Genomic DNA, 103,158 nt, shown 5'->3' with positions numbered 1-103,158 from the left:
TCCGTTTGTCATTAGGCCTTTTGTTTCGAAAACGCATGAATACATCCCTGTAGCTCCTTCAAGTCGTCCCTGACTTGAAGGTTTCGAAACAAAAGGCCTAACGCCAAACTTGCATTGTGCAAGCTTCAACCTTTTTCTTTAAATCAAGCCCTGCGACGAAACAACGGCAAAGGCTGGTCTACAGACGCTTGATAATATTCAGTGAAATCATTGAGTGACTTCAACGCAGCTTGCAAATCCGTTTCCGGGTTGCTGAATGCAAATGCATTAACGCCACAGCGGCGTAAGTAGCAAAGTTGATCGCGGATAAAATTACCTACCGCACGCAACTCGCCCGTAAAACCAAAGCGCTCGCGCAGCAAACGCGCAGTAGAAAATGCGCGACCATCCATAAAGGTCGGAAAATTTACCGCAACCAAAGGCAGCGATTGTGCATCTTCGCCGAGTGAGTCGGCTGTTTCGTCGCTATCGAGCCACACGCCGATGTCTGTACGGCTTTGCAGTTGCGCTTTTTGCGCAAGCCACACGGACAGGGGCACGATCACGTGACCGGTAGGAACCGCAACGTCTGTAGCTTCGCCTTCAGGTTTTGGCAGGAGTGTCCAGGTATCCTCGACAATCGCGCCGTCTTTAACTAGCTTTGGCATAAACACGCTCCTTAAAGGGAGTTGCACCGATGCGGCGATAGGTGTCGATAAACAGTTCTTCTTCGGTCCGGTTTTCGACGAATACATCAACCAGCTTCTGGATGACTGACGGCATGTCGTCGGCGCTGAATGACGGACCGAGTACATCGCCCAACGATGCATCATTGCTGGCACTACCGCCCAGCTGAACCTGATAAAACTCTTCGCCTTTTTTATCCACGCCGAGAATACCGATATGGCCCACATGGTGGTGGCCACAGGCGTTCATGCAACCGGAAATATTCAAATCGATATCGCCCAGATCGTAGACGTAATCCATATCGGCAAATTGACGCTGGATGGATTCGGCAATCGGAATGGACTTGGCATTGGCCAATGAGCAGAAATCGCCACCGGGGCAGCAGATGATGTCGGTGATGGTGCCAATATTCGGCGTCGCAAAACCGGCGGCCTTGGCTTTTTGCCACAGGGCAAACAGCTCGGTCTTTTTAACATCGGCCAGGACAATATTTTGCTCGTGGGTGGTGCGGGCTTCGCTGAAGCTGAATTCATCGGCGAGGTTAGCAATGATCTCCAACTGGCTGTCGGTGACATCGCCCGGTGCAACACCGGTAGGCTTCAAGGAGAGGGTGACCGCCGCATAACCGGGCACGCGATGACCGCGCACGTTACGTTGTAACCATTTGCTGAACGCCAGATGCTCGGCGGCGAGTGCATCTACTTCGGCCTGGGCCGCAGCGGCATCGATTGCTTCATAGGGCGGTTCGGTGAAGAAGCTCTTGGCCCGATCAATCTCTGCTTGGGTAAGGGTGTTATTGCTGCCTTTCAGGTGAGCCCATTCGGCTTCCACTTTTTCGGTAAAGACCTCCGGCGTCAGGGCGCGCACCAGGATCTTGATCCGGGCCTTGAATTTGTTGTCGCGTCGACCGAACAGGTTGTAAACCCGCAGTATGGCTTCCAGGTAAGTCAGCAGATGTTCTTGCGGCAAGTACTCACGAATCACACTACCGATTACCGGCGTGCGACCCAGGCCGCCACCCACATAGACTTTAAAGCCGACTTCGCCTGCGTCGTTGAGTACGATCTGCAGCCCGATATCGTGAACCTGTACCGCCGCGCGATCCTGCTGTGATCCGGTCACGGCGATCTTGAATTTGCGTGGCAGGAAAGCAAATTCCGGGTGGAAAGTGGACCATTGGCGAATGATTTCGCAGTAGGGGCGCGGATCGACAATCTCATCTTCAGCAACACCGGCAAACTGGTCTGATGTGGTGTTGCGAATACAGTTACCGCTCGACTGGGTACCGTGCATTTGAACCTCGGCCAATTCCTGGAGAATATCCGGGACTTCGGTCAGGTCGGGCCAGTTAAATTGGATATTCTGGCGGGTGCTGACATGGCAATAGCCCTTGTCGTAATGGCGGGCAATATGGGCTAGGCGGCGTAATTGGGTGGAATTCAACATCCCATAGGGCACGTTGATCCGCAGCATGGGCGCCAGGCGCTGGATGTAAAGACCATTTTGCAGGCGCAGCGGTAAAAACTCTTCCGGTTTTATCTGGCCAGCCAGGAAGCGCTCCGTCTGGTCGCGGAATTGAGCGACGCGCTGGCGCAGGATGGTATGGTCGTACTCGTCGTAAATGTACATAAGGGCTAATACACCGTGCAACAGAGAATAGGTAGCTCACGTACGAGTCTGCAACCTCGGAACGCGGCTAAAAACAGGCGCGCAGCATACACTAAAACACTTTTGACAGCGAGGTATGCAGGCACCCACCGGGTTCATAGTTGGACTCGCGTGGGCAGGCAACATAACAAGCTTTAGTAGACCTTTGAACGAATATTTAACGCTATATACATGCGATTTCGTTATAACTCCGTTATTTAAGTTGCCAATCTTAAAGGATTTATGTTAAGAATCGCGGTCAAGGTCGGATTAACGCTGTTCCGGTCATTCAGTGCGTACAATTTGTGCGTAAACCATAAAAATTCACACTGATATATCAGGAGAATAAAAATAATGAACGAACCCATTGAGTTAGAAGAGCGTAGTGATAGCGTGGCCGATGCCATTGCTGCAGTTGCATTGATTGCTATTTTTGTTGTCGCTTGCGTGTTCTGGGTAAGCGGGCAATAAGTAAAAAGAATTTGTCATCATTCAGATCCCCAAACCCCGAGTATTTCCTCGGGGTTTGTTTTTTGGGCTGGAGCCGGGCTACGTAATATGAACAATACTAAATCGTCCCAAACTGATTTCCACCTGCATAACAGCTTTGTTTTCTGGATTACACGTTTATCGAGTGTGATGAAAGAGCAATTTAACCAGCAGTTACAAAACCAGGATGTCACCTGGCCGCAATGGATGATTCTCAACGTGCTGCACCATCAATTGGCCAAAACCCCGGCGCAAATTGCCGACAATATCGGCGTGGATCGCTCCGCCGTCACGCGGTTGCTGGATCGGTTGGAAGTAAAATCGCTGATTGCGCGTGTACACGACGGCCTGGACCGGCGCTCTATCAGGATCCATATTACCGAGACGGGCCAAAACCTGATTGCCGAACTGAACGATGCCGCAGTGCGTCACCAGGAAGCCTTCTTGCGGGAGCTACATCCGACCGAGATGCGCGCCTTTAAAGGAAATGTGCAAAAGCTACTGCGCGCGGGCGGCGTGGAGACGGCGCAGGCTTGGCGGCATATGTAACGGCGTGGCGAGTTCCTGACTATTTACCTGCTTCACACGTTGGCGAGCACCGCCTTTACAATCAAGATCATTACCACAACAAACACGACGGTAAAAATGATACCGGCAGCGATGTAGGTATAAATATTTCCCCCGGTAAAATCCCGCTCACGATTCTTATTACTCTGCACACCGATAGCGGCGGCCAGGGTGCTGGAGACGATCTGCCAAAACGTGGGTTTCCTGACGGGCTTTTGTTCATCTGTCATCATCTTGCCTGCTATATCTGTGATAGATACATATGGATAGCTATCTGTTATATAAAGTAGCGTGAGTTGCGTGGGCATTACTGTAAAAATGGCCGGTCAGATATTATCATGCCCGACCCACTTTGGTGCGAGTCCTGTGATGTCTGATGATCTGGATGCTTTGGCGATTCTTCCTCCCTGTCACGAGCACATTAGCGTGTTGCACGAAGACGAGGATTTCCTGTTGATCAATAAGCCACACCGTTTATTGAGCGTACCGGGGCGCCATCCGTTGAATCGCGACTCGGTACTTGTGCGTTTGCAGCAGGAGTTTCCGACCGCCAGTATCGTCCATCGACTCGATTTTGATACCTCCGGCATTATGGTAATTCCATTAAACAAACTGGCCTTATCCCACATCAGCAAGCAATTCCAGGCTCGTAGCGTGACTAAACATTACACGGCAGTGGTAGATGGTTTGATAAAAGAAGATGCCGGAAAAATTGATTTGCCTATTGCGGTCGATCCGGATAATCGTCCGCGCTATAAAATTTGCCCGCAGCAGGGAAAATCGTCGGTGACCGAATATCAGGTCATGACACGTGACCCGGCGGCGGGTGCGACGCGGGTGTGGTTGCATCCTATAACCGGCCGGTCACACCAGTTGCGCCTGCATTTACAAGCCATGGGGCACCCCATACTGGGCTGTGAATTTTATGCGGATGCGGTTGTACAACAAAAAGCGGCGCGTTTGTTATTGCACGCGACGGAATTGGTTTTTATACACCCACGCACGGGTGTCGCGGTGAAGGGTTATAGTGCACCACCGTTTTAGCAGCCGCTTCAAAACACGTCCCACCAGTCCGGCAAGAGTTGCCGAACGTCTTGCTGAGCAAAGCGGTCGTCCAGCAGCCACAAATAACCCGTGTCATCTTGCGTGCGAATAACGCGGCCGGCAGCCTGGATGACTTTTTGAATGCCGGGATATAAATAAGCAAACTGATAACCCTGCTGGAAAACCTGTTGTAACCGCTGGCGCAAGTGTTCAGTGACCGGATTGATTTGTGGCAATCCCAAGGTCGCGATAAAAACCCCTTTTAATGCGTCGCCTGGTAAGTCTATTCCTTCACTGAATGCACCACCCAGCACGGCCAATCCCAGGAGATTTTGTTCCCGCGTAAACCGATCAATAAATGCCTCTCGATCTTGTTCACTCATCCGCCGGGATTGTGTGATAAGGGTAACCTCCTGCGTGGACAAGCGTAGCCGCAACGTTTGTTCGACTTGTTGCAAAAATTCATAGCTGGAAAAAAACGCCAGATAATTACCTTTAGCTTCGGCCAACTGCTGCGCAATGATTGCGCAGATGGGTTCAATGGCAGCAGAACGATCACGGTAGCGCGTTGAAATATGCTGCGCAATTTTCACCTGCAATTGTTTAGCGTCAAAGGGGGAGGAAACACTCAGATAAACCGTGTTTTCCGGCAAGCCCAGCAGCTGTCGATAAAAAAAAGCGGGGCGCAAGGTGGCTGAAAAATAACAAGCACAATGCGCATTCGCCAGTTTGCTTGCCAGTAAGCGCGCCGGAATCAGGTTGCGCAGCGTCAGGATCTCTTGCTTCGGTAGGGGGCGCTGCATATCAATGCAATAGTCCTCATCAACCAGCTCCAGTTTTTCCAGATAATTGATCGCATTAAAAAAGAATTCCTGCACCGGTGTGTGTTGCACAGGATGTTCAGGGTGCTGTTGCAAAAATTTTATATAGTCGTTGGTAAAACTGGTCAGCGCCAGATTGAGCTTTTCCGGCGAACCATCAAGCAGGGTGAGTTGGTTGTCATTAAATACCAAGGGTTTCAGCGCTTCGCGCCAAAGCCGATTGATCCGGTCCAGGGATTTCTGAAGGGCTTTAGGCGCGAGACGTTTGGCCGCCAGCAGATCGCTTCGGGCGACGGACGCGCTATACATCTGGCGGGCGCGTTCGATCAGGTTGTGACACTCATCAATGAGCAGATAGGGGTGCCAATCAAACTCCCGCGTTAATCCCTGGAGCAGGGCGCTGGTGTCAAAAAAATAATTAAAATCGGCCACCACAATATCGACCCAGCGGCTCATCTCCATGCCGAGATAATAAGGGCAAATCTGATGGGTGTGGGCCAGCTGTGTCAGGGACTGTTTGGTCAGTAGCGGTAACGCATAGGCAGCCTGGCGAGCGTGAGTTAATTTATCGTAAAAGTCACGGGCAAAAGGACAGCTGTCGCCGGCGCAGCGTTTATCCGGCTCCAGGCAGATTTTTTCCTGGGCCGTCAGTTCCAGTATGCGTAGCGGCGTAGCGGCATTATCCGTCGCGATCAGCTGCAGGTTTTCCAATGCCAGTTGTTTGCCGGTCGTCTTTGCCGTCAGATAAAAAATTTTATCGACCGGCGTTTTGTTGAAGGCTTTGATCGCCGGGAACAGGCTGGCCAGGGTTTTTCCGATGCCGGTGGGCGCTTCCGCCAACAACACTCGACCGGTGGCGGCAGCTTTGTAAACCGATTCGGCCATTTCCCGCTGTGCACCGCGAAACTTGCCATAAGGAAACGCCAGCTGATCAATCCACTGCGCAAGCTGTTGCTGGCGGGTGTTGATCTGTTGTTGCCACTGCCAATAAATATCGGCCAGACGTTTGCCGTATTCCTCCAATTCCTGCCGGGTAAAATGCGCATCCAGGCGATGTTCCTGTTGCTCGCCCAATTCGAAATATACCAGCGCGAGCGTGATGTTCGCCTGTTGATGTGCAGTGCAGAACATCCAGCCATAGAGCTTGGCTTGTGCCCAATGTAATTGGCGATGATTGTCCGGTAGTTTTTCAAACTCACCGTAAAAAGTTTTGATTTCTTCCAGGCAGTTAGTGTGGCTATCGTAGCCATCCGCGCGACCGCGAATCAGCAACCCCTCATGCTGGATTGTCAGGCTGAGCTCCTTTTGATAGTGGCTCGGCCTGCGCAATGCCACTTCCTGATGCCCGGCAATACCTTCCTGCGCACTGGGGCTCGGCGTAAAACGTCGGTCGAGGCTACCGCATTTCGCGGCAAACTCAGCCAGTGCCCTCACAGAAACTGGCTTTAGGTGCGGCGAGAGATAAACCTCATTGCCAACTGACATAGCACACCTCTGCCGGTATTCTCTGTCGGGCAAAAAAATCCAGCCAGCGCAATTGATTATCCTGCAGTCGATCACCGGGACCCTTGATTTCAATCAACCGATAACTTTGCTGGTTCGGAAAAAATTGAATCAGATCCGGCAAGCCGCTTCGGTTAGCCTTGATGTCAAATAGCAACCGCTGAAAGATAGCTTTTAAATGAGCCGCAGGAATACAGCGCAATGCAAGATCCACCAGGGTTTCATCGAGAAATTGCCAGTGAACAAAATGATTGGTGATGCCGAATTTTTGTCGCCATATATCTTTGATATGTTCACTGTGGCGGTTCTGATCCAGTAGTTGCCACAATTGATTAATGCCGGGGCGGTTGGCCAGAAAATCTTCCTGATACATGTCCAGGGGTGCGCCTTGAAATGGATGCGCGAAGGCTCCTTCATGGCTGCGAAACATCTCCGGCCACAACCACAAGCCGAAGAGGCCGTTTAGCAATATATTTTCTGCATAGAAACAGGGCGCCTCGGGTTGGTCAAAATGGACTTGCGCGATGATTTCCACGGTGAAGGGATTGCCTGATTCGTCGATTAACTGTGGCAAGATCAATCGCTGTTCATTAACCGGTTGCGCAATGGGCTTAACAAAAGTGGCGGCGGTTTTTTTTGCCAGTCGCGGCGCCATACGGTGTGCTAATTGCAATTCATGTTCATTGGCCGGTGAGCTGAAAACCTGATTGAGTAGATGCCAGGCTTCGCCAAACTGTCCGCGTTTTTCCAGCAGGCGAATTTGCCGTTCACGGGCGGGCGGTAGCGTCACTTGTTGATACAAATTTAAGGCTGCTTGCCATTCGCCATGACGCTCAAGTTCGTAAGCTACCTGGTTTATCAATTTGGCGCGGCGGCGCTCCATCGCCGGGTTGTCGAATTTTTCCGGCAATGTGGGTAAGAGTTGATGCAATGCGGTGAGGCTATCCACAAGATCGAATTGCTCGCGTAGCAGTATCAGTTGCTGGTACTGCAAGAGTTCGAGTCGATCCCTGAAGAGGCGATGCTGCTTATCAATCGTATATTGCTCGTAGCGGAAGAGCCCTAGATCCTGTAAAACAAACTCAGTCAGATCCTGATAAGGATTACCAAAAAACAACAAGCGCAAGGTATCACTGATGTGCTGTACTTCAAGCTGATAAAGACGATCCAGTGCGTTATTGGTCCACGTTGACCAAGGTACGGTTTCCGGATACCGTTCGATTAATAATTCCACCAGCAGGTCTTTACGTTGATGTTTGTGTGGTTGCAGTGATTCTGCAAATAGTGATAGGAGTTCCGGCTTGGTGACAAGATTGGCCAGTTTGGCAATCGACAAGGGCGCGTCCGGCGTTACCAGTCCATATTGAATTAATTGCTCGGCGGCCTGGGAGGGATTGTTGATCTCAGCGTAGCGCAATTTATCGGCTCGAAACCAGGTGCCTTTACGGCTGAGCATGCGCACCAACAAGCATTGGCTGTCCTGCTCCAGTTGGTGAAAATGATGGATAAACGCAGACTCTTCAGCATTTAACAAATCGCCGTGTTGATCGGCGACCCAGTCCATTACAAAGCGGAAGTTATGCAGATAATAATGCGGTGGAAGTGGCTCAGTCATGAGCGCATTTTACGCCCAGTTTGAAATTTGTGAAACGGTGACGTTATCAATAACTGACCGATTCTATGCAGTATCGTCGTCGCGGTAAGACTGGTCCTCAAATGCAATTAAACAGAAGCCGTGGCCAAAGGGATCGGAAAACGTAACGCATCGCGAGCCGCGCCATTCGATGCATTCGCTTTCCTGCCGCGCACCGGCAGCCCGTGCACGCACCACCGCTTCGTTCAGATTATCTACTACAAAATCAATATGCACGGGGGTCCAATGCCTTGTGTAGTGGCGGTATATACCTGCGTTGTGCGTAGCTTGTGTATGTGCGTCATGTTGTAACAGGTATATTGTCGATGATGTACCGCTCAATTCTGCGATACCTTCATCCAATTGCCGCGTTAACTGGAGTCCCAGTGCATCCTCGTAAAAGTGAATTGCGGGTTCGAGGGTGGGAACATCAATATTTATCAATAATTTCATTGCGTCTGCCCTAAACGTTTAGGGTTTCGAGTGGTTTCCGCAGGATTAATTCACTTCTCACGGGTGTCGTTCTTCGCAATGGTCGAGGACGCTTCTGTATGCCAAACTGGTTCTTATGGGCTATAGTTAATAGCACGATTTTCCATATGACAGGTTGATTCCATGACCCAAAACACCGATGCAGGTACCCCGGTGGACGGTAAAAAGGCAAGGATACTGATTGCCGATGATTCCAAGATCGTCCGGGTAACGGCCAGCAAAATCCTCGCTACCCAGTTTGATGTTGTCCTTGCTGAAGATGGGGAGGAGGCCTGGGAAAAGATTTGCCAGGATACCAGTATTCAGGTGGTCTTCACGGACCTGGGTATGCCCAGGCTCGACGGCTATGGCTTGATCCAGCGCATTCGCCAGGCGGAAGATGAAGGCATTCGCAATCAACCGGTGATTGTCATTACCGGGGCGGCGGAAGAGGAGGGGGTGCGCCGAAAGGTCTTCGAGTTAGGGGCAACGGATTTTATTACCAAGCCCTTCAAGTCCACCGAAATTCTGGCCCGCGCAGAAGCCCATGCCAGTTACCAGCGCGATAAGGAAAGTTTACAAAAGAGTGCAGATATTGATCTGCTGACCGGTACATTAAACCGCCATGGTTTGAACAAACAACTGGAGAAAGACGTATCCTTTGTCAATCGCCACGCAGAGAATATGGCGGTGATTTTATTCGAGTTGGATGATTTCAAGACAATCTATAAAAAAATTGGCGAACAAGCGGCCAATCGTATCATCAAGCAAGCCTCTACTATTTTGCAAAGTGCTATTCGTAAAGAAGATAGCGTCGGCCGTTACGGTGTGGAAAAGTTTTTGATCGTGCTACCGATGGCCAAAGCAGAAGGGGTTATTGTGTTGGCTAAACGCCTGTGCGAGCGTATCAGTGCATTCAAGATGACGGTAGCGGGGGAGCCATTCCCCATCTCCATGTCGGCCGGTATTGCAACGGCCCGCAAGGGGGCGACAATTACCGCGAAGGGGCTCCTGCATTCGGCGGAGCAAGCTTTACTGAATGCCAGGGCGGTAGGTACAGGCGAAGTCCAGATTTTGAAATTGGAAGCCGGTAACGACGAAGACGCATCGGTTATTGTTTCTGTCGATAACCTGCTCGACGCTATCAATAAAGGTAAGACAGACATTTCTCCTGACGAGCTGGACGCAGCAATCGAACGCTTGAAACCTTTAATAGCATTGATGAACGAGAACCAACAAAGAAGTCTCTGTAGGTCGGATTAGCGCAGCGTAATCCGACACACAACGCCAACACAGGTAAGTTTCTTTTACAACCAACCTTTCTGCCGCGCAATCCGCGCGGCATCTACCCGATTGGCAGCATTAAGTTTTGCAATAGCTTCCGATAAATAATTTCTCACCGTACCTTCGGACAAACACAGTGTAGTGGCAATCTCCGCCGTGCTTTTTCCTTCTGCCGCCAGACGCAATGCACGCCGTTCTTTATCATTGAGCGGGTCGACTTCCCCCAGGGCCATCATTGCCAGTTCACCATCGATAACACGCTTGCCTTCCATCACGCGATATATCGCCTGGATGAGCTCAGCGGAGGGTGCGTCTTTTAACAGGAAACCTGACACACCCATATCAATGGCGCGACGAATGTAACCCGCCCGACCGAAGGTGGTGATGATAATAATTTTGGTTTTGGTATGTTGCTGCTGTAACCACTGCGCCAGCTCAAGCCCGGAGCGCCCCGGCATTTCGATATCGCTGAGTAACACATCAAACGTTTGCTGACGCAAGTGTTGCAAAGCCTGATCGCCATTTTCGGCTTCAGTGATATGAAAACCCGGTTCCATCCCCAGAAGAGCGGCGAGCGCGCCGCGCACCATAGCCTGGTCTTCGGCAAGTAAAATATTCATGCGGTTTGACCTGCAAACGAAAGATTTTCTGAGGGCAAGGTAATGGTGAAGCAACTGCGCTCCTGTAAATCAATGGTCAAGCTGCCGGCCAAGGCATGCAATCGTTCACGAATACCACGCAGCCCGTTGCCTTCCGCCAATGAATCCACTTTCCCGTTGTCGCAAAGCGTCACCACAAGACGGTCTTCCGTGTGAGCAAAATGTAATGTGCATTGGCTGCCCTGACTGTGGCGCAGCACATTTGTGGTGAGTTCTTTTAATGCCAAAATCAAGGCCGTTTCGGCACGGGCGCTCAATTGCGGCAGCTCACCTTCCAATTCCACCATAAAATGATTTTCCCGTAGCTGTTCGCACAATTGTACAACCTCGCCAGCAAGGCCGCGGTGTTTATAACCGGATACGGTTTGTCGTACCAGGCTTAATGTATCCCGGGCAATTTTATTCAGTTCTGTCAGGTGCTGTTCACCCTCCGTGTATTTTTCCTGCTTGAGGAGTTTTTCGGCCAGCTCGGCTTTGAGTGCGATACTGGACAGCGTGTGCCCTAATAAATCGTGTAAATCCCGCGCGATGCGTTCCCGTTCAGCGATCATCGCCAGCTGGCGAATTTCCAGATGGCTTTGTTGTTCTTTAAGTCTGGTGCGTTGGCGAAATTGTTCAATAACACCGACGCAGCCTACTGCAATCGCCCCGGTCAATGCCGGAAAAACGAAGTAGGGAACAGGATATTGATAATAGAGTTGTAAGCCCAGAATAATAAGACCTGTTGCGGCAAACCACAGGATCAATTGCCGGGTCGGAAAATACAAACCGATGAAGAAGCAGGCATAAGTCAAAAACGTACTCGAGCCGGGAGTTACCCGAGTAACCAGCACGGCAAGTAATAACAATGACCCAATAGGCAGCCAGACCCGTTGTGGCCGCGTGTTGGTGATAGTAACGCACAACACAATAAAAAGAACATAAGCGCCAATCATGATTGAGTGTTTGAACCAATCGAACGGCGTATAAAAAACAGGAATAAAATAGTAAAGACTAAAGACCCACCAAACCCATCCGTAGCGATGGAATTCAGCGCTATCACACAGTTTTTTATCAAATGTTGAGGGATTACGGGTATCCATCGCCCTGGCCTTTATTGTGAATAGAGGTTTGTATCTGGTATTGCTAACCTAATGAAGGCTATTGTGGCCGAGCAACAGATAAGGGGCAATGTCAGTCGTCATTAAAGTTGGATGACAATTGTCATTTTTAAATGCGTGGCAGAAAAGGCGGGGCGATGAGCAGCGGTAATGTAAAAAGAGCCGCTACAGTCTGGGGCTGCTATAACTGTAGCGACCACAAGAGGGCGTGAAGTCAGGAATAAATCAAAAGCGTGCAGCGTTCGGTGGGAGAGCTAATACACCGAAGAGATCCGTACGGTGGGTTCTGCCACTTGCCAACCGCCGCCCAGGGCTTTGTATACTGCAATCAGATTGAGTAACAGCTGGGTTTCGCTTTGGGCCAGCCGCGCGTTGATATCCAGTTGGGAACGCTCGGCATCCAACACGCTGAGAAAATCGCTGCTGCCGATTTCAAAGCGCTGCCGGGCAAAACGCGCCGCGCGGGTGCTGGCCTGTGCGGCTTCCTGTAAGCGTAAACGCCGATCTTCCTCACGACTGAAGTTTTGTAAGGCATTGTCCGTTTCTTCCAGCGCGCGCAAGACACTTTGTTCAAATTCGGCCAGGCGTGCCTGGGTGCGTGCATCGGCTGCATCGATCTGTGACTGGACGCGCCCCAGATTAAAAGCGGCCCAACGAATCGACGGCGCAAAGGTGAAGGTTTCCGTCGGTTCTTCGCCGAGGCGCGACCAATCGCTCGAGAGGTAACCAATGTTGCCGTTGAGCGTGATACGCGGATACAAGTCGGCTACACGCACATTATATTCCGCGACCGCACCGCTCAACGCCTGTTCAGCGCGTTGAATATCCGGGCGCCGTTTTAGCAGCTCCACTGGATTGCCTACGGCTATCGCAACCGGTAAGGAGGGCAGGGATTGCGGCTGCGCGAGTTGTGCCTTCAAGGCCGCAGTAGGCTGATTGGTTAATACGCCGAGACGGTTAAGCGCAACATTGATCTGTGCCTGAAAACCGGGAATGCTTGAACGCGTCAATTCCAATTGTGCTTGTGCCCGGGAAATATCCAGTTGATCCGCACGACCGACATCAGCAAAGCTTTGCGTTAATTGAAACGTCTCCGCTTGGTTGCGCGCATTACCTTCAGCCACCCCTAACAGATATTGATTACCGCGCAGGGTGATATAAGCACTGGCAACCTCGGCCGCCACACTGACTTGTGCGGCATGCAGATCAGCCTGCCGTGCACGTAGTTGTGCGCGGCTCAATTTGACCTGGTTATTGATGCGCCCAAACAAATCCAATTCCCAACTTGCATCGAAACCGGCTTGATAGGTTTCATTGATGCGTTGGCCCTCAATGGGCACACGTTCAGTGCTCAATTTTTGTCGCGTGCTGTTAACCTCAGCCTCCACAGTGGGAAACCAGTCATAACGACTGTTGCGCAACAGCGCGCGCGACTCATCCAGCGATGCTTGCGCAATCTGGATATTGTGGTTGTGCAGCAGCGCGTTTTGAATTAATTGATTGAGTTCAGCATCCTGCAATTGAGCCCACCAATCGACTACTGGCTTCTCGCTGTTAAACCGGCCTTCCAGAGAAAATGCATCGGCCGTTTCCGGCAGGCGTGCAGCTGTTGACGCCTCTTCAACACTTTTATAACTGCTGCAAGCGCTGATCAACAGTGGCAGGGCGAGAAGCCCTGCGCTGAGTAGTTTTTTTGAAAAAATCATGCGTGAATCTCCGTTTTGGGTGCGGCAGGTAAGTGCGCATCAGTGAGCTCCTTGCCTTCAATCAGGTAACTGCGATTGCCCTCCAGGCGGCGCAGCAAGACATAAAAGATGGGCGTAAAGAACAGGCCAAAGAAGGTCACACCCAGCATGCCCGAGAACACGGCAATACCCATCACATTACGCATCTCGGCGCCGGCGCCGCTGGAGAACACCATGGGCAATACTCCCATGATGAAAGCAAACGATGTCATCAGGATCGGGCGCAAACGCATCCGGCTGGCGGTGATGGCGGCCTGATAGGTTTCCATACCGCGTTGTTCCAGTTCCCGCGCAAATTCCACAATCAGGATAGCGTTTTTACTGGCTAGGCCCGCCAATACAAACAAGCTGATCTGCGTAAAGATATTGTTGTCCCCATTGGTTACCCACACGCCGAATAACGCCGCGAGGATGGATAAAGGCACGATCGAAATCACCACCAGGGGTAAGGCCAGGCTTTCATACTGGGCAGCCAGTACCAGGAACACCAGTAACAAACACAGCGGGAAAATAATCACAGCCGTGTTGCCCGCCAGCACTTGTTGGTAGGTCAGGTCCGTCCACTCAAACACCATGCCCGGCGGTAAGGTTTCTGCAAGAATTTCGCTGATTGCATCCTGCGCCTGACCGCTGGAGTAACCCGGTGCTGCGTTACCATTTAAGTCAGCAGCGAGATACCCGTTGTAATGCGTGGCACTTTCCGGGCCGTAACTTTCTTCCATGCGCAATACAGAACCCAGCGGCACCATATCGCCGTTGACGTTGCGCACTTTTAAATTCAGCGCATCACTCGCGGTATTGCGAAACTCTGCGTCCGCTTGCGCAATTACCTGATAAGTGCGACCGAACTGATTGAAGTCATTGACGTATAGCGAACCGAGATAAACCTGCATGGTGTCAAACACGTCTTTCACGTTCAGGCCCAACTGTTTGGCTTTCGTACGATCCACATCCGCATAAAGTTGGGGCACGTTGATCTTGTAGTTGGAGTACACACCGGTCAGTTCCGGTCTTTGCCAGGCTTTTTGTTGTACCTGTGCGACGACCTCGGCGAGCTTTTCGTAACCCAAACCGGCACGATCTTCGATTTGTAATTTAAAGCCGCCGGTGGTGCCCAAGCCGCGCACTGGTGGTGGTGGAAAGATCGCAATGAACGCTTCTTCAATACCGGCATATTTCATCTGCAGTTTTTGCGCAATAGCACTGGCAGACAGCTCGTCGCCTTCACGTTGATCAAACGGATCGAGGGTTAAAAACACGATGCCGGCGCTGGAACTGTTGGTAAAACCATTGATGCTCAAACCGGGGAATTGCACTGCTGCCTCCACACCAGCTTCCGCCAAACCGATCTCGCCCATTTCACGAATAACCGCCTGGGTGCGATCCAGTGTGGCACCGTCCGGTAGCTGGGCAAAACCGATCAGGTATTGTTTGTCCTGCGGCGGCACAAAGCCTTTTGGAATCGTATTAAAACCCACACCAATAATACCCAGCAGGAGCACGTACACGCCGACGGTCAAACCCTTGCGACCCAACAATTTACCGATGCTGGTGGAGTAGCTGCCGGAGCTCCGGGTAAAGCTGCGATTAAACCAGCCAAAGAAGCGGCCGAATATTTTATCCATGATGCGCGTCAAGCGATCCTTGGGGGCATCGTGACTTTTCAGCAACAGTGCCGCCAACGCCGGGCTGAGCGTTAACGAGTTGATCGCCGAGATAACGGTGGAGATCGCAATGGTCAGCGCGAATTGTTTATAGAATTGCCCCGTCAAACCGCTGACAAACGCAATGGGCACAAACACGGCGACCAGGGTTAACGAAATTGCAATAATCGGCCCACTCACTTCCTGCATGGCTTTGTAGGTGGCGGCCAGTGGTGATAGTCCTTCTTCAATGTTCCGCTCAACGTTTTCCACCACCACAATCGCATCATCCACTACGATACCGATGGCTAACACCAGGCCGAATAACGACAAGGTATTAATGGAAAAGCCAAACGCCCACATCAATGCAAAGGTTCCGACAATTGATACCGGAACGGCAAGCAGTGGAATAATGGACGCGCGCCAGGTTTGCAGGAACACGACGACGACAATAACAACCAACGCCAATGCTTCAAGCAATGTTTTGATAACTGACTTGATGGAGTCTTTTACGAAGATGGTCGGGTCGTACACGACTTCGTAATCTACCCCGGCAGGGAAACGTTGTTTCAGTTCCGCCATGGTGGCGCGTACCGCATCGGAAATCTGGATCGCATTCGCACCGGGCGATTGGAAGATGGGAATAGCCACTGCCGGTTGATTATCCAGCATGGAATTCAAGGCGAATTCAGCCGGGCCGAGTTCAACCCGCGCTACATCTTTCAGGCGAGTGATTTCGCCGTTAGCGCCGGCGCGGATGACAATATCGCCGAACTCTTCCGGCGTTTCCAGCCGTCCTTTGGCATTCACCGGCAGCTGCACTTCAATGGCGCTGCTGATAGGAGCACCGCCGATAATACCGGCGGCTACTTGCACGTTTTGTTCGCGAATAGCGTTGGTGACGTCATTAGCCGTAAGATTGCGCTCAGCAATTTTTTCCGGATTCAACCAGATGCGCATTGCGTAGTCCCCTGAACCGAATAGCCGCACCATGCCCACGCCAGTTACTTTGGCCAACTCGTCCTTGATATTCATCACTGCATAGTTACGTAAATACAATTCATCGTAGCTTTTGTCCGGTGAAATCAAGTGCACAACCATGGTCAGGTCGGGTGAGCTTTTAACCACAGTCACACCGGTTTGCCGCGTGACATCCGGCAAACGCGGTAAGGCTTGCGACACGCGGTTTTGTACCATTTGCTGCGCAAGGTCCGGGTCCGTACCGATCTTGAAAGTGACAGTCAGGGTCATGCGGCCATCGGTAGTTGCCTGCGAGAACATATAGATCATGTTCTCCACGCCGCTCAGTTGCTCTTCCAGCGGGCGCGCAACGGTTTCCGCAATCACCTTCGGGTTTGCGCCGGGATAGGACGCATTAACCACCACCGATGGCGGTGAAACCTCGGGGTATTCGGATATAGGCAGTTGAAACATGGCGAGCAACCCTGCAATAAAAATCAGCAGCGAGATGACGCCAGCAAAGATGGGTCGATCAACAAAAAATCGGGAAATATTCATAGCATTCCTGCTCGTTGTGTTGCTGGCGTGCAGCGATGAAAAAGTCAATAAGGATTAATGAACGGCGACCTGATTCAGCGTCGATACATGAACCGGGTTCACCACTGCACTGGGGCGCAGATGTGACAAACTGTTTACGGCAATACGCTCGCCCGCATTGACACCTCTGACGACCACGCGGTGGGCTTGGTAATGATCACCTAAAACAACTTCGCGATAATTCACAGTGTTGTTTTGATCAATAACGTAAACAAATTTTTTGTCCTGGTTGGTGCCGATGGCGCGATCAGGAACGAGCAGCGCATCACTGGTCTGGGCGGAACCCAAACGCACATTGGCATACATCCCCGGGGTTAATGCGCCGTCAGTGTTTTCGAAAATAGCGCGGGCGCGAATGGTGCCGCTGGAGGTATCCAGGCGGTTATCAAACGCGTGAATATGCCCCTGATAGGTCACGCTGTCGTCTACCGCCAGGGTTAATTCAACGGGCATAGCCTGTGGATCTTGGCTGGTGCGCATGGTTTGGATATAAGTCTGTTCATTTACGTTGAACTCCGCGTAGAGCCGATCATCCGCCACAATCGCAGTGAGCACTGGCGCATTCGCGCCTGCTTCAACCACGTTCCCGACGGTCAATTCCGCACGTCCGACACGACCGCTGATAGGCGCAGTGATATGTGCATACTCAAGGTTCAGTTTTGCCTGGCTGAGTGCACTTTCTGCTTCCAGTACTGCCGCTTGTGCGACCTGGCTATCGCTGAGGGCAGCATCAAACACGCTTTGGGAAACCAGCTTGGACGCAACCAATTGTTGCGCGCGTTTCAGCTCATCTTCCGCCAGCTTGGCCCTGGAACGAGCAGTGGCCAGCTGAGCTTCGGCGCGCTTTAGCGTGGCTTGATGGGGACGGGGATCAATCACAAACAAGGGGTCCCCGCGCTTGACCACTTGGCCCTCTTCAAACAGAACCTGGTGAATCGTGCCACTGACCAGCGGTTTGATAGCGGCGCTGTCTACAGCGGAGAGGCGTCCGGAGAAGTGGGTCCAGACCCTGATTTCCTGAGGCTCTAGGGTGGTTACCTCGACGGCGGGCGCTGCTGGCGCTGCTGGTGCAGTTTCGTCTTCAGCGTTGGCGCTACCGATAAAGTAGGCTCCGGCCGTAGCGAGTAACGCGGCCAGTATGAGTTTGTAAGCATGTTGCGGAACAACGGTGGTGAGAGCTGAGCGCATGGTGAAGCTCCTGTTCAAGATAAAAGATAGGATGCGATAAGTATGGCCAAGCATCGGAATCTGGCTTCCAATGCGATGTTGGGCGGATAATACATACCGGTCGGTATGTTCGTCAACGGGGAAGATAAAGTTTTTTGAGAAGCTGCTTTTTGGGTCGCTGCGCCGCGAAAGGGATCTTTTTGAGGCATGGGGCTGTCTATACTGACAAGTTATTGCCAAGTTACTGATAAGACGGTAGCTTTGAGCCCATTAAATAGCCGGTCGGCATCATAACAAATTTGCATTCATACCGGTCGGTATTTACACTGCGTAAAGTTTGCACACCTGTGCCCTGAAGAGAGAAGCTGACATGTCCACTCAAGATACCCGCACCCGCTTGCTGGAAACCGCACTGGAACTGATTTGGCAGAGTAATTACAACTCGGTTGGTGTTAACGAGATTTGTAAACAGGCGGGGGTAACCAAGGGCGGCTTCTATCACCACTTTGAATCCAAGGCGAGCCTCTTCTGCGAGGCGAGTGAATATTACTGGAATGCCGTGAAGCGCGACCTGGATACGCTGCTTTCACCGGTTAATACGCCCCTTGAGCAACTGGAAAATCTGATTAACTTTATCTTCATCACCAAATTTGGGCACGATGCAGACAATATTCCCGGCTGTCCTTTCTTCAGCGCTGGCGCGCAAACCGGCTGTGGAGAAGAGGCGGTGAATGAGAGTTTGTTGAGCATGTCCAAAAATGGCGTGAAGTATAATCTTGCCCTGGTGCGGTCCCTATACGCAGCGGGCTATCTTGAGGGCGACGTGGACGCAGAGCGGGTGGCGCGCCTGATGAATCAGTACATCCAGGGCGCAGTGAGCTTTGCCAGGGTTAACCGGTGTATGGAAACCATCAAACGCGACGTGCCAGAAGGCCTGTACCGTATCCTCGGATTGAAACGCGAATATTGGTTCAAGACTGCCTCAACCTGGCCCACCGTGTGTGAAAAAGCTGCCGCCAAGGCCTAAACGGCTGTCCGCCGTCTTTTTTGTTGCCGCCATAAAGCGATTTTCTCGCCCACTTCAGCTTTTTTCTTTTCTTATCGCTACAAAGTCACAGCCGGGTGCTAAAATCGCGCCCCGGTCGGTATGCTCGGTTGGGTAGCTGAGTTAAATATCCGTTCATGATTAATTCGCACTGTTACCATGGGGACATTGAATGGAACGTTTCATTGAAAAATCTATTTATCGCTCGCGTTGGGTGTTGGCACCAATCTATCTCGGCTTAAGTCTAGCGGTCATCGCTCTGGGTATTAAGTTTTTCGAAGAAATTTTTCATTTGTTATTTGAAATTTTTTCCCTTTCGGAAGCCGAAATGATACTGAAGATCCTGTCTTTAGTTGACTTGGCGATGGTGGGTGGATTGCTCATTATGGTCATGATGAGCGGCTATGAGAATTTCGTTTCGCGTCTGGATGTTGAAGATGGTGAGGAAAAACTCAATTGGCTTGGCACGATGGATTCTTCGTCACTGAAAGCAAAAATTGCGGCGAGTATTGTTGCGATATCCTCTATTCATCTGTTGAAGAAGTTTATGGAAGTCGAGTCGGTGAATGTTGAGCATTTAATGTGGTATGTGATTATTCACATGACGTTTGTACTATCCGCTTTTTTAATGGGTTATTTAGATACAAAAATAAAAGGCAAATAGTGGGTGCAATTTATGAAAACAATAATTCCATTATTTGCTTTCTTCTTTGTGGCTTTTTGTATGGCTGCTTGTACTACTAATGGCAACCGTGATGTTGTTCAATCGTCGGAAAAATTGCTACGTTTATCCTATGCCAGCCAGGCCGATAATAAGCCGCGGGAATATTTTGTTTATCTACCGCGCGGTTATGCTGATCAGCCTCAAAAACAATGGCCGGTTTTATTTTTTCTGCACGGTAATGGCGAACGTGGAAATGGTCTGGATGAATTGGATTATGTTCTGATTCACGGCCCACTGTATGAAGCCTGGATTCAGAAAAAAGAGTTGCCCTTTATCATTATTGCTCCACAGCTGCATATGTTCGGCATGGGTAAAGTGGACTACATTGCCAACCGCACGCGGGCCCAAATTCCGCAACGCCTTGCAGAGGGCGTGCCGCCACGAGGCAACTTTATTCCCATCAGCGGTCCTATGGCGGCAGGTACTGAAATTACTGATATGAGTGAGGTCCCGGCATTGTTGCCGGACGGCTGGGACCGTGTTGAGCAGGATTTGTTGGGCATGCTGGATCGGGTTAACGCTGATTATCGTACCGATCAACGGCGAATTTATTTATCCGGTTTGAGCTATGGCGGGTTTGGCACCTGGTATATGGCCAGCAAGCATCCCGAAAAATTCGCTGCCATTGCACCGGTCGTAGGCTGGGGCCACCCGGATTTGATGCCTTCCATAGCCGCCGCAAAATTGCCGGTGTGGCTATTCGCTGCTGGTCGCGACACAGCCGTTCGCAAACCGTATTTCTATGCCGGTATTAACACACTTGAACAGCTTAGTGATGCAGAAGTCCGCTTCACCGTTCATGAAGACATGCCCCACGATGCCTGGCGCCGCATCTACGCTGGTGACGATCTCTATAATTGGCTGTTAAGCCACGCGCTCCCACGCTAACCGACGTTCCCGATCCGCCCCCGGATCGGGAACCCGACTCTCATCGCACCTCCTAACTTTTCCCCTTCTTCCCTCTTTACAAGCAAAATTTAAAAGCGCATGATTGATATCAAAGTGATATCTAAAAGAATCACTTGATGATCCGTTAGAAGACATATGCGACATTAGCTCGTCATTCATAAAGGAGAGTGTTATGACTCATGAATTTAAAGCCAGCAGTGGTTCGGGGTATGTGTTGCTGCTGGTGTTATTACTTGCACAGATCGGCAGTATCGCAGGCGTCGTTTTATTACCACCGCTTTTAAAAATCCTCCTCGGTTTAATCGCCATCCTGGTGTTTATTTGTTGGTTCGGCTTTTACATGGTGCATCCCAACCAGGGCAAGGTGTTGCAATTATTTGGCCGGTACACGGGTACTGACCGCGAAAATGGCTTGCGCTGGGCGAATCCTCTTTATTCAAAAAAATCAGTCAGTCTGCGCGTGCGAAATTTTGAGAGTGGTCGATTAAAAGTGAATGATGCCAATGGCAATCCCATCGAAATTGCAGCGGTAATTGTATGGCGAGTGGTGGACACCGCCGAAGCGGTATTTGAGGTGGACGACTATGAAAATTACGTCACCATCCAGAGTGAAGCCGCGTTACGCAATCTCGCCACCAGCTACCCCTATGAACACGATGCCGATGATGAACGGCTGTCGTTACGCAGTGATTCTAATACCATCTCCCAAAAGCTGCGTAACGAAGTCCAGGACCGCCTGCAAAAAGCAGGTGTGGATGTATTGGAAGCCCGCTTAAGCCACTTGGCTTACGCGCCGGAGATTGCCCAAGCCATGCTACAACGTCAGCAAGCCAGCGCGGTGTTGGCCGCGCGGCGCATTATTGTGCAAGGGGCGGTGGGTATGGTGTCGGATGCATTGGAACAGCTTTCGACGCAGGGCGTTATTGAAATGGATGCCGAGCGCAAAGCGGCAATGGTCAGTAATTTATTAGTGGTTTTGTGTGGTGATCAGGTCAAACCTGTGATCAACGCAGGTACTTTGTATTGAGTTTACAACCACACTGAGGCGAGCTTTATCGTGTCGAAAAAAGCATTTCCACTACGTATTAATGAGCAGGTTCTTGCGGCTATGCAGCGCTGGGCCGATGACGATCTGCGCAGCTTGAATGCCCAGATTGAATATGTATTGCGTGATGCTCTGGTAAAAAGTGGTCGGGTTAAGTTAGTGCAAAAAGTTGTGACCGATGTGGAGTTGATTGATGATGAAGGTCTGGACGAATAGTGAAAACTAACAGGAGGCAAGTATGCGGAAATTATGTTCTTCTCAAAAAAATCGAATGGGTGTCGGTGTGGCTATTGGCGCTGCACTGGGCGCTGCGCTAGGTGCGGTGACAGGAAATATGGCGGTTTCGCTCGCTATCGGCATAGCCATGGGTGTGGCGTTTGCGGCAATAAGACATAAGAAACATTAATAGTGTTGACGTTAGTACAATGCGGGTTTGGCATTAGGGGCTGGGTTTCAAAACCCTCAATTCAGGGATGAATTGAGGGAGCTACAGGGATGTATTCACGCGTTTTTGAAACCCAGCCCCTAATGACAAACGGATTACAACGTGCTTCGGATACTATTGAAAATACTCCGGATGTTCCTGCGGAATCACTTCCAGAATGTTGTATACATCTTTCATATGCACACTCATCGCTTTTGCGGCCTCGGCACTGGAGCCCGCTTTGATGGCTTTGATGATGGCGTTATGTTGGGCGATGATGCGTTTGTACTGACCGCTGATGTGTAAACTCAAATTGCGCACGCGATCCATGTGTGCTTTTTCCGCTTCAATAAGGGAGGCCACACGAGCGTAACTGGTAAATCCGGCGAGAGTCTGGTGGAACTTGTCATCCAGCTTTTGAAATGCCAAAGGGTCGTCATCTCTCGCGGCGACTTTTTGTTCCGCAATGATTTTTTCTCCCGCCTGGACAATATCATTAGTCACATGATCGGCCAGGAAGGTTACTACAGAAACTTCCAGCGCTTCGCGGATAAAACGAGCTTCCAGAATTTTATCCATGCTGAACTTGGATACATAGGTGCCGCGTTGGGGGAGTACATCCACAAACCCGATGTTGGACAACTGAATCAAGGCTTCACGTACCGGCGTGCGGCTGACGCCAAACTGCTCCGCTAATGCTGTTTCGGAGATCATTTGGCCGGGCAGTAACTCCATACTGACGATGGCGTCGCGAATGAAACCATATATCTGGTTAGCGACAGGGCGGTCGAATGAAAGCGTTTTTGAATCTGCACCTGGTTTTCGTGCTAGCACTACCGGTTGTTTAGCCACTCTGGATCTCCCGCCGCAAAAATGGTCATTTAATTAGTATGAGGTTTCGGAACAGCCGCGTTGATTGTGTTTTTTGGGTGCGCTGATTGGCCGATATTACCACTATCTGCAAGGGGAGTTAACGAAAATCTGGTCATTCGACAAGCAGTTGTTCTAGTCATGTTCACTAGTATTGTAGCCGAATGAAAAATTTCACCTAAAAGTTTTTATGACTATTAGGTGAAAGAAGATGTATGAATTTATTGCTTCATTGCCGCTAGTAAATTCAGTGCACGAATTCGATGTTGAGGGTCATAAAGATCAATCGTAAACATGAACTCATTGATGCCCAATTCACTCGCCCAGTGTTCAAGTTTTGCTTTGACTTGAGCCGGATTGCCAATAGCAGCCAGCGACAGAAAATCTTTCACATACAATTCTTCCTCGATATTCCACAAACCTTCCATCGAATCAACCGGCGGTTTTAGCCAAAGCGGCTGACCGCGCAGCAAGGCCAGGATACGCTGTTGACTAGTGGTGGATAAAAAAATTGCCTCTTCTTCCGTGTCTGCAACTATGACTGGCATGCCTAACATTGCATAAGGTTTATCAAGCACGGCCGAGGGCTGAAATTGTGTTTGGTAAATGTGAATAGCATCGCGCATCAGGCGCGGTGCGAAATGGCCGGCAAAGGCATAGGGCAGGCCCCATTGTGCGGCTAATTGAGCGCTATATAAACTTGATCCCAGCAACCAGATAGGCACTTCCGTGCCGGCGCCGGGGATAGCCTTCAAGCGTTGCCCTTCCTGTAAAGGTGCCAGCAATTGTTGCAGCAGGCTGACTTCAGTCGGGAAATTATCTGCACGCATATCATCGCGCCGCAGGGCGCGAGCAGTGATGGGGTCGGTGCCGGGTGCGCGTCCCAAACCCAGGTCGATGCGACCAGGGTACAAACTTGCCAGCGTGCCGAACTGCTCCGCAATGACCAGTGGCGGGTGGTTGGGCAGCATGATGCCGCCGGAACCTACTCGTAGCGTCTGCGTGCCACCGGCGATATATCCGATGAGCACCGCAGTCGCTGAACTGGCGATTCCTTCCATATTGTGATGTTCCGCCAGCCAAAACCGCTTGAAGCCCAGCTGCTCCGCAGCCTGGGCATAGGCCAGGGAATTTTGTAAGGTGTTATGAATGGAATTACCTTCACGCACCGAGGCGAGTTCCAGCAATGAAAAGGGAATAGTGTGCAACATGGAGTTTTCTACCGCTTAAGTCTGAACAATCTAAACAGGGTGGGGATCTTCGACGCGAAAGCAAGCGTTAGCCTTCGTCATTTAGTGTAAAGACCATTGCGCATTTCTTATGTTCACATAGACTATAAGAAATGCAATGATAATAAGATGAGGAGGTTGTTATGCATTATTGCCGCTCGTTGCGCCGCGTCGTGACTTTTTTTCTGCACGTGAGTTTTCTGCTAGGTTCTGTTTCCGCTTTTTCCAGTTCCGCTAACCTGGCGCTGAATGACAAGGAATATTTTGAGCAGCCGGGTTTAAATGTGCTGGTGTTCAGCAATTGGTACGATGGCTTGTTCAGCGATGCCAAGATCAGCGGTGTGGAGTTAATTCATCACGGTTTACGCACTGCGACCAATGGTGATGTTCGCTTGAATGCTACCCCGGAACAATGGGATGCCATCCCGCAATTTAAGGAACGCAAGATTAATCGCGATGATCAATCTATCGAAGCCTTCCTTCACTATCCCGATCACGATTTCAATTTTTCGATCAAAGTGAAAAAAAATACAGAAGGCGTGCGCATTACGGTTAACCTGCCAAAACCTTTGCCCGCCGCCCTCGAAGGTAAGGCGGGTTTCAATCTGGAGTTTTTGCCCTCAGCGTACTTTCATAAATCTTTCATGATGGAAGAGCGCACCGGCATTTTCCCGCGTTACCCCAATGGCCCGAAAGAAATTAACGGTGTTGCTGAACCGCGTGCGCTGGCGAGCGGAAAGCGTCTGGTATTAGCACCGGATGATATTGAGCGGCGTGTGAGTATTGAAACCTTCGGTGCTCCGTTGGAACTCTACGATGGGCGCACAAAAGCGCAAAATGGTTGGTTTGTTGTACGCAGTAAAATTCCTGCCAATAAAGCCGGTGCGGTAGTGGAATGGCAATTAAATGCCAGCACGATCAAAAACTGGGTGCGGTCACCGATGATCGCGCATTCGCAAGTCGGCTACCATCCGGAGCAGAAAAAAGTAGCGGTTATCGAGCTGGATGCCCGGGATAAGAAAAACCCCAAAGCAGAATTGCTGCGCGTGATGCCAGACGGTAGTCAAAAATCGGTAGTCAGCGAGCGTCTGGATTCCTGGGGCACCTATCTGCGCTACCAGTATCGTCAATTCGATTTCAGCCGCGTGACGACACCGGGGCTTTACATGATTCGCTATGGCGATCAACAATCCGGCCCTTTCCGTATTGACGCGCAGGTCTATCGCGAAGCCTGGCACCCCACGCTGGATATATTCCTGCCGGTGCAAATGGACCATGTGATGGTTAACGAAGCCTACCGCGTATGGCATGGTGCGTCGCATCTGGATGATGCTTTGCAGGCACCGGTCAATCACGAACATTTCGATCTCTACGCGCAGGGCCCGACGACGGATACACCCTACAAGCCCGGTGAACATATTCCGGGTTTGAATATTGGCGGCTGGTACGATGCGGGCGATTATGATATTCGCACGCAAACCCAATACGACGTTGTCAACACCCTGGTCACAGTATGGGAAAATTTTGCACTTAAGCGAGATAACACCCGCGTTGATTATGAAAGCAAATATGTCGACCTTCACGTAGCCGACGGTAAGCCCGACATCCTGCAACAAATTGAGCACGGCACCTTGGCTTTGATTGCGCAACATCGTGCATTGGGTCGCGCCATTCCAGGCATTGTTGAAGCACATATTGAGCAATACACGCATCTTGGTGACGGCCTGACCAAGACAGATAACCTGATCTATGACGCGAGCTTGAAGGAGCACGAATCCACAGGCTTCAAGAGCGGCAAGTTTGATGATCGTTGGGCTTTTACCAGTAAATCCACACCGTTAAATTATGGCTCGGCGGCAGCGCTGGCGGCAGCAAGTCGTGCGTTGAAAGGCTATAACGATGAGCTTGCCAACGAATGCCTGGCGACTGCGAAAAAAGTATGGGCGGATGAACAGGCCAAGCCCAAGCCGGATTTATTTATCCACGGCAATACCACTGGTGGAAAACTGGAATCGGAGCAGCTAAAAGCGGCCACTGAATTGTTGATCACCACCGGCGATACGCGTTACGCACAGGCTGTTGAACAATTGCTGGCGAAGCTGGAGCAGGAATTCGCGTTTCATGTATCCTGGTTTGTGCGCGCCATGCCGCACATGTCCCCGGCCTACAGCGAAAAGGTAAAAACATTGGCAGCGTCTTATGCCGCTGAGATGCCAAAACTGGAGCGGGAAAATCCTTTTGGTGTACCTATTACTACCGGTGGTTGGGCGGGTAGCGGCTGGGTGATTCGGCACGCGATCAATAATTATTATTTACACAAGGCGTTCCCGGAGCTGGTGGATCGCGAATCGGTGTTGCGTGGTTTGAATTTCCTTTACGGTACGCACCCTGCACACAACCTGTCACTGGTTTCTGCTGTGGGAACACACTCCAAAGAGGTGGCTTACGGTATGAACCGCGCTGACTTTTCGTTTATTGCCGGTGGCATTGTGCCAGGTATTCTGGTGTTGAAACCGGACTTTCCTGAGAATCACGAAGATTGGCCATTCTTCTGGGGCCAGAATGAATATGTCGTGAATCTGGGAGCAAGTTATATCTTCCTGGTGAATGCCGCCGAAGATCTATTGCTAAAGAAACAATGATGCCGCTTGGACATTAAGCGTGCTGGTTTGTTGGCCACCCTTCGGGGTGGCTTTTTTTATTGGGCCACAGCGCTTTTATTTAGCCTAAGCCACAAAAACCGACACAGTAACAAAATACATAAGGTAATAAACCCGCCAATACACTCACGCGCTTCTTCGATATAAGGCTTGTTGGGATTCATCGACTGCATCAGCGGCTCCTGTGCGGCGTGACGTAAATATTCAAGCGTGCCCGGTGCATAAATACCCATGATCACCAGGCTCGCTACAACACCCACCCAAAACACCACGGCATTGAAACGCTTCATAACCAGCAGTAAGGGCACGATAGCGCAGATCACATAGTAGGTTGTCCACAGGATTGGGTCAGGATCATTTAATTGCAGGAATGCAGATGTCAACAGTAAAAGGAACAACAGAAAAGCGAAACTGCGTATGGTTATTGTCAGCATCATAAAAACCTTTCCGGGCAGCACAGGCGTGCGGGTGGGTTAAAACGGTAAACCCGACGGGTAGGGTTTACCGCACGAAACTCAGGTAAAACTTACTTAAAATAATGTTCGTATTTGGTCGGGATTGCATCAATGGATTTTAATTTTATACCTTTAAAAAAGGCTTCTCCCGCTTCACTTTGCAGCAAGATTTTACCTTTGGTAAGCGGCAGAACTTTACCGTCTCTGGTGTAGCGGGAATTGCTCAACGCCATCACCACTTCACCATTGACGATATGCAGGCTCTTGTCGCCGTAGGTAATCAATTCCACGGTATTCCACTCGCCTTTTGGTTTTTCCCTGTCATGGCTGCGACGGCAGGTAATACCGACGCCGCCGGGACCAAAACTTAATAATTCAGCCTTGGGATTGTAGATATGTACCTCTGCACCTTCAGGTTTCTCGCAACGGATGTCAATTTGCGAGTCCGCGATTTGCCACCAGTCACCGGTGCTTTGCTCCATGATCTGTAATTCCTGAGAGAGGGCCCAGGCCTTCCAGTAATCCACACCGTGCTCACCCCTGGCGTGATACAGGATGCCGGTGTCCAGCTCCAGATCCAGGCGCGGCTTCCACTTCTTCGAGCCCCATTTGTATTGCAAGACCAGGTGGTAATTTTCAAATTCTTTGCGGGTGTAAACACTGCCGTAGATTTCACCGGAAACACGCAGCACTGGCTCCCCATCGTTTATTGAAACCGTAAACACACCTTTCTCGTCTTTGCCGTGACCAATGGGTTGCGTGTAATTGCCTTCCGCATCTTTCGGTAAACCTTTGATATCCGTTTCGGGGTTGGGAAAACCGAGATAAGTATTCCACTGGCTCAGGTCTTTATCGAGCAGATGAGTCCACTCAGCGTTTTTGGCCTGGGCACTAACTGACATCATCGCGACAGCGACGATGGCGAGAACAACTGATGTTGATAGCTTCATTGTTATAACTTCCGCATTCCAGATAAAAGAAAGGCTGTTGCACAGCCGATGGAACAAGGTGCGGTGAGCATTTGAATCGCCGGGACGTTCAAATTTTTAGCCGGATGAGACATGCTCATCCGGTTTTTTTATGATTTTATTTGGGCCAGCAACACTTGTAAGGGATGTGGCAATTTTACGTTATCAATCCGTTTGGTCTGGCTGCGGCAGGAGTAGCCGGTGGCCGTCAACCGATCTTTATTGGCCGGGTTGGTGACAACATCAGCCCAGGACAACTGATAGATTTTCTTTGAGGTCTCGACGTTAACGGTTTCATGGCCATAGGTACCCGCCATGCCACAGCAGCCGGTTTCAATCACTTTCAATGTTTGTCCCAATGTAGTGAAAACCTGCTGCCAATCTTTAATGGAACTGACGGCGTTGGTTTTTTCAGTACAGTGGGCTAACAAGGCATAATCCCCGGTATTAAATTGCTCGGCCCGTTCGCGCAAAGTTTCCTGTTGTCCCGCCAGCCATTCCTGAACCAACTGCACCTTCGGTGCCGTAGCGCCAAGAATTTTTTTATACTCGCCGCGATAGGCGAGCGTCATCGCCGGCTCCAGACCAATCAACGGAATACCCGATGAAGCCAGGCCATTCAGCATCGTCGCGTTGGTGTCCGCCGCCCTGGCAAAGGCCTTTAAAAAGCCGTGGACTTGCAAGGGCTTGCCGTTCGGTTTAAACGGCGCAAGCAGTGGCACATACCCTAATTTTTGCAACAGGGTTAAGGCATCAATGACAAAGGGCGTCTCGAAATAACTGGTAAAGGCATCCTGCACCACGATAACCGCTTTGGCTTTCTCGGCTGCGCTCAGCTGCGCAATATTTTCCAGACTGGCGTAACGGATGCCGAGTTTTTGAATGGCGTCGTCCAATAGAATGCCCGTCAGCAACGGGCTATCCACCATACCTACCACCTTGGCCAGCAGGCTCTGCATAAAACGGGGTTTCATGAGCGCGTTATACAACCATGGCACGCGCGCCAGGGTGGGGACCATAAATTCCAGCCCGCCGATGAAATAGTCTTTCAACGGGCGCAGGTAACGGCCGTAATACAACTCCAGGAATTTACTGCGAAATTCCGGTACATCCACTTTGATCGGACATTGACCTGCACAGGATTTGCACGCCAGGCAGCCCACCATGGATGCATGTACCTCATGGGAAAAATCATATTCGCCTTGCTTTTTCTGCCAGGTATTTTTGATGCGCGCCGGTAGCGTCAGCAAAAAATTGCTGCGTTTTACTGCCGCACTTTCTGCAACAGGATTTACGCCGCGCTCGCTCATTTGTTTGAGCCATTCGCGCATCAATGAAGCGCGGCCTTTGGGTGAGTGAATACGCTCACGGGTGCCTTTCCAGGAAGGGCACATAGCGTCATTGGGATTCCAGTTGTAACACAAGCCGTTGCCATTACAGTGCATGCCTTCGCTGTAGGCATTCCAGACTTGTACCGGGATCTTGCGATCTTCCTGCCCGCGCGTGGTCACGCCGTCGATCTTGAGTAATTCGATAGTTTCCGCAGGCGTGGCAATCTTGCCCGGATTCAATTGATTGTATGGATCAAATTCCGCCTTGATGCGTTGCAGTTGTGGATACAGCTCACCAAAAAATTTTGGCGCGTATTCTGAACGCACGCCCTTGCCGTGTTCGCCCCATAATAAACCGTTGTATTTTTGCGTTAACGCAACCACTTCGTCAGTGATCTTGCGCACCAGTTTTTCCTGGTCGGGATCTTTCATGTCCAGCGCCGGGCGAACGTGGAGTACACCTGCATCCACATGACCGAACATGCCGTAAGTTAATTGATGATCGTCGAGTAGTTTGCGGAACTCAACGATAAAATCGGCCAGGTTTTCCGGTGGTACAGCGGTGTCTTCCACAAACGGCACGGGCCGGATTTCACCGTCCACATTGCCCAGCAGCCCTACCGCTTTTTTCCTCATGCCCCAGATTTTATTAACGGCTTCATTGCCCCAGGCCAGGCTGTAACCCATGCGGCCCAGCGTATTGTCGAGGCCGGATTGATCAAGTTGATCCGTCAGCTTTTTAATATCTGCTCGCAGCTCGTCTTCATCGTTAGCGGTGTATTCAACCAGGTTAATTCCCTGGATTTTCTCGCCACTGGCAGACGGCGGAAAAAATTCCGCTACGCTGTGCCAGACGATGTCATTCATCGCCAGGTTCAATACTTTGGAATCGACGGTTTCGATAGAGGTTGGGTTCGCTTTCATCAATTCTGCCGCATCGCGCAGGGCAGCGTTGAAGTCGCGGTAGTTGACGTTCACCAGCGCGGAATATTTCGGGGTGACCAACAAATTCAATTTGGCTTCGGTGATAAAACCCAGGGTACCTTCGCTGCCGCACAAAATATTGTTGAGATTAAATCGACCCGCTTCATCGCGAATATGCGCGAGATCATAGCCCGTCAAGCAGCGATTGAGTTTGGGAAATTTTGCAGCGATCAGGTCCGCGTGGTCCCGCTGGATACTATCGAGTAAACGGTGAACCTGACCAACGCGGTCCTGCCGCTGGGCGAGAACGTCCAGCTCACTATCCGCCAAGGGAGCGGACGTCCACTCCGTTCCGTCGAGCAATACGGTGCGCAGTTCCAGCACATGGTCGCGCGTCTTGCCGTAACGGCAAGAACCCTGACCGGAGGCATCGGTATTGATCATCCCCCCGATGGTGGCGCGGTTACTGGTGGACAGTTCCGGCGCAAAGAATAAACCGTAGGGTTTGATGGCCGCGTTGAGCTGGTCTTTCACCACGCCGCACTGCACGCGCACCCAGCGCTCCTCGACATTAATCTCCAGAATCTGGTTCATGTATTTCGAGGTATCCACCACCAGGCCATCCGTCAGGGATTGCCCATTGGTGCCGGTGCCGCCGCCGCGCGGGCTCAGCACGATGTCGCGAAAGCGCGGCACCTGGCTGAGTTTAACAACCTTCACCAGGTCGGCCGTGTCGCGCGGGTAAATCACGCCTTGGGGCAGCACCTGATAAATGGAGTTGTCCGTGGCCAGCACGGTGCGATTGGCGTAATCCGGGCTTAAGTCGCCGCGAAAGCCGTTGTCACGCAGGGCGTTAATGAAGGCCAGGTAGAGAGCCTGAACGGGGGAAGTCTGGCGAATGCTTGGAATCATAGGGCTTGGTTAACCACGGGGAGTCTACTGCTGAAAATAGGAGCGCATTCTACTATCTCGCCCGGCCCATGACCATGGCAGGCGAGGGTGAGCTGGCTGAGGAACAAAACGCCAAAATGCGCCACTGCCTTGCTGTTCGTCGCCGCGCGCTTGTGTGCCGCTGTGCTCAGGTTTAGTGTCAGTGAGTTGGTGTAGCGGTACCGATAGTGTGTTTTGTGTGGCGAAGGAAAAACGTTGGCAAAAACCTATTAACCAGTTAGCGGAGGGATTCCCCTATGCCAGCTCCTCTTGTTGCGGCAGCTTTGTCTGCCATCGGCCCGGCGCTTGCCAGGCGCGGGCTCGACCTGCTCAGCGGTGTATTTCGCGGTGCACTTGATAAAGGCACCCAGGAAATCGCCGGCTTTATCGAAGAAAAAACCGGCATTGATATCAACGACGTGGCGGATGAAAAGCTCACCGAAGAACAGTGGGCCAAACTGCGTGAGTTTGAATTCCAGTATCAGGCCAAATTGTTGGAATATCGTCAGCAGATAGACGCTAATGCGCTGGAACTGGAAAAGGTTCACCAGGCAGACCGCGCCAGCGCGCGGGATATGCAAAAGACGGCGCTGGCGAGTGACGACAAGCTGGCCAAGCGCTTTGTTTATTTTTATGCGGCGGGTCTGACGCTGCTGACGTTTATGTTTATCTTCTACGCGGCGTTTGTTCACGACTACACCAAAAATCCCGACGCCGCCCGCGTGATTGATACCGTATTGGGTTTCCTGCTGGGCGTTTCGCTGTCTGCGATTATCCAATACTTCTTCGGCTCCAGCGCCGGGAGCAAAAGCAAGGAAGAAAAAATACGGCAGCTGACGGAGTCCATCCAGGGCGAGCACGATAAAGCGCTTTCCATCGACACAGAAAGATCGCGGGGAGGGCGTCCATTATGAGCCTGCTTCGTCATCAATCTGCCTTCATGCTGCATGTGGCCGAACTGATTCGCAAAGCGTCAGAGTTAGGCTTCCACATCTCCGGCGGTGAACTCTATCGCACCACCGAGCAACAGGCCCTGCACATTAAAAACGGCCGCAGCACCACCATGAACAGCCAGCACCTCAAACGCCTGGCTGTTGACCTGAATTTTTTTAAGGAAACCCCGACCGGCGAACTACAGCTCACCTACGATGTGGAAGATTTGCGGCCCCTGGGGGAGTTTTGGGAGAACCTGGACAGCGCTAATCGCTGGGGAGGTAACTGGAACTCCTTCAAAGATACGCCGCATTTTGAACGGCGGGAAAACCTTGCCGATGCCCCGCAACCGGTACCGGTTGCCGCAGGCGTTCCCACCAGTGCGGGCAGCCGACGAGGTGCGGGCATTCTCTCGGGTTCTGTCGGTAATCAAGGCGCTAACCGGCGCGATGATGTCGAGACGGTGCAGCGACTGCTTAATTTGTGTGCTGAAGCTGGCCGCATCCAGATAGACGAGGGCAAGCTCAACCCGGATGGGGCTTTCGGCAATAAAACCCTCAATGCCATCCGCGCCTTCCAGCGCAGTGCGCTGGGTGATCAGGCGCCCCAGGGGCGGGTTGAACCGGTAAGCCGGGAACTGGCGAGTTTGTGTGAGTCTTTACCAACGGCGTTAACGCCGACATTACTGGCATTGCTGTATCTGCGTGCCGGCGATAAAGACGTCAATGAACTGGCTGAAAAAATCGCCCGCACCATGGCCAACCGCGCTATCGATTCACCCTTGCGACAAGCGCACTTTCTGGCCCAGATCGGCCATGAATCCGGTGAGTTGCGCTTCCGCGAAGAGATCGCCAGTGGTGAAGCCTATGAAGGGCGGGCGGATCTGGGCAATACCCAGCCAGGTGATGGGCGTCGGTTCAAGGGCAGGGGCTTGATTCAACTGACAGGTCGCGCCAACTACACGGAATACGGGCGCGCGATCAATCGGGAGGCGGAGTTGCTGGCCAAGCCGGAACTGGTGGCGAGTGATCCAGCGTTATGCGTGGATGTGGCCGGCTGGTTCTGGGCCAAAAGAGGGTTGAATGAACTGGCGGATAGAGATGAGCTGACCGCTATTACGCGCCGTATCAACGGTGGGCTCAACGGGTTGGAAGACCGGCGCCGTTTATACCAGCGCGCCAGATCCCTGCTCGGTGCCTGATATCTCGGCGGCGCACTTCAGCGCGCAGCGTAATGCGCCGCCAGGTTGATCCACATAATCAGGATGCATACTGCACCGGTCAAAAATGCCATCAACCGGTGCAGTACGTTGTTGTAACTCAAATGAATCAAGGCATGCACCACTCGGGATGCTACAAAAACCCAGGCGCAGGTTACCAGCAGCGCGCTTTGATACCCCATCACCATCGCCAGCAGGCAAGTGACGTAAAACAGCAAGGGCAACTCAAACAAATTACTGTAATGTCGCGCCGCTGCAAGAATGTGTGGCGGCGGTTCATTGGCGCCGGTATTCAGGCGGAAATAACCGATGGACACCTTGCGCTGCCGAACGGCAATCACGCGCAAACCCAACAAATAAAACGCCACCAGAAAAGTCAGGATAACCATGGCAAACATGGGGTAAAACATGGGCAGCTCCTTGTCAGCAAGTCAGTAAGGATCACAGGGTGTGATGGCTGCTCACTATACTCCAGTTCTGCCCCGCTACTGAGCTCCGTTTATAACGTGAAGCGTTCCAACAGTTGACTCAAGTTATCCGAGGCCTGGCGGATGTGCTGCGATGCGGTGAGTGTGCCGTGGGCGGCATTCTTGGTACCTACCGATGACTCCTCGACCTGGCTCACGTACTGCAGGATCAAACCGCTGGCTTCGACATGTTCTTCCATCGCGTGGCCGATATGGGACACGATGTCCTCGACGGAGCGGGTTTCGGTGCTGATGGTTTCCACGGTTTTGCCGCCCTCCTTGGTCTGCTCGATGCCGTCTTTTAACTGCACCACCATCTGATCCATATTGTGTTTTGCGGTGCGGCTGCCGGCCTGTACGGTCGCAATGGTGTCGCTGATTTCCTGGGTTGCCTGGCTGGTGCGCGAGGCCAGTTGCCGCACTTCATCAGCCACCACCGCAAACCCGCGTCCCTGTTCGCCGGCACGGGCTGCTTCAATGGCCGCATTCAACGCCAGCAGGTTAGTCTGGTTAGCCACTTCACTGATCACCGAAATCACCGCCGAGATACTGCCGATGCGCTCGGCCAGCGCGTCGATGCTGGATTGCGTCGTGCTGACGCTATGCTCCAGCTCGACAAAGCGCTGGACCGCCTGGGAGATCAATTGCTGGCCGCGAGCGGCAGTTTGCGAGGCGGCATCAGTCTGATCGCGCGCCTCCTTGGCCTGCAGCATGGCGTGCTTGGTCTGCTGGTTAAATTCCTCGGCGGAGGCTGCGATCTTGGCGGTGGCCACACTTTGTTCTTCCGCCATCGACGTGCTGGTCTGGGCTTTGTGAACGATATCATCACTGACGCGGTGCAGGCTGGCCACCGAGTCGGCAATGCCACTCATCATGGAACGCAGGGCGTGGCGCATCCGCAAAACTGAACCGTAGATACTCTCTTCCGATGCATTGTGAACCTTATGATCTTCGGTCAGGTCGCCATTGGCCACGGTGCGCACCAGGGCCAACACTTCTTTCAGTTCACCACCCAGGCCACGCTGGATGCTGTACACCGCGAGATGCACCGGTACCACGATCAGCAGCACGACGATCAGGCAAAAGCCTAATTGTTTGGCAGCGCTATCCCAGAAACGGGCATTCGCTTCATTAAAACCGATGCCAGTGCCCACCACCCAGCGCCAGCGCGGGGACAGCTTGGCAATAGACAGTTTGTCTTCAATGGAGCCGTCGGCCTGTTTCTGGGTCCAGGTATAGCGCGCCATATCGCCGCGCGCGGCTTCGACAGCGCGCAACAGGATGTCGCCCACGCTCTTGCCACTGCCATCTTTAAATTCGTGGAAACTGGTGCCGTGAATCTGCGGGTCCAAGGGTGCGGCGACAAAGTTCATCTTTTCATCGGCCACATAGACGTACTCCGATTTGTGATAGATGTTGTTGCGCAAAATGTTAGTCGCGATGGCCTTGGCTTCTTCATCGGAGAGGAGACCGGAATCAGCCATCTTTTCCATCTCGATCACCGTGGCATAGGTGCTATTGAGCAATTGCTCCACCCGTGCCTGATTATCCTGGTTGGTGGCGTAACGCAAGGTAAACAGGCCAATGGACATAATGCCGAGCAGGCCGATAAGAATCAGGCTGGTCAAGATCCACATTTTCACGCGTAAAGACATGGCGAACTCTCCTGGAGTGGTTGGCTTGACCCTACGGCTTGGCTGGACCAGCAACCTGGATTTATTTTGCTGGACAGTAAGCGCATGGGACAACGTTGTCAATAAATGCTGGCGCATAATTCGTTATTAATAACTTTAGCAGCAAATTTCTTTTTTCTACCGGTAAAAATGAGTTTTTTTAATGAGATAACGTTGTCTCAATGGGTCCGTATTGGGGCGAGAGAGATTATTTTGGTGCGCTTATAGCGGGTGCTTATAGAACTGCGAAAAATGTGACGGTAAGTGTTTTTAGCGGAGGGGGGCGGCCGATGCGGCAGGCGAATAGGACAAAACACTGTTTTCTGAATCGCTGCGCACTATAATGGCCGCCTTTGTTTCGCAGACCCGATACTCATCAACAGGACAACTTCATGATTATCAAACCAAAAGTACGTGGTTTTATTTGTATCAACGCTCACCCCCAGGGTTGTGCGGCGAATGTTCGGGAGCAGATCGCTTTCACCCAGCAAAAAGGTGCGGTGGAAGGTGGTCCCAAAAAAGTACTGGTGCTCGGCTGCTCCACCGGGTTTGGTCTGTCCTCCCGTATTACCGCCGCGTTTGGTAGCGGTGCAGACACTTTGGGTGTTTGCTTTGAGAAACCGCCAACAGAAACCAAAACGGCTACTGCCGGCTACTACAATACCGCCGCGTTTCATGAAGCGGCTGAGGCTGCCGGCCTCTATGCAAAAACCATCAATGGCGATGCCTTTTCTGATGCGTGCAAAGCCCAAGTCATCGAGGAACTGAAGCACGGTATCGGCAAGGTAGACCTGGTGATCTACAGCCTCGCTGCTCCTCGTCGTACCGACCCGAAAACCGGCGAAGTCTACAATTCTGCGCTCAAGCCCATTGGCCAGACCTATGTCTCCAAAGGTTTGAATACCGATACCCTGAAAATCGTGGAGATGGCCATTGAGCCTGCAACCCAAGAAGAGATCGCCCAAACCGTGAAGGTCATGGGTGGTGAAGATTGGGAAATGTGGATCGACGCGCTCAAGTCTGCCGACCTGCTTGCAGAAGGCTGCCAGACAGTGGCTTATACCTATCTGGGTGACAAGCTGACCTGGCCGATCTACGGCCGCGCTACCATCGGAAAAGCCAAAGAAGACCTCGACCGTGCCGCCAAAGCCCTCGACAGCAAGCTCTCTGACCTGAATGGTCAGGCGCGCGTCGCGGTACTCAAAGCCGTTGTAACCCAAGCCAGCTCGGCCATCCCGGTCATGCCGTTATATCTGTCGATACTCTTCAAGGTTATGAAGGACGCAGGCACTCACGAAGGCTGTATTGAACAAATTCAACGCCTGTTTAAAGAATGTTTGTATTCCGGCACGCCACGGGTGGATGAAGCGGGGCGCTTGCGCGTTGATGAGTTGGAGCTGGACCCGAAAATCCAGGCCCGTGTTGAGGAAATCTGGCCTCAGGTCACCGAAGAAAACCTGTTTGAACTGACCGACTACAAAGGTTACAACCAGGAATTCCTCAAGCTGTTTGGCTTCGGCGCCGACGGCGTGGATTACGATGCAGAAACCAGCCCGCTGGTCAGCACAAATTTTTAATTCCACGCACTGGACTGATGCCGGGCGTATAGCCCGGCGTTTTGTTTGCGGATCACAATGATGATTCACTTTCTGTTCGGTCTGACGACCACACTGCTGTTTCTGCTGGTCACCTTTCTGGCATTTGTTCCTCTGCTTCCGCTCGCGTTGGCCAAGCGCTTGATCCCCTCACGTCGATGGCAAAAACACTGCAATCGCGCGTTGGACTGGATCGCCAGTCGTTGGATTGATCTCAATAGCGCGCATCAAGCGCTGCTGACACGCACGGATATTCATCTGGAAGGCGACCTCAATCTGAGCCGCCGTGAGTGGTACATGATGGTTTCCAACCATCAGTCCTGGGTCGACATCCTGGTGTTGTTACGGGTGTTTAATGGCCGGATTCCCTACGTTAAGTTTTTTCTGAAGAAATCCCTGATTTGGGTGCCGCTCTTGGGTATTGCCTGGTGGGCGCTGGAATTTCCGTTTATGCGGCGTTACTCCAAGGCAGAGATCGAGCGTAATCCGGCATTGAAAGGTAAGGATGTTGAAGAAACCCGACGTGCCTGCGAAAAATATCGCCACAATCCGGTGACGATCATCAATTACCTGGAAGGCACACGCTTTACGCCGGACAAGCATGCGCAACAACAATCGCCTTACCAGCATTTACTGATTCCCAGAGCTGGCGGGCTCGCTTTTACCCTCGCGGCGATGGACGGGCAACTCCACAGTTTGCTGGATGTCACTATTTATTATCCGCAAGGGAACCCCACCTACTGGGAGTATGCGTCAGGCAAAGTGAGACGTGTTGAGATTCATGTGCGCCAGTTGCCGATCCCGGACGACTTGTTGGGCGACTATGCCAACGACCCGGAATTTCGCCGGCACTTCCAGGCGTGGGTTAATAAACTCTGGCATGAGAAGGATGCGCAGTTGGAGAGAATGGCGCAGAAAAGTGCAAGCCAATAACGCACTTTTGTTCTATGCTAGTCACACTTTGAATGTCAGTCAGCAGATTAGCGGGAGGTTCACCATGCTAGACACCTCTATCCACTCCCTGAGTGGCTTGTTTGCGCAACTGGGTTTGCCCAACTCTAAAAAGGACATCGAAGCCTTTATTGAACAACACCGGCCCTTGCCCCAGGCTGAGCCACTTTCCAAAGCCAGTTTCTGGACGGAATCCCAGGCCACCTTCCTGCGCGAAGCGGTGCTGAATGATTCTGATTGGGCAGAGGTGGTTGACGAATTGAATGTGTTATTGCGCGATTAAACGCAGCCCGCGAAAGTCAAAGGCATGTTCAGTAATGAACATGCCTTTTGTATTTTTGATGGAAGGGTTCACGAAGACGCGAGATATTTTCTGAACCAGTTAACGATCTCCTTGCGCACTTCTTTTTCGTGTTCCCGCAAACTGTGTCCGCCTTTTTCATAGATAACCAGGCGGTAGGGGCGCTTCAGCATTTGTAATTTTTCTGCCAATCGCAGTGAGCTGGCCGTGCTTACCCGTTGATCCTGCGCGCCATGTAACAACAAGATCGGCAGGTCTTTTGGCAATTCTTCCACCCAATAGACGGCTGAGCGTTTGCGTAGTTCGGCGGTTTTATGGCCCTCATAGTCAGGAATCCAGGTTTTAAACACAGCTTCCATCTCCGGGCGAACGGCTAATTCCGCCATTATATCGTAAGGGCCGGACTGCGCGATCAAGGCAGCGAAACGGTCAGTCCGTTTTGCTGCCAGAAATGCCATCATCGCTCCACGACTCGTTCCCCAAACACCCACTTTTTGCGGATTCGCTTGGGGCAATTGGTCGATGATCGGCAGTAACGCCAGGACATCCGCCACCTCTTTTCCACCGAATTCATCGCTAAGCCGGTCCGGGTGCGCATCTTTACCCAGGCGCGCGCCACGGTATTGCGACCCCACGACGATAAAACCTTTGTCCAGCAATAGAGAAAAGCTGTGCAGGCGGTAATGCGCGGGGATTGCACCGGAATCGGCGTTGCCGCCCCGGTTGTAGATGACGACGGGTAGTTTCTGTGTCGGTGCGATATGCTTGGGTGCAAGGTAAAAGCCGCGCACGGTAAGGCCATCGACAGTGTAATCAAAATCCAGACAGGTGAAGTTGCTCAACCAGGTTTGATAATTCTGCTTGGCCTGCTTGCGTTTTTCCTCGCTCATGGGCCGCCGTTTTTCCAACTGAGCGATAAAGCTATCCGCGTCTTTAAAGTGGTCGCGGTAACAGGATTGCACATTATCCACGAGTGTTGATGGCAGGGGTTGAAACGCCTCGGCTGCGCCAGTCTGACTTAGCCCGGCGATAAAAAATGTGGCGATCATGCGTTGTATTATTTTCATGGTTTTCCTTCCCGGTTGATGAGTGCCGGACCTTACCGGATTTTTTTCCAGTTAAAAAGCCAGCTTTTTCTCATTAAGCGGCTGCTTTGGCTATAATCCCACCTTTCACGCGTTAATCCAGAGACAACCCTCGCTTATGTCACATTTCTCCCGCGCTCTGCTTGCTCCCCGCCATTGGCCTTCCTGGATTGGTGCGGGTTTTTGGTATGTGTTATCGCAATTGCCGTATCGCATGCAGGTGGGGTTGGCACGCTTGATCAGCCCTTTATTGAAGCTCAATAAAAAACGCTTGCATATGGCGCGGGTGAATATTGATTTGTGTTTTCCGGAATGGACCGAAGCAGAGCGGCAGCGGGTGCTGGAAGAAACCATCTTCTCGACGACGATGGCCATTTTTGAGACGGGGATTGCCTGGTTCTGGTCCAAAAAACGTTTGCGTCGTTTGTTTCGCATCAGCGGTGTGGAGCATCTGGAAGCCGCGCAACGCGACGGTCAGGGCGCTTTGTTGTTGAGTATGCACTTCACTCATCTGGATCTGGGAAGTGCAATGTTGGGTCAGCATACCGATTATGACGGCATGTATCGCCCCCACAAAAATCCTGTCTACGACTACCTGCAAAAAACACGGCGCGAAGCCTATTGCCCCGGCATCACCATTCCGCGTGACAACGTGCGCCTAATGATCAGCCGCCTCCGGCAGGGCCGCATGGTGTGGTATGCGCCGGATCGTGACCTGGGCCCCAAGATCAGCCTGTTCGTGCCGTTTTTTGGGGTGCAGACGGCGACCGTGTCGGCGACCAGCAAGTTCGCCCAGATGGGCCGGGCACGGGTGATTCCCTTTACCCAGCGTCGTCTCGATAACGGCAAGGGCTACGAATTGGTGATTCATCCACCGTTTGCGGATTTTCCGTCAGGGGACGAGTATCAGGATACCTTGCGCGTTAACCAGTTTATGGAGCGCGAAATCCTGAAATGTCCGGGTCAGTATTTCTGGGCTCAGCCCCGTTTCAAGACGCGTCCGGAAGGGGAGCCACCGCTGTATCGCCGGCGCCAGTAATGGTCGCAGCACTATTGTGAAAATAAGTTTCCGGTTCTGATGATATTTATGACGATTTTATGTCCTGGCCATATTGTTTGTCGGTCAGCTGCGTTAGAATGCGCGCCGTTTTGATGCATGTGAACAGGCTCTAGCGTTTGAACATTCCTCTCCGAGCTGTTTGCGCTCTACTCAACCACAGAATTTTTTCCCTTGCCCAGGTGTTGCGACGCAACCAATGCATGCCCCGGATCTTTTATGACCACACCCCCAAGTGATGTGGCAAGACCCATGCAATAGAGATTCTCCCTGGCCAGGTTGGCAACCGGTTTATTAATTGTAATGGTGGTGAACTATGCCTGCGTTTCTTGAAGTTATTCTGATCGGCTTTGCCATATTGGCGCTCCTGGGTGTGATCTTTGAGGAAGTCATTCACATCAACAAAGCGAAAACCACGTTGTTCTTTGGCAGCATTTCCTGGTTATTAATGTTTATGTTTGCCGGTTCGCCCGAGCAGCAGGATGTCATGCTTGGCAAGCTCGACCACAACCTGCTGGAGATTGCGACCCTCTGGTTGTTCCTTATGGCGACGATGACATTCGTTGCCTATCTCAACGCCAAGGGCTTGATCCAGACGCTGGTGCAACGGGTTTGCCCGCAGCAGATGAGCAAGCGGAGCCTGATGGTGATGGTGGCGGTGTTTGCCATGATCCTGTCGATGATTTGTGACAACGTGACCGCAACTCTGGTGACTCTTGGCTTGGTACACGCCTTCAATCTTGATAACCGCACCCGGATCAAACTCGCTGTGTTGGTAGTATTTGCAGTGAACTCCGGCGGTGTGGCTTTGATCACCGGTGACGTAACCACCCTGATGATCTTCCTCGCCGGCCATGTCACCATGTTGCAATTGTTTGTGTTGGTCATGCCAGCGATTATTGGCGTGCTCGCGCTCAGCTTGATGTTGTTCCCTGGTGTTACCGGTACCGTGTCCACCGATAAAATCCAGCGTCATTTCAAAGCGATGGACATTGCCATCATGGTGATTTTTTTCACCACTATCTTCTGTACCATGCTGTTCAATTTCTTCTTCCAGATTCCGCCCGTATTAACCTTCCTCACAGGCTTGTCGGTGATGTTTTTGTTCGGCCACTGGCTGCGTACCGATAAAGAAGAAACCCGCATCCTGGAATATATCCGTCAGGTAGAGTACGAAACCCTGCTGTTCTTCCTGGGAATTTTGCTGTTGGTGGGCATGCTGAAGGAAATTGGTGTGCTCGATCTGCTGACGAGTGCGTATGCACAGTTCAGTCCGACAGTCGCCAATTACAGTGCCGGTATCTTCTCGGCGTTGATCGATAACGTGCCCTTGACTGCTGCCCTGCTGAAAGCCTCGCCGACGTTGGCTACTTCCGAATGGCTCGGCCTGACCTACGCGGTGGGTGTGGGTGGTTCTTTACTGGCTATTGGTTCAGCGGCGGGGATTATCGCCATGAGCAAGGTGAAAGGATTAACCTTCGGTACCCATATTCGCTATTTCCCGTTTCTGTTTATTGCCTACACGCTGGGCTACTGGGTAACCATTACCCTGGCGAAGATGATGTTTTGATGTGAAGTCGTGCGATAAATAACGCCATTAAAAAAGCCCCGACTGCTTGTGCAGCCGGGGCTTTTTTAATGGCCGAAAAACTCGACGAAGCTTACAAGGATTTCAGGAAACTGAGCACATCTTCTTTTTGTCCGCCAGACAACGCCTGATAAGCATTTTTAGCCGCTTCTCCTTCGCCGCCGTGCCACAGGATGGCTTCTTCAATCGTCCTGGCGCGGCCGTCGTGCAGGTAGCTGTGCACGGGCGTGCAGACTTCGTTGCCTTGGCCGCCGATGGGGTTGATCACGCCGCCGGTGACACACGCTGATAATCCCAATCCCCATAAAGGCGCAGTGCGCCACTCGGAGCCGGATGCCTGGCCTTCACCCAGATTGTCCGCCAGTCCCGGTCCCATATCGTGCAGCAACAGGTCGGTGTAGGGGTGGATCGTCTGACCACGAAGCTCAGCCAAGGGGTGATACTGACTGGTTTGCAGGGTCGGTTTGTGGCAACCGGCACAGCCGATATCGGAGAACAGCGTTTGGCCACGCTGTACCGCCGGATTGTTGATATCGCGTTGGGGCCGTACGCCGAGCAGGGAGATGTATTTCACCAGGTTGTCCAAATGGGCATCTGCCAGCTCCGAGCCGCTGCCACCGCAGCCGGATTGGCCGGATCCGCAATCCGGGTTGGGCAGCAAGGATGTCATTACTCCCATGTCGCTATTAAAGGCGCTGGCGACCTGGTGTTTGACGCTGCTGGTGGCCGCCTTGTAGCCAAACCGCCCCAGGCGGGTTTGACCGCTGGCGGGATCGACCACCCGGTTGGCGCGCCCGGATATACCGTCGCCATTGGCATCATTGGCGTCTTCCATAGCCAGAATCGTGGATTCCGCCACGGCTTCAAGCAGGCCCATGCCGACTAACTGCGGTGCAATACGGGCAGAGAAACGCTCCGGTGTTACCCCGGTAAATTGATACTGGGGCGAACGCAAGCCATTCGACTCCTGCCAGAACGCGATGGAGACTTCGCCCTCACTGTTGGCTCCACCATTAGCGCGGGTTTGCAAGGCGCGCCCCAGTTGCGGGTGAGGATTGCCATTGGCATCACCGACGCGGAATACCCATTTATCCAATGGTTCGCCGACTGGTGCGGGGGCGGCGCGCCCATTGCGTACGTGGCAGCCGGCGCAGCTGTCGTTGACCCAGCGGGGACCGGCCTTGCCAATCATTTCGCTGAAGACTTCATTCTCCACGGGCCGCTCGTCGTGGGTGCCGTTGACGAAAGAGGTATGGTGCAGGCGTCGGCCCAGCACAAATGGCTGGCCATTGTCGTAACCCAGGTTGGTCGCCATCTGCATAAAGTGGTGGTGCGGTTCACCGGCGCTGAGTTGATGCAGGGTCGTCTCGCCACCTAACCAGGCGCTTTCAGGGATGGGCACCGAGTCTTTGATACCGCCTTGCGGTGTCGCGCCGCCGATTTCCCAGGGCACCAGGCCTTGACCCACGATATACAGGAAGGTCGTGCCATAATAAGCCGAACGGCCATTGGGTACATCGTGGGCCAGGAACTGGCTGGGCTCAAATTCGAGCTTATCGCCGATCTGGATCTGGCGACCTTCGCGGCAGTTGTAGCTGCTTTCCTTGTAATAGTTGTAGGGGTCCGTCATCAACATACCGCCGTTATCACAGAACTCCGCCACGGTGTTGACGCCAATATAGAACCAGCGGTTATCCGTGCTCGCCAGGGGCCATTGCGTCCGTACGTTCATCCTGATGGTGGTGCCGCCTTTCGCAACATAATCGATGATCTCAATAGACGCGGTGCGATGTTCCCAGTAAAAACTCAGGAAGTGGTCGTAGGCCTGGAACATGTCCTCTTTGGCGTGACGGTCGCGGGCGCGATCTGCAATGCGGGTGACTAACGCATCGCCCCGGTCATATTGAATCACCGGCTCCAGTTGGGTGGAGGAGTTATATAACGGCACCACATTGCCCAGCGGTACGCTGCTGGAACTCATGGCGCTGGACGAGCTGGATGGCACGATTGAACTGCTGGAGGAGCTGCTCGAAGAGCTGGAGCTGACCGAAGCGACCGAGCTTGAGCTGCTGGAAGAAGAACTGCCGGTGGCACCGCCAAAGACACGCACTTCCCAGATCGAGTAACCCCAGTTATTGCCGGCACTGCGTTGGGTGGCGTTGATGCGCAGATAGCGGTAATTGCCGGTGATGGCATGGGTGTCGGTCCGTTCCCCGAAAGCCCCGCCGGTATGGGTGGCCAGGGTAGACCAGCTGCTGCCGTTGGTTGAACCCTGAACCTGGTAATTGGCGGCGTTGGCGGCTTCCCAATCAATGGCCACACTGCCCAGGCTATAGCTGTTGCCCAGATCTACCTGCAACCAGGCCGTACCGGCGCCGTGGGTCGATTCCCAGCGGGTGCCGCCATTGCCGTCCACCGCCAGGTTAGCTGCGGTCAGGGCCGGACTGCTGGTGGCAATTTTATTCAGGGCGATGTTGGTTTCCGGTGGCGGCGTCACGGCGCCACCGCTAAATACGCGGACTTCCCATATTGAGTAACCCCATTGATTGCCGGTGCTGCGCTGCGTGCAATAAATACGCACATAACGATAGGAGCCGGACACAGCCACCGTATCCGTGCGCGCACCAAAGGTGCCGCCGGTTTGCGAGGCGAGGGTGGTCCAGTTGTTGTCGTCGTTGGAACCCTGGATTTCATAATTGGCTGCATTGGCCGCTTCCCAGTCGATCACCACACTGGTCAGCGCTGCTGCACTGCCTAAATCAATCCGCAACCACGAAGGGCTTACGCCGTGGTTGGATTCCCAGCGTGTGCCGCTATTACCGTCCGTTGCGTTAGTGGCGGGCGTCATAGCGGTGCTGGCGGTAGTTGTTTTATTGAGCGCCAGATTGGTTTGGGCGTGGCTTGCGTGGCTTAACAGCAGAATGACACCGAGCAAGCAGTAAATACATCTTATATTTATTCTGCGCATTGTTTATCTCCAGATAACCGCGATCATCACCGTACCGGTACAGCAATCGTCTGCGGGTGATGAAGTGAGGTTGGTTTGATTGAATGCTGCGTCCCCGGGTGGGAATTGCAGCTTCCCGCTATGGTTATATTTTTCGTATCAGGCATTAACTTGCGCAGGCAGAATTGCACAAAGCCAGCGATTAATCGTCCCACTTTGGTGGGGAATAACTAAGCGGAATTCCTGATGCGGGGATGCCAGTAAGCGTGGGAATTGGGAAAAAAGATTGCGTGGTTTTTTATGCCGATAAATAAAAACTGCATCACAAAAAAATTGGCAAAATTTTTTCTTTTAAGAAAAGCGAAAGGCCAAATGCGTGTGGTCTGCTAGTGCACAAGCCTGAGAAATCAGGCTTCTGCAAGCGCACCTTTGTTGATGCCTTCAAACGCTTTAACGCGAATCGTCTTATCCGGATTGTCGGCGCGCGTTGTCTGGGCAATGTGGTATGCAAGAAACTCGACGGTGCTGTCAGTATCAATCAGATAGCAACATCGTTGCGGTAAGGTCAGTTCAAAAGGCCCCTGTGCCGAAGTATACGCAAAGTGGTAATACGCAAGGCCACCGAATTGCGGTTTGGCGATGATGTCTTCACGGGTACCAATATAAATGTCACGCCAGCGTTCGGCCCACTGATGTTCGAGGGCGGGACTTTTTTGATCGTTGGCCCAGATATCGATACGCGAACGGTGACCATGGGCAATGCGCTGGCAGTTGCCGCCGTGCTTTTTCAAACCATGACTGTAATGGTAGAAGGCCCCATCGATCATCTCGTTACTGAAGCTCAGCTCCAATCGCGCCACGCTGTCCGGAAATAAACTTTTCAGGCGGCGGATACACCAGTCGGCGACAGAGGCCGGCGTCAGCACCTCAGCTTCTACCAAGGCGATAGCATCCTTGGGCGAACGGGTATGAAGAAATTCACCGTCGTCACCAAATTCCCACTGGATATCCAGCTGGTCATCGACTTCGGTGATGGTGATGTTGGGTGAGCGGGCGGGCACGGCCAAACGGTGATCCAACTCCGTATCAAGCCAGTGGCGCAATAATTTCTTGACGGTACCGAAGTCGCACACCATCCCCTGTTCATCCAACTCTCCATGCAACTGGACATTGGCCAACCAGGTTTCGCCCAATAAACCGCGTTGGGGATCAAGGAAGCTGAAATCAACATTGGTGAGGTTATCGACAAACAACAGCATAAAAAAGGCCGAGGGTAGGGGGGTAATGGATAAATCGGCGGCCATGATATCACCTGCCGCGCGTTCAGGGCAGCGGGAGGCGGTGGTGAATAAACTAATCGCTATATGGAAGAACCGGCTTAGTTTGTTTGGGTTCTAGTATACAAGTTGGTTGCAGGTGCTGGGGAGAGGGGCTAAGATATTGTTGTGGTTTTTGTGACAATAAGCCGGGTCTGGTGGTTGCTCATTGCCTAATCCGTACATGCGCGGAGCAGTGAATGTGCTGAATCGGGAAACTTGTTGTTGCTTACCCCTGTGCCGGGTGAGATTCGCATCCGGTAAGTGTTCATGAAGCCTTGACAGCCCCTACTGTCATTTATCAAGCGCTGGCTTGGGGCTCGGGGGATTTCCCCGAGCCTTAGCTTTTTTCAAAAAACATTAAAAACTAACGGTGACGGTTAAACGAGTTCGGCTGCCTCATGCCTTGCCTTGGCCGATGATTTCCCGGCGTATTCCTTGCGCAAGATAACCGCTGCTTCCACCATCCGCGCCAGCGCGGCTTCAGTCTCCGGCCACCGGCGGGTTTTCAAGCCACAATCCGGATTGACCCACAAACGCTCCACCGGTAATTCGCGTGCGGCACGACGCAACAAATTCACCATGGTGTCGACCTCCGGCACGTTGGGCGAGTGGATGTCGTACACACCCGGGCCGATATCGTTGGGGTATTTAAAAGCCTCAAAGGCTTGCAGCAATTCACCATCGGAGCGCGAGGTTTCAATGGTGATGACATCCGCATCCAGATCCGCAATCGCACCAATGATGTCGTTGAACTCCGAGTAACACATATGGGTGTGAATCTGGGTTTCGTCCTGCACACCGCTGGCGCTGATGCGAAACGCCTTCACTGCCCAATCCAGATATGCCTGCCAATCTTTCTTACGCAATGGCAAGCCTTCGCGAATAGCCGGTTCATCAATTTGAATCACCTTGATACCGGCAGATTCCAGGTCAACCACTTCATCGCGCAGGGCCAGCGCAATTTGCAGGGCGGTGGTCGCACGCGGCTGGTCGTCGCGCACAAAGGACCAGAAGAGCATGGTGATGGGTCCGGTCAACATGCCTTTTACCGGCTTTTGGCTGAGGGATTGGGCGTAGCGCGCCCAGCTCACGGTAATCGGCTGCGGACGCGATACGTCGCCATAAATAATCGGTGGTTTCACACAGCGCGAGCCGTAACTCTGCACCCAACCATATTGGGTAAACGCATAACCGTCGAGGTTCTCACCAAAATACTCCACCATGTCGTTGCGCTCGGCTTCGCCGTGCACAAGCACATCAATACCCAGTTTTTCCTGACGCGCAATGGCATCGGCAATTTCCTGGCGAATGCGATTCTGGTATTCGGCTTCGTTGATTGCGCCCTGTTTAAAGTCGCGGCGGGTCTGGCGTATATGATCCGTCTGCGGAAATGAGCCGATGGTGGTGGTCGGAAACAGCGGCAGATTCAATAACGCCTGCTGTTGCTTGTTCCGCGTCGCAAAGCCACTTTGCCGTTCGCTGTCCTGCGGTTTTACAGCGTGCAAGCGCGCTTGCACCGCCGGGTTATGAATCAGTGATGAAGTCCGACGCGCCTGGGCGGCGGCATTACTGCTGGAGAGCGCTTCCTGCGCAAGTGCATCAAACGGGCGGGTCAGCAGGGTTTTCAATGCGACGACTTCGCCCACTTTTTGTTTGGCAAATGCCAACCAGCTTTTTATGTCAGCAGCTAATTTTTCTTCGCGCTCCAGATCCACCGGTGAGTGCAATAACGAACAGGACGGTGCCACCCACAAACGCTCACCGAGGCGTTCCTGCGCTGCGGTTAACACCGCAAGGGATTTGCCCAGATCGTTGCGCCAGATATTGCGACCGTCAACCACACCGATCGATAAAATTTTATGGGCCGAGAGGCGATCAACCAGCGTGAGCACCTGCTCCGGTGCGCGCACCGCATCGATATGCAAACCGGCCACGGGTAAATTCACCGCTGTAGATAAGTTCTCACCCAGGGCACCGAAATAAGTCGCCACTAGGATTTTCAATTGTTTGTGCTGCAGGCGATGGTAGACATTTTCAAACGCCTGCTGCCATTTAGCCGGCAGGTCCAGGACCAGAATCGGTTCATCGATTTGCACCCAGCTTGCGCCGACATCGGCCAAGGCTTGCAGTAATTGCTCATAAGCCGGCAGCAGGTTTTGCAGTAAATCGAAACGATCAAATGCCTGACCTTTTTCTTTACCCAACCATAAATAACTGAGCGGTCCGAGGATCACCGGCTTGACGGCATAGCCTGCCGCGATAGCGTCTGCGGTTTCATCGATGATTTGCCGCCAGCTCAAACTGAACGTCTGACCCAGGTGAAATTCCGGCACCAGATAGTGATAGTTGGTATCAAACCATTTGGTCATGTCAGAGGCGGTGGTCGCTTGCCCGGTCGGTGCACGACCGCGCGCCACGCGGAACAATGTGTCGAGATCGACGTCGGTGCACGGCTGCCCCGGTGCCGCGTGGCTCGCGCTGCCTTGAGTGTGAGCGCAGCACGCCGCGTCGTCATGGGTATGCGCAACGGCACTAGCCGGTGCATCTTTGCGATGGCGCAGGGGGATATTGCCCAGTGTGGCGGACAGGGTCAGTACCTGGTCATACCACGCAAAGTCGCCGGTCGGGATCAGATCCAGACCTGAGTCGGCTTGTAGTTTCCAGTGGGCCAGCCGCAGTTCACGGCCCGCCGCTTCCAGCCCTTCCCGGGACAGATCACCGCGCCAATAGGCTTCCAGTGCTTTCTTTAATTCACGATCCGCGCCGATACGCGGAAAGCCCAGGTTATGGGCGATAACGGAGGTTCCTGACATGATTGCTGCCTCTTTTTTATCCAATTCACGATGACAGGCATTGTCCGGAAGTTATTAACTTGAATCAAACTGATAATTTTCAGTTTTAACATGAATAGAATTTATAGTAATCTCCTCGTATTGTTTGTTGGATTACGCCGCTACGCGGCTAATCCAACCTACGGTTCCTTGATGAGGTTGAGATGATCGAAATCCGCCATTTAAAAACCCTGCTCGCTCTGCGGGAAACCGGTAGCCTGGTAGAGGCGGCGGAGCGTTTGTTTTTAACCCAATCGGCGTTGTCCCATCAGCTCAAGGAATTGGAAAGCCGCCTGGATTGCGAACTGTTTGTCCGCAAAAGCCGCCCCCTGCGTTTTACCGAGGCAGGCAAACGTTTGTTGCAATTAGCCGATGACGTACTCGCTAAAGTCAGTGAGGCCGAGCGGGACCTTCAAAAATTATTGCACGGCGAAGCAGGGCGCCTGTACATGGCTATCGAGTGTCACAGTTGTTTTAACTGGTTGATGCCGACAGTGGATGTTTATCGCAATCAATGGCCTGCCATTGAACTGGATTTTTCCGGCGGGTTTATGTTTGAGCCGCTGCCGGCCCTGGCGCAAGGCGAGGTAGACCTGGTAATAACCTCGGACCCGCAACCCATCAAAGGCGTGGAATATGTGGCGCTGTTCAGTTACGAAATGCAGATCGCCATTGCCAACCACCATCCGTTGCAGGCAAAACGTTTTTTGCAGCCGGAAGACCTTGCCGATCAAACCGTGATTACCTATCCGGTCGAACGCAGTCGCCTGGATATTTTTAAATATTTTCTCGATCCCGCCGGCGTCGCGCCCGCCGGTGTGCGCACTTCGGAATTAACCTTGATGATGGTGCAGCTGGTTGCCAGTGGTCGGGGCGTTTGTGCCTTACCCAATTGGGTATTGGCTGAATATGTCGATAAGGCATTGATCAGTGTACGTTCTGCGGGTGAGCACGGTGTTTGGCCGACCTTGTATGCGGCGGTTCGCGAGGAACAATTGGCCGCGCCGTTTGTGCAGGACTTCTTAAAGCTGGCCAAAGCGCATTGCCTGAAAAATCTTTCCGGTGTGAAGCAGGTGGTATAAGTGTCGCTTTGTTGCGCAATAACATCCGATTGATTGGATGGAGTATCGGGTTTAACTGGTTAGCTTTGTGCAACAGCCGGAGTTAATTTTCCGTGACAATTGTCCAGGACCTAGCCATCCCCCGTTGTTGCCCCTTCATTTGCCGGGCGCGCCAGGCGGGCAAATTTCGCTAATACACCACGGGTGTAACGCGGTTCCGGGTGTTTCCATTCAGCGCGCCGCGCTGCCAGTTCCTCATCGCTCACATGCAGATGCAAGCTCAGGGTGTCCGCATCAATGGTAATCAAATCACCATCGTGAACCAGCGCGATAGTCCCACCGACAAAGGCTTCTGGTGCAACATGTCCCACTACCATGCCCCAGGTACCACCGGAGAAACGGCCATCTGTTAACAGGCCGACGCTGTCGCCCAAACCTTTCCCGATCAGTGCCGAGGTCGGTGCGAGCATCTCCGGCATCCCCGGCCCGCCTTGGGGGCCCAGGTAACGCAACACCAGCACGTCACCCGCTTGAATCTGGTCGCCGAGGATGGCGGCCATCGCGCTGTCTTCATCGTCAAATACCCGCGCCGGGCCGGTGATCTTTGGGCTTTTCAGGCCGGTAATCTTGGCCACCGCGCCATCTACGGCCAGGTTGCCCTTGAGGATCGCCAGATGTCCGTGGGGGTAGATGGGCGCCGTAACCGGATAAATCACGCGCGGCGTCTCGGTCCGATTATCGGGCCATAACTGCAACTCCTCCGCCAGGGTGCGACCGGTAATCGTCAGGCAATCACCAAACAGCAAGTCCGCCTCCAGCAGCGCTTTCAGCACCCGCGGCACGCCACCCACCTGATGCAGGTCCACCGCCAGGTACTGGCCGGAGGGTTTCAGGTCGCACAACACCGGGATTTTCTGGCGCACCCGTTCAAAATCATCCAGGGTCCACTCCACCTCGGCGGCCCGGGCGATGGCGAGGAAATGCAGCACGGCATTGGTGGAACCGCCCACCGCCATAATCAGGGCCACCGCGTTTTCAATGGCGTTCCGGGTGATGATGTCGCGCGGTTTGATATCCCGCTTGATAGCCTCCAGCAACACCCGCCCGGATTCTGCGGCGCTGGTCACTTTCTCTTGGTCGGTGTTGGCCATGGTGGATGACCCGAGCAATGACAAACCCAGCGCTTCAAAGGCTGCGCTCATGGTATTGGCTGTGTACATGCCGCCACAGGAACCGCTGGACGGGCAGGCGTGGCGTTCAATCGCTTCAAATTCCACGGCGTCGATGCGTTGGGCGGTGTAAGCACCCACCGCTTCAAACACTGACACAATATTCAGATCCTGCCCCTGCCAATGACCCGGTTTGATGGTGCCGCCATACACATAGATGCTCGGCACATTGGTGCGGGCCATGGCGATCATGCCGCCGGGCATATTTTTGTCACAGCCACCGATCACCAACACGCCATCCATCCACTGACCCTGCACACAGGTTTCAATGCAATCTGCAATGACCTCGCGGGAGATGAGTGAATACTTCATGCCTTCCGTGCCCATGGACATGCCATCCGAGATAGTGGGCGTGCCGAACACCTGTGGATTGCCGCCCGCTTCAGCGATAGCGGTAATGGCAGCGTCAGCCAGCTTCTGCAAACCGGAATTGCACGGCGTAATTGTTGAGTGGCCATTGGCGACCCCAACCATCGGCTTTTCAAAATCCGCCTTTGCGTAGCCCATGGCGTAATACATGGCGCGATTGGGCGCCCGGGCTACGCCTTGGGTAATGTGTTGTGAACGTTTGTTGTGAGGCATGGTTTCTCCTTGATCTGGCTGGATGTCTGAAGGGCAAGCGGTACGCATAAGGCTGTGACCACAGCTTGTTTGGTTTTCGCTGAGGAGGATCGGGCAGAAACGCATTTGGCGGATAAATCTTTAATTAGACGGTGATCTATCGACAAGCGTGGCGCGTAAATCAATGTGTCTTTTCCGCGCTCCATCGTTCACCCACCATTACCCGTCAACTAGAGGCATCTCATGGCTGGTTCCTACAATTGGCTCCTGGTTTTTGCATCCTACTGCGTAGCGGTTATCGCGGCCTACACGGCTATTTATTTTGGTACCCGCTTATTTGATCTTTCGGGTAACGCGCGCAAGTTCTGGCTGGCCGCCGGGGCCTTGTGTCTCGGCACTGGCATCTGGTCCATGCATTTTGTCGGCATGAGCGCTTACACCATGCCGGGTCACGCGCATATGTCATTCAGCGCCTGGTTGACCCTGGCATCCTGGATTCCGGCGGTGCTGGCGTCCGCCCTGGCTTTGTATGTCATTACCCTGCCGACGGTGGCCTGGCGCAGCATCGCTGCCAGTGCATTCATCATGGGGACGGGTATCTTCGCCATGCATTACGGCGGTATGTACGCGATGCAGATGCATCCCGCTATTCAATACGATACAGCCTTGGTGATCCTGTCCGGTGTCATCGCGGTGGTAGCCTCGGGTGCCGCACTGGTGATCTGCCGCAAGGTGCGCGATGTTCCGCCGAATTATGCGCTGGCGGTGAAACTGGCTGCTGCCCTGGTGATGGGCGCCGCCATTTGCGGAATGCATTACACCGGCATGGCGGCGGCCAACTACCCCAGTGGTGCGGTCACAGCAGACACCAATACGCTGCGCGGCGACTGGATGGGGATTCCGACCGCTGTCGCTGCCAGTATCTTTTTGCTTCTGGCGCTTTACATGGCTTACCGCGATCTGCGCGAAGCGGAGCGCGTTCGCGCGGCGATGCGAGAGCGCCAACAGGCCGTCCATCAGGCCGCGTTTTATGATCGCGTTACCGGTCTCGCCAACCGCAACCTCCTGGAAGCGCGGGTACTGGAGAAATTAACGGTGCGGGATACCGGCAACACGCCGTCGCCCTTCAGCCTTTGGTACCTTGAACTGACGAATTATCGGGAACTGATCCAGCGTCACACGGATGACACTGTGCAGGCTTCGATGCGACAGATTGCGGCGATCTTGCAGCAGGCGTTGCCGCACACGGAGTTACTGGTCCGCTACAGCAATAACAGTTTTATGTTTATCGTCCAGCCCCTGACGGCTGGCGCGCGTGCAGAGGTTGTACGCCAGTTGACGAGGGCGCTGGAGCAAAGCCAGATGATCAACGGCAAGCAGATTAGCTATCAATGGGGCTGGGGGTTCAGTGAATATCCGGCGTCCGGCACGAACAGCCGTAACCTCATCCGTGCCGCTCAAAGACTGCGCAACCCCGCGAAAACGGCTGAGCAGAAGCTGCAAATGGCGTGATTAATATTGAGGTGGGGATGTGACGGCAGGCATTTTTTTGAGTGCCTGCCGCCAATTGACGAGGTTGCAACGCAAGAATCAGCTGAAACAACGCTCCGTGCAAAAAGTAAGGCAAAAATTACGCTAATGCTTTCAGTGCCGCCTCGTAGTTTGGCTCATGGGCGACTTCGCTGACTAACTCGGTATGCAACACTTTTCCATCGGTATCCACAACCACCACAGCCCGCGCGGTTAAACCGGCCAGGGGGCCATCAACCAGTTTTACGCCATAATCGCTGGCAAAGTTGGAACGAAATGCCGACGCGGGGATAACCTTATCCAGACCTTCCGCACCGCAGAAGCGAGCCAGTGCAAACGGTAAATCTTGCGAGGCGCACACCACAACGGTGTTGTCCAATTTGCTCGCTTCAGCATTGAAGGTACGCACAGAAGTTGCGCAGGTGGGAGTATCGACGCTGGGGAAAATATTCAATACAACACGTTTGCCTTTCAAATCCTCCAGAGCAACCTCAGACAAATCAGTCTTCACCAATTTGAACGCGGGGGCCTGGCTACCACTGGCGGGCAAATTGCCATTGGTGTTAAAGGGATTTCCTTTGAGGGTCACTGTTGCCATAGGGTCTAACTCCTGTTGTAGGGAAAAATTTGATGGCTGGGATTTTCAGCGCAAGCCTAGATGAATGCGGCCAAAAAAGGAAATAACAAGTTAAGCAACCGCTTGATTCGCGCAAATATGGCGGATATTTGCCGGTTTCCGCGCTCTTGTTGTTTTTTTACCGGATCGCCGCTCGCATAACGCTTATTCCGAAAGCGCCTTGCAATGACCGGACAAACTGCGGATAATGCGCGCCTCTTGCAGTCTGGCTCACAGCCAAACGCAAGCTGCAATGGTGGCCTTTCCGGTCCCCTCGCAATAATGATCTGTAAACCCCGCCAGGCCCGGAAGGGAGCAACGGTAGCAGTAAGTTATGTGCCGGGGTGTGGCTGGTCAGGTCACCACCCATTTATCCCTTGCCTTTTACAACCTTACCCACAAACTGTTTCCCTTTTCCCTTTTCCCTTTTCCCTTTTCCCTTTTCCCTTTTCCCTTTTCCCTTTTCCCTTTTCCCTTTTCCCTTTTCCCCGCGTTGACCGCTATAATCCCCGGCACGTTTTTCCCCGGAGAGTAGCCACCGCATGAGTTATCAAGTCCTGGCCCGTAAATGGCGTCCTCGCATCTTCCGTGAGATGGTGGGGCAGGAGCATGTGTTGCAGGCATTGATCAATGCGCTGGACCATAATCGTCTACATCATGCGTATTTGTTTACCGGTACCCGCGGGGTAGGTAAGACCACCATCGCGCGAATCCTCGCAAAGTGCCTGAATTGTGAAACGGGCGTGAGTTCTGAACCTTGCGGTCAATGTTCGGCCTGCCGCGAAATCGCAGAAGGTCGCTTTGTAGACCTGATCGAGGTGGACGCGGCCTCCCGCACCAAGGTCGAAGACACCCGCGAACTGCTGGAAAACGTTCAGTACGCGCCAACGCGCGGGCGCTACAAGGTGTATCTGATCGACGAAGTCCATATGCTCTCCAACAGCAGCTTTAACGCGCTGCTGAAGACCCTCGAAGAACCGCCACCCCACGTCAAATTCCTGCTGGCCACCACCGATCCGCAAAAATTGCCGATGACGATCCTGTCGCGCTGTTTGCAGTTCAACCTCAAGAATATGAATCCGGAACGGATCGTCCAGCACTTGAAGTTTGTGCTGGATAAAGAGCTGGTACCTTTTGAGGAGTCGGCGTTGTGGCAATTAGGCCGCTCTGCCGACGGCAGTATGCGTGATGCCATGAGTCTGACAGACCAGGCAATCGCTTATGGTTCCGGCAAGATCACCGAGGCGGAAGTGCGGGCGATGCTCGGCACCATTGACCAGGGTGCCGTGTATGAAATTGTGGATGCGCTGGCCGCGCTGGATGGTCCGGCGGTGTTAGCCGCAGTGGCGCGAATGTCTGAACACGCGCCGGATTATGCCAGTGCGCTGGCCGAGATGCTGTCGGTGCTGCATCGCGTAGCCATAGCCCAGGCCTTGCCGGAAGCGGTGGACAACAGTTATGGCGATCGCGAGCGCATTATGGGGCTTGCGCAAAAGCTGCCATCGGAAGACATCCAGTTGTTTTATCAAACGGCATTATTGGGTCGGCGGGACTTGCCCCTGGCGCCGGACCCGCGCGCCGGGTTTGAGATGGTCCTGTTGCGCATGCTGGCATTTAAACCCCAGGGCGTTCTCGAAGTCCCGACCCAAACCTTGCCATCTGCCAGCCGTGCGCCGACCGCATCCACGCAGCCCGCACCGTCTAGCGCAGCTTCGGTTGCATCAGTTAATCCACCCACGCAACCGAGTCAGCCTGCAGCTGTTGGCCAACCGCCAGCTGAAAAAACGCCGCTGACGGAAGATAAACCGATCCCGCAGGCAGCGCCGGCCCAACGGCCGCCTGAACCAGCACCAGTCCCGTCTGCACCTAGTCAGAACGAGCCGCCGCCTTTTGATGGTCCCTATGACAACGGGGCAGATTACGCGGAGTACCTGCAAACGCCCGCTGAATACGATGACCGAGATTCACCGGCAAAAAAGCCTGAAGCGGCAGTAACGCCGCCCGTCAGTGCGCCGAGCCCGGCGGTTGAAGCAGCGGCGACCATCGCCCCGACCAGTGCCAGTGTGGCAGTACCTGAACCAGTGGTTGCGGCCCCGCCGAAAGCACCGGACAGGCTACCGAATCAGGTGTCCGTGCCGGTAGCTGGCTCCGTACCAAAGCAAGTGCCGAAACAAATAGCGAAAGTGTCTCTGGAGCAGGCAGGTCCGGAAACCTGGCCACAGATTTACCTGGGTTTAGGCGTAACGGGCATCTTGCAAAGTACGGCTGCCAACTGCCAGTTGGTGGACCGCCAGGGTAACCAGTTTCATTTTGTGCTGGATGACACCAACAGCACGCTCTACGATGAAGGGCACCAGCAACGTCTGGCGGACCTGTTGAGTGACTACTTTATCGAGCGGGTAAAGGTGGTAATCCGGCCCGGCCAGGTGACCGCCGAAACACCGGCGGCAATTGCCATCCGCCATCGCCAGGAGCGTCAGGCAGACGCGGTTGCATCTATCAAGAGCGACCCCATTGTTCAACAGTTGATCGAACATTTTGGCGCAACCCTGCGCGAAGACTCCATTACGCCGGTGGGCCAGGGCTGATCGGTAACGCACTATTTTTAATTGAAAACAGAGGTGGTGTATGAAAGGTTTGGGTGACTTGATGAAGCAAGCCCAAGAGATGCAAGGCAAGATGCAGCGGATGCAGGAAGAGCTGGCCAATGCCGAAGTGAAAGGCGAGGCCGGCGCAGGCCTGGTGACCGTGGTGATGACCGGTCGCCACGACGTGAAGCGGGTTTCCATTGACGACAGCCTGCTCAGCGAAGACAAGGAAATGCTGGAAGACCTGCTGGCCGCTGCCGTGAATGATGCCGTACGCAAGGTGGAGGCCCACAGCCGTGAGCATATGCAAAAGATGACTGCCGGCATGGGTATTCCGCCGGATTTCAAGATGCCATTCTGATGCGTTGCGCCCGTTTTTAACTCCTGAGACTGCTCCATGTTCAGCCCCTTAATTGATGAATTGATGTCCTCGCTACGCTGCTTGCCTGGGGTTGGCCCCAAATCCGCACAACGGATGGCGCTGCACTTGCTGGAGCGGGATCGCGAAGGTGCGGAGCGTCTGGCCCACAGCCTGCACAAGGCGGTGGAAGGTGTAGGGCGCTGCCAGCGGTGTCGTATCCTGACTGAACAAACCCTGTGTGGCATTTGCAGTAACAGCCGTCGCGAAGACAGCCTGTTATGTGTAGTGGAAACACCGGCAGATGTGCTGGCCATCGAACAGGCCGGCAGTTACCAGGGCAAGTATTTTGTACTGTTGGGCCACCTGTCGCCTATTGATGGTATCGGTCCGGAAGATATTGGTGTGGACCAGTTGATTCAGTTGCTGCAAAGTGAGCCCATCAAGGAAGTTATCCTCGCCACCAACCCCACCGTAGAGGGTGAGGCCACAGCGTTTTATATCAGCGAACGCGCCAAGAAACTGGGGGTGGTGGTATCGCGCATCGCTCACGGTGTTCCCTTGGGCGGTGAGCTGGAGTTCATTGATGGCGGCACGCTCGCCCATGCATTTTCAAGTCGAAGACACGTTTAATGTTGATTCCCACCGAACCCATCTGGATCGATCAGGATACTGAATTAGCCGATTTGTGCGCACGCTGGCGCCAACAGGCCGCGATTGCGATTGATACCGAATTTATGCGCAGCAGTACCTTTTACCCCATTGCCGGCTTGATTCAGGTCGGTGATGGCAAAGGCTGCTATCTGATTGACCCTCTGGCCATTAGTGATTTTGCGCCCTTGTGCGAGCTGTTGCTCGACGAGGCTGTCACCAAGGTACTGCATTCCTGTTCCGAAGATCTGGAAGTATTTCGCCGCCTGCTCGGTATAGTTCCTTCGCCCCTGTTTGATACCCAGATTGCTGCCGCCTTTGCAGGTTACGGATTTTCCATTGGTTATGCGGGCCTGGTAAAAGCGGTGCTCGATACCGAGGTCCCCAAGGAAGAAACCCGGTCCGATTGGGTGCAGCGACCCCTGAGTACCGCCCAGCTTAAATACGCCGCCCTGGATGTGGCGCATATGCTGATTGTCTACGGCAAACTTCTGCAGGAACTAAAGAGCAGCCAACGGTTGCAATGGGTCAAAGATGACTGTGCGGAATTGGTGATTGCAGCGCGGGCCGCAGAAGATTTCAATGAGGCTTACCAGAAGGTAGGTTTTGCCTGGAAGTTGCGCCCACAAGAACTTGCTGTGCTGAAAGCCTTGAGTATCTGGCGTGAAACCGAGGCCCGTGTACGGGATATCCCGCGTAACCGCCTGATCAAGGAGCCGGCGCTGTGGGAGATGGCGCGCAAGCAACCCCAGGACATGGCAGCGCTTCAGCGTATTCCCGACATTCCCCATCGCACCTTGCAGCATGACGGTGAAACCCTGTTGCAACTGATTCGCCAGACATTACATCTGCCGTCTGAAGCCTGGCCGGCGCGGCTCGATCCGCCGTTGGCGCAGAGAGAAGGGCCGTTGTTGAAGCGCCTGAAAAACCACGTGCGCGAACAGGCCGAACAATTGAATTTACCGCCCGAAGTATTAGTGCGTAAAAAAGAGTACGAAGCCATCGTGCGCTCCGGCATGAAGGGCGGCACCTACACCTTGCCGACCCGTTTACTCGGCTGGCGCCACGGTGTCATCGGCGAAAGTCTGTTAAGGCTCGCCCAAGAGCCGGTTGTACCCACCAGCGAGCCAAGCCTCGAAGAGCCAAGCCATGAAAGTGATCAGTGAAATTTATCGCAGCCCCAAAGAAGAGGGGATGTACCTGTACGTCAACAAAAACGAAGGGTTGAGTCGTGTACCGGAGGCCTTGTTGCAGCGTTTTGGCAAACCCCAGCAGGCGATGGTGCTGGTGCTGACACCAGAGAAAAAGCTGGCCCGTGCTTCCGTCGAAAAAGTCATCGAAAGCCTGCAAACCCAGGGGTATTATTTGCAATTACCGCCGCTCTCGGAAGTAACCGATGAGATGCGCCTGGTACGGTCCTACAACAGCAAGTTGTCAGGTTAAGGTTATGGCAGCACAGGTCTTCTGGCGGGCAAAAACCTTGCAGGAAATGACCCCGGATGAATGGGAGTCGTTATGCGATGGTTGCGGCAAATGCTGTCTGCACAAGCTGGAAGACGAAGACACCGGCGATGTGTTTTACACGCGAGTGGCATGCGAGTATCTGGACCATGATCGGTGCCAGTGCAAGAACTACGCCCATCGCCAGATGCTTGTGCCGGGGTGTGTGGTGCTCACACCGGACTCGGTGAAAGAGACCTACTGGCTGCCGGACACCTGCGCCTACCGGTTGATTGCAGAGGGCCTGCCGCTATTCGATTGGCACCCGCTGGTTTCCGGCGATCCGCAGAGCGTGCACACCGCGGGGATGTCGGTGGCAGGCAAGGTGGTGGCGGAATCTGCCGTCGCCGAAGAGGATCTTGAGGATTATGTTATTCGCTGGGTTTAACCCGCAGAGGAGTCGATTGTGGATGGTTATGGTTTAGCGTGGACGATATACGGTCTGGGGGCAGTGGGTTGTGCCATGGCTGCCTTTTTGTTGTTCCGCCGGTTCGGGCGTGAATGGGCGATTTTCTTCTTTGTGTCGGTGCTGGCCTTGTTGCTGACGCCTTATGCAGTGGATGCCGAACAGATGCTGATGGCGCCGGCGATTTTCTTCATCGTATTTGAAGGTCTGACGGAAGGGCTTGAAGCCGTGATGCCGATCATCATGGTGGTGTCCGGTGTGTGGCTGGCAGGCTTGGTGATATCCCTGTTGGTGCAACTGGTAACTCGACGTTTCTCAAGGGGTTCGGCCGGGCATACTGCATCTGCATCCCGCCAGCGGGAAACCAGTAAACGGGAAACCGTCTACCGGGAAGCGCGGCAGGAAGAAGACCATACCGATGAGGATGACCTGCCGGATCATACTATTCCCCTGCGCGCCGAGCGCTGACCTGACGGGGCCAGTGAGTGCGCAATGCATCACTGGCTTATCCCACTGAATGCCTTGAATTTATCCTCCTTTTGCCAGCAAAGATTGCGAATCATGTGATGGCTGCTATAACTAAGCTGATATCCCCGATTCATCAGGTATTCAGGGCATCAGCCGACTTGGGGCCACATGCTTCAGGTAAATGACTGAAGCCAGTTACGATAAAAACAGGCCCAACATGCGCTTTTTCCCTCGTGTAGTCCTTCTCTTGTTGATCGCCGGCCTCCATTTAGTGGCTCACTCTGCCGATGTAAACCAGCCCCTGCCCGCCGATGTGCGCGTGCTAATTGATATATCCGGCAGCATGAAAAAAACCGACCCGCATAACCTGCGTAAACCGGCGATGGAACTGTTGGTACAACTTATGCCGGACGGCAGCCAGGCAGGTATCTGGACTTTTGGTCAGGCCGTAAACCTGCTGGTGCCCCATCGCCCGGTTGACGACAACTGGATGACTACCGCTGCCAGCAAGACGGCCGGTATTACCTCTGTAGCGCTGTATACCAACATTGGTGAGGCGCTAGAACAAAGCACCTACGACCGCGAAAAGCTGTCCGGGAATTATCGCCACAACATCATCCTGCTGACCGACGGTGTGGTGGACATCAGTCCCGACAGTGATATCAACCAGCGCGAACGGTCGCGCATCCTCAATGAACTTTTGCCAGCGTTGAAAGCAGCGGGTTATGCCATTCATACCATCGCCTTATCCGATGCCGCCGACCAGGAATTAATGCAAGCGCTCTCATTGAGTACCGATGGGGTATTTGCTGTGGCGGATACCGCAGAAGAATTGATGAGCACTTTTCTGCGGATTTTTGATCAGGCGGTACCGGCGGAACGTCTACCCCTGGAAGGCAACAGGTTTTTGGTGGATGACAGTGTAAAGGAGTTCACCGCACTGGTATTCCGCAAAGCCGGCGCAGCATCGACAGTCCTGACCTCACCGGCAGGTGTTGCCTACACCGCAAGCAATACCAAAGACCAGGTCAACTGGTTCAGTACAGCCAATTATGATCTGGTGACCGTACAACAACCGGCCGCTGGCGAATGGCTGCTGAAAGCTGACATTGATCCCGATAATAGAGTCACGGTAGTTAGCGATCTGCAATTGCAGGTAGCCCCCCTGATGAACAATTTGTTGGTAGGCCAACCACTCGAATTACAATTTTTCTTTCAGGAAGAAAAGCAGCGTGTAACCAGTGCGGAGTTCCTGGGGTTGTTGACGATGCAGGCCCAGATCAAACGACATCACGATGAACAACAATGGCAAATTCCCCTGGGCAAACGGCAGCCTCCTATCGATGGTGTTTACCAGCATGCCCTGACAACCTTTGATGAGGCCGGTGATTATGTTGTGCGTGTGCTCATCGATGGAAAAACATTTCAACGCGAATTCAAACACCATGTATCGGTGATTTCACCTTTTACGGTAACCCTTGATAAGGTCATTGAAGATCAGCAGCTTTATTATCGTGTCGATGTATCGCCCGATAAGCAGTTTGTTGATGTTGCCAACACGCGCATTGATGCGGCAATAAAAAATTCCGCCGGGCTTCATGAAATCCAACCCTTATCTATAACCGATCAACAACACTGGCAAGTACGTGTAACGCCAACGACGGAAGCCAATTACAGTATTGAATTGACAGTATCCGGTAAGCGCAACAGCGGCGCACCTTTTACCGAAGTATTACCGGCGCAATATTTTTCCTATCCGCAGGCCGGTGATCCGGTTAATCCGGTGAATGTTGATGAAGAGCAGCCAGCAGCGCCCGAGCCGGTAGCAGAAGTGTCGGAGGAGCCCAAAGCTGAACCGCAACCAGAGCCGGTTGCGGATCCAGTACCTTCAGTTGGTATCAGTAAATGGATGCTTTATTCAGGTATCGCCCTGGCGAATTTGCTAGTGTTTGGTTTGGCATATTTTGCCTATCGCATGATCGTCAGCGGCAAAGCAAGCGAAGAGCTGGAGGAAACAGAAGATGCGAAAGTATCGGATAATCCCTCCGCCTCTGCTGAAAAGTTAGCGATGCAAGAAGTGGGGCAAACGCAGGCAATAGACGTTTCCGCCGATGACCCGGCTGCACATATCGCTATAGATGCTAATGGGAAAGGGGATGCGGATTTATTTCTGGATCTTGGTGATCTGGAAGATAACCCCGGTGATACGGATAAAGATAAATAAGTCTGCGATTGTGTTTGTCTCATGAATCAGATCGGCTACTCCTCACCTGTATCGGCATGGTATCGATTGGAAAAACCCTTACCCGTGCAGTATCCGATTATTAATCGTTTTTATAAACAATGCGGGTATCGGGTAAATTGTGGGCGTCTGGAACAGGTGTACAGTTTGCGCGACGTGCATTCATTGGAACTGCATGCTGCTGTGAGATTTTTACCGCAAGAGAATTATTGGCTGTTGCGTAATCTGTGTGTTGTAACGCACCGTCGGGGACAGGGCTTAGCGCGTTTACTTTTGGGGCAAATCCTGCAGCTGACATGGCAACCTGAAACCGCAGTAGGGTGTTATTGTTTCTCGTTGGGATATCTGCAAACATTTTATGAGTCGGTGGGTTTTCAAGTGATGCTACCGGAACAAATACCGGCAGCTATTGCCGAAAGCTATCAACGCTATAGTCAACATCAACCGCATTTGGTCCTGATGGGGTTGGTCGGGCGGTTGAATTTTTCCTGACGAGCCCCATAGATAAAAACAGCGCCATTTCTTAATTAAGCAACCAAAGTTATATTCAACACGATTCACAAAGGAGTCTGCCATGAAGATTGATATTGGTATCAAGAAAAGTGACCGGGAAGATATTGCAGAGGGTCTGTCCAGATTATTGGCTGATACCTACACCCTCTATTTGAAAACCCACAATTTCCACTGGAATGTGACTGGCCCCATGTTCCAAACCCTGCATCTGATGTTCGAAACCCAATACACTGAATTAGCGCTAGCCGTTGATGCTATCGCAGAACGAATTCGCTCTATCGGTTTCCCAGCACCCGGTACTTACAAGCAATACGTTGAACTCAGCTCTATCAAAGAAGATGAGGGTATTCCCAAGGCAGAAGACATGATCCGCCTGCTGGTGGAAGGTCAGGAAGCGGTAGTGCGGACGGCTCGCTCGCTGTTTCCCGTCGTAGAAAAAGCCAATGATGAGGCAACGGCAGACCTGCTTACCCAGCGTATACAGTTACATGAAAAGACTGCCTGGATGTTGCGCAGCCTGCTTGAATAACAGCACGCTCCGCACATAATCCCTAAGAAGCCCGGCCAATTGGCCGGGCTTCTTTATTTGGTATCATAGCGGCCATTCGAATGAGGTCGGTTTGTTATGGCAGTTGAGTGGTCAGCATTAAAGCAATACCTGGATGGCGTGATGACGCGCGATAACCATCGTTTGGGACGCCGTTTACAGGATATTGAAAAACTCGCGCGCAGTGAAAAAGACTACTTGCCCCAATTACAAAAATGGGAACAGCAGGTATTGGCATCGCATGCACTGGTGAAGCAGCGCGAGGAATCTGCCGCTGCACCAATACACTTTCCTGATCTGCCGGTGTGTGAAAAACGCGACGATATTGCTGCGCTGATCGCTGCTCATCAGGTTGTGGTGTTAGCCGGTGAAACGGGCTCCGGTAAAACCACACAAATTCCCAAAATTTGTCTGGCTCTGGGGCGCGGTATCAAAGGCATGATCGGCCACACCCAGCCGCGCCGTATCGCGGCCCATACGGTTGCCTCGCGTATTGCAGAAGAGCTGCAATCCCGGCTGGGTGAAAAGGTCGGTTATCAAGTCAGGTTCAGCGATCAGTCCAACGACCAGACGTTGATCAAGGTCATGACAGACGGGATCCTGCTGGCCGAGATCCAGCATGATCGTTTTCTTTCCCGCTATGACACCCTGATTATTGATGAGGCGCACGAGCGCAGCCTCAACATCGATTTCCTGCTCGGTTACCTCAAACAGTTGTTGCCGCGTCGTCCGGATTTAAAAGTCATTATTACCTCGGCTACTATTGATGTGCAGCGTTTTGCCAAACATTTTAACGATGCGCCAGTGATTGAAGTTTCGGGGCGTACCTACCCGGTGGATGTCTGGTATCGCCCGCCCTTCGATTCAGCAAGTGAAGAGGGTGAAGGTAGCGAGCGGGATGATGATCAATACCAGCAGATCATCGACAGCATTCGCGAAATTGAACAACATGAAAAACACCATGGCAAACGCGGTGGCGACATCCTGATATTTATGAGTGGCGAGCGCGATATCCGCGAAGCAGCCAATGCGATTCGCAAAGCCCAATTTAACCATCTGGAAGTTATTCCGTTTTACGCACGCCTGAGTCTTGCCGAGCAACAAAAAGTATTTGCACCGCACACCGGGCGGCGCATTGTGCTGGCCACCAATGTTGCGGAAACCTCTATCACGGTACCCGGCATTCGCTACGTGATTGATCCGGGTTTTGCGCGAATCAGTCGTTACAGTTATCGCACCAAGGTGCAGCGTTTGCCGATTGAACCTATCTCCCGGGCCAGCGCAAATCAGCGTAAAGGGCGTTGCGGGCGCGTCAGCGAAGGTATTTGTATTCGTTTATACAGCGAAGAGGATTTTTTATCGCGGCCTGAGTTTACTGACGCCGAGATCCTGCGCACCAACCTCGCTGCGGTTATCTTGCAGATGCTGCAACTGCGCATGGGGGATATTCACAAGTTCCCGTTTATCGACAGCCCGGACCACCGCTTGATCAGTGATGGTTTTAAATTGCTGGAAGAACTGCAGGCGGTCGACAGCAAAAACCAGTTAACAACCATAGGTCAGCAGCTAACACAGCTTCCTGTCGATCCGCGTTTCGGGCGGATGCTGATAGCGGCCCAGGCCTTCGGCTGTGTGCGGGAAGTGCTGATTATTATCAGTGCGCTCTCGGTGCAGGACCCGCGCGAACGCCCGGCAGAAAAACAACAGGCTGCTGATCAATCCCATCGTCGTTTTTGGGTAGAAAATTCTGACTTCCTTGCTTACGTTAATTTGTGGAATTATTTCGAAAACTTGCGACAAACCCTGTCGCAGAATCAATGGCGCAAACAAAGTAAAAAGGAATTTTTGTCTTATCTGCGGTTGCGCGAGTGGCGAGATATTCACCACCAATTGCGTTTGACCCTAAAACCGCTCAATCTGAAAGAGAATACCGAACCAGCCAATTACGAAGCGGTGCACCGCGCCTTGCTGACGGGGTTGTTGGGAAATCTTGGCTATAACGCCGAGGAACGCGAATACGCCGGAGCGCGTAATCGAAAATTTGCGATCTTCCCCGGCTCGTCGCTCGTGCGCAAAACGCCCAAATGGATAATGGCCGCTGAATTGCTGGAAACATCGCGCTTGTATGCCCACACAGTCGCCAAAGTCGAACCGGAATGGGCGTTGGATGCAGCCGAACATTTGGTCAAACGGCATTATTTCGAACCCCATTACGACAGCCGCAGTGGCCAGGTCATGGCTTATGAAAAAGTCAGTCTGTATGGTTTGGTGTTGATCGAGAAGCGCAGCGTGAGTTACAGCCGCATTGATGCGGCGCAGTGTCGCGAGGTATTTATTCGTGCGGCCTTGGTGGAAGGGCAATACAACGATCATCCCAAGCGCCGGCAACAGCAACGCCATAAACCGCTGGATGATTTCTTTACGCATCAACAAGCTTTGCTGAAAGAATTGGATGAGCTGGAATCCAAAGCGCGGCGTCGGGATATTCTAGCCGATGAGCAAGTGTTATTTGATTTTTACGACCAACGCCTGCCCCGACACGTTATTAATGTTGCCGGCTTCGAATCCTGGCGAAAAAAAGCAGAGCAGGACAACCCGCGTTTGTTGTATATCGACCGTGAACGCTTGATGCGGCACAGCGCGGGCGATGTGACCGAAGCGCAGTTTCCCAATGAACTGGAATGGCGCGGTATGGTTTTTCCGGTGACCTACCATTTTGAACCGGGCCATCCGGACGACGGTGTCAGTGTGCATGTTCCGGTGAGCCTGCTGCATCAGGTTCCGGAACATCGGCTGGAATGGTTGGTGCCGGGTATGTTGCGCGATAAATGCATCAATCTGGTGAAGGGTCTACCCAAAGCCTTACGCAAACATTTTGTGCCGGTACCGGATGTGGTGGATAAAGCGCTGGCAGCGCTGGCCCCGGACAATAAGCCATTAAGTGAGGCGCTTGCGCTGCAATTGAAACGTCAAACGGCGGTAGATGTTCCGGCGGATGCCTGGCAACCGGAGCAGTTGGATAATTTTTATCGCTTTAATATCAAGGTGATGGATGATCGTGGTAAGTGCATTGCGAGTGGTCGTCAGCTTACAAGCTTACGCGAGCGCTATCGCGAACAGGTGCAACAAAATATTCAATCTGCCGCAACCGATATTGAGCGTGACAACATCCTGGCCTGGGACTTTGATGCCTTGCCCCAGAGCGTACAACTACAGCGCGCCGGCATCAGTATTCGCGCGTATCCGGCGGTGGTCGACAAACACCAGTCTGTAGCTCTGCAAGTACTGGACAATCCACAGCAAGCCTTGCATCTGACCCAGCGCGGTATATCGCGTTTATATGTGCTTGAAGCGGTGCAGACGGTTAAATATCTACAAAAAGAATTACTGAAAGGGCAGGAATTAGCCTTGTCGGTGGCGGGCATTGGTAACCGTGAGCAAGTGGTTGATGACATCCTGATGGCCAGCTTTTGTCAGTTATGCGTGCCGGATCAGCACGACTTGCCGCGCGACCGCAACGCCTTTGATGGTCGCCTGAACGCAGTTCGCGAACAACTTGTCAGCCATGCACAGGAAAATGCCGCAACCCTGTTGGCCAGTTTAAAGCTCCTGGTCGAGGTGCGTAAGCAATTGAAACAACACAAAAATGCTCTGGCTTTAGCCTTTACCCTGAGTGATATCCAGCAACAATTGCAACAGCTGTTCTATCCCGGGCTTATGTACAACACCCCGCGGGAATGGCTGGAACAATATCCCCGGTACCTGCGCGCTATTCTGGCGCGTCTGGAAAAAGCGCTCTTGAATCCACAGAAGGATCGCTTGGCTATCACGGAGATCCAGACAGCCTGGCAGCGGTTGAATGACTTTCTTATCAAAGAAGGTGCCTTTCAGTTGGCGCAAAAGTCTTCTTTGCAAACCTATCGATGGTGGATTGAAGAACTGCGGGTGTCACTCTTCGCCCAGACGCTCAAAACCCAGGTGCCCATCTCAAGTAAACGACTGGATAAACAGTGGCAACTGGTCCTCGAACAGCATTAACAAAATTTAATGTAACGAAGCGCAGAGTCGCGCATCTATAGCCCATCAAGAACGTATAGTTATTTGTGTGACGAATGATCTTGATTTTACCGTCAGGCAACTGGTGCCGCGTGTTTTGCTGTGCTAGGTTTGGCTGGCTATTTCATCCTTTAACGTTAAAACGGAGTCTTTGATATGAATAAGAAAACTGTGTCCCCGCTGGCTGCTGCTCTGGGTGTGGCTTTCATGGCTTCTGCGACGCTCGCGCCTATGGCTTCTGCGGTAGAAAATCCCTTTGCTGCTGAAACCTTGACTGCTGGCTACAACCTGGCAGAAAAAGATGCTGAAGGCAAATGTGGTGAAGGAAAGTGTGGCGAAGGTAAATGCGGTGAAGGCAAGTGCGGTGGCGAGAAAGCTGAAGGTGAAGGAAAGTGCGGCGAAGGGAAATGTGGGGATAAAAAATCCGAAGGTGAAGGCAAATGTGGCGAAGGTAAGTGCGGTAGCCACTAATCCTTATCTGGTGCAGTGATGACCATTACACCGGTACACGGCGCAGGTTTGGGCTTGCGCCGTAACTTGTTAAGCAGCTTACGGGAAACCACCACGGCCGAAATTCAATTTATGGAGGTTGCTCCGGAAAACTGGATTAATGTGGGTGGACGTTTCGGTAAGCAATTCCGCGCTTACACCGAGCGCTTTCCATTTGTTTGCCACGGCTTGTCCCTGTCGATCGGTTCCCCGGCGCCCCTCAACCTAGAACTGCTCCATGCAGTCAAAGACTTCCTGCGTGTGCACGACATCCGCTACTACAGTGAGCATCTCAGTTACTGTAGCGACGATGGCCAACTTTATGATTTATTGCCGATCCCGTTTACGGAAGAGGCGGTGCATTATGTTGCCGGTCGGATTCGCCAGGCCCAGGATATCCTTGAACAACGTATCGCTATTGAAAATGCCTCCTATTATTGCGCGCCGCAACAGGAGATGAGCGAAAGCGAGTTTATCAATGCGGTAATCAACGAAGCGGATTGCGATTTACTGCTGGACGTTAACAACGTCTACGTCAACAGCATCAACCATCGTTACGATCCTCTGGAATTTCTTAAAGCCTTGCCCGGTGAGCGCACGGCCTACATGCATATCGCGGGACACTTTCACGAGGCGGAAGACCTGCGGGTTGATACACACGGTGCACCGGTAATTCCTTCTGTTTGGGCGTTACTGGAACGTGCCTATCAGCTCTTTGGTGTTAAACCCACCTTGCTGGAGCGGGATTTTAATATTCCTCCCCTGACAGAGTTGTTGGATGAGGTCAAGCAGATTCAACGGCTGCAAGCGCAATGTGATACTGCTAATACCGCCCGACCCAAAGCAATCGGTGGTTGACACATGGATTCGTTCCAGTACACCCAATACCAGTTCACTCGACACCTGCGCGACCCGCAGCGTCACCCCGCGCCGACAGCCATTGAAGATCGGCGCATGGGGATTTATCGCGACCTGATCTACAACAACATTGAAGGATTTATCAGCGGTGCCTTTCCAATCCTCCGCAGCCTGATGGCGGATGATGCCTGGCACACCATGGTGCGGGAATTTGTGGCGACTCACCAATGCCAGACACCTTATTTCCTGGAAATCAGCCAGGAGTTTTTGCATTACCTGATGCATGAACGCGGCACGCGCGCCGATGATTTGCCCTTCATATTGGAGCTGGCCCATTACGAATGGGTTGAACTGGCCCTGGACGTGGCAACGGAGACGCTGCCAACATTTGAAGACCATGGGCTGTCGGTGCTGGATGGCAACCTCCAGATTTCACCGTTGGTGTGGTGTTTGTCCTACCAGTTTCCTGTGCATCGCATCGGCCCGAATTATCAACCCGCCGAACCGCCGGCTGAGCCCAGTTTCCTGGTGGTATATCGCAATCGCGCGGATGCTGTGAAATTTCTTGAAGCCAATGCCGTTACCATCCGTTTGTTGCAACTATTGCAAGAAGAAAGCGGATTAACGGGCAGGGCAGCACTGCAACGCATTGCTGCCGAATTGCAGCACCCTGATCCAGCAGCGCTGGAGCGGGGCGGCAAGCAGTTACTTGAAAATCTGGTGGTTCAGGAGATCATCGCAGCGGTGTTGCCACCGGTCGAGGCAACACATCAAATTTAATTGCTGGTTTTGGGTGGTGAGATATTGGTTTTGAGCCAGTATTGGCTGATTTGCTGGAGCAGGTCAGAGAACGCCGCAAAGTCGACGGGTTTTTGCAGATAACTGTTTACCCCCCGGTTATACCCTTCCAGGATATCTGAGGTCTCATCGGAGGTGGTGAGGATCACCACCGGTGTGTGTTCATAGCAGGGGTGCTCGCGCAGGCGTTGTAATACGGTGAGTCCATTGATACCAGGTAATTTGATATCCAGCAAAATGAGATCCGGATTGCGTGAGGGACAACGCCCTTCGTGTTTGCCGGTCGCAAATAAAAACTCCAACGCATCTTCTCCCGAGTGTACGACTTGAATGTCGTAACTGCGGTCATTCTTGGCAAACCCCATTAGAGCCAGCTCGGCTTCGTCAGGATTGTCCTCCACTAACAATATTGTTTCCGTGCCCACTTTCTTTGTTCCTTGACCATAAGGTGAAATAAAACGTTGCGCCTTCTCCCGGTGTTGATTGTGCCCATATGCGGCCACCGTGGCGAGCAATAATCCGTTGGACCGTCGCAAGACCTATGCCCACACCATCAAATTCTTCAGCTTTGTGTAAGCGATTGAAGGGACTGAACAAGCGGTCAGCGTAAGCCATATCGAAGCCTACACCATTATCAGAAATATAATAGACGGTTTCTTCATTAAGTAATGTTATCCCGAATACAATTTTTGCATTTTTCTGATGGCGGGAATATTTCCACGCATTGTCTAATAAATTATTGATCAATACATCAAAAAAACGTTTATCGACATCAGCATAAATATCTGGCTCCGAAATCAACGTAATTTGTCGCTGCGGCTCGCGCTCCTGAATACGATTAAAAATCTCGTTTACTTGCTCAGTAATATTTACACGCTGCACCACCATTTCACCCTGAGTGGCGCGTGATAAACGTAAAAAGCTGTCGATCATCTCCGCCATTTCACGAGTGCCGACCTCAATGCGCGATAAATAATGGCGGCCTTTTTCCTCAAGGCGATCTTCATATTCTTCACACAGAATTCGGCGGAAACCTTCAATGCGGCGAAGTGGGGCGCGTAAATCATGGGAAACTGAATAGCAGAATGTACCTAATTCCTTATTAGCCGCTTCGAGTTCTGCTGTGCGTTGGCGCACACGTTGTTCCAGCACAGCATTTAAACGATTGACTTCCTCTTCAGCTTTACGCCGCGCAATATTATCTTCAGCCAAACGTTTATTTGTGTCGCGTAAGTTTTCATAAGCCTGATGCAAGTCTTGTGACAGATGGTTGAATGCTTTAACCACTAAATCCAGCTCGTCCTCTCGGGAGGAGGGTTTGCGGTGCAGTGCCAGCTTTTGAGGCTCTTTTTCCACATCAAAACTGCGCAGGAAATTAGCGATAGTGGTCAGGTGATGAGTCACCAGGTAGTAAAAAATATACAAGGTAAATAAAGACACCAGAAAAGTTTTGATGCCCTGACTCAGCAGGATCACAATCGCCTTGTCCCACAGGCGTTGATACACCTCGTTCAAGGACACCTGGATGGTCAGCATGCCGATCTCACGTGTCTCGCCCGAGACATTGTGAAGAATAGGGTAATTGCGCACGATAATATTGCGTGTACTTTTCTCGCCGCGAATCAGGTGCAGGGGTTTGGAAAACTCTTCGTTGCGTTCACGGATTTCTACCGCCTTGATATCGGGCAAATGTTTTATCCCGTCCAGTTGAAGTTCCAGCTGCTTGATATCCAGATTCCACAAGCTTGCACTGATACTGCCGATATAGCCGCCCTCAATTTCATTCAGGCGGCTGTTGATAATGTCCAAATCGCGCTGGTAATCGGTATAGAGCTGCAAACTGGTGGCGAGTAAGGTAACGCAAGAACTGAAGATAATGATGTAAAGGAGCAAATGCCGGGCAATGCCATAATTTTTTACTGCATAGAAAATATCGCGCAATGAATGTCCGGCAGAAGGTGCTGTCGCGGCAGCGTCGGGTGGATTTGGTTTGATCGGTTCGTTGGCGTTCATCAGGGCCTGGCAATATTTAGAAGTAATAACGGGATTGAATGTGTTTAACCACGCCCTCGGCCTTCATCGCGGCAATGGCTGCGTTGACTTGCGGCATGATGTCCAGGTTAGGTGAGTTTTTGGAACATTGAAACAAAAGCGGTATCTCGGTTAACGGGAAAGGCTCGCCCAGTTGATCGGCCACACCTTCCTGCTCGGCCAGGTAGAGCAGTGTTGGGATGGCTCCCACAATACCATCCAGTCGACCCCGCGCGATCTTGCGCAAGCCGATCAAATAATCCGTGTCATATTCTTTATAGATTTTGGTGTCTTCATCGAAGCGCGGCGTCATGGTTGCGCCGCGTATTACCGATAGTCTGAGTGCCTGGATGTCCTCATAAACGGTTATTTCCGTCCCCTTGCGTGGGATCACACCCATCGGATGATAGGATATAACATCTCCCTTCACCACCAGCGTATCGGGCCGTGGAACCAGAATGGTGCAGTCGTGAGAGCCAGTTTCAAGTTCACGATCCACCCGGGCAAAAGGTGTAATCGTGATATCGATCTTACGGTTGATGCGTTGCGCAATTTCGTTGACCAATTCTATGAATGCACCCTCCATCTCTCCCGCCTCGTTAACAGAGGCCCAGGGTGCGACATCTATGGTAATAAAAGACAGCTTGTTCGCAGGCGCCGCTGTACTGGTCAGTGCCATGAGCGCTAGCAAGAGTCCGACGAGATGTTGATGGAATTTTTTTATGAGCCTTGGCATTGCAGTACCTTCACAATGAGTTCGATTAACCAAGCATAGTCCCGGAAACGGTGCTTTGCCTTCTCTCCAAGTGTTTTGATTGACAGCATCCTGCCATGTGAGGACGGACATTATCGGAGCGTCCTGATTTACGTCTGGCACATAAACCCCTTCTTGTTTTTTTGCTGTTTATTTTTCCGCTTTGCCAAATGTTCCTAGTCTTCACCCATACAAGTCAGTATAAATCTAATGAGTGCCCTTGTGCGAATCTTGATCAGCTTGATGCACGCAAAAGGCACTCAGGACAAATTTTCAGGATGAAAATTAACGCAGTAATCATACAAACGATCAGGTGATCGTAAATTTTCTAATTAACTCTATTGAGGTGTTTTATGCACAATCGAATCTTACTTGTTGTTGGTGACAAATTTGCAAATTATGTAAAAGGCAAAGACGCGGTAACCTTATCGCAATTGCGGGGCTTGCTGAGTTTGTCCATACCTTTACCGAATCAGGGTGTAACACTTTTGGTTCCAGGGCAAGGGCTGGGTGATGACAGTGTTGCCGAGTTACTGAAAGAGGCTGCTGCATCGCCGAATCTTGCCTTCTTTGATTTCAGCTTATGGCATAACCTGCCGAAGCGTGCCGGGCGTGCACTCAGTCACAAACACCATTCAGCCAATACCCTGATTTCTGAGCCGCGCCAGTTATCGGCAGATCTTTTTGAGATGCACATGATGATCGATGAGAATTGTGAGTTAATGAACGATCATCAAAGTGGCCAGCACGTACAAGGAATGATCCTGATTGAGGCTGCGCGGCAAGCGATCGTTGCGGTAACCGAGGCTTACCTGCTGCCGAAAAACGGAATCGAGTATGCCTTTGTGTTAAATAACCTTTCTGTGAGCTACAGCCATTACACCTTTCCAGTCGGTGCGGTATTGCGCTGCAACATGATAGAAAAGTCCGTCGACAATCCAAAGCGTTTAAGCTTCGAAGCGGAAATTCTGGTGGAGCAATGTGGGCAGGCGGTATCCAAATTCATGTTATCAATCGGTGCAATGGAAAAGGTACGCATCAGCAAAGGCGAAAACATGCAGGCGTTAAAGACGCAGTCAAATTATCTCGCTTATGTGGCTGCCAACATGCAAGAGTTTGACGAGCCGGTTAAACATGTTGAAAACCTGTGATGACGCTTATCATTCCACTCAAACGGAGATTTCTCTATGAATGCTGCACTGAAAAACAAGCCTGATGGTGTCGGTTATGCTTTTTTCGATGTCGACGATACATTGATTTCGGTTAAAAGCATGTTGAGTTTTCAGGACTTTTGGTACGAGCGATTTAATGAGCATCAAGCAAGAGAGCTTTACTACAAGGATCTGCGTCAACACATGCATGAGAGTGCATCCTGGGAAGTATTGAACCGGCTGTATTATCAGCATTTTGCCGGTCGCCGGGTGGCGGACGTTGAACAATGCGGTGAAGCCTGGTTTGCACACATGGAAGAGAAGCATCCTGATTTGTTCCATAAGGTTCCCTTGGCGGAATTGAAACGTCATCAGGATGAAGGTCGAGAGGTGGTATTTGTGTCAGGCTCCTTCCCGGCGATCCTTAAACCGGTAGCCCGGGTGACGAAGGTCAGGCACATTCTCTCTACCTTAATGGAAGTAGAAAACGAATGTTACACGGGGCGTATTCTCACTCCCCAGACGATTGGCGCGGGCAAGGCGGAAGCAATAAGAATATTCCTGGCGTCGGTGAATGGTGTGGCGGAACATTGCTATGCTTACGGCGATGATATTTCAGATTTACCTATGTTACAGAGCGTCGGAAAACCAACTGTCGTGAGAGGCGGAAGAGGTTTGGAACAGCGGGCGCAGGAACTTGGATGGCGAATCATATCGCCAGTATAACGGTCAACAGAATTCTATAAATTATCTAATGGGCTGCATCTCCATTGCTAAAACTCCTGCTCCGGCAGGAGTTTTTTAATGCAGAGGCGTTTCGCTCGGCGCTTCCCAGGGCTTATTGATTTTTTCACGCAAATCCTTAAAGGGCCCGGGATAACTGAAAAAATACCCCTGTGCGTGGTCACACCCTTGTTTTTGCAGCAACTGCCGTTGTTGGTCGTTCTCAATACCTTCCGCAACAATCTCCATATCCAGGCCGTGTGCCATGGTAATTATTGTATCTACCAGCCGGTGGGTATTGGGATCTTCACAAATCTGGCTGACGAAGCCCCGGTCGATCTTCAGTGTTTTGAAAGGGAATTTCTGTAGATAGGCCAGTGATGAATAACCTGTGCCGAAGTCATCGATCGACAGCCTCACGCCCAGGTCACAAAGCGCAGTGATATTAATCTGGGTTTGGGGATCATTTTGCATAATGACCCGTTCGGTGACTTCCAGCTCCAGTTGTGTGGGCGACAGGTTATTGATGAACAACTGATGGGCAACAAAATTGGCATAGTCCGGGATTTGCAGCTGCTTGGGCGACACGTTCAGAGACAAACGCAGCGGACGCTTTGACTCATGCGCCAGTTTGGCCGCGTCGACACAGGCAGTGGCCATTACCCACTTATCAATCTCCTGGATAATACCGATGTCCTCCGCCATGGGGATAAAGTTCACCGGCATCAGCAAGCTGCCATCAGGCTGGCGCCAGCGCACCAGGGCCTCAAAGCCAACCATCATATTGGTGTTGATGTCATAGATGGGCTGGTAGTGCAATTCCAGCTCTTCCAGCGCGATAGCCTGGCGCAGCCGCACTTCAAGTTCAAGCCGTTGCATCAACTGGGTATTGATGTCTTCAGTAAAGAAATGGTACCGATTGCGCCCCAATTCCTTTGCCTTGTACATGGCCAGGTCAGCGTTACGCTGGATCAGGTTAGCGCTACGCCCATCTTTGGGGGAGAGAGCAACACCAATACTGGCGGTGACGAAATATTCCTTGCCCCCGATAAAAAACGGCTGCGCAAATGCAGCGATAATTTTTTCCGCGACCTTTTCGGCTTCTTTGGGTGTGCTGATGTCGGGTAGGATAATAATGAACTCATCGCCCCCCATACGGGCAAGGATGTCACCGTTGCGGATACAGCCGCTGAGGCGGCCAGCAGACTCTTTCAGCACGTCATCGCCGCAGCTGTGGCCGAGGCTGTCGTTAACATTCTTGAACCGGTCGAGATCGATGCACATCATCGCCGTCTGGCGGTGATTGCGCGCTGAACTCTCCAGGGCCACATTCAGGTGCTCCAGCATCAATACCCGATTGGCCAGGCCGGTCAGGTCGTCATAGTGGGCCTGACGCAGCAGCCGTTCTTCGTAACTGCGCCGTACCGTAATGTCTTCTTTAATGATGACAAAGTGTGTCAGATCGCCGGTGTCATTGCGCAGGGGCGATAGGCTGACAAATTCCCAAAACACCTGGCCATCGCGCCGGATACTGCAAAACTCACCACGCCACTCCTGGGCATTGCTGATGCTGTGACGCATGGCTGCCATGGCATCGGCGCTGGTCTGGTTCAATAAGGTGAAACCAAGATCACGGCCAATCGCTTCATTGGAGGCGTAGCCGGTAATTTGTTCATATTTGGGATTAACGTATTCGATCTTGCCTTCAGGATTGGTAATTAACACAGAGACCGGGCTTTGCTGAACTGCGCTGGATAATATGCGCACCCGTTCTTCGGCGAGGCGTCGCTGGCGACGTACCTCCGCTTCCCGAATCTCCCGCTCGATGGCTGGCACCAGTCGGGCGAGAGCTTCTTTATTCATAAAGTCATGGGCGCCTTGTTTGAGCAGGCTGACGGTATCTTCTGCGTCGACAGCGCCGGAGGTAATAATGAAGGGGATATCCTGGCCGCTTTCCTTGAGCGTCTGCAAGGCGGCCTCGGCACTGAAGCGAGGCATACTGTAGTCGCACAAAATGACGTCCCACTCCGCTTTGGTCAGGGCGTCCAGCATGGAATGGCGTGTTTCAACGCGTTCGGTATAAGGAATAAACCCGCCACGAGCGAGTTCAGCGGTGGTTAACTCCGCATCCGCTTCGGAGTCTTCGATGAATAATACATTAAGCGACTTGCCCATTAATCCTATCCACTTGTTCTGCAAACTTGCTCTTCAATTCTTATTTGCTAACTGAGTCCCGGTATCTCTGGGTACGCCTGCGCGACCTCTGCCTCACCGCACAGGCGGCACATCAAGCAACTAATCACTGTGAACGGAGATGAATGTATCCTTATAAAGCCGCTTCACTTTACGGTGGCGGCATTTAAAAATCCAGCATTTAACTGAAAAAACTCTTGAAAATGATGGACTTATTTACGCCCTTCCACGGCAAGACATAGGCTGCCGATAGTTATTTTCGGGATGTGGCCTGTACGTATTTCTACTTTTATGTACCAGCATACGACGGGCTTTTCTATCGAGCATGGCAGCAGATGTTTTCTTATGCCGCTTTTTGCGACTCAACAAGAAATTTTGGCGCAATAATCATTATTATCTATTTCCCACCAGAAACTTGCCGGTAAGTTGTCATGCTGATCGCAGATAATTTTGGTAAGTAGATTTCATTGTAGGTTCTTAGGCATTGAAAAAAGAATCAACGATGTGTAAAAAGGCGGTGGCATTTTGTATGTCATTATTTCGCAATAAATTTTTAATGCGGAGTTAACCAAATTGTAACCTAGTGGTTGAGTGCTTAAGAAGCTCACGGCGCCATCGGTATTGCTTGCTATACGTTGCAATCAGATTGCGCTTCTCGGTCCAACTCCAAGGATCAGAACATTCCAAAAATAATGTCAGGGGACATTCCATGAAAAAAGCATTATTACCTGCTGCTATTGCAGTATTTCTTCCGTTGAGTGCTATGGCTGATGTAACTGTCTACGGCAAGGCGAATGTATCGCTGCAAAACGCAGACGAGGGTGGTGATTCAAAGATCGAATTGGTCAGCAATGCCTCACGCATTGGTATTAAAGGCGATGAAGTAATTTCTGACGGCCTTAAAGTGATTTATCAATTTGAATACCAGACCGAAATGGATGACGGTATTGGTGGCAACGGCCAAACGTTCGGTCAGCGCAATATCTTCATCGGTTTGCAAGGCAAGGCCGGTACCATTATGGGCGGACACTTCGATACACCCTTAAAAGCCGCCCAGGAAAAAGTAGACCTGTTTAACGATCTTGAAGGCGATCTTGCAAACATTTTCAATGGTGAAACGCGAGCCAGCAATATTGTTCAGTACGTTACCCCCGGTTCCTTCGGTCCGTTCACCGCGACTGTGGCGTATATCACTAAAGAAAATGATGATGTTGATGATGGTATCTCTGCGTCGCTGGGTTACAACACATCCAATGTATACCTCGGGGTAGCTATGGATCAGGACGTGCAGGCCGAAGGTATTGATATTGTCCGCGCAATCGGCCGCGTTAATCTTGGTCCGGTGCAGTTGGGTGCAATGTTCGAGAGCACCGACATTGATGGTGTGGACGACAGCGATGGTTTCCTGGTATCAGCATTGTGGAATTTGAATGACGCTTGGGCACTTAAGGCTCAGTATGGCGAGTCTGATTTTAAATTAGCACCTACTGCGTTGGATGCCGAAAGTGTCAGTGTGGGTATCGATTATAAGTTATCCAAAAATGCGGTTATCTACGGTTACTACACCGCGATTGAAAATGAAGGCATAACGGCTGTTGATGGAGGCGGTAACTCTTTCATAGCTAACCTGCGCGACGACGATTACCTCGGTATCGGATTGGATCTGAAATTCTAGTCTTGATGTTGCAGTCATCGTCATAACGTAAAAAGGGTGCCTTGGCACCCTTTTTACTAGGTAAAAAATAATCGGGAATTCTGATGAAACAGTTATTTTTGGTATTGTTGTGTATCGGCTGTGCACACATCGCTAATGCTGAGGAATGCGAGCTGGCTGTGGATGTGGCGGACTCAATGAATGTCAATGCGTCCAATGAGTGTGAAGATACAGAATCCGGATTGAATGGTGTGGTGCGCGGTTGGTTCAAGCGCGATGAGGCATCATCGTCATCAACATCCAGTGTGCAAGCGACCACGGACCGGCCTCGCGGCTCGGCAAAGATGTCGCCGCCAGTTAAGGATGCAGAGTCCCTCGCGAAGGCGCGCTATCAACTCTTGTCAGTTATCGGTCAGGAGTGTGTGCAAGGATTTCGGGTTACTGATGAGCTGTTTCTGCCCGTCGAGAATGCGCTGACCATCAGATTGCGTTACGAGTGCCTTTAAGATTTCTCACAATCTGTAGTGCTTCAGGGCACTGCCGTTTATTTTTTTTAATAACCCTTTAAACATCGCTTGTTACTTTGGCCATAATGTATGGCGCTGTTGTCGTCATCAAGAGCTTTCGGTAAAGTGGCAGCCTGCCTCAGGGCACCATCTTGATGGCATTGATGGTTCAATGGCATTGATTTGAGAATGGATTTAAACATTGACGTAAGAGTTGCCGTAGGAAAAGGAACCATCGACAAGCCTCACACTCTCTGTCCTCGATGTTGATTTCCAGCCCTAGTACTCAATTTCAGATGAGACCCCAACTGTGAGAAAAATTAACGATCTTCTCCGCAAATCTATCGTGGTTACCGGTTTGTTGGCGTCGGTAAGTTTAAGCCTACCCGGCTACGCCCAGGATGAGGCTGATCCCTGGCAAGGTTTTAATCGTGCCATGTTCGCCTTTAATGATGTGACTGATCGGTATCTTTTCAGGCCATTGGCAAAGGGTTATGTATTTATTACCCCGGGCTTTGTTCGGAAAGGCGTGGATAATGTGATTGATAACGTTATGGAGGTCCCTAACGTCCTGAACGACGTGTTACAAGGTAAAGGCAAGCAAGCAGCTAACGATACCGGTCGTTTCCTGGTAAACAGCACCGTGGGTTTGGCCGGATTGTTCGACGTGGCCCAGCATATGGGAATGGAAGCTAATGAAGGTGAAGATTTTGGGCAGACGCTCGCCGTTTGGGGGGTCAAGCAGGGGCCATATATTGTATTGCCGTTGTTTGGTCCGAGCACATTGCGCGATGGTATTGCCATGCCAGTGAATGTCTACTCTGATCCCCGCACTTATATCGATCATGTGCCGACCCGCAATACCGTATCGGGTGTGTCCCTGCTAAACACCCGTGCCAATTTGCTTGATCTGGAGCGGCATATCACAGGGGATCGCTACACATTTATCCGGGATGCCTACCTGCAAAGACGCCAGTTTCTGATTAACGACGGAGAAGTAGAAGACGATTTCGGGCTGGAAGATGATTTTGGTGATGCGGAAGATTTTGGCTATTAGATCGAGTCTCTCCAAAAAGCATCTTTCGAGCAAATCGAGTCCTCCTAAAACACAGAAGCCCTCATTTGAGGACTTCTATAATTTCCAGGCCTAACTCATGGGTTCCGCTCTCATTGGGTATGGAACGTACTATACGGGCCTTGGCTTTAAGAGTGGGGTTGTGTCCATGATCTGATGAGACTTCCACATCCAGTGTTGTACCGACAGGAAGACTTTCACCCGTTTCGACCCGCATGCCGCCGCCGCTGAGATCCAGGCAATTCCCCTCAAACACCCGTTGATCTGCCGAAAGCGTTGCCGTCAGCGGAGCGCTGATTTTCATCCGGATGAAATCTCTTTTCTCGCTATAGGCTTTATCGGACAAGCTCATGGTGCATTTCCTCGTTATCTTCATGATAAAAAGTCGCCATGCGGGCGGGCGACTGTGATAGACAGCAGGAACAGACAATAAAAGTATCAGCGGGTAATGAGAGTCTAGCACAGGGACCCCGTGCTCAAGTTGGGTTCCCAATGCTCAAGATAGGATTAAGGTACGTCAAAAATGGTGATTTGAACAGCTTGCTTAAGGCCAGATAAGAGAGTAGTGTTATGCGCCTTGCAGCGTTTATAACATGATTCCACAGGTGTCTGACAGGGCTAGGGATGACAGACAGAAGTAGAAAACTGCTCATCATCGACGACGATACCCTTGTTCGTCAGAGTATCGCAACATACCTTGAAGATAGCGGCTTTGAGGTTACACAAGTTGCCGATGGCAGCTCCGGTATCCGCGCTATTGATGAAAGCCTTCCTGACCTGGTCATTACTGACCTGCGTATGCCCGACCTCGACGGTCTGCAAGTCCTGCAGCAACTTCATGAGCAGCTTCCCGACTTACCTGTCATTGTCATCTCCGGAGCCGGGGTAATAAGTGACGTGGTGACCGCGTTGCGTCTGGGGGCTCGCGATTATCTCATCAAGCCTATTATGGACATGGAGATGCTGGTGCACTCCGTGCGTAAGGCGCTTGATCATAGTGACCTGATACGGCAAAACCAGCGTTACCGGGACAAGCTTGAGCAGGCCAATCGCGGTTTGCGGGAGCATTTGCGTATTTTGGAGCGTGACCAATTGGCCGGGCGTCAGGTGCAGCGCCGGCTGATGCCTACCCGGCTGCATACGCACGATGGTTATGACGTCGGGCACTATATTGCCCCCTCGTTATATCTCAGTGGCGACTTCGTAGATTATGCCCATATCAAAAAACGCTATTTGGCGTTCTACCTTGCCGATGTATCGGGCCACGGGGCTTCGTCGGCGTTTGTCACGATATGGCTCAAGCATATTGTCAGCCGCATGGTGCGAGAAGAAGGGCTCTTTGGCGATGAGGATTCTTTTGAGCGTGGCACTGATGCCATGCTGCAAATCATCAATCGCGAATTGAATGAAACGCGATTGAATCATCACCTCACTTTCTTTGTCGGAGTAATAGATACCCTGACAGGAGAGATGCGTTATGTGGTGGCGGGGCATTTACCAATGCCGATACTGGTGACCGCTGAAGGTGCGAAGTTTCTGGAAGGCTTTGGTAAGCCGGTGGGTATCTTCAAAAACGTGACATGGCAAATTTATACGCTACAGTTACCAGAGGAGTTCTCATTAATTTGTTTCTCCGATGGGGTGTTGGAAATATTGCCGCAAAAAGAATTGCTGGATAAAGAAGCCCATCTACTGACTTTAATCGCGCAGCGGGGGCAAAGCCTTGAGTCTGTATGCGATGCATTAGCGATAAAAGAAATTGGGGAGACTCCCGATGATATCGCTATATTGACGATTACCAGAGGTAAATAAACATGCGACCCGGGCAGATTCTGGTTGCCGATCATGAAGGCGTCTACGTGATCAAGATGGTAGGCGATGTCCGTTTAACCTTGTGTATTTCGTTTGATCAATTCATTGATTCCATGTTCAGCGCCGACAATTTTTCTGCCGTGTTATTTGACCTGTCAGAAGCTGAAGCCATTGATAGCACCACACTCGGTTTAATGGCCAAGATTTCTCTACAAGGCCAGGACCGGCATAATATTATTCCCGTCATACTTTCCACAAATCCAAGTATTAACCGTATTTTGCAAACCATGGGTTTCCAGGATATTTTTACCATTGTGAGCGAATTGAAGACCCCGGTCAGTCCCGCACGCGAATTGACGGCTGATGTAAATGATGAGCTTCAGGTGAAGGAAAAAGTATTGGAAGCCCATAAAATTTTGATGGGTTTGAACAAGGAAAACAGCGCAACCTTTCGCAATCTGGTAAAAATGTTGGAATGCAACTGACTGCCAGCGATTATTTACCTATGTCTGCTCGGACGATACTCTTCGCGCGAATAAATTCTGAATGGCTGATATGAATAAGATCGGCTACTTTACGAATTACATACTCTTCATATTTATCGAGTTGATTGTCCGCATAGGCAATTTCCCACATGCCTTTGATTAACTCAAACTTCTCCGCGTTGGAGCATTCGTTGTTGATGAGCTGCGTAAATTGATAAAACGAGGTTGCTTCGGCTGCTTCAGCCTTGGCAAGCTCGGCCAACTCAACCAATTGTTCGTGGGGCAGGGAGAATTTGCGTTCCAGCAAGCGGATCAATGCATCAAGTTCGACACTGTCCATCACATGGTCGGCAGTGGCGACTTCAATTAGCAGTGCAGCCACCGCCAATTGTTTTTGCGCGAAGGAGAGTGAAGGGGAAGAGCCACCTGCAGTTTGCAGGTGGCTTTCGAAGAAGCTTGCGAGTTTACTGAGCACGAGATTTCAGCAGGTTTTCCAGGTTGATCTGGTCTTTAACGAAATTACGAATGCCGTCGGCCAACTTATCTGTAGCCATCGGATCATCGTTCATGCCAAAACGGAAGCTCGCTTCAGTGTCGTGTACCTTGGCGATAGGCTCGCCTACATTCTCCGGTGACAGGACGCGTTTTAATTCGCCGGTATCTTTGTCCAGTTCCTGCAGCAGTTGTGGGCTTATGGTTAAGCGGTCACAGCCGGCAAGCGCTTCGATTTCACCGGTATTACGGAAACTTGCACCCATGACTACCGTTTTATAACCATGTTGCTTGTAGTAGTTATAAATACGGCGGACCGAAATTACACCTGGGTCTTCTTCCGGGGTGTACTCTTTTTTATCAGTGTTGGTTTTGTACCAATCAAGAATTCGTCCGACAAACGGTGAAATCAGAAACACACCTGCATCGGCACAAGCAGAAGCCTGATTGAAGCCAAAGAGCAATGTGAGGTTACAGTTGATGCCTTCTTTTTCAAGGATTTCGGCGGCGCGAATACCTTCCCAGGTTGATGCCAGTTTGATCAATACGCGTGATTTATCAATCCCACCTTGCTGATACAAGTCGATCAGATGACGCGCTTTGTCGATACTGGCTTTGGTATCGAAGGATAAGCGCGCATCGACTTCGGTGGATATACGACCGGGAACCAGTTTCAGGATTTCGCTACCGATGGCTACGGCTAGATGATCACTGGCTGCACTGATTTGCTCTGCGCTACCACTGACACCTTTCGCCGCAGCCAGGGAGCTTTGCAGTAAGTCCTGGTACTGTGGCATTTGGGCCGCTTTATAAAGCAATGAAGGGTTTGTGGTTGCATCTACAGGCTTATATAAACGAATGGCCTCTATATCGCCGGTATCGGCAACTACATCGGTCATCTTTTTCAGTTGTTCAAGTTTGGTAGTCACTGTTGTAGTCCTGTCAGGGTCGAAGCTGTTGGTATGTTTTAATATAAGCCGATATTGTAATACTTTATGGGCTGCGGCTGAAAGTTGCCGGCTGGTATATTCTCAGGTAATCCCATCATTGGGGTGCGCACCCGTGAAATCAACTGCCATCTATAGCGGCTAAGGCTTGATATAAGACATTGATGCCGGCCTTGGGTTTATGGGCTTGTTCGCTGATGGTCCGGCGAAATCGTCGGGCACCCGGCATACCTTGAAAAAGCCCCAGGATATGTCTGGTCATGTAATTCAGACGAATCCCTTTAGCCATTTGTTCCTCGCAGTAAGCAATAAAGCCTTCCATAACCATTTCGCGAGAGGGTGTAGCCCAAGAAGCCCCGTAGATACGTTGATCCACGTCCGCCAGCAGGTAGGGATTGCTGTAGATTTCTCGTCCGAGCATCACGCCATCAACACCGGTCAACAAGGTTTCGCACTGCTCCAGCGTCGTAATACCGCCGTTGATGATAATTTCCAGCGCAGGGAATTCATGTTTCAGGTTCAGAACCTTGTCATATTGCAGGGGGGGGATTTCCCGATTTTCCTTGGGGCTGAGACCCTTCAGCCAGGCTTTGCGTGCATGGACAATAAATGTCTTGCAGCCAGCATCGGCCAACTTACTGACGAATCGCTGCAAGTCTGCGTAGTCATCCATGTCGTCAATACCGATACGATGCTTAACGGTCACTGGAATCTTTACCGCTTTTTGCATCGCTGCCACGCAATCGGCTACCAGCTCCGGCTCCGCCATCAGGCAAGCACCAATCATATTATTCTGCACCCGGTCACTCGGGCATCCGCAGTTCAGGTTAACTTCATCGTAACCCCAATCTTCAGCCATGCGCGCACATTCTGCGAGCGCGCGCGAGTCGCTGCCGCCGAGCTGCAAGGCCAGGGGATGTTCTTGTGAGTGGTAAGCCAGGAAGCGTTCCCGGTCTCCATTAAGAAGCGCACCGGTGGTAACCATCTCGGTGTACAACATCGCTTTTTTGCTCAGCAGGCGCCAAAAATAGCGGCAATGGGTATCGGACCATTCCATCATGGGAGCTGCACAAAAGCGGCGGTCAGGTAAATGGGTGGAAGTCACAGACATACGTAGTAGCGTGGATATAAAAAAGAGGGCAGATTCTATCATGGGGGCTGGTGATTTCCTCCGGCGAGATCGCAAATCACATCATTTTGATGGTGTACAATGCGGCGCTTGTGGTTCGCTTGATGCAGGCCTCGCGAGGTGGGATGTATTCAGGTGAGGTAGGTAACGCAGCCGTGCTGCAGCAATGTAAGGAAAAGTTATGATCAGAACACCTGTTATCCTGGCCGGTATGGCTTCACTCTTCGCTCCGTTCGTTATGGCCCAAGATAGTGAAAATAAGCCTTGGACGGTTTCGACAGAATTGGGCGTGATTGCGACATCAGGTAATACAGAGACCACCAGCGTACAAGGCAAAATTGATGCTAAGCAGCGTCTCACGCGTTGGCATAATCACTATATTTTCAGTGCGTTGTTTAAAGAAGATCAGGTGACCCAGGATGATGGCACCAAGACAACTGAAAAAACGGCCGAGAAATATTTCGGGTCCATCAAAAGCGCCTATCAGTTAGAAAACGAACATTCCAATTTCTTCGTATTCGGTTCGCACGCTGAAGACAAATTTGGTTCCTATGAGCAATACAGCACCGTCGCCATCGGTTATGGAACTCGTTTATATAATGGCGAAACCATGCAGTTGGACGCGGAGATTGGTCCAGGTTATTTTCGCGGCGAGCGCGTGTTGGAAGACGAGAGCATCCAGACAGAAACCGGTATGATTTTGCGTGGTGCCGCCAGCTTCGCCTGGCAAATCAGTCCCTCGGCGGAATTCAAGCAAACCCTGAGCGTTGAATCCGGGGAAGACAATACCCGCACTGTGGCGGAGTCTTCCTTGAGTACGCGTATCAATGATGCGATGCAAATGAAGGTCGGTTTTAACGTTGCGAACGACTCGGATGTCGCACCGGGTAAGGAAAAAACTGACACCATGACCTATGTAAATCTTGTATACAATTTTTAACGCTGAGGGAAGCTCATGGCCTTAACCCATATTGATGAACACGGTAAAGCCAGTATGGTGGATGTCTCCGACAAGCCTATGACTTGTCGCGAGGCGCGGGCCTTTGCGCGTATCTCCATGCAGACGGAGACTCTTAAGCACATTGTTAATAACTCCCTGAAAAAAGGTGACGTTCTGGCGGTTGCTCGCATAGCCGGTATTCAGGCGGCAAAAAAGTGTGCGGACTTGATACCGCTTTGCCATCCACTTGCCTTAACAAAGGTTGGTATTGAATTTGAAGTTGACGAGGCATTGAGCTGTGTGGATATCCTGAGCTATTGCAAGTTAACTGGCCAAACCGGTGTTGAAATGGAGGCGCTCACAGCCGCCAGCGTAGCCGCACTGACGATCTACGATATGTGCAAGGCCGTTGATATGGATATGGTGATAGAACAGATTTACTTGTTGGAAAAAAGTGGTGGGCGACGCGGACACTATCAGCGTGAATCGACGATGGGTAAATCATCATGATCAAAGTCCTTTTCTTTGCGAAGTTGCGCGAGCAGTTGGGATGCGAAGGGATTGAGATAGATGCTCGTGAAGTAAGCACGGTAGCGGAGTTGCGTCGTCAACTGATTGAACAACATCCACGTTGGGCTGCGTCACTTGCCGACAAGAATTTGCTTGTTGCGGTCAATCAGACAATGGCGAAAGCTGAACAGCCTGTCGGTGTTAATGACGAAGTGGCCTTTTTCCCTCCCGTTACTGGAGGGTGACATGATTTCAGTACAATCCGTCGATTTTGATGTTGCTGCTGAATATGCCTCTTTGATCGACAATGATGTTGATGCTGGAGCGGTGGTTCTGTTTGTGGGAAGAGTGCGGGAGCTAAATTTATCGCGTCATGTCACCGGATTATTGCTGGAGCATTATCCGGGTATGACCGAAAAAGCATTGGAAGACATACTGGAGGAAGCCAGGTCGCGCTGGCAACTGCTTCGTTGCCGTATCATCCATCGCATCGGCCCTTTAACGTTAGGGGACCAGATTGTCCTGGTTGGTGTCACCAGCCCGCACCGGGAACAAGCTTTTACCGCGGCGGAATTCCTGATGGATTATTTGAAAACGCGAGCACCGTTTTGGAAAAAGGAAATGACTGAGGCGGGGGATCATTGGGTTGATGCACAGGAGAAGGACGTTGCATCGGCACAACGTTGGCAGCAGAAAACATAAAGGGCGCATCACGCGCCCTTTATGTTTATCACTATTTATAAATGTCCCGGTTCTGTTTTGGGAGAGGTTTTATATAAACCGGCGTACTTCACGCCAAAAAACAGAATAAACACATAACAAATAGCCGGTAACAAAAAGGATAACTGCAGGCCGAACATATCAGCCAGTGCGCCTTGCATCAGCGGAACTAATGCACCGCCGACGATGGCCATGCACAAAATACCTGATCCCTGACCAGTAAATTTACCCAATTTATGCAATGCCATGCTGAAGATCGTCGGGAACATTATCGAGTTAAATAATCCAACCGCAATAAGTGCCCACATCGCGAGACGACCTTCTGCGAAGGTCGCAGTAAGCACTAGCAGGATTGAGCAGATTGCATTAAAAGCCAGGGTTTTACCGGGGCTGATATAACGCATTACCGCAAAACCGATAAAGCGTCCGATCATCGCTCCGCCCCAGTAATAACTGACGAAGTGCGCCGCTTCGGCCTCACGCAAGTTCGCGATATTTTTTTCACCGATAAAGTTGATCAGAAAACTGCCGATGCTGACTTCTGCACCGACATAAACAAAAATACCGATAGCGCCCAACAACAGGTGGGTGTGTGATAACGCAGACGGTTTATTGGATGCTATATCACCTTTAAGATCGTCTTCGTCTTTATGATGAATCTTGGGTAATTTGGCGAACGCAAAAAATACCGCCAGAAGCAGTAGCGCAGAGGCCAGGATCAGATAAGGAACTTGTACGGACGCTGCTTCTTTGGCTCGATAAGCTTCTTGTTCAGCGGTAGAAAGCAATTGCAATTCGGACGCTGTGAGCACTGCTGTCGATAAGATTAGGAGTCCCCCGAGGTAAGGAGCGATCGTGGTTCCCAGAGAGTTGAATGCCTGGGTTAGCGTCAGTCGGCTGGATGCTGTTTGGGCTGGGCCCAAGACCGTCACGTAGGGGTTTGCGGCTACCTGAAGTACGGTAATGCCTGAGGCCAGGACAAATAAAGCAAGCAAGAACACGGCATATCCGGTGACGGAGGCGGGATAAAACATCGCACAGCCGATGGCGGCAATGATTAATCCGGTTACAGCTCCCCGTTGATAACCGATTTTTTTTATGAGGTAACCCGCAGGCAAAGAAACCACAAAGTAAGCTCCGAAGAAACAGAACTGCACCAGCATGGCTTGCACATAATTAAGGGTATAAACCGCTTTTAAGTGAGGGATCAATACGTCGTTAAGACAGGTAAGAAAACCCCACATAAAAAACAGGATAGTGATGATAACAAGTGGAACAGTATGGTCTGCGTTGTCGATGCTGTCGTGATGTTGGTGCGAGCCCTGCGGAATGCTGGCCATATTTCACCTCTTATAATTGGTTTGATTTATGTTTAAAAACCTGAACCGGTTCTTAAATTTTTATTACCGAACTGGAGTGGAGCGCGCTGCCGATATCCAGGTGCGCGGTACTATAATGCAAGCTGACAGCGCTGTCACATGTTTTGTAACTTATTGTTTTAAAAGTAAAAATTTAGAAGGGGATGAGTGTTTTTTTGATGTGTTCAAATAGTCAAAAATACCTTTGCTGGGTTGCAGTCTGTGAGTGAATCGGGGATATTGCAACCGCAGAGAAGAAAAATTTCACCAATAACAATGATGGGGTTGGCAAGCAATGGCTAAAGCAACGATTGACGATGTGGCGGAATTGGCCGGTGTCTCTATCAAGACCGTATCGCGCGTGGTAAATAAGGAGCCGAACGTGCGCCCCGAGACCAGAGACAAAGTGCTAGCGGCAATCGCTGAGCTTGATTACCGTCCTAATCTGTCTGCTCGTAGTCTCGCCGGCAACCGCTCTTATGTGTTGGGGTTATTGTATGGCAATCCCAGTGCTAATTACGTTATCGATATCCAGGAAGGTGTGTTATCCATCTGCAGACCTCAGGGATATGATTTGCTGATCCATCCCTGCAATCACCGCGACGAAAATCTCACCAAAGAAATTATCGACATGATCCATCAAAAACGTATTGATGGATTAATTCTTACCCCACCGCTTTCCGATAATCTGAGCGTGGTAAATGCATTAAAAAATATCAACATCCCCTTTGTGCGTGTTGCGCCGACGCGCAATAAAGATGCCAGCCCCTACGTTGAGACCAATGATGAAGAAGCCTCTTACGATATGACCTGTCAACTCATTGCGATGGGTCATAAACGAATCGGGTTTATTTGCGGTCACCCTGACCACCTTGCAGTCTCGCACCGTTATGAAGGTTATAAAGCGGCGTTGATCGAAAATAATATTCCCTTGAGTGAAGATCTGGTGGAGCAGGGCTTCAATTCATTTGAATCCGGCGAGGCCTGCGCGCGAAATTTGTTGGAAAGAAAGCCCCGGCCCACGGCGATCTTTGCGGCAAATGACGATATGGCTGCAGGGGTGATCATGGTGGCCCATCAAGGCGGAATTAAAATTCCGGATGAATTATCCGTGGCGGGGTTTGATGATACGCCGGTCGCTCATCAGTTGTGGCCGTCGCTCTCCACGATTCGTCAGCCGATTCAGCAGATGGCAAAGAAGGCGACAGATTTATTGCTAAAGCAATTGCGTGGTAAAGACGTGCAGCTTCCGGCAAGTATGTTGAGCTCCAGCTTGATCATGCGTGACTCCACTGGGCCGGCGCCAAAAAAGAAATCAGTGATCGGGTCTAATTAGCAGGCAATAAAAATGCGCCCGAAGGCGCATTTATTTCATCGTATTGCTGGCTTCTATTTCTTCGCCAGGAGTCTTACTCACCACGCATCGTTAAGGCAGTATTGATGAGCCAGGCAGCCGATCCCACCAATGCAGCAGTATCGTTGATAATCATATTGACGGAGATGTCACTCACATAACCGCTCATTGGCCCTTTATGTTTAAAGCGGCTGACAAAATCGGTCTGGGGAATAAAGCTGGCGATCTTTGGAATAATTCCGCCGCCCAGGTACACACCACCTTTCGCCCCCAGAGATAAGGCTTTATCTCCAGCAACACTGCCCAGAATATTGCAAAACGTGACCAGAGCCTCCCGGCATGTCGGGTCTTCGTCGGCCAATCCCTTGGTGCTGACCTCAGCCGGCGTAAAATCCTGGGCTGGTGTACCGTTGATATGAGAAAGTGCGCGATAAATTGAAACCAGGCCACGGCCCGACAGAATATCTTCAATAGATACATGGTCATCGGTCTGTGCCAGGAATGCACGAATGGCCATTTCTTTATCGGTGGTGGGAGCAAAACTACAATGGCCGCCCTCGGTTGGGAGAATCTTCCAGCCACGTTGTGTCTGGGTATGGTCAGGCACCAGAGCAGCCATGCCGAAACCGGTTCCGGGGCCAAGCACAACAATAGCTGAATCCTGACTGGATTTTGCGGTATAGAGGGGTTTGATATCCTGCGCCGGCAAGAAGGGTGTGGCATAAGCAAGGGCTGCGAAGTCGTTAATCACGTCGAGCGCTTTCATGCCCATCTCTTTGCGCAGGTCTTCGATGGAAAACTTCCAGTTCAGATTGGTCATCTGGGCCCAGCCTTTTTCAATGGGGCCCGCAATAGCCAGGCAGGCGTAGGGCGGCAGTGATGCCCCAACTTGGCTGCAGTAGGCTTTGATCATTGTGGCAATGTCAGGATAGTCGGCACATTTCAGGGTCTTTTGTTGCTGGGCCCCGTAATTCTGTTGTCCTGCATTCGTACTTAATTCAACCAAGCCGAACCGCGCATTGGTGCCGCCGATGTCTGCTACCAGTAACTGACTCATGCTTCTCCTCAATTTTATATATCAATACTGTCGTTATATCGCATTGCAACCCGAAGCGAGGCGCATGACGTAGCTATGTGAGCTATGCTGATTCTGTGCCAAAAGCGATGCGGAAAGATATTCGCAAGAGTAACGACACCGGAACCAGCATTCAAGGCCGGCGCAGTGTAGTTATCATTGACAGCGCTGTCAATAAGTAGTAGCTTCCCGGGCGACCGGGCGTTAATAGTAGTAAAAACGACGATAAGTCAGCTTATTTACCTGTTCTCCGCGCTAAAATCGTCGAACATTAATTATTCATAGATGAAAAGATGTCATAAAAGGTTAAAGTTGGTGCGCTTCGTTATGTGCAACTGCTACCTTTTATACAGGGATCGTTGATGAGCTTGCCCTGCGTACCTTCTTTTAACGAGGTTTGTCACGTCCCTCGTTTTTATTAAGTAAATAAATCTCTAACCCCGGCTATAGATGTACGTTTTTAACAGGTTGATAACTATGAAAAATAAAATGCTTCATCGCTTTCTGTTTGCAGGAGCGATTTCGGCAGTATTGCTCGGCTTCCTTTCTGGCTGCGACAACAACACCAACAACACAACAAACGAAACACCTTCTGCTTCTTCGGCAACGGCCGCATCGGCTGCTTCTGAGAAAGTTGAATGGCCCGCTATTACCAGTGCGGTCAAAAAAGACCCGGCGCTGGAAAAAAAGATTGATGAACTCATGGCGCGTATGACGCTGGAAGAGAAGATTGGCCAATTGGTACAACCGGAGATCAAGCAGGTCACGCCGGAAGATATTAAAAAGTATCACGTTGGTTCTGTCCTTAATGGTGGTGGGACCACGCCGGGGAACAACAAATACGCAAAACTTGATGACTGGGTTGCTTTGGCAGACAGCTTATATCACGCCTCAGTTGATAAAAATGACGGTCGTGTAGGTATCCCGATCATGTGGGGCACCGATGCTGTACATGGTTTGGGTAATGTTATTGGTGCCACCTTGTTTCCCCATAACATTGGTTTGGGGGCCACCCATAATCCAGAGTTGATCAAGCAGGTTGGTGAAGTTACCGCCCGCGAAATTGCGGCCACCGGTCTGGATTGGAATTTCTCCCCCACTGTTGCCGTGGCGCGTGATGATCGTTGGGGTCGCGCATACGAAGCTTACTCAGAAGATCCGGAGATTGTTCGCGCCTATGCCGGCGAGATGGTTGAAGGCTTGCAAGGTATTGGTGGTTCTGATGAGTTTTTAACCGAGCGTCATGTCATTGCCACGGCCAAGCATTTCATCGGCGATGGCGGCACATTAAATGGTGTGGATCGCGGAGCAACCCAAGGCGATGAGAAGCATCTGCGCGATATTCACGGTGCCGGTTATTTCAGCGCATTGGAGGCAGGTGTACAGGTGGTGATGGCCTCTTTCACCAGTTGGCAAGATACCCGCATGCACGGCCATAAATATTTATTGACCGATGTTTTAAAAGGACAAATGGGCTTTGATGGCCTGGTGGTAGGCGACTGGAGCGGCCACGGCTTTATTCCCGGTTGTACGGCATTGAACTGCCCCGAATCGATTAACGCCGGTCTTGATATTTATATGGTCCCGGAACCGGAATGGAAAGAGTTGTACAACAACTTGTTGGAGCAAGCCAAAACAGGCGTGATCCCGATGGCGCGGGTTGATGATGCCGTCCGCCGAATTCTCCGGGTAAAAATGCGTGCCGGTTTATTTGACCGTGGTGCTCCGTCTACTCGCGAACTGGCGGGTAAGGAAAATGTTCTCGGTGCTCCGGAGCACCGCGCAGTAGCACGACAAGCAGTGCGTGAATCGCTGGTGATGCTGAAAAATAAAAATGGCCTCTTACCCTTGGCGCGTAAACAAAAAGTTCTGGTAGCCGGTGATGGCGCGGACAATATTGGTAAGCAGGCTGGTGGTTGGTCCATTTCGTGGCAGGGTACGGGTAACGTGAATTCCGACTTCCCCGGCGCGACCTCGATTTTTGCCGGCATCAGCGAAGTGGTAACCTCAGCGGGCGGCACAGCCTCATTAAGTGTTGACGGTTCTTTCGGTGAAAAACCTGATGTGGCTATTGTGGTGTTTGGTGAAGATCCCTACGCAGAAATGCAAGGTGATGTGGGTAACCTTGCCTATAAACCGCGAGATGCCAGCGATCTGGAGCTGTTGAAAAAACTGCGCAGCCAAGGTATTCCAGTTGTGTCCCTGTTCATCTCCGGGCGCCCGCTGTGGGTCAACAAAGAGCTGAATGCATCCGATGCATTTGTGGCTATCTGGCAACCGGGTACTGAAGGTGCCGGTATTGCCGATGTTATCTTCAAAAATGCCGCAGGCGATATTAATCACGACATGAAAGGGCGCCTGACATTCTCCTGGCCCAAGCGTCCGGATCAGGGGCCGCTCAATCGTGGCGATGAAAATTACGATCCATTGTTTCCCTATGGCTTCGGTTTGAGTTACGCAGACAAAGACACGCTGGGCGATAATTTACCGGAAGAGGGCGTGCAACTTGCTGAAGCACTGGACGTTCTGGAAATCTTTAATCGTCGTCCGCTTGATCCCTGGTCGCTTGAAATTATTGGCAATCAGAACGATCGCATCACTATGACCAGTAACACAATAAAGGCATCTTCATTGATGATCGAAGCGGTTGACCGCAATGAACAACAGGATGCGCGTCGGGTGGTGTGGAATGGCAGCGGTAGCGGCCAGGTCGCGCTATCCACAGAAAATCGCCAGGATTTTATCAATTACCTGAAATCCAATTCTGCGCTGGTGTTCGATATCAAGGTCGATGCGGCGCCTACCGATGTTACATATCTGCGTTTGGGTTGCGGTTCTTACTGCGCTTCCGATATTGACTTCACTGCACGTCTCAAAGCATTTGAAGGCGAGGGATGGCAAACCGTGACTGTCGGTCTGGCCTGTTTCCCTCAATCCGGTGCCAACTTTGGCGTTGCTCAACCACCCAGTGAATTTTTCACACAGGTATTACAGCCTTTCTCACTGGTTACCTCAGGCTCGCTGGATATCACCTTTGCGAACATCCGCGTTGTGAAGGGTGCTGCGGAAGGCGAGGCGGGTAAATGTAACTAGTATTTCTAGCCTCGTGCTAGCGAGGCAAAAAAGCCATGCAGAATTTCTGTGTGGCTTTTTTTATGCGAGGTGTTTTTACACGAGATCAGGCAAATCCGTGTGTTTTCACAATAACGTCGCATTGGCAGTATCAGGAGCTTGTTGTAAGGAGACGGCTAACAACGATTACACAAATGATTGCATTGGAGAGTTTATCAACATGCGAAGTCAACAAACTTCCACCACCTGGCCCCGTTTAATCTCCGCTGTTAAACAAGATCCACTGATTGAGCAGCGAGTTGAGGATATCCTGGCGCAGATGAGCCTTGAAGAAAAAGTGGGACAAATGATTCAGCCGGAGATTCGTTATGTCACCCCGCAAGACATCAAGGACTTCCATATCGGCTCCGTGTTAAACGGCGGTGGCTCAGTTCCCAATGGTAATCGTTTCGCAAAGGCGGCAGATTGGATCGCCATGGCCGATAGTTTTTATCATGCCTCTATGGATGACAGTGATGGCAAGGTGGCAGTGCCCGTAATATGGGGTACAGATGCTGTGCATGGTGTAGGTAACCTTGTCGGCGCCACCTTGTTTCCCCACAACATCGCATTGGGTGCTGCCAACAATCCCGAACTGATAAAGAAGATTGGTGAAATCACCGCGCGCGAAATTGCGGTTACCGGTCTGGATTGGGACTTTTCTCCGACTGTTGCGGTTGTGCGAGATGATCGCTGGGGACGCACCTACGAATCCTACTCAGAAGACCCTGCCGTTGTACGCACCTACGCCGGCAAGATGGTGGAAGGCTTACAGGGCGATGCATCCACCACCGCGTTTCTCGATGAATACCATGTCATTGCCACGGCAAAACATTTCCTGGGTGATGGCGGTACGGTTAATGGTATTGATCGCGGAGACAACAAAGATGATGAAGCGGTACTGCGCGATATTCACGCCGCCGGCTATATGAGTGCGATAGAGGCGGGTGTGCAAACTGTGATGGCCTCATTCAATAGTTGGCACGGCGAGCGGATGCATGGGCATCGCTATCTGTTGACGGAAGTGTTAAAAAACCAAATGGGTTTTGATGGCTTTGTTGTGGGTGACTGGAACGGCCATGGTTTTATCAAGGGTGCTTCTGTGCTTGATTGTCCGCATGCAATTAACGCGGGCCTGGATATGTTTATGGTGCCCGACCCGGAATGGAAAACCTTATTCAATAACACGCTGGATCAGATCAAAACCGGCGTGATTCCCCTCAGTCGTGCTGATGATGCTGTGCGGCGGATCTTGCGTGTCAAATTACGGGCTGGCTTGTTTGAACGAGGCGCTCCCTCAACGCGACCGCTGGCAGGCAAAGACGAACTGCTCGGCGCGCCAGAGCATCGCGCTGTTGCTCGTCAGGCGGTACGCGAATCGCTCGTGTTGTTGAAAAATAAAAACAACCTGCTGCCGCTCTCGCCGTCACTGAAGATCCTGGTAGCGGGCGACGGTGCTGATAATATCTCCAAGCAAACGGGTGGGTGGTCGGTTACATGGCAAGGTACGGGCAACACCATGGCTGACTTCCCGGGTGCCACAACGTTGCTTATGGGGATGAACGAGGCGGTGGAGCGTGGCGGCGGCAAGATCCTGTACAGCCCGGACGGTTCCTATACCGAAAAACCGGATGTGGCGATTGTTGTCTTCGGGGAAGATCCCTACGCTGAAATGCAGGGTGATGTGCAGAACCTGTTGTACAAGCCGGCGAATAATCATGATCGTGAGTTGCTGAAAAAATTGAAGGCAGCGGGTATTCCCGTCGTTTCGCTGTTTATTACCGGGCGGCCATTGTGGGTGAACCAGGAGTTAAATCACTCCGATGCATTTATGGTGATCTGGCAACCCGGTACCGAGGGTGGCGGTGTGGCTGACGTGATCTTTACAACAGCGGAGGGGAAAATTCAGCACGATGTAAAAGGTCGTCTGACATTTTCCTGGCCCAAGCGCCCCGATCAGGGTCCATTAAATCTGGGGGATGAACATTACGATCCGCTGTTTCCCTATGGCTACGGTTTGCGTTATGGCGAACCGGACAACCTGGGTGATGACTTGCCGGAAGATGGCATGGCAGTCCAGGAAACAACACATATTCTGGAGATATTCAATCGACGTCCGATGACGCCCTGGCATATTGAGTTAGAGGGTGGAAAAAATGATCGCGCGGTAATGAATGGCAATATTGCGCAAGTTTCTACCTTGACTGCAACCGTTGTTGATCGTGATGTACAAGAGGATGCTCGTCGCGTTGTATGGAATGGCTCCGGTACAGGATTGATTGCGCTCTCCACGGAAAACCGCCAGGTGCTGATTGATTACCTCAACGAGCAGGGTGTTTTGGAGTTTGATATCAAGGTTGATAAAGCACCGACGGCTGATGTCATTCTGCGAATCGGTTGTGGCTCTTCATGCAATTCGGATTTGCCTATTACTGACAAGATTAATGCCATTGCCCATACCGGCTGGCGTCGGTTGACGGTCGACCTTGCTTGTTTCCCCGATGTAGGTTCAAATTTCGGTTTGGTGTTACCACCCGAGGAGTTTTTCCATCTCGTGCTTGAGCCTTTTACCTTGGTGACTGATGGGGAAATGGATATCAGTTTTGCCAACATTCGTTTGGTTAAACATGCCGCTACAGGTAGATCGATTCGTTTTGAATAGCCTCCTAATCCCTAAACGTCGTTGTACGGCTTTTAGGGATTTCCTGACACAGCCTGCACCACGCTAATGCATCTGTACTCCGCAAATAATCTGATTCAGAAAATAGTAGAAAATCCTGCTGACTCAATAGAGTGCTACGTCTCTGGCTGTGGTGCATGAATATGTGCGTTGTTGGTGCTTTTGGTGAGCTACTGCTGGTAATTAATGCAGCATAAATTGTTGGCGACTCCCAATGCTTGGGCATGGATGATTTTGACTAAAGTATAAATTCATTAAACACCAAGCTAATATCTCTTTGATTTCTCTCAACTAAAAATGAAAAAGTAAAACCCAATATTCTTTTGGCATAAGCCTTGCTGAATTGTGTTCAGTCATCTTGGCGTGCAGCGGTGAGTTTTTATAATGATTTTTAATTTCACCGTTGTTTTAAAGTGGTGCGATGTTCAGATTTATCTGCAACATCATGCAGCATTTCGCGGGAGAGTTGACCACACACAATTAAACTGGAGAAGGCTCTATGAAAAAATACGTGGCTTACTGCCTTGGTACATTTGTTGGCTCGTTAACTTTGACTCCTTATGCGCTTGCTAATGCCAGCCTGACGGAAGCCTTTCAAAAAGGAACGACAAAAATAAACTTTCGCTTGCGTTATGAAGATGTGAGCTGGGATGGTTTGGAAGATTCAGATGCATTTACTCTGCGCTCACGTCTTTCTTATCAATCCGGCGCTTACCAGGGGTTTGCTTTTGCGGCAGAGTTTGATGATGTGCGTGAGTTGGATGATGTTGATTATCGCACGGCAGCCAATGATCCTTTGAATCCCGGCACAGCGATTATTGCCGACCCCGAGGGAACAGAGGTTAATCAGGCCTTTGTGTCTTACGACAATTTCAGCACGCAATTCAAATACGGTCGACAACGTATCACATTGGATAACCAACGGTTTATCGGCGCGGTGGGCTGGCGGCAGAACGAGCAAACCTATGATGCGTTTTCGATAACCAATAAGGGTTTGCCGGATACGCAGTTATTTTACGCTTATGTCACCAACGTCAATCGAGTATTTGGTGAGGACAACCTTATAGGCGATCATGATCAGGAAACTCATTTGCTAAATGCAAATTACGCTGGTTTCGGTGCAGGCAAATTATCACTCTATGCATATCTTATCGATAATCTGAGTGCGCCGGCTTTGGCCAGTGATACCTACGGTGCACGTTGGATGGGGCGGATCAATAACACTTTTGGTTACAACCTTGAATATGCTACGCAATCGGAAGGTGGCGATAATCCGGTGACCTACTCGGCTGATTACATGCTGGCTGAAGGTGTGGTGACACTAGGCAAGGTCACCGCTACACTGGGATACGAATTGCTTGGTTCTGATGACGGTGTCGTGGGTTTCGCTACACCCTTGGCCACGCTGCATGCTTTTCAGGGCTGGACGGATCGCTTCCTTGATACACCCGCTAATGGTATTGAAGATATTTATGCCACATTGGCGACCAACCTTGCAGGTGTGCAGTTGGTTGTTACCTATCATGAACTGGCGTCGGACGTGAACAGTGTTGATTACGGTAGTGAGTGGGATTTCAGCGCAAGTAAAAAGTGGGGTCCGGTTATGTATACCGCAAAGTTTGCTGATTACGCGGCAGATGATTTCGGTTCTGATACGACCAAATTTTGGTTAATGGCAGATATTAATTTTTAAGTAAACGTTTGAGCCACTGTTTCTACCGAAAAATAAAAAGGGCTGCAGTCGCAGCCCTTTTTATTAACAAGCGTCTTGTTGACAAATGCCCAGTTTAGTTTGCTTGGCCCATTTTATTTGCTTGGATAGTCCCGTTGTACACTGCCGGTATACAGCTGACGCGGGCGACCGATTTTATACGCGGAACTGACCATCTCATCCCAGTGGGCATACCAGCCTACTGCGCGGCCAGTGGCAAAAATAACGGTGAACATTTCTGTGGGAATGCCAATAGCTTTCATGATAATGCCGGAATAGAAATCCACATTCGGATACAGTTTTTTCTGAATGAAGTATTCGTCTTCCAGTGCAATCTTTTCCAGTCGTTTGGCTATTGCCAGCAGTGGATCATTCTCCAGGCCCAGTTCAGCCAGAACTTCATCGCAGGTTTGTTTCATCACTTTGGCACGTGGGTCAAAGTTCTTGTAAACGCGATGACCGAAGCCCATCAAACGGAACGGATCATTCTTATCTTTTGCTTTGGCAACGAATTTGTCGATGTTGTCCACGCTGCCGATTTCTTCCAGCATTTTTAACACGGCTTCGTTAGCACCACCGTGAGCCGGCCCCCACAAGGTGGCAATGCCCGCTGCGATAGCCGCAAAAGGGTTGGTGCCGGAAGAGCCGGAGAGGCGCACCGTCGATGTGGATGCATTCTGCTCGTGGTCGGCATGAAGGATAAAGATACGATCCATGGCTTTGGCCAGTACCTGGCTCACTTTGGGCGCCTGGCCTGCTTTGCCGAAGGTCATATTCAAATAATTTTCTGCATAACCCAGCGTGCTGTCCGGTGCGATAAATTCTTCGCCCTGGCTGTGTTTGTAAACCATCGCGGCCAGAGTCGGCATTTGGCCGATCAAACGGTGCGCGGTGATTTTGCGATCTTCTTCTTTAGTGATATCAAGCCCTTCATTATAAACAGCGGCAAGTGCTGCTACTGCGCTGCACAGAATTGCCATGGGGTGTGCATCGCGTTTAAAGGTTTTGATGAGAGCAGCTACAGAGGGGTCGACAGCGGAGTGGTTTTTGACGGCGTTGGTGAATTCTTGCTTTTGCGTATCGTTTGGAAGTTCGCCATTTAATAGCAGATAACAGGTTTCGAGGTAATCAGAGTGATCGGCTAATTGATCAATAGGGTAACCACGATGGAGCAGAATACCTTTGTCGCCGTCAATGAAAGTAATCTTGGATTCGCATGAAGCGGTGGACATAAATCCCGGATCGAAGGTAAAAAAGCCGTTCTTGGTAATGCTGGTAACGTCGATAACGTCAGGACCGGTAGAGCTGTTATAGATGGGCAACTCAATTGCCGCATCCAAGCCGTCAACCGTTAAGTGTGCTTTCTTGTCAGTCATTACTGACTCCTGTAGTTACTAATAAAGGCTTACGTACATGGCAGGAGGCCAAGACAGGTTGATAAACGGGGCACAACTATAAGGATAGATTTAGCTTTGTCAAATTGTGGGGAGTCCGTTTGCGGTCGGCATTATAGATGACTTAACCCGCAGGATGATAGCTTTTGCCTTTATTTACCGCCTTTACCTGTAATGTCCCATTCCGGGCTTTTAGTGTGGCAGCGCTGTCAATTTTTATAGCCTGCATTAATCACGCTAATAAATAAAACCTTCCTTATCTCTGTTCTGCACTTTTATAGCGCGCGATTATTTATCGATGTTCGCTTTTGATGCGTAATTGGTAATAAAGCCTCCGAAAAACGATAAATTTCTGTGGATTTGATTGCCATTTTGGGTCGGCTTTTTGTTTGTGTTTCTGAAGTTCCCTCTCTATAATACGGCGCGACTTGCAGGATGCGGCTGGTGACAACCTTTAACTCTCCTGTTTTTATTGAAATCTGCTATCAGTAACTCGTGGTACAGGGTCGATTTGGACGATAGGTTGAGGTAAAGCGTTGAACCCGACGCTCATTCTTAAAACCTGCCCGCGATGGGCAAAAAGGTGACTATCAACCGTGAACAAAAAAAGACCTGTCAATCTCGATATATCCACTATCAAACTTCCCATCACCGCTTACGTTTCTATCCTTCATCGTATATCAGGCATTTTCCTTTTTGCTGGCATGGCCGTATTACTTTGGCTATTGGACGCGAGTCTGGCCTCAGAGGAAAGCTTTGCCGCGATGAAAGAGTCCCTGAATAATCCGGTTTACAAGTTCGTACTCTGGGGTGTGCTTGCTGTTCTTGCCTACCACACTGTTGCCGGTGTGCGTCACCTGACAATGGATGGCGGCGTAGGCGAGACCTTAAAGGGTGGTCGACTGGGCGCCAAGCTTGTGGTGCTGTTGGCCATAGTATTGATCGTATTAGCCGGAGTGTGGATATGGTAACCGCAGTAACCAGTTTTGGTCGTAGTGGTTTGTATGATTGGTTAATCCAGCGCGTTGGCGCTGTGGTATTGACAGCCTATACAATCTTTCTTGTCGTTTATATTGCCCTGAATCCTGACCTGGATTTTGCCCAGTGGAGCGCGCTCTTTAATCAGTTGTGGATGCGCATCTTCAGCCTGCTCGCGCTTATCTCATTTATTACACATGCCTGGATCGGTCTCTGGTCGGTTCTGACCGACTATCTCACCAATCGTTTGTTGGGAGCCAAGGCCACCGTATTGCGCGTTGTTGCGCAGATGGTATTGGGTGTTGCTGCTGTGACCTACCTGGTCTGGGGCGTTGAAATTTTGTGGGGATTCTAGGCAGATGGCTAATATACGAACAATTTCATTCGACGGTATTGTCATTGGTGGCGGTGGCGCGGGTATGCGTGCGGCACTGCAATTGGCGCAATCCGGTTATAAAACAGCAGTAATCACCAAAGTCTTTCCAACACGTTCACACACCGTATCAGCCCAGGGCGGTATCACCTGCGCTATCGCGAGTGCTGACCCGAACGATGATTGGCGCTGGCACATGTACGACACCGTTAAGGGGTCTGACTACATCGGTGACCAGGATGCTATCGAGTATATGTGTTCCGTTGGTCCGGAAGCAGTCTTTGAATTGGAGCACATGGGCTTGCCTTTCTCCCGCACCGAAAACGGCCGTATTTATCAACGTCCGTTCGGCGGGCAATCAAAGGATTTTGGCAAGGGCGGCCAGGCGGCTCGCACTTGCGCGGCGGCAGATCGTACCGGCCACGCGCTGCTCCACACCCTTTATCAGGGTAACCTCAAAAACAAAACTGTCTTCCTGAATGAATGGTTTGCCGTTGATTTGGTGAAAAATCAGGATGGCGCCGTTGTGGGCGTTATCGCGATCAATATCGAAGACGGAGAAACGGTTTACGTCAAAGCCAAAGCGACTGTATTGGCTACTGGCGGTGCCGGTCGTATATATGCGTCAACGACTAATGCTCACATCAATACCGGTGACGGTATCGGTATGGTGTTGCGTGCTGGCTTCCCGGTACAGGACATTGAGATGTGGCAGTTCCACCCGACCGGAATTGCCGGGGCAGGGGTTCTGGTGACAGAAGGTTGTCGTGGTGAAGGCGGTTACCTGATTAATAAAGACGGTGAGCGTTTCATGGAACGCTATGCGCCAAACGCTAAAGACCTCGCCGGTCGCGACGTGGTGGCCCGGTCCATGGTGCAGGAGATCCTGGAAGGGCGTGGTTGTGGCCCGAATGGTGATCACGTGCTGTTGAAGCTGGATCATCTGGGCGAAGAAGTCCTTGAAAGCAAATTGCCGGGTATTTGCGAGTTGTCACGTACCTTTGCTCATGTTGATCCGGTTTATGCTCCCATTCCGGTTGTGCCGACGTGCCACTACATGATGGGCGGTGTACCCACCAACGTGAACGGCCAGGCGTTGACGGTTGATGCGAATGGTAAAGACGTTGTCATTGATGGCCTCTACGCTTGTGGCGAAGTGGCTTGTGTATCCGTTCATGGTGCTAACCGTCTCGGTGGTAACTCCCTGTTGGACCTCGTGGTATTCGGCCGTGCGGCTGGGCTCTACATCGAGAAAGCGCTGCGTGAAGGTATTGAGCAGCGTGACGCCACCCAGGCCGATATTGAGAAATCCATGGCTCGCCTGAACAAAATTAACACCTCAACCAGCGGTGAAAGTGCTGCGGTGTTGCGTAAGGAGCTGCAAACCATCATGCAGAATTACTTCGGTGTATTCCGCAAAGGCGAGTACATGCAGAAGGGTATTCAGCAGTTGGCAGAGCTGCGCCCGCGCGTTGAGAGTGTCTGTATCACAGATAAGAGCAGCGCGTTTAATACGGCTCGTATCGAAGCGCTTGAATTACAAAATCTGTTGGAAGTGGCTGAAGCTACCGCTATCGCAGCGGAAGAGCGCAAGGAATCTCGCGGTGCTCATGCCCGTGAAGACTTCCAGGATCGTGATGACCAGAATTGGTTGTGCCACTCCATTTATTTCCCGGCTGACAAACGTGTCGCCAAGCGTGCGGTAAATTTTGCGCCGCGCACTATGGAAGCGTTTGAACCTAAAGTTCGTACTTATTAATCGGGGAGACAGATAAATGTTGAAAGTTGAAGTCTACCGCTACAATCCGGACACCGACAAAGAGCCGTACATGAAAACCTACGAGATCGATACCCAGGGTAAAGATCTAATGGTGCTGGATGTGCTGGAAATGTTAAAAGCCCAGGATGAGAGCCTGGCTTATCGTCGCTCATGCCGCGAAGGGGTTTGCGGTTCTGATGGCATGAACATCAATGGCAAGAATGGTTTGGCGTGTATCAAGCCCTTGTCTGAATGCGTCAAGAACAACAAATTGGTGCTACGCCCACTGCCCGGTT

87 protein-coding genes and 1 other RNA gene (1 of these 88 running past the window's edge) are annotated in these 103,158 nt (G+C 51.5%); 53 read left to right on the top strand and 35 right to left on the bottom strand.

What is annotated here, in order from left to right:
- Nucleotides 1-143 precede the first annotated feature (143 nt).
- Together ACSV5M_RS07835 and ACSV5M_RS07830 are read right to left on the bottom strand one after the other, a co-directional pair.
- Nucleotides 144-647 carry a DUF934 domain-containing protein gene (locus ACSV5M_RS07835; RefSeq protein WP_439175233.1) on the bottom strand — a complete coding sequence of 168 codons (504 nt, stop codon included), beginning with the start codon at nucleotides 645-647 and terminating at the stop codon, nucleotides 144-146.
- Complete coding sequence (locus ACSV5M_RS07830; RefSeq protein WP_439175231.1) at nucleotides 631-2,295, bottom strand: nitrite/sulfite reductase; 1,665 nt, start codon at nucleotides 2,293-2,295, stop codon at nucleotides 631-633. The genes ACSV5M_RS07835 and ACSV5M_RS07830 overlap by 17 nt, the downstream gene beginning before the upstream one ends.
- Nucleotides 2,296-2,871: 576 nt before the next feature.
- Between ACSV5M_RS07830 and ACSV5M_RS07825 the strand changes: the two genes are divergently transcribed.
- A complete protein-coding gene (locus ACSV5M_RS07825; protein WP_439175229.1) occupies nucleotides 2,872-3,351 on the top strand; it encodes a MarR family winged helix-turn-helix transcriptional regulator in 480 nt (159 codons plus the stop codon).
- A gap of 32 nt (nucleotides 3,352-3,383) precedes the next feature.
- On the opposite strand, the gene ACSV5M_RS07820 is transcribed toward ACSV5M_RS07825, so the two are convergent.
- Nucleotides 3,384-3,602 (bottom strand): DUF2970 domain-containing protein, encoded by a 219-nt coding sequence (locus ACSV5M_RS07820; protein ID WP_439175226.1) that lies wholly within the window; start codon nucleotides 3,600-3,602, stop codon nucleotides 3,384-3,386.
- 136 nt (nucleotides 3,603-3,738) lie between these two features.
- On the opposite strand from ACSV5M_RS07820, the gene ACSV5M_RS07815 reads away from it, so the two are divergent.
- Nucleotides 3,739-4,413 carry an RluA family pseudouridine synthase gene (locus ACSV5M_RS07815; protein ID WP_439175223.1) on the top strand — a complete coding sequence of 225 codons (675 nt, stop codon included), beginning with the start codon at nucleotides 3,739-3,741 and terminating at the stop codon, nucleotides 4,411-4,413.
- An 8-nt stretch (nucleotides 4,414-4,421) separates the two neighbouring features.
- On the opposite strand, the gene ACSV5M_RS07810 is transcribed toward ACSV5M_RS07815, so the two are convergent.
- The 3 genes from ACSV5M_RS07810 to ACSV5M_RS07800 all read right to left on the bottom strand — a co-directional run bounded on the left by ACSV5M_RS07810 (nucleotide 4,422) and on the right by ACSV5M_RS07800 (nucleotide 8,823).
- Complete coding sequence (locus ACSV5M_RS07810; RefSeq protein ID WP_439175221.1) at nucleotides 4,422-6,719, bottom strand: helicase C-terminal domain-containing protein; 2,298 nt, start codon at nucleotides 6,717-6,719, stop codon at nucleotides 4,422-4,424.
- Entirely contained in the window at nucleotides 6,703-8,352 is a 1,650-nt protein-coding gene (locus ACSV5M_RS07805) for a VRR-NUC domain-containing protein (protein ID WP_439175219.1), read from the bottom strand. Before ACSV5M_RS07805 ends, ACSV5M_RS07810 begins: the two co-directional genes overlap by 17 nt.
- Nucleotides 8,353-8,415: 63 nt before the next feature.
- On the bottom strand, nucleotides 8,416-8,823 hold the full coding sequence (locus tag ACSV5M_RS07800; RefSeq protein WP_439175217.1) for a VOC family protein: 408 nt from the start codon (nucleotides 8,821-8,823) through the stop codon (nucleotides 8,416-8,418).
- A 162-nt stretch (nucleotides 8,824-8,985) separates the two neighbouring features.
- On the opposite strand from ACSV5M_RS07800, the gene ACSV5M_RS07795 reads away from it, so the two are divergent.
- Nucleotides 8,986-10,104 (top strand): GGDEF domain-containing response regulator, encoded by a 1,119-nt coding sequence (locus ACSV5M_RS07795; RefSeq protein WP_439175215.1) that lies wholly within the window; start codon nucleotides 8,986-8,988, stop codon nucleotides 10,102-10,104.
- Nucleotides 10,105-10,148: 44 nt separating this feature from the next.
- Here the strand turns inward: ACSV5M_RS07795 and ACSV5M_RS07790 are convergent, their stop codons facing one another.
- From ACSV5M_RS07790 to ACSV5M_RS07770, 5 genes are all read right to left on the bottom strand, one after another.
- Entirely contained in the window at nucleotides 10,149-10,745 is a 597-nt protein-coding gene (locus ACSV5M_RS07790) for a response regulator transcription factor (RefSeq protein ID WP_439175213.1), read from the bottom strand.
- On the bottom strand, nucleotides 10,742-11,866 hold the full coding sequence (locus tag ACSV5M_RS07785; RefSeq protein ID WP_439175211.1) for a sensor histidine kinase: 1,125 nt from the start codon (nucleotides 11,864-11,866) through the stop codon (nucleotides 10,742-10,744). The genes ACSV5M_RS07790 and ACSV5M_RS07785 overlap by 4 nt, the downstream gene beginning before the upstream one ends.
- 272 nt (nucleotides 11,867-12,138) lie before the next feature.
- Entirely contained in the window at nucleotides 12,139-13,590 is a 1,452-nt protein-coding gene (locus ACSV5M_RS07780) for an efflux transporter outer membrane subunit (RefSeq protein WP_439175209.1), read from the bottom strand.
- Nucleotides 13,587-16,790, bottom strand: coding sequence for an efflux RND transporter permease subunit (locus tag ACSV5M_RS07775; protein WP_439175206.1), 3,204 nt, complete (start codon nucleotides 16,788-16,790; stop codon nucleotides 13,587-13,589). Before ACSV5M_RS07775 ends, ACSV5M_RS07780 begins: the two co-directional genes overlap by 4 nt.
- Before the next feature lie 54 nt (nucleotides 16,791-16,844).
- The gene (locus tag ACSV5M_RS07770; RefSeq protein WP_439175204.1) at nucleotides 16,845-18,017 is read right to left on the bottom strand and encodes an efflux RND transporter periplasmic adaptor subunit; all 1,173 of its coding nucleotides are present in this window, start codon (nucleotides 18,015-18,017) and stop codon (nucleotides 16,845-16,847) included.
- A gap of 349 nt (nucleotides 18,018-18,366) precedes the next feature.
- Here ACSV5M_RS07770 and ACSV5M_RS07765 point away from each other — a divergent pair, with 349 nt between their 5' ends.
- The 6 genes from ACSV5M_RS07765 (at nucleotide 18,367) to ACSV5M_RS07740 (ending at nucleotide 22,125) form a co-directional block, all read left to right on the top strand.
- The gene (locus tag ACSV5M_RS07765) at nucleotides 18,367-19,023 is read left to right on the top strand and encodes a TetR/AcrR family transcriptional regulator (protein ID WP_439175201.1); all 657 of its coding nucleotides are present in this window, start codon (nucleotides 18,367-18,369) and stop codon (nucleotides 19,021-19,023) included.
- A gap of 190 nt (nucleotides 19,024-19,213) precedes the next feature.
- Nucleotides 19,214-19,705, top strand: a complete 492-nt coding sequence (locus ACSV5M_RS07760; RefSeq protein ID WP_439175198.1) for a TIGR00645 family protein — start codon at nucleotides 19,214-19,216, stop codon at nucleotides 19,703-19,705.
- Nucleotides 19,706-19,717: 12 nt separating this feature from the next.
- On the top strand, nucleotides 19,718-20,653 hold the full coding sequence (locus tag ACSV5M_RS07755; protein WP_439175196.1) for a prolyl oligopeptidase family serine peptidase: 936 nt from the start codon (nucleotides 19,718-19,720) through the stop codon (nucleotides 20,651-20,653).
- Nucleotides 20,654-20,846: 193 nt separating this feature from the next.
- Nucleotides 20,847-21,701: an SPFH domain-containing protein gene (locus ACSV5M_RS07750; RefSeq protein WP_439175193.1), complete on the top strand. Its 855-nt coding sequence runs from the start codon at nucleotides 20,847-20,849 to the stop codon at nucleotides 21,699-21,701.
- A 30-nt stretch (nucleotides 21,702-21,731) separates the two neighbouring features.
- A complete protein-coding gene (locus tag ACSV5M_RS07745) occupies nucleotides 21,732-21,935 on the top strand; it encodes a hypothetical protein (protein WP_439175191.1) in 204 nt (67 codons plus the stop codon).
- Nucleotides 21,936-21,957: 22 nt separating this feature from the next.
- Nucleotides 21,958-22,125: a hypothetical protein gene (locus ACSV5M_RS07740; protein ID WP_439175189.1), complete on the top strand. Its 168-nt coding sequence runs from the start codon at nucleotides 21,958-21,960 to the stop codon at nucleotides 22,123-22,125.
- 153 nt (nucleotides 22,126-22,278) lie between these two features.
- On the opposite strand, the gene ACSV5M_RS07735 is transcribed toward ACSV5M_RS07740, so the two are convergent.
- Both ACSV5M_RS07735 and ACSV5M_RS07730 read right to left on the bottom strand, forming a co-directional pair.
- Entirely contained in the window at nucleotides 22,279-22,995 is a 717-nt protein-coding gene (locus tag ACSV5M_RS07735) for a GntR family transcriptional regulator (protein WP_439175185.1), read from the bottom strand.
- A gap of 239 nt (nucleotides 22,996-23,234) precedes the next feature.
- Nucleotides 23,235-24,224, bottom strand: coding sequence for an LLM class flavin-dependent oxidoreductase (locus ACSV5M_RS07730; protein ID WP_439175184.1), 990 nt, complete (start codon nucleotides 24,222-24,224; stop codon nucleotides 23,235-23,237).
- A 161-nt stretch (nucleotides 24,225-24,385) separates the two neighbouring features.
- On the opposite strand from ACSV5M_RS07730, the gene ACSV5M_RS07725 reads away from it, so the two are divergent.
- Nucleotides 24,386-26,884 (top strand): glycoside hydrolase family 9 protein, encoded by a 2,499-nt coding sequence (locus ACSV5M_RS07725; RefSeq protein WP_439175181.1) that lies wholly within the window; start codon nucleotides 24,386-24,388, stop codon nucleotides 26,882-26,884.
- 56 nt (nucleotides 26,885-26,940) lie between these two features.
- Here ACSV5M_RS07725 and ACSV5M_RS07720 read toward each other — a convergent pair whose 3' ends face one another.
- The 3 genes from ACSV5M_RS07720 to ydiJ form a co-directional block, all read right to left on the bottom strand.
- Nucleotides 26,941-27,339: a transmembrane 220 family protein gene (locus tag ACSV5M_RS07720; protein ID WP_439175179.1), complete on the bottom strand. Its 399-nt coding sequence runs from the start codon at nucleotides 27,337-27,339 to the stop codon at nucleotides 26,941-26,943.
- 89 nt (nucleotides 27,340-27,428) lie between these two features.
- Nucleotides 27,429-28,307, bottom strand: a complete 879-nt coding sequence (locus tag ACSV5M_RS07715; protein ID WP_439175176.1) for a 3-keto-disaccharide hydrolase — start codon at nucleotides 28,305-28,307, stop codon at nucleotides 27,429-27,431.
- Nucleotides 28,308-28,435: 128 nt separating this feature from the next.
- The gene (ydiJ, locus tag ACSV5M_RS07710) at nucleotides 28,436-31,492 is read right to left on the bottom strand and encodes a D-2-hydroxyglutarate dehydrogenase YdiJ (protein WP_439175173.1); all 3,057 of its coding nucleotides are present in this window, start codon (nucleotides 31,490-31,492) and stop codon (nucleotides 28,436-28,438) included.
- Between the two features lie 275 nt (nucleotides 31,493-31,767).
- On the opposite strand from ydiJ, the gene ACSV5M_RS07705 reads away from it, so the two are divergent.
- Together ACSV5M_RS07705 and ACSV5M_RS07700 are read left to right on the top strand one after the other, a co-directional pair.
- Nucleotides 31,768-32,424: a hypothetical protein gene (locus ACSV5M_RS07705; protein ID WP_439175171.1), complete on the top strand. Its 657-nt coding sequence runs from the start codon at nucleotides 31,768-31,770 to the stop codon at nucleotides 32,422-32,424.
- A complete protein-coding gene (locus ACSV5M_RS07700) occupies nucleotides 32,421-33,644 on the top strand; it encodes a M15 family metallopeptidase (protein ID WP_439175169.1) in 1,224 nt (407 codons plus the stop codon). The genes ACSV5M_RS07705 and ACSV5M_RS07700 overlap by 4 nt, the downstream gene beginning before the upstream one ends.
- A gap of 17 nt (nucleotides 33,645-33,661) precedes the next feature.
- On the opposite strand, the gene ACSV5M_RS07695 is transcribed toward ACSV5M_RS07700, so the two are convergent.
- A complete protein-coding gene (locus ACSV5M_RS07695) occupies nucleotides 33,662-34,072 on the bottom strand; it encodes an MAPEG family protein (RefSeq protein ID WP_439175166.1) in 411 nt (136 codons plus the stop codon).
- A gap of 89 nt (nucleotides 34,073-34,161) precedes the next feature.
- Nucleotides 34,162-35,784, bottom strand: a complete 1,623-nt coding sequence (locus tag ACSV5M_RS07690; RefSeq protein ID WP_439175163.1) for a methyl-accepting chemotaxis protein — start codon at nucleotides 35,782-35,784, stop codon at nucleotides 34,162-34,164.
- 410 nt (nucleotides 35,785-36,194) lie between these two features.
- On the opposite strand from ACSV5M_RS07690, the gene fabV reads away from it, so the two are divergent.
- From fabV to ACSV5M_RS07675, 3 genes are all read left to right on the top strand, one after another.
- Nucleotides 36,195-37,379: an enoyl-ACP reductase FabV gene (gene fabV / locus ACSV5M_RS07685; protein WP_439175160.1), complete on the top strand. Its 1,185-nt coding sequence runs from the start codon at nucleotides 36,195-36,197 to the stop codon at nucleotides 37,377-37,379.
- A gap of 57 nt (nucleotides 37,380-37,436) precedes the next feature.
- On the top strand, nucleotides 37,437-38,330 hold the full coding sequence (locus ACSV5M_RS07680) for an acyltransferase (RefSeq protein ID WP_439175157.1): 894 nt from the start codon (nucleotides 37,437-37,439) through the stop codon (nucleotides 38,328-38,330).
- Nucleotides 38,331-38,394: 64 nt separating this feature from the next.
- Entirely contained in the window at nucleotides 38,395-38,631 is a 237-nt protein-coding gene (locus tag ACSV5M_RS07675) for a DUF2789 domain-containing protein (RefSeq protein ID WP_439175155.1), read from the top strand.
- Between the two features lie 68 nt (nucleotides 38,632-38,699).
- Here the strand turns inward: ACSV5M_RS07675 and ACSV5M_RS07670 are convergent, their stop codons facing one another.
- Entirely contained in the window at nucleotides 38,700-39,716 is a 1,017-nt protein-coding gene (locus tag ACSV5M_RS07670; RefSeq protein WP_439175152.1) for an alpha/beta hydrolase family protein, read from the bottom strand.
- Between the two features lie 136 nt (nucleotides 39,717-39,852).
- Here ACSV5M_RS07670 and lpxL point away from each other — a divergent pair, with 136 nt between their 5' ends.
- Nucleotides 39,853-40,773, top strand: coding sequence for an LpxL/LpxP family Kdo(2)-lipid IV(A) lauroyl/palmitoleoyl acyltransferase (gene lpxL / locus ACSV5M_RS07665; RefSeq protein WP_439175149.1), 921 nt, complete (start codon nucleotides 39,853-39,855; stop codon nucleotides 40,771-40,773).
- A 334-nt stretch (nucleotides 40,774-41,107) separates the two neighbouring features.
- A complete protein-coding gene (gene nhaD / locus ACSV5M_RS07660) occupies nucleotides 41,108-42,361 on the top strand; it encodes a sodium:proton antiporter NhaD (RefSeq protein WP_439175145.1) in 1,254 nt (417 codons plus the stop codon).
- Between the two features lie 91 nt (nucleotides 42,362-42,452).
- Here nhaD and ACSV5M_RS07655 read toward each other — a convergent pair whose 3' ends face one another.
- The 3 genes from ACSV5M_RS07655 to metE all read right to left on the bottom strand — a co-directional run bounded on the left by ACSV5M_RS07655 (nucleotide 42,453) and on the right by metE (nucleotide 49,458).
- Entirely contained in the window at nucleotides 42,453-45,347 is a 2,895-nt protein-coding gene (locus tag ACSV5M_RS07655) for a di-heme oxidoredictase family protein (protein ID WP_439175143.1), read from the bottom strand.
- Nucleotides 45,348-45,733: 386 nt separating this feature from the next.
- The gene (locus ACSV5M_RS07650) at nucleotides 45,734-46,585 is read right to left on the bottom strand and encodes a 6-carboxytetrahydropterin synthase (protein ID WP_439175258.1); all 852 of its coding nucleotides are present in this window, start codon (nucleotides 46,583-46,585) and stop codon (nucleotides 45,734-45,736) included.
- A 437-nt stretch (nucleotides 46,586-47,022) separates the two neighbouring features.
- Entirely contained in the window at nucleotides 47,023-49,458 is a 2,436-nt protein-coding gene (metE, locus tag ACSV5M_RS07645) for a 5-methyltetrahydropteroyltriglutamate--homocysteine S-methyltransferase (protein WP_439175140.1), read from the bottom strand.
- Between the two features lie 182 nt (nucleotides 49,459-49,640).
- On the opposite strand from metE, the gene ACSV5M_RS07640 reads away from it, so the two are divergent.
- Nucleotides 49,641-50,558, top strand: a complete 918-nt coding sequence (locus ACSV5M_RS07640; RefSeq protein ID WP_439175138.1) for a LysR family transcriptional regulator — start codon at nucleotides 49,641-49,643, stop codon at nucleotides 50,556-50,558.
- 110 nt (nucleotides 50,559-50,668) lie between these two features.
- Here ACSV5M_RS07640 and ilvD read toward each other — a convergent pair whose 3' ends face one another.
- Nucleotides 50,669-52,348 carry a dihydroxy-acid dehydratase gene (ilvD, locus tag ACSV5M_RS07635; protein ID WP_439175137.1) on the bottom strand — a complete coding sequence of 560 codons (1,680 nt, stop codon included), beginning with the start codon at nucleotides 52,346-52,348 and terminating at the stop codon, nucleotides 50,669-50,671.
- Between the two features lie 222 nt (nucleotides 52,349-52,570).
- On the opposite strand from ilvD, the gene ACSV5M_RS07630 reads away from it, so the two are divergent.
- Nucleotides 52,571-53,839: an MHYT domain-containing protein gene (locus ACSV5M_RS07630; protein ID WP_439175135.1), complete on the top strand. Its 1,269-nt coding sequence runs from the start codon at nucleotides 52,571-52,573 to the stop codon at nucleotides 53,837-53,839.
- Between the two features lie 118 nt (nucleotides 53,840-53,957).
- On the opposite strand, the gene tpx is transcribed toward ACSV5M_RS07630, so the two are convergent.
- Nucleotides 53,958-54,455, bottom strand: coding sequence for a thiol peroxidase (gene tpx, locus ACSV5M_RS07625; protein ID WP_439175133.1), 498 nt, complete (start codon nucleotides 54,453-54,455; stop codon nucleotides 53,958-53,960).
- Between the two features lie 281 nt (nucleotides 54,456-54,736).
- Between tpx and ffs the strand changes: the two genes are divergently transcribed.
- From ffs to ACSV5M_RS07550, 15 genes are all read left to right on the top strand, one after another.
- Nucleotides 54,737-54,832, top strand: an RNA gene (ffs, locus tag ACSV5M_RS07620) — signal recognition particle sRNA small type.
- A 183-nt stretch (nucleotides 54,833-55,015) separates the two neighbouring features.
- Complete coding sequence (dnaX, locus tag ACSV5M_RS07615; protein WP_439175131.1) at nucleotides 55,016-57,061, top strand: DNA polymerase III subunit gamma/tau; 2,046 nt, start codon at nucleotides 55,016-55,018, stop codon at nucleotides 57,059-57,061.
- Nucleotides 57,062-57,101: 40 nt separating this feature from the next.
- Complete coding sequence (locus ACSV5M_RS07610) at nucleotides 57,102-57,422, top strand: YbaB/EbfC family nucleoid-associated protein (protein WP_439175130.1); 321 nt, start codon at nucleotides 57,102-57,104, stop codon at nucleotides 57,420-57,422.
- Nucleotides 57,423-57,458: 36 nt separating this feature from the next.
- Nucleotides 57,459-58,052: a recombination mediator RecR gene (gene recR, locus ACSV5M_RS07605; protein ID WP_439175129.1), complete on the top strand. Its 594-nt coding sequence runs from the start codon at nucleotides 57,459-57,461 to the stop codon at nucleotides 58,050-58,052.
- Nucleotides 58,052-59,236: a ribonuclease D gene (gene rnd / locus ACSV5M_RS07600; protein WP_439175128.1), complete on the top strand. Its 1,185-nt coding sequence runs from the start codon at nucleotides 58,052-58,054 to the stop codon at nucleotides 59,234-59,236. The genes recR and rnd overlap by 1 nt, the downstream gene beginning before the upstream one ends.
- On the top strand, nucleotides 59,220-59,513 hold the full coding sequence (locus ACSV5M_RS07595; protein ID WP_439175127.1) for a YcgL domain-containing protein: 294 nt from the start codon (nucleotides 59,220-59,222) through the stop codon (nucleotides 59,511-59,513). Before rnd ends, ACSV5M_RS07595 begins: the two co-directional genes overlap by 17 nt.
- Before the next feature lie 4 nt (nucleotides 59,514-59,517).
- A complete protein-coding gene (locus tag ACSV5M_RS07590; RefSeq protein WP_439175126.1) occupies nucleotides 59,518-59,958 on the top strand; it encodes a YcgN family cysteine cluster protein in 441 nt (146 codons plus the stop codon).
- 18 nt (nucleotides 59,959-59,976) lie between these two features.
- Nucleotides 59,977-60,444: a hypothetical protein gene (locus ACSV5M_RS07585; RefSeq protein WP_439175125.1), complete on the top strand. Its 468-nt coding sequence runs from the start codon at nucleotides 59,977-59,979 to the stop codon at nucleotides 60,442-60,444.
- A 181-nt stretch (nucleotides 60,445-60,625) separates the two neighbouring features.
- Nucleotides 60,626-62,668, top strand: a complete 2,043-nt coding sequence (locus tag ACSV5M_RS07580; RefSeq protein WP_439175124.1) for a VWA domain-containing protein — start codon at nucleotides 60,626-60,628, stop codon at nucleotides 62,666-62,668.
- Nucleotides 62,669-62,689: 21 nt separating this feature from the next.
- Nucleotides 62,690-63,178: a hypothetical protein gene (locus ACSV5M_RS07575; protein WP_439175122.1), complete on the top strand. Its 489-nt coding sequence runs from the start codon at nucleotides 62,690-62,692 to the stop codon at nucleotides 63,176-63,178.
- Nucleotides 63,179-63,260: 82 nt separating this feature from the next.
- Entirely contained in the window at nucleotides 63,261-63,728 is a 468-nt protein-coding gene (locus ACSV5M_RS07570) for a Dps family protein (protein ID WP_439175120.1), read from the top strand.
- Between the two features lie 96 nt (nucleotides 63,729-63,824).
- Nucleotides 63,825-67,784, top strand: a complete 3,960-nt coding sequence (gene hrpA / locus ACSV5M_RS07565; RefSeq protein ID WP_439175118.1) for an ATP-dependent RNA helicase HrpA — start codon at nucleotides 63,825-63,827, stop codon at nucleotides 67,782-67,784.
- 174 nt (nucleotides 67,785-67,958) lie between these two features.
- A complete protein-coding gene (locus ACSV5M_RS07560) occupies nucleotides 67,959-68,273 on the top strand; it encodes an HvfA family oxazolone/thioamide-modified RiPP metallophore (RefSeq protein ID WP_439175115.1) in 315 nt (104 codons plus the stop codon).
- Between the two features lie 18 nt (nucleotides 68,274-68,291).
- Entirely contained in the window at nucleotides 68,292-69,149 is an 858-nt protein-coding gene (locus ACSV5M_RS07555; RefSeq protein WP_439175114.1) for an HvfB family MNIO-type RiPP peptide maturase, read from the top strand.
- A 3-nt stretch (nucleotides 69,150-69,152) separates the two neighbouring features.
- Complete coding sequence (locus ACSV5M_RS07550; protein ID WP_439175112.1) at nucleotides 69,153-69,929, top strand: HvfC family RiPP maturation protein; 777 nt, start codon at nucleotides 69,153-69,155, stop codon at nucleotides 69,927-69,929.
- Here ACSV5M_RS07550 and ACSV5M_RS07545 read toward each other — a convergent pair.
- From ACSV5M_RS07545 to ACSV5M_RS07535, 3 genes are read right to left on the bottom strand one after another with little or no spacing between them, the layout of a single operon-like run.
- Nucleotides 69,926-70,372 (bottom strand): response regulator, encoded by a 447-nt coding sequence (locus tag ACSV5M_RS07545; protein ID WP_439175109.1) that lies wholly within the window; start codon nucleotides 70,370-70,372, stop codon nucleotides 69,926-69,928. The genes ACSV5M_RS07550 and ACSV5M_RS07545 overlap by 4 nt on opposite strands.
- Nucleotides 70,332-71,960: a sensor histidine kinase gene (locus ACSV5M_RS07540; protein ID WP_439175107.1), complete on the bottom strand. Its 1,629-nt coding sequence runs from the start codon at nucleotides 71,958-71,960 to the stop codon at nucleotides 70,332-70,334. Before ACSV5M_RS07540 ends, ACSV5M_RS07545 begins: the two co-directional genes overlap by 41 nt.
- 16 nt (nucleotides 71,961-71,976) lie before the next feature.
- A complete protein-coding gene (locus ACSV5M_RS07535) occupies nucleotides 71,977-72,714 on the bottom strand; it encodes a substrate-binding periplasmic protein (RefSeq protein WP_439175105.1) in 738 nt (245 codons plus the stop codon).
- A 371-nt stretch (nucleotides 72,715-73,085) separates the two neighbouring features.
- Between ACSV5M_RS07535 and ACSV5M_RS07530 the strand changes: the two genes are divergently transcribed.
- Nucleotides 73,086-73,883 (top strand): AfsA-related hotdog domain-containing protein, encoded by a 798-nt coding sequence (locus tag ACSV5M_RS07530; protein ID WP_439175102.1) that lies wholly within the window; start codon nucleotides 73,086-73,088, stop codon nucleotides 73,881-73,883.
- A gap of 36 nt (nucleotides 73,884-73,919) precedes the next feature.
- Nucleotides 73,920-74,609 (top strand): HAD family hydrolase, encoded by a 690-nt coding sequence (locus tag ACSV5M_RS07525; protein WP_439175099.1) that lies wholly within the window; start codon nucleotides 73,920-73,922, stop codon nucleotides 74,607-74,609.
- 75 nt (nucleotides 74,610-74,684) lie between these two features.
- Here ACSV5M_RS07525 and ACSV5M_RS07520 read toward each other — a convergent pair whose 3' ends face one another.
- Nucleotides 74,685-76,781: an EAL domain-containing response regulator gene (locus ACSV5M_RS07520; protein ID WP_439175096.1), complete on the bottom strand. Its 2,097-nt coding sequence runs from the start codon at nucleotides 76,779-76,781 to the stop codon at nucleotides 74,685-74,687.
- Between the two features lie 727 nt (nucleotides 76,782-77,508).
- Here ACSV5M_RS07520 and ACSV5M_RS07515 point away from each other — a divergent pair.
- From ACSV5M_RS07515 to ACSV5M_RS07505, 3 genes are all read left to right on the top strand, one after another.
- The gene (locus ACSV5M_RS07515) at nucleotides 77,509-78,474 is read left to right on the top strand and encodes a porin (RefSeq protein WP_439175095.1); all 966 of its coding nucleotides are present in this window, start codon (nucleotides 77,509-77,511) and stop codon (nucleotides 78,472-78,474) included.
- A gap of 83 nt (nucleotides 78,475-78,557) precedes the next feature.
- Nucleotides 78,558-78,959: a hypothetical protein gene (locus tag ACSV5M_RS07510; protein ID WP_439175093.1), complete on the top strand. Its 402-nt coding sequence runs from the start codon at nucleotides 78,558-78,560 to the stop codon at nucleotides 78,957-78,959.
- A gap of 310 nt (nucleotides 78,960-79,269) precedes the next feature.
- Complete coding sequence (locus ACSV5M_RS07505; RefSeq protein ID WP_439175091.1) at nucleotides 79,270-80,016, top strand: MlaA family lipoprotein; 747 nt, start codon at nucleotides 79,270-79,272, stop codon at nucleotides 80,014-80,016.
- A 61-nt stretch (nucleotides 80,017-80,077) separates the two neighbouring features.
- Here ACSV5M_RS07505 and ACSV5M_RS07500 read toward each other — a convergent pair whose 3' ends face one another.
- The gene (locus ACSV5M_RS07500; protein ID WP_439175089.1) at nucleotides 80,078-80,386 is read right to left on the bottom strand and encodes a PilZ domain-containing protein; all 309 of its coding nucleotides are present in this window, start codon (nucleotides 80,384-80,386) and stop codon (nucleotides 80,078-80,080) included.
- Nucleotides 80,387-80,658: 272 nt separating this feature from the next.
- Here ACSV5M_RS07500 and ACSV5M_RS07495 point away from each other — a divergent pair, with 272 nt between their 5' ends.
- Together ACSV5M_RS07495 and ACSV5M_RS07490 are read left to right on the top strand one after the other, a co-directional pair.
- Nucleotides 80,659-81,846 carry a SpoIIE family protein phosphatase gene (locus ACSV5M_RS07495; protein WP_439175086.1) on the top strand — a complete coding sequence of 396 codons (1,188 nt, stop codon included), beginning with the start codon at nucleotides 80,659-80,661 and terminating at the stop codon, nucleotides 81,844-81,846.
- 2 nt (nucleotides 81,847-81,848) lie between these two features.
- Nucleotides 81,849-82,331: an STAS domain-containing protein gene (locus tag ACSV5M_RS07490; protein ID WP_439175083.1), complete on the top strand. Its 483-nt coding sequence runs from the start codon at nucleotides 81,849-81,851 to the stop codon at nucleotides 82,329-82,331.
- 10 nt (nucleotides 82,332-82,341) lie between these two features.
- Here ACSV5M_RS07490 and ACSV5M_RS07485 read toward each other — a convergent pair whose 3' ends face one another.
- The 3 genes from ACSV5M_RS07485 to dusA all read right to left on the bottom strand — a co-directional run bounded on the left by ACSV5M_RS07485 (nucleotide 82,342) and on the right by dusA (nucleotide 84,881).
- Nucleotides 82,342-82,806 carry a TerB family tellurite resistance protein gene (locus ACSV5M_RS07485; RefSeq protein ID WP_439175080.1) on the bottom strand — a complete coding sequence of 155 codons (465 nt, stop codon included), beginning with the start codon at nucleotides 82,804-82,806 and terminating at the stop codon, nucleotides 82,342-82,344.
- Nucleotides 82,796-83,752 carry a transaldolase gene (tal, locus tag ACSV5M_RS07480; protein ID WP_439175078.1) on the bottom strand — a complete coding sequence of 319 codons (957 nt, stop codon included), beginning with the start codon at nucleotides 83,750-83,752 and terminating at the stop codon, nucleotides 82,796-82,798. The genes ACSV5M_RS07485 and tal overlap by 11 nt, the downstream gene beginning before the upstream one ends.
- Nucleotides 83,753-83,891: 139 nt before the next feature.
- The gene (dusA, locus tag ACSV5M_RS07475; protein ID WP_439175076.1) at nucleotides 83,892-84,881 is read right to left on the bottom strand and encodes a tRNA dihydrouridine(20/20a) synthase DusA; all 990 of its coding nucleotides are present in this window, start codon (nucleotides 84,879-84,881) and stop codon (nucleotides 83,892-83,894) included.
- A gap of 199 nt (nucleotides 84,882-85,080) precedes the next feature.
- On the opposite strand from dusA, the gene ACSV5M_RS07470 reads away from it, so the two are divergent.
- Genes ACSV5M_RS07470 through moaE form a run of 4 tightly spaced genes read left to right on the top strand, consistent with a single transcriptional unit; the run spans nucleotide 85,081 to nucleotide 87,051 of the window.
- A complete protein-coding gene (locus tag ACSV5M_RS07470; RefSeq protein ID WP_439175074.1) occupies nucleotides 85,081-85,839 on the top strand; it encodes a DUF481 domain-containing protein in 759 nt (252 codons plus the stop codon).
- 15 nt (nucleotides 85,840-85,854) lie between these two features.
- Nucleotides 85,855-86,349 (top strand): cyclic pyranopterin monophosphate synthase MoaC, encoded by a 495-nt coding sequence (moaC, locus tag ACSV5M_RS07465; RefSeq protein ID WP_439175073.1) that lies wholly within the window; start codon nucleotides 85,855-85,857, stop codon nucleotides 86,347-86,349.
- Nucleotides 86,346-86,594: a molybdopterin synthase sulfur carrier subunit gene (moaD, locus tag ACSV5M_RS07460; RefSeq protein WP_439175072.1), complete on the top strand. Its 249-nt coding sequence runs from the start codon at nucleotides 86,346-86,348 to the stop codon at nucleotides 86,592-86,594. The genes moaC and moaD overlap by 4 nt, the downstream gene beginning before the upstream one ends.
- A gap of 1 nt (nucleotide 86,595) precedes the next feature.
- A complete protein-coding gene (moaE, locus tag ACSV5M_RS07455; protein WP_439175070.1) occupies nucleotides 86,596-87,051 on the top strand; it encodes a molybdopterin synthase catalytic subunit MoaE in 456 nt (151 codons plus the stop codon).
- 35 nt (nucleotides 87,052-87,086) lie between these two features.
- Here the strand turns inward: moaE and fucP are convergent, their stop codons facing one another.
- A complete protein-coding gene (gene fucP, locus ACSV5M_RS07450) occupies nucleotides 87,087-88,409 on the bottom strand; it encodes an L-fucose:H+ symporter permease (RefSeq protein ID WP_439175069.1) in 1,323 nt (440 codons plus the stop codon).
- A gap of 313 nt (nucleotides 88,410-88,722) precedes the next feature.
- On the opposite strand from fucP, the gene ACSV5M_RS07445 reads away from it, so the two are divergent.
- The gene (locus ACSV5M_RS07445) at nucleotides 88,723-89,763 is read left to right on the top strand and encodes a LacI family DNA-binding transcriptional regulator (protein WP_439175067.1); all 1,041 of its coding nucleotides are present in this window, start codon (nucleotides 88,723-88,725) and stop codon (nucleotides 89,761-89,763) included.
- 73 nt (nucleotides 89,764-89,836) lie between these two features.
- Here ACSV5M_RS07445 and glk read toward each other — a convergent pair whose 3' ends face one another.
- Nucleotides 89,837-90,838, bottom strand: coding sequence for a glucokinase (gene glk, locus ACSV5M_RS07440; RefSeq protein ID WP_439175066.1), 1,002 nt, complete (start codon nucleotides 90,836-90,838; stop codon nucleotides 89,837-89,839).
- 495 nt (nucleotides 90,839-91,333) lie between these two features.
- On the opposite strand from glk, the gene ACSV5M_RS07435 reads away from it, so the two are divergent.
- From ACSV5M_RS07435 to ACSV5M_RS07425, 3 genes are all read left to right on the top strand, one after another.
- On the top strand, nucleotides 91,334-93,949 hold the full coding sequence (locus tag ACSV5M_RS07435; RefSeq protein WP_439175064.1) for a glycoside hydrolase family 3 protein: 2,616 nt from the start codon (nucleotides 91,334-91,336) through the stop codon (nucleotides 93,947-93,949).
- A 199-nt stretch (nucleotides 93,950-94,148) separates the two neighbouring features.
- Nucleotides 94,149-96,629, top strand: coding sequence for a glycoside hydrolase family 3 protein (locus tag ACSV5M_RS07430; protein WP_439175062.1), 2,481 nt, complete (start codon nucleotides 94,149-94,151; stop codon nucleotides 96,627-96,629).
- A 517-nt stretch (nucleotides 96,630-97,146) separates the two neighbouring features.
- A complete protein-coding gene (locus ACSV5M_RS07425; protein ID WP_439175060.1) occupies nucleotides 97,147-98,340 on the top strand; it encodes an alginate export family protein in 1,194 nt (397 codons plus the stop codon).
- Between the two features lie 113 nt (nucleotides 98,341-98,453).
- Here the strand turns inward: ACSV5M_RS07425 and ACSV5M_RS07420 are convergent, their stop codons facing one another.
- Nucleotides 98,454-99,734: a citrate synthase gene (locus ACSV5M_RS07420; RefSeq protein WP_439175058.1), complete on the bottom strand. Its 1,281-nt coding sequence runs from the start codon at nucleotides 99,732-99,734 to the stop codon at nucleotides 98,454-98,456.
- Between the two features lie 614 nt (nucleotides 99,735-100,348).
- Between ACSV5M_RS07420 and sdhC the strand changes: the two genes are divergently transcribed.
- The 4 genes in view from sdhC to ACSV5M_RS07400 are tightly spaced (at most 16 nt apart) and all read left to right on the top strand, a layout consistent with a single transcriptional unit that may run on beyond the window.
- Nucleotides 100,349-100,723, top strand: coding sequence for a succinate dehydrogenase, cytochrome b556 subunit (gene sdhC / locus ACSV5M_RS07415; RefSeq protein WP_439175057.1), 375 nt, complete (start codon nucleotides 100,349-100,351; stop codon nucleotides 100,721-100,723).
- Nucleotides 100,717-101,085 carry a succinate dehydrogenase, hydrophobic membrane anchor protein gene (gene sdhD / locus ACSV5M_RS07410; protein WP_439175056.1) on the top strand — a complete coding sequence of 123 codons (369 nt, stop codon included), beginning with the start codon at nucleotides 100,717-100,719 and terminating at the stop codon, nucleotides 101,083-101,085. Before sdhC ends, sdhD begins: the two co-directional genes overlap by 7 nt.
- A 4-nt stretch (nucleotides 101,086-101,089) precedes the next feature.
- On the top strand, nucleotides 101,090-102,862 hold the full coding sequence (gene sdhA / locus ACSV5M_RS07405) for a succinate dehydrogenase flavoprotein subunit (RefSeq protein WP_439175054.1): 1,773 nt from the start codon (nucleotides 101,090-101,092) through the stop codon (nucleotides 102,860-102,862).
- A gap of 16 nt (nucleotides 102,863-102,878) precedes the next feature.
- Nucleotides 102,879-103,158, top strand: partial view of a succinate dehydrogenase iron-sulfur subunit gene (locus ACSV5M_RS07400; RefSeq protein ID WP_439175053.1) — the 5' end (the start) only. It continues 425 nt past the right edge of the window; only the first 280 of its 705 coding nucleotides appear in the window; it begins with the start codon at nucleotides 102,879-102,881; the stop codon falls past the right edge of the window.

This window comes from Cellvibrio sp. ARAG 10.3 (genome assembly GCF_051846955.1).
Taxonomy (GTDB): Bacteria; Pseudomonadota; Gammaproteobacteria; order Pseudomonadales; family Cellvibrionaceae; genus Cellvibrio.
Note: the sequence above shows the minus strand (reverse complement) of the source record. Positions and strands in the feature narration are given on the sequence as shown.

Coding starts and splice junctions, on each gene's coding strand:
- moaE (WP_439175070.1), top strand. CDS start 86,596: ATGATTTCAGTACAATCCGTCGATTTTGATGTTGCTGCTGAATATGCC.
- dnaX (WP_439175131.1), top strand. CDS start 55,016: ATGAGTTATCAAGTCCTGGCCCGTAAATGGCGTCCTCGCATCTTCCGT.
- ACSV5M_RS07790 (WP_439175213.1), bottom strand. CDS start 10,745: ATGAATATTTTACTTGCCGAAGACCAGGCTATGGTGCGCGGCGCGCTC.
- ACSV5M_RS07590 (WP_439175126.1), top strand. CDS start 59,518: ATGGCAGCACAGGTCTTCTGGCGGGCAAAAACCTTGCAGGAAATGACC.
- ACSV5M_RS07595 (WP_439175127.1), top strand. CDS start 59,220: ATGAAAGTGATCAGTGAAATTTATCGCAGCCCCAAAGAAGAGGGGATG.
- recR (WP_439175129.1), top strand. CDS start 57,459: ATGTTCAGCCCCTTAATTGATGAATTGATGTCCTCGCTACGCTGCTTG.
- ACSV5M_RS07700 (WP_439175169.1), top strand. CDS start 32,421: ATGAGCCTGCTTCGTCATCAATCTGCCTTCATGCTGCATGTGGCCGAA.
- ACSV5M_RS07560 (WP_439175115.1), top strand. CDS start 67,959: ATGAATAAGAAAACTGTGTCCCCGCTGGCTGCTGCTCTGGGTGTGGCT.
- ACSV5M_RS07525 (WP_439175099.1), top strand. CDS start 73,920: ATGAATGCTGCACTGAAAAACAAGCCTGATGGTGTCGGTTATGCTTTT.
- ACSV5M_RS07830 (WP_439175231.1), bottom strand. CDS start 2,295: ATGTACATTTACGACGAGTACGACCATACCATCCTGCGCCAGCGCGTC.
- ACSV5M_RS07675 (WP_439175155.1), top strand. CDS start 38,395: ATGCTAGACACCTCTATCCACTCCCTGAGTGGCTTGTTTGCGCAACTG.
- dusA (WP_439175076.1), bottom strand. CDS start 84,881: ATGTCTGTGACTTCCACCCATTTACCTGACCGCCGCTTTTGTGCAGCT.
- ACSV5M_RS07725 (WP_439175181.1), top strand. CDS start 24,386: ATGCATTATTGCCGCTCGTTGCGCCGCGTCGTGACTTTTTTTCTGCAC.
- ACSV5M_RS07520 (WP_439175096.1), bottom strand. CDS start 76,781: ATGGGCAAGTCGCTTAATGTATTATTCATCGAAGACTCCGAAGCGGAT.
- ACSV5M_RS07805 (WP_439175219.1), bottom strand. CDS start 8,352: ATGACTGAGCCACTTCCACCGCATTATTATCTGCATAACTTCCGCTTT.
- ACSV5M_RS07515 (WP_439175095.1), top strand. CDS start 77,509: ATGAAAAAAGCATTATTACCTGCTGCTATTGCAGTATTTCTTCCGTTG.
- ACSV5M_RS07720 (WP_439175179.1), bottom strand. CDS start 27,339: ATGATGCTGACAATAACCATACGCAGTTTCGCTTTTCTGTTGTTCCTT.
- lpxL (WP_439175149.1), top strand. CDS start 39,853: ATGTCACATTTCTCCCGCGCTCTGCTTGCTCCCCGCCATTGGCCTTCC.
- ACSV5M_RS07575 (WP_439175122.1), top strand. CDS start 62,690: ATGAATCAGATCGGCTACTCCTCACCTGTATCGGCATGGTATCGATTG.
- ilvD (WP_439175137.1), bottom strand. CDS start 52,348: ATGCCTCACAACAAACGTTCACAACACATTACCCAAGGCGTAGCCCGG.
- moaC (WP_439175073.1), top strand. CDS start 85,855: ATGGCCTTAACCCATATTGATGAACACGGTAAAGCCAGTATGGTGGAT.
- ACSV5M_RS07780 (WP_439175209.1), bottom strand. CDS start 13,590: ATGATTTTTTCAAAAAAACTACTCAGCGCAGGGCTTCTCGCCCTGCCA.
- rnd (WP_439175128.1), top strand. CDS start 58,052: ATGTTGATTCCCACCGAACCCATCTGGATCGATCAGGATACTGAATTA.
- ACSV5M_RS07580 (WP_439175124.1), top strand. CDS start 60,626: ATGACTGAAGCCAGTTACGATAAAAACAGGCCCAACATGCGCTTTTTC.
- glk (WP_439175066.1), bottom strand. CDS start 90,838: ATGAGTCAGTTACTGGTAGCAGACATCGGCGGCACCAATGCGCGGTTC.
- ACSV5M_RS07815 (WP_439175223.1), top strand. CDS start 3,739: ATGTCTGATGATCTGGATGCTTTGGCGATTCTTCCTCCCTGTCACGAG.
- hrpA (WP_439175118.1), top strand. CDS start 63,825: ATGGCAGTTGAGTGGTCAGCATTAAAGCAATACCTGGATGGCGTGATG.
- ACSV5M_RS07420 (WP_439175058.1), bottom strand. CDS start 99,734: ATGACTGACAAGAAAGCACACTTAACGGTTGACGGCTTGGATGCGGCA.
- tpx (WP_439175133.1), bottom strand. CDS start 54,455: ATGGCAACAGTGACCCTCAAAGGAAATCCCTTTAACACCAATGGCAAT.
- ACSV5M_RS07800 (WP_439175217.1), bottom strand. CDS start 8,823: ATGAAATTATTGATAAATATTGATGTTCCCACCCTCGAACCCGCAATT.
- ACSV5M_RS07680 (WP_439175157.1), top strand. CDS start 37,437: ATGATGATTCACTTTCTGTTCGGTCTGACGACCACACTGCTGTTTCTG.
- sdhD (WP_439175056.1), top strand. CDS start 100,717: ATGGTAACCGCAGTAACCAGTTTTGGTCGTAGTGGTTTGTATGATTGG.
- ACSV5M_RS07715 (WP_439175176.1), bottom strand. CDS start 28,307: ATGAAGCTATCAACATCAGTTGTTCTCGCCATCGTCGCTGTCGCGATG.
- ACSV5M_RS07535 (WP_439175105.1), bottom strand. CDS start 72,714: ATGCCAAGGCTCATAAAAAAATTCCATCAACATCTCGTCGGACTCTTG.
- ACSV5M_RS07445 (WP_439175067.1), top strand. CDS start 88,723: ATGGCTAAAGCAACGATTGACGATGTGGCGGAATTGGCCGGTGTCTCT.
- nhaD (WP_439175145.1), top strand. CDS start 41,108: ATGCCTGCGTTTCTTGAAGTTATTCTGATCGGCTTTGCCATATTGGCG.
- ACSV5M_RS07755 (WP_439175196.1), top strand. CDS start 19,718: ATGAAAACAATAATTCCATTATTTGCTTTCTTCTTTGTGGCTTTTTGT.
- ACSV5M_RS07430 (WP_439175062.1), top strand. CDS start 94,149: ATGCGAAGTCAACAAACTTCCACCACCTGGCCCCGTTTAATCTCCGCT.
- ACSV5M_RS07785 (WP_439175211.1), bottom strand. CDS start 11,866: ATGGATACCCGTAATCCCTCAACATTTGATAAAAAACTGTGTGATAGC.
- ACSV5M_RS07730 (WP_439175184.1), bottom strand. CDS start 24,224: ATGTTGCACACTATTCCCTTTTCATTGCTGGAACTCGCCTCGGTGCGT.
- ACSV5M_RS07820 (WP_439175226.1), bottom strand. CDS start 3,602: ATGATGACAGATGAACAAAAGCCCGTCAGGAAACCCACGTTTTGGCAG.
- ACSV5M_RS07695 (WP_439175166.1), bottom strand. CDS start 34,072: ATGTTTTACCCCATGTTTGCCATGGTTATCCTGACTTTTCTGGTGGCG.
- ACSV5M_RS07495 (WP_439175086.1), top strand. CDS start 80,659: ATGACAGACAGAAGTAGAAAACTGCTCATCATCGACGACGATACCCTT.
- ACSV5M_RS07795 (WP_439175215.1), top strand. CDS start 8,986: ATGACCCAAAACACCGATGCAGGTACCCCGGTGGACGGTAAAAAGGCA.
- ACSV5M_RS07765 (WP_439175201.1), top strand. CDS start 18,367: ATGTCCACTCAAGATACCCGCACCCGCTTGCTGGAAACCGCACTGGAA.
- ACSV5M_RS07770 (WP_439175204.1), bottom strand. CDS start 18,017: ATGCGCTCAGCTCTCACCACCGTTGTTCCGCAACATGCTTACAAACTC.
- ACSV5M_RS07835 (WP_439175233.1), bottom strand. CDS start 647: ATGCCAAAGCTAGTTAAAGACGGCGCGATTGTCGAGGATACCTGGACA.
- ACSV5M_RS07750 (WP_439175193.1), top strand. CDS start 20,847: ATGACTCATGAATTTAAAGCCAGCAGTGGTTCGGGGTATGTGTTGCTG.
- ACSV5M_RS07470 (WP_439175074.1), top strand. CDS start 85,081: ATGATCAGAACACCTGTTATCCTGGCCGGTATGGCTTCACTCTTCGCT.
- metE (WP_439175140.1), bottom strand. CDS start 49,458: ATGTCAGGAACCTCCGTTATCGCCCATAACCTGGGCTTTCCGCGTATC.
- fucP (WP_439175069.1), bottom strand. CDS start 88,409: ATGGCCAGCATTCCGCAGGGCTCGCACCAACATCACGACAGCATCGAC.
- ACSV5M_RS07650 (WP_439175258.1), bottom strand. CDS start 46,585: ATGCTGTTGTTTGTCGATAACCTCACCAATGTTGATTTCAGCTTCCTT.
- ACSV5M_RS07690 (WP_439175163.1), bottom strand. CDS start 35,784: ATGTCTTTACGCGTGAAAATGTGGATCTTGACCAGCCTGATTCTTATC.
- ACSV5M_RS07540 (WP_439175107.1), bottom strand. CDS start 71,960: ATGAACGCCAACGAACCGATCAAACCAAATCCACCCGACGCTGCCGCG.
- ACSV5M_RS07490 (WP_439175083.1), top strand. CDS start 81,849: ATGCGACCCGGGCAGATTCTGGTTGCCGATCATGAAGGCGTCTACGTG.
- ACSV5M_RS07705 (WP_439175171.1), top strand. CDS start 31,768: ATGCCAGCTCCTCTTGTTGCGGCAGCTTTGTCTGCCATCGGCCCGGCG.
- ACSV5M_RS07775 (WP_439175206.1), bottom strand. CDS start 16,790: ATGAATATTTCCCGATTTTTTGTTGATCGACCCATCTTTGCTGGCGTC.
- ACSV5M_RS07630 (WP_439175135.1), top strand. CDS start 52,571: ATGGCTGGTTCCTACAATTGGCTCCTGGTTTTTGCATCCTACTGCGTA.
- moaD (WP_439175072.1), top strand. CDS start 86,346: ATGATCAAAGTCCTTTTCTTTGCGAAGTTGCGCGAGCAGTTGGGATGC.
- sdhA (WP_439175054.1), top strand. CDS start 101,090: ATGGCTAATATACGAACAATTTCATTCGACGGTATTGTCATTGGTGGC.
- ACSV5M_RS07570 (WP_439175120.1), top strand. CDS start 63,261: ATGAAGATTGATATTGGTATCAAGAAAAGTGACCGGGAAGATATTGCA.
- ACSV5M_RS07530 (WP_439175102.1), top strand. CDS start 73,086: ATGCACAATCGAATCTTACTTGTTGTTGGTGACAAATTTGCAAATTAT.
- ACSV5M_RS07810 (WP_439175221.1), bottom strand. CDS start 6,719: ATGTCAGTTGGCAATGAGGTTTATCTCTCGCCGCACCTAAAGCCAGTT.
- ACSV5M_RS07825 (WP_439175229.1), top strand. CDS start 2,872: ATGAACAATACTAAATCGTCCCAAACTGATTTCCACCTGCATAACAGC.
- fabV (WP_439175160.1), top strand. CDS start 36,195: ATGATTATCAAACCAAAAGTACGTGGTTTTATTTGTATCAACGCTCAC.
- ACSV5M_RS07610 (WP_439175130.1), top strand. CDS start 57,102: ATGAAAGGTTTGGGTGACTTGATGAAGCAAGCCCAAGAGATGCAAGGC.
- ACSV5M_RS07760 (WP_439175198.1), top strand. CDS start 19,214: ATGGAACGTTTCATTGAAAAATCTATTTATCGCTCGCGTTGGGTGTTG.
- ACSV5M_RS07550 (WP_439175112.1), top strand. CDS start 69,153: ATGGATTCGTTCCAGTACACCCAATACCAGTTCACTCGACACCTGCGC.
- ydiJ (WP_439175173.1), bottom strand. CDS start 31,492: ATGATTCCAAGCATTCGCCAGACTTCCCCCGTTCAGGCTCTCTACCTG.
- ACSV5M_RS07500 (WP_439175089.1), bottom strand. CDS start 80,386: ATGAGCTTGTCCGATAAAGCCTATAGCGAGAAAAGAGATTTCATCCGG.
- ACSV5M_RS07435 (WP_439175064.1), top strand. CDS start 91,334: ATGAAAAATAAAATGCTTCATCGCTTTCTGTTTGCAGGAGCGATTTCG.
- ACSV5M_RS07555 (WP_439175114.1), top strand. CDS start 68,292: ATGACCATTACACCGGTACACGGCGCAGGTTTGGGCTTGCGCCGTAAC.
- ACSV5M_RS07640 (WP_439175138.1), top strand. CDS start 49,641: ATGATCGAAATCCGCCATTTAAAAACCCTGCTCGCTCTGCGGGAAACC.
- ACSV5M_RS07655 (WP_439175143.1), bottom strand. CDS start 45,347: ATGCGCAGAATAAATATAAGATGTATTTACTGCTTGCTCGGTGTCATT.
- ACSV5M_RS07740 (WP_439175189.1), top strand. CDS start 21,958: ATGCGGAAATTATGTTCTTCTCAAAAAAATCGAATGGGTGTCGGTGTG.
- ACSV5M_RS07425 (WP_439175060.1), top strand. CDS start 97,147: ATGAAAAAATACGTGGCTTACTGCCTTGGTACATTTGTTGGCTCGTTA.
- ACSV5M_RS07510 (WP_439175093.1), top strand. CDS start 78,558: ATGAAACAGTTATTTTTGGTATTGTTGTGTATCGGCTGTGCACACATC.
- ACSV5M_RS07670 (WP_439175152.1), bottom strand. CDS start 39,716: ATGAAAATAATACAACGCATGATCGCCACATTTTTTATCGCCGGGCTA.